General features: G+C 57.0%; 102 protein-coding genes, 1 tRNA gene and 2 pseudogenes (2 of these 105 running past the window's edge). 67 read left to right on the top strand and 38 right to left on the bottom strand.

The genetic code is table 11. The features are described 5' to 3' along the window. Together AFK24_RS24315 and AFK24_RS24320 are read right to left on the bottom strand one after the other, a co-directional pair. Positions 1-661, bottom strand: the 5' portion of a protein-coding gene (locus AFK24_RS24315; protein WP_065835653.1) for a sugar phosphate isomerase/epimerase family protein. It extends 137 nt beyond the left edge of the window; 661 of the gene's 798 nt are visible here — the first part of the coding sequence; its start codon is at positions 659-661; its stop codon lies off the left edge, out of view. A gap of 68 nt (positions 662-729) precedes the next feature. Beyond that, positions 730-1,713, bottom strand: coding sequence for a LacI family DNA-binding transcriptional regulator (locus AFK24_RS24320; protein WP_205884881.1), 984 nt, complete (start codon positions 1,711-1,713; stop codon positions 730-732). Positions 1,714-2,011: 298 nt separating this feature from the next. On the opposite strand from AFK24_RS24320, the gene AFK24_RS24325 reads away from it, so the two are divergent. The 6 genes from AFK24_RS24325 to AFK24_RS24350 all read left to right on the top strand — a co-directional run bounded on the left by AFK24_RS24325 (position 2,012) and on the right by AFK24_RS24350 (position 9,921). Continuing rightward, entirely contained in the window at positions 2,012-3,130 is a 1,119-nt protein-coding gene (locus AFK24_RS24325; protein WP_065835980.1) for an MFS transporter, read from the top strand. Between the two features lie 282 nt (positions 3,131-3,412). Continuing rightward, positions 3,413-4,093, top strand: a complete 681-nt coding sequence (locus AFK24_RS24330; RefSeq protein WP_065835655.1) for a hypothetical protein — start codon at positions 3,413-3,415, stop codon at positions 4,091-4,093. A gap of 75 nt (positions 4,094-4,168) precedes the next feature. Further along, on the top strand, positions 4,169-4,786 hold the full coding sequence (lexA, locus tag AFK24_RS24335) for a transcriptional repressor LexA (RefSeq protein WP_065835656.1): 618 nt from the start codon (positions 4,169-4,171) through the stop codon (positions 4,784-4,786). After that, a complete protein-coding gene (imuA, locus tag AFK24_RS24340) occupies positions 4,786-5,403 on the top strand; it encodes a translesion DNA synthesis-associated protein ImuA (protein ID WP_065835657.1) in 618 nt (205 codons plus the stop codon). The genes lexA and imuA overlap by 1 nt, the downstream gene beginning before the upstream one ends. 7 nt (positions 5,404-5,410) lie before the next feature. Further along, positions 5,411-6,826 (top strand): Y-family DNA polymerase, encoded by a 1,416-nt coding sequence (locus AFK24_RS24345; protein ID WP_065835658.1) that lies wholly within the window; start codon positions 5,411-5,413, stop codon positions 6,824-6,826. After that, a complete protein-coding gene (locus AFK24_RS24350; RefSeq protein WP_065835659.1) occupies positions 6,823-9,921 on the top strand; it encodes an error-prone DNA polymerase in 3,099 nt (1,032 codons plus the stop codon). The genes AFK24_RS24345 and AFK24_RS24350 overlap by 4 nt, the downstream gene beginning before the upstream one ends. Positions 9,922-9,989: 68 nt before the next feature. Here the strand turns inward: AFK24_RS24350 and AFK24_RS24355 are convergent, their stop codons facing one another. Further along, positions 9,990-10,427: a response regulator gene (locus AFK24_RS24355; RefSeq protein WP_065835660.1), complete on the bottom strand. Its 438-nt coding sequence runs from the start codon at positions 10,425-10,427 to the stop codon at positions 9,990-9,992. A 492-nt stretch (positions 10,428-10,919) separates the two neighbouring features. On the opposite strand from AFK24_RS24355, the gene AFK24_RS24360 reads away from it, so the two are divergent. The 4 genes from AFK24_RS24360 (at position 10,920) to AFK24_RS24375 (ending at position 17,837) form a co-directional block, all read left to right on the top strand. Next, on the top strand, positions 10,920-13,253 hold the full coding sequence (locus AFK24_RS24360) for an Orn/Lys/Arg decarboxylase N-terminal domain-containing protein (protein ID WP_139110570.1): 2,334 nt from the start codon (positions 10,920-10,922) through the stop codon (positions 13,251-13,253). Beyond that, on the top strand, positions 13,250-15,433 hold the full coding sequence (locus AFK24_RS24365) for an ornithine decarboxylase (protein ID WP_065835662.1): 2,184 nt from the start codon (positions 13,250-13,252) through the stop codon (positions 15,431-15,433). Before AFK24_RS24360 ends, AFK24_RS24365 begins: the two co-directional genes overlap by 4 nt. Positions 15,434-15,514: 81 nt before the next feature. Further along, on the top strand, positions 15,515-16,879 hold the full coding sequence (gene potE / locus AFK24_RS24370; RefSeq protein ID WP_065835663.1) for a putrescine-ornithine antiporter: 1,365 nt from the start codon (positions 15,515-15,517) through the stop codon (positions 16,877-16,879). 58 nt (positions 16,880-16,937) lie between these two features. After that, positions 16,938-17,837, top strand: coding sequence for a polysaccharide deacetylase family protein (locus AFK24_RS24375; protein ID WP_065835664.1), 900 nt, complete (start codon positions 16,938-16,940; stop codon positions 17,835-17,837). Positions 17,838-18,306: 469 nt separating this feature from the next. Here AFK24_RS24375 and AFK24_RS24380 read toward each other — a convergent pair whose 3' ends face one another. Further along, positions 18,307-19,395: an NADH:flavin oxidoreductase/NADH oxidase gene (locus AFK24_RS24380; RefSeq protein ID WP_065835665.1), complete on the bottom strand. Its 1,089-nt coding sequence runs from the start codon at positions 19,393-19,395 to the stop codon at positions 18,307-18,309. Between the two features lie 87 nt (positions 19,396-19,482). On the opposite strand from AFK24_RS24380, the gene AFK24_RS30195 reads away from it, so the two are divergent. Further along, positions 19,483-19,785 carry an ArsR/SmtB family transcription factor gene (locus AFK24_RS30195; RefSeq protein ID WP_080482285.1) on the top strand — a complete coding sequence of 101 codons (303 nt, stop codon included), beginning with the start codon at positions 19,483-19,485 and terminating at the stop codon, positions 19,783-19,785. Between the two features lie 65 nt (positions 19,786-19,850). Here the strand turns inward: AFK24_RS30195 and AFK24_RS24390 are convergent. Beyond that, positions 19,851-19,935: transfer RNA gene (locus AFK24_RS24390), tRNA-Leu, on the bottom strand. A gap of 277 nt (positions 19,936-20,212) precedes the next feature. Between AFK24_RS24390 and gvpU the strand changes: the two genes are divergently transcribed. After that, positions 20,213-20,683: a gas vesicle accessory protein GvpU gene (gvpU, locus tag AFK24_RS24395; protein ID WP_065835667.1), complete on the top strand. Its 471-nt coding sequence runs from the start codon at positions 20,213-20,215 to the stop codon at positions 20,681-20,683. A gap of 63 nt (positions 20,684-20,746) precedes the next feature. Here the strand turns inward: gvpU and AFK24_RS24400 are convergent, their stop codons facing one another. The 6 genes from AFK24_RS24400 to AFK24_RS24425 all read right to left on the bottom strand — a co-directional run bounded on the left by AFK24_RS24400 (position 20,747) and on the right by AFK24_RS24425 (position 26,476). Then, positions 20,747-21,082, bottom strand: coding sequence for a hypothetical protein (locus AFK24_RS24400; protein ID WP_065835668.1), 336 nt, complete (start codon positions 21,080-21,082; stop codon positions 20,747-20,749). Between the two features lie 49 nt (positions 21,083-21,131). Then, entirely contained in the window at positions 21,132-21,521 is a 390-nt protein-coding gene (locus tag AFK24_RS24405) for a helix-turn-helix domain-containing protein (protein ID WP_065835669.1), read from the bottom strand. Between the two features lie 613 nt (positions 21,522-22,134). Next, positions 22,135-22,551 carry a glycine zipper domain-containing protein gene (locus AFK24_RS24410; RefSeq protein ID WP_065835670.1) on the bottom strand — a complete coding sequence of 139 codons (417 nt, stop codon included), beginning with the start codon at positions 22,549-22,551 and terminating at the stop codon, positions 22,135-22,137. Positions 22,552-22,732: 181 nt separating this feature from the next. Then, positions 22,733-25,399 carry an excinuclease ABC subunit UvrA gene (locus AFK24_RS24415; RefSeq protein ID WP_065835671.1) on the bottom strand — a complete coding sequence of 889 codons (2,667 nt, stop codon included), beginning with the start codon at positions 25,397-25,399 and terminating at the stop codon, positions 22,733-22,735. Between the two features lie 69 nt (positions 25,400-25,468). After that, entirely contained in the window at positions 25,469-25,651 is a 183-nt protein-coding gene (locus AFK24_RS24420) for a hypothetical protein (RefSeq protein WP_065835672.1), read from the bottom strand. Positions 25,652-25,735: 84 nt separating this feature from the next. After that, positions 25,736-26,476, bottom strand: coding sequence for a hypothetical protein (locus AFK24_RS24425; RefSeq protein WP_139110571.1), 741 nt, complete (start codon positions 26,474-26,476; stop codon positions 25,736-25,738). Between the two features lie 277 nt (positions 26,477-26,753). Between AFK24_RS24425 and AFK24_RS24430 the strand changes: the two genes are divergently transcribed. Continuing rightward, complete coding sequence (locus tag AFK24_RS24430) at positions 26,754-27,122, top strand: helix-turn-helix domain-containing protein (protein WP_065835674.1); 369 nt, start codon at positions 26,754-26,756, stop codon at positions 27,120-27,122. Positions 27,123-27,220: 98 nt separating this feature from the next. Here the strand turns inward: AFK24_RS24430 and AFK24_RS24435 are convergent, their stop codons facing one another. The 5 genes from AFK24_RS24435 to AFK24_RS24455 form a co-directional block, all read right to left on the bottom strand. Next, entirely contained in the window at positions 27,221-28,273 is a 1,053-nt protein-coding gene (locus tag AFK24_RS24435) for a DNA topoisomerase IB (protein ID WP_065835675.1), read from the bottom strand. 88 nt (positions 28,274-28,361) lie between these two features. Next, positions 28,362-29,450: a molybdenum ABC transporter ATP-binding protein gene (modC, locus tag AFK24_RS24440; RefSeq protein ID WP_065835676.1), complete on the bottom strand. Its 1,089-nt coding sequence runs from the start codon at positions 29,448-29,450 to the stop codon at positions 28,362-28,364. Positions 29,451-29,453: 3 nt separating this feature from the next. Further along, on the bottom strand, positions 29,454-30,134 hold the full coding sequence (gene modB, locus AFK24_RS24445) for a molybdate ABC transporter permease subunit (RefSeq protein ID WP_065835677.1): 681 nt from the start codon (positions 30,132-30,134) through the stop codon (positions 29,454-29,456). Next, complete coding sequence (gene modA / locus AFK24_RS24450; protein ID WP_080482313.1) at positions 30,135-30,857, bottom strand: molybdate ABC transporter substrate-binding protein; 723 nt, start codon at positions 30,855-30,857, stop codon at positions 30,135-30,137. It lies immediately after the preceding gene. A 153-nt stretch (positions 30,858-31,010) separates the two neighbouring features. After that, positions 31,011-32,087, bottom strand: coding sequence for an NAD(P)H-dependent flavin oxidoreductase (locus AFK24_RS24455; RefSeq protein WP_065835679.1), 1,077 nt, complete (start codon positions 32,085-32,087; stop codon positions 31,011-31,013). Positions 32,088-32,201: 114 nt separating this feature from the next. Here AFK24_RS24455 and AFK24_RS24460 point away from each other — a divergent pair, with 114 nt between their 5' ends. Together AFK24_RS24460 and AFK24_RS24465 are read left to right on the top strand one after the other, a co-directional pair. After that, a complete protein-coding gene (locus tag AFK24_RS24460; RefSeq protein ID WP_065835680.1) occupies positions 32,202-32,852 on the top strand; it encodes a TetR/AcrR family transcriptional regulator in 651 nt (216 codons plus the stop codon). A 45-nt stretch (positions 32,853-32,897) separates the two neighbouring features. Next, a complete protein-coding gene (locus tag AFK24_RS24465) occupies positions 32,898-33,914 on the top strand; it encodes an MDR family oxidoreductase (protein WP_065835681.1) in 1,017 nt (338 codons plus the stop codon). On the opposite strand, the gene ada is transcribed toward AFK24_RS24465, so the two are convergent. The 5 genes and pseudogenes from ada to AFK24_RS32120 all read right to left on the bottom strand — a co-directional run. Next, positions 33,904-35,001 (bottom strand): bifunctional DNA-binding transcriptional regulator/O6-methylguanine-DNA methyltransferase Ada, encoded by a 1,098-nt coding sequence (ada, locus tag AFK24_RS24470; RefSeq protein WP_065835682.1) that lies wholly within the window; start codon positions 34,999-35,001, stop codon positions 33,904-33,906. The two genes, AFK24_RS24465 and ada, sit on opposite strands and share 11 nt — an antisense overlap. A 93-nt stretch (positions 35,002-35,094) precedes the next feature. Then, positions 35,095-35,970: a copper homeostasis membrane protein CopD gene (copD, locus tag AFK24_RS24475; RefSeq protein WP_065835683.1), complete on the bottom strand. Its 876-nt coding sequence runs from the start codon at positions 35,968-35,970 to the stop codon at positions 35,095-35,097. 4 nt (positions 35,971-35,974) lie between these two features. Beyond that, a complete protein-coding gene (gene copC, locus AFK24_RS24480) occupies positions 35,975-36,364 on the bottom strand; it encodes a copper homeostasis periplasmic binding protein CopC (RefSeq protein ID WP_065835684.1) in 390 nt (129 codons plus the stop codon). 173 nt (positions 36,365-36,537) lie between these two features. Further along, positions 36,538-37,593, bottom strand: a complete 1,056-nt coding sequence (locus tag AFK24_RS32115) for a methyl-accepting chemotaxis protein (protein ID WP_430962179.1) — start codon at positions 37,591-37,593, stop codon at positions 36,538-36,540. Positions 37,594-37,674: 81 nt separating this feature from the next. Beyond that, positions 37,675-38,211: pseudogene (locus AFK24_RS32120) on the bottom strand (MCP four helix bundle domain-containing protein); the annotation flags it as partial. A 156-nt stretch (positions 38,212-38,367) separates the two neighbouring features. Here AFK24_RS32120 and AFK24_RS24490 point away from each other — a divergent pair. From AFK24_RS24490 to AFK24_RS24500, 3 genes and pseudogenes are all read left to right on the top strand, one after another. Next, positions 38,368-39,315: a site-specific integrase gene (locus AFK24_RS24490; protein ID WP_065835686.1), complete on the top strand. Its 948-nt coding sequence runs from the start codon at positions 38,368-38,370 to the stop codon at positions 39,313-39,315. Positions 39,316-39,425: 110 nt separating this feature from the next. After that, positions 39,426-40,592, top strand: a pseudogene (locus tag AFK24_RS24495) (pyridoxal phosphate-dependent aminotransferase); the annotation flags it as partial. Between the two features lie 463 nt (positions 40,593-41,055). Then, on the top strand, positions 41,056-42,384 hold the full coding sequence (locus AFK24_RS24500) for an OprD family porin (RefSeq protein ID WP_065835688.1): 1,329 nt from the start codon (positions 41,056-41,058) through the stop codon (positions 42,382-42,384). A gap of 75 nt (positions 42,385-42,459) precedes the next feature. Here the strand turns inward: AFK24_RS24500 and AFK24_RS24505 are convergent, their stop codons facing one another. From AFK24_RS24505 to gcl, 3 genes are read right to left on the bottom strand one after another with little or no spacing between them, the layout of a single operon-like run. Continuing rightward, positions 42,460-43,350, bottom strand: a complete 891-nt coding sequence (locus AFK24_RS24505) for a 2-hydroxy-3-oxopropionate reductase (RefSeq protein WP_065835689.1) — start codon at positions 43,348-43,350, stop codon at positions 42,460-42,462. Between the two features lie 39 nt (positions 43,351-43,389). Continuing rightward, positions 43,390-44,172, bottom strand: coding sequence for a hydroxypyruvate isomerase (gene hyi, locus AFK24_RS24510; RefSeq protein ID WP_065835690.1), 783 nt, complete (start codon positions 44,170-44,172; stop codon positions 43,390-43,392). A gap of 24 nt (positions 44,173-44,196) precedes the next feature. Beyond that, on the bottom strand, positions 44,197-45,972 hold the full coding sequence (gene gcl / locus AFK24_RS24515) for a glyoxylate carboligase (RefSeq protein ID WP_065835691.1): 1,776 nt from the start codon (positions 45,970-45,972) through the stop codon (positions 44,197-44,199). A 108-nt stretch (positions 45,973-46,080) separates the two neighbouring features. Here gcl and AFK24_RS24520 point away from each other — a divergent pair, with 108 nt between their 5' ends. Next, entirely contained in the window at positions 46,081-46,989 is a 909-nt protein-coding gene (locus tag AFK24_RS24520) for a LysR family transcriptional regulator (protein WP_065835692.1), read from the top strand. 179 nt (positions 46,990-47,168) lie between these two features. Here AFK24_RS24520 and AFK24_RS24525 read toward each other — a convergent pair whose 3' ends face one another. Then, positions 47,169-47,447 carry a DUF2790 domain-containing protein gene (locus AFK24_RS24525; RefSeq protein WP_065835693.1) on the bottom strand — a complete coding sequence of 93 codons (279 nt, stop codon included), beginning with the start codon at positions 47,445-47,447 and terminating at the stop codon, positions 47,169-47,171. A gap of 240 nt (positions 47,448-47,687) precedes the next feature. On the opposite strand from AFK24_RS24525, the gene AFK24_RS24530 reads away from it, so the two are divergent. The 10 genes from AFK24_RS24530 to AFK24_RS24580 all read left to right on the top strand — a co-directional run bounded on the left by AFK24_RS24530 (position 47,688) and on the right by AFK24_RS24580 (position 59,745). Further along, complete coding sequence (locus AFK24_RS24530; RefSeq protein ID WP_065835694.1) at positions 47,688-48,080, top strand: cupin domain-containing protein; 393 nt, start codon at positions 47,688-47,690, stop codon at positions 48,078-48,080. Further along, positions 48,073-49,572: a methionine--tRNA ligase gene (locus AFK24_RS24535; RefSeq protein ID WP_065835695.1), complete on the top strand. Its 1,500-nt coding sequence runs from the start codon at positions 48,073-48,075 to the stop codon at positions 49,570-49,572. Before AFK24_RS24530 ends, AFK24_RS24535 begins: the two co-directional genes overlap by 8 nt. Positions 49,573-49,586: 14 nt before the next feature. Next, positions 49,587-50,723 carry an NAD(P)/FAD-dependent oxidoreductase gene (locus AFK24_RS24540; RefSeq protein ID WP_065835696.1) on the top strand — a complete coding sequence of 379 codons (1,137 nt, stop codon included), beginning with the start codon at positions 49,587-49,589 and terminating at the stop codon, positions 50,721-50,723. Continuing rightward, entirely contained in the window at positions 50,720-51,667 is a 948-nt protein-coding gene (locus AFK24_RS24545; protein WP_065835697.1) for an ABC transporter substrate-binding protein, read from the top strand. Before AFK24_RS24540 ends, AFK24_RS24545 begins: the two co-directional genes overlap by 4 nt. A 62-nt stretch (positions 51,668-51,729) precedes the next feature. Beyond that, entirely contained in the window at positions 51,730-53,049 is a 1,320-nt protein-coding gene (locus AFK24_RS24550; protein ID WP_065835698.1) for a SidA/IucD/PvdA family monooxygenase, read from the top strand. A gap of 21 nt (positions 53,050-53,070) precedes the next feature. Beyond that, complete coding sequence (gene sbnB, locus AFK24_RS30200; RefSeq protein ID WP_080482314.1) at positions 53,071-55,080, top strand: 2,3-diaminopropionate biosynthesis protein SbnB; 2,010 nt, start codon at positions 53,071-53,073, stop codon at positions 55,078-55,080. 47 nt (positions 55,081-55,127) lie between these two features. Next, positions 55,128-56,714, top strand: a complete 1,587-nt coding sequence (locus tag AFK24_RS24565; protein ID WP_065835981.1) for an FAD/NAD(P)-binding protein — start codon at positions 55,128-55,130, stop codon at positions 56,712-56,714. Between the two features lie 52 nt (positions 56,715-56,766). After that, positions 56,767-57,399: a LysE family transporter gene (locus AFK24_RS24570; RefSeq protein WP_065835699.1), complete on the top strand. Its 633-nt coding sequence runs from the start codon at positions 56,767-56,769 to the stop codon at positions 57,397-57,399. A 39-nt stretch (positions 57,400-57,438) separates the two neighbouring features. Continuing rightward, positions 57,439-58,593, top strand: coding sequence for an iron-containing alcohol dehydrogenase (locus AFK24_RS24575; RefSeq protein ID WP_065835700.1), 1,155 nt, complete (start codon positions 57,439-57,441; stop codon positions 58,591-58,593). 3 nt (positions 58,594-58,596) lie between these two features. Beyond that, positions 58,597-59,745 carry a serine hydrolase domain-containing protein gene (locus AFK24_RS24580; RefSeq protein WP_065835701.1) on the top strand — a complete coding sequence of 383 codons (1,149 nt, stop codon included), beginning with the start codon at positions 58,597-58,599 and terminating at the stop codon, positions 59,743-59,745. A gap of 3 nt (positions 59,746-59,748) precedes the next feature. Here AFK24_RS24580 and ftrA read toward each other — a convergent pair whose 3' ends face one another. Then, positions 59,749-60,702: a transcriptional regulator FtrA gene (ftrA, locus tag AFK24_RS24585; RefSeq protein ID WP_065835702.1), complete on the bottom strand. Its 954-nt coding sequence runs from the start codon at positions 60,700-60,702 to the stop codon at positions 59,749-59,751. A 134-nt stretch (positions 60,703-60,836) separates the two neighbouring features. On the opposite strand from ftrA, the gene AFK24_RS24590 reads away from it, so the two are divergent. From AFK24_RS24590 to nanR, 12 genes are all read left to right on the top strand, one after another. After that, positions 60,837-61,442 carry a DJ-1/PfpI family protein gene (locus AFK24_RS24590; RefSeq protein WP_065835983.1) on the top strand — a complete coding sequence of 202 codons (606 nt, stop codon included), beginning with the start codon at positions 60,837-60,839 and terminating at the stop codon, positions 61,440-61,442. A gap of 375 nt (positions 61,443-61,817) precedes the next feature. Continuing rightward, positions 61,818-62,078: a LysR family transcriptional regulator gene (locus AFK24_RS24595; RefSeq protein WP_065835703.1), complete on the top strand. Its 261-nt coding sequence runs from the start codon at positions 61,818-61,820 to the stop codon at positions 62,076-62,078. A 35-nt stretch (positions 62,079-62,113) separates the two neighbouring features. Beyond that, entirely contained in the window at positions 62,114-62,674 is a 561-nt protein-coding gene (locus tag AFK24_RS24600; protein ID WP_240500454.1) for a LysR family transcriptional regulator substrate-binding protein, read from the top strand. Positions 62,675-62,779: 105 nt separating this feature from the next. After that, entirely contained in the window at positions 62,780-64,843 is a 2,064-nt protein-coding gene (treS, locus tag AFK24_RS24605; RefSeq protein WP_065835704.1) for a maltose alpha-D-glucosyltransferase, read from the top strand. 141 nt (positions 64,844-64,984) lie between these two features. Further along, positions 64,985-66,250, top strand: a complete 1,266-nt coding sequence (locus AFK24_RS24610; protein WP_065835985.1) for a sensor histidine kinase — start codon at positions 64,985-64,987, stop codon at positions 66,248-66,250. A gap of 513 nt (positions 66,251-66,763) precedes the next feature. Continuing rightward, positions 66,764-68,113, top strand: a complete 1,350-nt coding sequence (locus tag AFK24_RS24615) for an MFS transporter (RefSeq protein ID WP_065835705.1) — start codon at positions 66,764-66,766, stop codon at positions 68,111-68,113. Between the two features lie 11 nt (positions 68,114-68,124). After that, complete coding sequence (locus AFK24_RS24620; protein WP_065835706.1) at positions 68,125-69,891, top strand: dihydroxyacetone kinase family protein; 1,767 nt, start codon at positions 68,125-68,127, stop codon at positions 69,889-69,891. Further along, entirely contained in the window at positions 69,884-70,354 is a 471-nt protein-coding gene (locus AFK24_RS24625; protein WP_065835707.1) for a ribose-5-phosphate isomerase, read from the top strand. Before AFK24_RS24620 ends, AFK24_RS24625 begins: the two co-directional genes overlap by 8 nt. Continuing rightward, positions 70,351-71,163 carry a triose-phosphate isomerase family protein gene (locus tag AFK24_RS24630; RefSeq protein ID WP_065835708.1) on the top strand — a complete coding sequence of 271 codons (813 nt, stop codon included), beginning with the start codon at positions 70,351-70,353 and terminating at the stop codon, positions 71,161-71,163. The genes AFK24_RS24625 and AFK24_RS24630 overlap by 4 nt, the downstream gene beginning before the upstream one ends. Next, positions 71,148-71,954 carry a sugar phosphate isomerase/epimerase family protein gene (locus AFK24_RS24635; protein ID WP_065835709.1) on the top strand — a complete coding sequence of 269 codons (807 nt, stop codon included), beginning with the start codon at positions 71,148-71,150 and terminating at the stop codon, positions 71,952-71,954. The genes AFK24_RS24630 and AFK24_RS24635 overlap by 16 nt, the downstream gene beginning before the upstream one ends. A 4-nt stretch (positions 71,955-71,958) precedes the next feature. Beyond that, complete coding sequence (locus tag AFK24_RS24640) at positions 71,959-72,834, top strand: phosphogluconate dehydrogenase C-terminal domain-containing protein (protein WP_065835710.1); 876 nt, start codon at positions 71,959-71,961, stop codon at positions 72,832-72,834. Positions 72,835-72,982: 148 nt separating this feature from the next. Further along, entirely contained in the window at positions 72,983-73,675 is a 693-nt protein-coding gene (nanR, locus tag AFK24_RS24645) for a transcriptional regulator NanR (protein ID WP_065835711.1), read from the top strand. A gap of 70 nt (positions 73,676-73,745) precedes the next feature. Here nanR and AFK24_RS24650 read toward each other — a convergent pair whose 3' ends face one another. Next, entirely contained in the window at positions 73,746-74,246 is a 501-nt protein-coding gene (locus AFK24_RS24650; protein ID WP_065835712.1) for a GNAT family N-acetyltransferase, read from the bottom strand. Positions 74,247-74,268: 22 nt separating this feature from the next. Continuing rightward, complete coding sequence (locus AFK24_RS24655; protein ID WP_065835713.1) at positions 74,269-76,065, bottom strand: methyl-accepting chemotaxis protein; 1,797 nt, start codon at positions 76,063-76,065, stop codon at positions 74,269-74,271. Positions 76,066-76,564: 499 nt separating this feature from the next. On the opposite strand from AFK24_RS24655, the gene AFK24_RS24660 reads away from it, so the two are divergent. The 3 genes from AFK24_RS24660 to AFK24_RS24670 are packed head-to-tail and all read left to right on the top strand — an operon-like array spanning position 76,565 to position 79,477. Then, on the top strand, positions 76,565-77,128 hold the full coding sequence (locus tag AFK24_RS24660) for a TRAP transporter small permease (protein WP_065835714.1): 564 nt from the start codon (positions 76,565-76,567) through the stop codon (positions 77,126-77,128). Further along, on the top strand, positions 77,125-78,405 hold the full coding sequence (locus tag AFK24_RS24665; protein ID WP_065835715.1) for a TRAP transporter large permease subunit: 1,281 nt from the start codon (positions 77,125-77,127) through the stop codon (positions 78,403-78,405). The genes AFK24_RS24660 and AFK24_RS24665 overlap by 4 nt, the downstream gene beginning before the upstream one ends. Before the next feature lie 52 nt (positions 78,406-78,457). Beyond that, complete coding sequence (locus AFK24_RS24670) at positions 78,458-79,477, top strand: TRAP transporter substrate-binding protein (protein WP_065835716.1); 1,020 nt, start codon at positions 78,458-78,460, stop codon at positions 79,475-79,477. Positions 79,478-79,546: 69 nt separating this feature from the next. Here the strand turns inward: AFK24_RS24670 and AFK24_RS24675 are convergent, their stop codons facing one another. Both AFK24_RS24675 and AFK24_RS24680 read right to left on the bottom strand, forming a co-directional pair. After that, a complete protein-coding gene (locus tag AFK24_RS24675; RefSeq protein ID WP_065835717.1) occupies positions 79,547-80,323 on the bottom strand; it encodes a slipin family protein in 777 nt (258 codons plus the stop codon). A 2-nt stretch (positions 80,324-80,325) separates the two neighbouring features. Next, positions 80,326-80,859, bottom strand: coding sequence for an NfeD family protein (locus tag AFK24_RS24680; RefSeq protein WP_065835718.1), 534 nt, complete (start codon positions 80,857-80,859; stop codon positions 80,326-80,328). A gap of 221 nt (positions 80,860-81,080) precedes the next feature. On the opposite strand from AFK24_RS24680, the gene AFK24_RS24685 reads away from it, so the two are divergent. The 6 genes from AFK24_RS24685 to AFK24_RS24710 all read left to right on the top strand — a co-directional run bounded on the left by AFK24_RS24685 (position 81,081) and on the right by AFK24_RS24710 (position 87,371). Beyond that, positions 81,081-81,803, top strand: coding sequence for a GntR family transcriptional regulator (locus tag AFK24_RS24685; protein WP_065835719.1), 723 nt, complete (start codon positions 81,081-81,083; stop codon positions 81,801-81,803). Then, positions 81,800-82,588 carry an SDR family oxidoreductase gene (locus AFK24_RS24690; protein ID WP_065835720.1) on the top strand — a complete coding sequence of 263 codons (789 nt, stop codon included), beginning with the start codon at positions 81,800-81,802 and terminating at the stop codon, positions 82,586-82,588. The genes AFK24_RS24685 and AFK24_RS24690 overlap by 4 nt, the downstream gene beginning before the upstream one ends. 70 nt (positions 82,589-82,658) lie before the next feature. Beyond that, the gene (locus tag AFK24_RS24695; protein ID WP_065835721.1) at positions 82,659-83,591 is read left to right on the top strand and encodes a 3-keto-5-aminohexanoate cleavage protein; all 933 of its coding nucleotides are present in this window, start codon (positions 82,659-82,661) and stop codon (positions 83,589-83,591) included. A gap of 93 nt (positions 83,592-83,684) precedes the next feature. After that, the gene (locus AFK24_RS24700; RefSeq protein ID WP_065835722.1) at positions 83,685-84,563 is read left to right on the top strand and encodes an SMP-30/gluconolactonase/LRE family protein; all 879 of its coding nucleotides are present in this window, start codon (positions 83,685-83,687) and stop codon (positions 84,561-84,563) included. Between the two features lie 83 nt (positions 84,564-84,646). Then, entirely contained in the window at positions 84,647-85,969 is a 1,323-nt protein-coding gene (locus AFK24_RS24705) for an MFS transporter (protein ID WP_065835723.1), read from the top strand. A gap of 64 nt (positions 85,970-86,033) precedes the next feature. Beyond that, on the top strand, positions 86,034-87,371 hold the full coding sequence (locus tag AFK24_RS24710; protein ID WP_065835724.1) for an MFS transporter: 1,338 nt from the start codon (positions 86,034-86,036) through the stop codon (positions 87,369-87,371). Positions 87,372-87,473: 102 nt separating this feature from the next. On the opposite strand, the gene AFK24_RS24715 is transcribed toward AFK24_RS24710, so the two are convergent. After that, on the bottom strand, positions 87,474-88,019 hold the full coding sequence (locus AFK24_RS24715) for a hypothetical protein (RefSeq protein ID WP_065835725.1): 546 nt from the start codon (positions 88,017-88,019) through the stop codon (positions 87,474-87,476). A 1,066-nt stretch (positions 88,020-89,085) separates the two neighbouring features. Between AFK24_RS24715 and AFK24_RS24720 the strand changes: the two genes are divergently transcribed. From AFK24_RS24720 to AFK24_RS31685, 3 genes are all read left to right on the top strand, one after another. After that, positions 89,086-90,939, top strand: a complete 1,854-nt coding sequence (locus AFK24_RS24720) for a Mu transposase C-terminal domain-containing protein (protein ID WP_080482287.1) — start codon at positions 89,086-89,088, stop codon at positions 90,937-90,939. 4 nt (positions 90,940-90,943) lie between these two features. Continuing rightward, complete coding sequence (locus AFK24_RS30205) at positions 90,944-91,804, top strand: TniB family NTP-binding protein (RefSeq protein ID WP_080482288.1); 861 nt, start codon at positions 90,944-90,946, stop codon at positions 91,802-91,804. Between the two features lie 656 nt (positions 91,805-92,460). Further along, complete coding sequence (locus AFK24_RS31685; protein WP_240500438.1) at positions 92,461-92,859, top strand: hypothetical protein; 399 nt, start codon at positions 92,461-92,463, stop codon at positions 92,857-92,859. A 106-nt stretch (positions 92,860-92,965) separates the two neighbouring features. Here AFK24_RS31685 and AFK24_RS24735 read toward each other — a convergent pair whose 3' ends face one another. Then, on the bottom strand, positions 92,966-93,262 hold the full coding sequence (locus tag AFK24_RS24735) for a helix-turn-helix domain-containing protein (protein ID WP_065835728.1): 297 nt from the start codon (positions 93,260-93,262) through the stop codon (positions 92,966-92,968). A 425-nt stretch (positions 93,263-93,687) separates the two neighbouring features. Between AFK24_RS24735 and AFK24_RS24740 the strand changes: the two genes are divergently transcribed. The 3 genes from AFK24_RS24740 (at position 93,688) to AFK24_RS24750 (ending at position 95,326) form a co-directional block, all read left to right on the top strand. After that, entirely contained in the window at positions 93,688-94,074 is a 387-nt protein-coding gene (locus AFK24_RS24740) for a hypothetical protein (RefSeq protein WP_065835729.1), read from the top strand. A 421-nt stretch (positions 94,075-94,495) separates the two neighbouring features. Further along, complete coding sequence (locus AFK24_RS31690; protein WP_240500439.1) at positions 94,496-94,807, top strand: hypothetical protein; 312 nt, start codon at positions 94,496-94,498, stop codon at positions 94,805-94,807. A gap of 15 nt (positions 94,808-94,822) precedes the next feature. After that, the gene (locus AFK24_RS24750; protein WP_065835730.1) at positions 94,823-95,326 is read left to right on the top strand and encodes a hypothetical protein; all 504 of its coding nucleotides are present in this window, start codon (positions 94,823-94,825) and stop codon (positions 95,324-95,326) included. A 572-nt stretch (positions 95,327-95,898) separates the two neighbouring features. Here AFK24_RS24750 and AFK24_RS24755 read toward each other — a convergent pair. The 4 genes from AFK24_RS24755 to AFK24_RS24770 all read right to left on the bottom strand — a co-directional run bounded on the left by AFK24_RS24755 (position 95,899) and on the right by AFK24_RS24770 (position 99,400). Continuing rightward, positions 95,899-96,657 (bottom strand): amino acid ABC transporter ATP-binding protein, encoded by a 759-nt coding sequence (locus tag AFK24_RS24755; protein ID WP_065835731.1) that lies wholly within the window; start codon positions 96,655-96,657, stop codon positions 95,899-95,901. Continuing rightward, entirely contained in the window at positions 96,654-97,304 is a 651-nt protein-coding gene (locus AFK24_RS24760; RefSeq protein ID WP_065835732.1) for an amino acid ABC transporter permease, read from the bottom strand. The genes AFK24_RS24755 and AFK24_RS24760 overlap by 4 nt, the downstream gene beginning before the upstream one ends. Before the next feature lie 3 nt (positions 97,305-97,307). After that, positions 97,308-98,132, bottom strand: coding sequence for a transporter substrate-binding domain-containing protein (locus AFK24_RS24765; RefSeq protein WP_065835733.1), 825 nt, complete (start codon positions 98,130-98,132; stop codon positions 97,308-97,310). 116 nt (positions 98,133-98,248) lie between these two features. Continuing rightward, complete coding sequence (locus AFK24_RS24770; protein ID WP_065835734.1) at positions 98,249-99,400, bottom strand: trans-sulfuration enzyme family protein; 1,152 nt, start codon at positions 99,398-99,400, stop codon at positions 98,249-98,251. 114 nt (positions 99,401-99,514) lie between these two features. Here AFK24_RS24770 and AFK24_RS24775 point away from each other — a divergent pair, with 114 nt between their 5' ends. From AFK24_RS24775 to copC (AFK24_RS24810), 8 genes are all read left to right on the top strand, one after another. Next, a complete protein-coding gene (locus AFK24_RS24775; protein WP_065835735.1) occupies positions 99,515-100,429 on the top strand; it encodes a LysR substrate-binding domain-containing protein in 915 nt (304 codons plus the stop codon). Positions 100,430-100,658: 229 nt separating this feature from the next. Continuing rightward, positions 100,659-100,973 (top strand): DUF2946 domain-containing protein, encoded by a 315-nt coding sequence (locus AFK24_RS24780; protein ID WP_240500440.1) that lies wholly within the window; start codon positions 100,659-100,661, stop codon positions 100,971-100,973. Between the two features lie 102 nt (positions 100,974-101,075). Further along, on the top strand, positions 101,076-102,464 hold the full coding sequence (locus tag AFK24_RS24785) for a PepSY-associated TM helix domain-containing protein (protein ID WP_065835737.1): 1,389 nt from the start codon (positions 101,076-101,078) through the stop codon (positions 102,462-102,464). 18 nt (positions 102,465-102,482) lie between these two features. After that, complete coding sequence (locus AFK24_RS30215; RefSeq protein WP_080482290.1) at positions 102,483-102,896, top strand: DUF2946 domain-containing protein; 414 nt, start codon at positions 102,483-102,485, stop codon at positions 102,894-102,896. 99 nt (positions 102,897-102,995) lie between these two features. Continuing rightward, on the top strand, positions 102,996-105,182 hold the full coding sequence (locus AFK24_RS24795) for a TonB-dependent siderophore receptor (protein ID WP_065835739.1): 2,187 nt from the start codon (positions 102,996-102,998) through the stop codon (positions 105,180-105,182). An 11-nt stretch (positions 105,183-105,193) separates the two neighbouring features. After that, positions 105,194-106,036, top strand: a complete 843-nt coding sequence (locus AFK24_RS24800) for a DJ-1/PfpI family protein (RefSeq protein WP_065835740.1) — start codon at positions 105,194-105,196, stop codon at positions 106,034-106,036. A gap of 92 nt (positions 106,037-106,128) precedes the next feature. Next, positions 106,129-108,216 (top strand): TonB-dependent receptor, encoded by a 2,088-nt coding sequence (locus tag AFK24_RS24805; protein WP_080482291.1) that lies wholly within the window; start codon positions 106,129-106,131, stop codon positions 108,214-108,216. 32 nt (positions 108,217-108,248) lie between these two features. Continuing rightward, on the top strand, positions 108,249-108,617 hold the full coding sequence (gene copC, locus AFK24_RS24810) for a copper homeostasis periplasmic binding protein CopC (RefSeq protein ID WP_065835741.1): 369 nt from the start codon (positions 108,249-108,251) through the stop codon (positions 108,615-108,617). 380 nt (positions 108,618-108,997) lie between these two features. On the opposite strand, the gene AFK24_RS24820 is transcribed toward copC (AFK24_RS24810), so the two are convergent. Beyond that, positions 108,998-111,166, bottom strand: a complete 2,169-nt coding sequence (locus AFK24_RS24820) for a TonB-dependent receptor (protein ID WP_065835743.1) — start codon at positions 111,164-111,166, stop codon at positions 108,998-109,000. Positions 111,167-112,102: 936 nt separating this feature from the next. Between AFK24_RS24820 and AFK24_RS24830 the strand changes: the two genes are divergently transcribed. Beyond that, entirely contained in the window at positions 112,103-112,621 is a 519-nt protein-coding gene (locus AFK24_RS24830) for a GNAT family N-acetyltransferase (RefSeq protein WP_065835745.1), read from the top strand. Positions 112,622-112,734: 113 nt separating this feature from the next. Here the strand turns inward: AFK24_RS24830 and AFK24_RS24835 are convergent, their stop codons facing one another. Then, positions 112,735-113,628 carry a LysR substrate-binding domain-containing protein gene (locus tag AFK24_RS24835; RefSeq protein ID WP_065835746.1) on the bottom strand — a complete coding sequence of 298 codons (894 nt, stop codon included), beginning with the start codon at positions 113,626-113,628 and terminating at the stop codon, positions 112,735-112,737. Between the two features lie 285 nt (positions 113,629-113,913). Between AFK24_RS24835 and AFK24_RS24840 the strand changes: the two genes are divergently transcribed. Together AFK24_RS24840 and AFK24_RS24845 are read left to right on the top strand one after the other, a co-directional pair. Then, a complete protein-coding gene (locus AFK24_RS24840) occupies positions 113,914-114,945 on the top strand; it encodes an ABC transporter substrate-binding protein (protein ID WP_065835747.1) in 1,032 nt (343 codons plus the stop codon). An 82-nt stretch (positions 114,946-115,027) separates the two neighbouring features. Continuing rightward, on the top strand, positions 115,028-115,343 hold the 5' portion of the coding sequence (locus AFK24_RS24845; RefSeq protein ID WP_065835748.1) for an ABC transporter ATP-binding protein. The gene runs 767 nt beyond the window's last position; only the first 316 of its 1,083 coding nucleotides appear in the window; the start codon lies at positions 115,028-115,030; the stop codon falls past the right edge of the window.

The raw sequence follows: 115,343 nt of genomic DNA on the forward strand, positions 1-115,343 counted from the left end.
CCGGCATATACGCCAGCAGTTGTCGCCATGCAGGCAGGTCAGCCTCGGCAGGCGGGATCGCAACCAGCTTGTCGCTGGCATTGCGGGTCACGGCCTTGAAATGCACGTATTGCACAAAGCGGCCCAGTTGCTGCGCGGCGCTGATCACATTTTGGTCCTGCCATTGCCAATTACCGACATCGAAGGTCATGCCGATGTCCAGGCTCAGGGCCTCTACCTGCGCGAAAAAACGGCAGAAAGGCGCGATTATTCCGCCATGGGCCGTCTGGTCGTTCTCCACCAGCAATTGCACATCGTGGTGGGCCAGTTCCTCACTCAGCGTCTGCAAATCACAGGCGTCAGTGAAGTGACCGAGAGAAACTTTCAGCCACTTCGCCCCGCAAACATGGGCCCGCTGCAGGGTGACGGCCAGTTGTGGATTGGGTTGTGTCTGATCAGCCAGCCACAATTCCAGCGGTGCCGAATACAGGCACTCCAGGCCTTGAGCCTGAATCGCGAGGGCCAGTGCGGGAAAATCCTCAAAAGTGAACAGCTCCTCGCGCAACTCGATGCGCGAAACGTTGCTATCAACAAGCAGTGGAATAAAGGCGGCTTGCCCGCGCTGACGAACCAGATCGGCGCCAAAGCTTGAAAGACTGATGGAGACGGGATTCATGTGCATTATTTTTATCCTCTGAAACCGGTTTCATTTTTTACGGTAAAAATTGGATGAGACAGCAGTTGTTCATGTCAGGAACGCGGTCGAGTCGAGCCGCGCACAATCAATTTCGCTGGAAAGTCGAACAGCCGGCTGGGTGCCTGATCGCCACGCAGCCGGTTGAGCAGGCATTCGAATGCGGTAATGCCGATGTCATGGGTTGGCTGGGCGAGGGAAGTTATGCCGCTGCCCACCAAGGGATACCAGTCCAGTTCGTCCAGGGCGATCAGGCCGATATCGTCGAAAAGGTCGCAACCCAACTCACGAAGCAGGCGGGTGGATGTCAGCGTCGCCACGCCATTGGCCGTGAACAGCGCCTTGGGGCCGGGGCCCGGTGCGGCGAAAAAGGTTCGCAGATTGTCGGCCAGTTGCTCATCGGTTTGCGTGACCTGGCCACGAAGCCTGGGTCGCTGCGCTATCAGGCGGGTGAAGGCTTCCATTCGTTCCAGGCGGGAGCTGGTACCGTCCTGCTGCTCGCTGACCAGCAGAATGTCGCGGTAGCCGCAGCTTTCAAGATGATCGATGGCTTGTTGCACCGCTGCGCTGTTGTCCAGTCCAACCAGATCGCTGTCCAGCTGATCAACCCGGCGATCCACCAGGACCATGGGCAACTCGCGATGCAAATCGCGCAGCTCATCAAGATGATGTCCGAGGGTATTCACGATCAAACCCTCGATGTTGTAAGAGCGCAGCGCCGCCAGATGCAGGCGTTCCTGCTCGTCATCGCGATCGGTATTGCACACCACAAGGCTGTAACCGTGACGTCGGCAGGCGGTTTCAACACCGTGCATGACGGCAATGGAATAGGGGTTGCGAATATCGGCGACGAGCATGCCGATCAACCGCGTGCGACCGCGTTTCAGGCCGCGGGCCATTTGATTGGGGCGATAACCGAGGGTTTCGATGGCTTGTTCGATGCGCAAGGCAATGGCATCGGAGAGTAATTGCCGGTCGTCGCCAATGAAACGCGAGACGCTGGCCTTGGATACACCGGCCAGATCGGCAACATCATTCATGGTCACACGCACACGCGGCGACGGAGGAAAGCTACTCACATTGAACACCCTGTTGGATTTATTGGCGGGCTATGTCACGAGCTATGTCACGGGCTCTGAAAACGGTTTCAGAAAACACCAAAGCCGCGCTCACGTCAACACGGCGCCGGATGAAAGGCGGTATTTGTGGGTCTGGCACCGGATCAATACCCAATCCTGCCCAGCGTATTGGCGTGACAGTTTTATGAAAGAAGGGTTGTCAGGCCGCATTCCAGAGCCTCATGCTGCACGTCCGTTTTGTAACCGGCTGTTTCTCGAAATGCCTGCGGTTAAACCTTCCGTTGATGCTGCCTCTCGTCGTTCGGCAATAGTCCTGGCGCTGTGTTTACCCAGTGACGTGTTGCTGTATCTGCTGCTACCCATGCATGTGCAGGCATTTGGCATCAGCCTGGCCCAGGCCGGTGTGCTGCTGGCGGCCAATCGGTTGGTGAGGATCTTTGGTTACAGCTACGTGGTGCGTTACTACGCGCGCCATGGTGATCGTCCTACGGTCATGTTGGCTGCGGCGACAGCAACGGTATGCGCGCTGGGTAATGCGGTCATTTCCGGATTCTGGTGGCTGTTGATCCTGCGCCTGGGCTGGGGATTGGCCTACGCGGCGCTTAATTTGTCGACTCAGGTTCTGGCCACCTCGGAACCTGCGGGGGCGGCGCATCGATCCGGTCGTTCTCGGGCCTATATCGCGATCGGCCCGATGCTTGCCTTGCCGCTGGGCGCAGTGCTCAGTATCCAGTTCGGGCCACGGCCGGTGTTTATTGTGCTGGCCTTCGCGGCGCTACTCGGTTGCTGGGTGGCCCGTGGCTTGCCGGGGCTCGCACATGTCATGCCGACCGCTACGGGCCGCCGTTTCAAGACGCCGGACAGTGTTGCGATCTGGTCGTTTGTCGAAGGCGTCGCGCTGGACGGGCTGTTCATTTTTGGCCTGTCGCTGCAGGCGCAAGCTGTGATGGGCACCAATGCGGTTCTGGTCGCGGGTGTGTTACTGGCCTTGCGTTATGTCTCGGAAATGCTCTTGAGCCCATTGGGCGGTCGCCTTGCTGACCATGTCGGGGCGGTGAACATGCTGGTGGTGTGCTCGGTGCTGACCTGCATCGCACTCACGGCGTTTGGTTCCCATTGGTTGATTCTCGGGGCGGCCAGCGTGTTGATCTTGCGCGCGGTGCAACTGCCCTTGGTAACCACGCTGGTTGCGCAACGCAACCCTGGGCCGGGTCGAGTGCAAGCCTTGGCCGCCAACGCTGTCTGGCGAGATATCGGTGCCGGACTGGGTCCATTGTTGGCGGGGGTGTTATTGCCGGTGGCGTCTGCCACATGGGTGTATGCTGGCGCCGGGCTTGCGGTCGCGATAAGCGCAATTATCTGCGGGCTGCGCAAGTAGCTTTCGAGTAATAGTCTTCCGGTCTCTATAACGGGACAGCACTTTACTCATTGATAGTTCGAGTATTTATGATCCTGAAGGCAACCTTCAGGCCTTATCTGACTCTTATCGTCACATTCTTTAAATCGACACATTGGACAACTAGTCTGTGAGCAGTCATCACAGCCAGCCGCATGCTGATCGGACCATGGAGTTGCGGGGGAGCGAACCCACTCAGGGAAGCATATTCGCAGTAGCGATCGGCGCTATATCTCCAATAATGCGTACCAGAATCCGAGAATAATGAAAATTTTCAAAGTGCCCCTCATCACCCGATTCCAGCGTCGCTGTGCATTCTTCGCCCTCCCTGTATTGCTTGTAGCGTCCTCAGCGTTTTTGTTCAGCATGGGCAAGGGCGTACATGCCGAACCCAAGAACGGTACGCAAACGCTGGTGTTCATGCGCCACGCGGAAAAACCTTCCATGGGCCTAGGCCAGTTGAACTGCCAGGGCCTGAATCGCGCCATTGATCTGTCAGAGTTGCTGCCCAAGGAGTTCGGCAAGGCCAATTTCATCTTTGCCGCCAATCCCAGCCGTCACGTTGAAGAAGGTGAGGGCGATCATTCCTATAGCTATCTGCGCCCTTTGATGACGGTTGGTCCCAGCGCGATAAAGCTTGGCCTGCCCATCAATATCGACTTCGCAGCCAATGACACCAGCGATCTGGCCGATGAGTTGATGAATGACAAGTACCGCGATGCGACTATTTACACTGCCTGGTCCCACGGCTACCTGCCTGAGTTGATCAACAAAGTGGCAGAGGAAGCGTCCGGGCAAAAAATCAAACTGGTGAACGACTGGACGGGCGATGATTTTGACTCGCTGTCCGTGCTGACCCTCAAATGGACCAACGGCAAAGCGACGCTTGAATACGAGAATTACAAGCAAGGACTGAACGACGGTGCCGAAGGCTGCCCGACTTGATTCAGTCTTCACAGGTCGCTGATTTCGAGTCTGGCGACCAAATGCTCTAGGCAGCAAAAGTACAAAGGAGTACAAATGTACTCCATGAGCACATTATCTCCCCGCCGTAGCGCAATTCTTACCTTCATCCGCGATCGCATCGCGCAGCAGGGCCAATCGCCGAGCCTTGCAGAAATCTCCGAAGCCTTCGGTTTCGCCTCGCGTAGCGTGGCACGCAAACACATTCTGGCCTTGACCGAGGCTGGCTTGATCGAAGTCATGCCCAATCAGGCCAGAGGCATTCGCCTGATACAGACGACCCCGCGTCCCGAGATGTTGGAAATCCCGGTCATGGGCCGTGTGGCCGCTGGCGTGCCGATCGGTCCGGATGTCGGCAACCACGACACCTTGCTGCTGGACCGCGCAACGTTTTCCCGCGTGCCGGACTATCTGCTGCGGGTGCAGGGTGACTCGATGATCGAGGACGGCATCCTTGATGGTGATCTGGTCGGCGTCCATCGAAGCAGCGAAGCCCACGACGGGCAGATCGTGGTTGCTCGGCTGGACGGCGAAGTCACCATCAAACGCCTGCAAACCGGCCAGAACCAATTTCTCCTGCTACCGCGTAACCCGGCCTATGCGCCGATTGTGGTCGAGCCCCATCAGGATTTCGCCATCGAAGGCGTGTTCTGCGGCCTGGTCAGGCGTGAATGATGGGCGCCGTGGTCAGCCTCGATGCGCTGCTGGACGAGCGAAGAGTCTGGAAAGGCCGGCAAAGTTCGCCTCCGGTCAGTCCGCAGCCCACCGGCCATTCAGCCCTCGATGCCGCGCTGCCTACAGGTGGCTGGCCTGCGTCGGCACTCAGTGAAATCCTGATCCCTGCCGATGGCAGTGGCGAGTTGCGTCTGTTATGGCCAACCCTGGCGCGGCTGGCCGACAAGGGCGAGCGTATCGTGCTGGTTGCACCACCGTTCATTCCTTACCCCCAGGCGTGGGAAGCGGCCGGCGTCGATCTACGCTGGCTGGCGGTGATTCAGGCCAGCGAGCGCGACGGCTTGTGGGCTGCCGAGCAATGCTTGCGCTCCGGCAGTTGTGGAGCGGTGCTGTGCTGGCCCCGGCAAGCGGATGACCGGGCGCTGCGTCGTTTGCAAGTGGCCGCCGAAACCGGGCAGACCCTGGCATTTGCCTGCCGTCCCATACAGGCCGCGGCCAATCCATCGCCCGCTGCGTTGCGCATTGCCATTGATACCCGTCCCCTGCAATTGCGGGTGCTCAAATGTCGGGGCGGTATGGCGCCGCCATTTCCCATCCCCTTTACGACAGACGCTTGAGGTTCTTATGTTGTGGGCCTGTGTCTTGCTGCCACAACTGGCGCTCGACGGCGTCATGCGCCGCCGCACCAATGCCGATGAACCGCTGGCGCTGCTGAGCGGCACGCCGCAACGGCGGATATTGCAGGCGGTCAATCCTGCCGGCCGAGCCTTGGGGCTGCGGCCCGGTCAATCCTTGACCAGTGCCCATGCCATGACGCGCGATTTCGTTACCGCTGAATTCGACCCGGCGGAAACCGAGCGCTGGCAGCGTTTGCTGGCAGCATGGGCGTATCGCTTCAGCTCGCAAGTCAGTCTGAAATACCCGCGTGTATTGATGATGGAAGTCGAATCAAGCCTGGGTTTGTTCGGACCGTGGCCAGTGTTCGAAGCCCGGTTGCGTGCCGAGTTGAACGCTTTGGGGTTTTCCCACCGAATCGTCGTGGCGCCCAATCCGGTGGCTGCGCGAATGCTGGCCAATGTTCATGACGGACTGGCGGTCACCTGCAGCGAGAGCTTGCGACACGCCCTCGAGCAGATGCCGGTGGATCGCATCGGCCTGACCCGCGAAACCGCAACGGCCTTCACGCGTATGGGCCTGCGCAACCTACAGCAGGTTCTCGGACTGCAACGTAACAGTCTGGCCCGGCGTTTTCCGGCGCAGGTCCTGCAGCATCTGGATACCTTGCTCGGTGAGCGGCCAGTGGCGCTGGAGTTCTATACGCCGCCGGACTATTTCGATGTGCGTATCGAGTTGAATTTTGACGTCGAGTCTCATCAGGCCTTGCTATTTCCCCTCAAACGGCTGGTTTCCGATCTGGCGATGTTTCTCGGCGGACGTGACAGTGGCGTCCAGCGTTTCACTTTGCATCTGGAACATGTCGAAGGGGCTGACACGCTGGTACCGGTCGGACTGCTCAGCGCAGAACGCGATGGCGCCATGCTGTTTGAACTGGCGCGCGGCCGCCTGGAGCAGATTCAGGTGCCTTCCCCGGTGCGTGCGGTGCGCTTGCACGCCCGTGATTTGCCGCCATTTGTTCCGGCTCATCGGGAGCTGTTTGATGAACGCCCCCAGCAATCACTGCCTTGGGAGCAATTACGCGAACGTCTACGCGCCCGGCTGGGCGATGAATCAGTCAATGGTCTTCGCCTGCGCGCCGATCACCGGCCCGAATGTGCCTGGCAAGCGGACCCTGAAACCAGGGTCAGGCTTTCACAGCCTAAAGTGCCGCGTCCCGGCTGGCTGCTGAGTCAGCCATCACCGCTGCCAGAGGCGGGTACGCGAATCCTTGCCGGGCCGGAGCGTATCGAGTCTGGCTGGTGGGATGGCGGCGACGTACGGCGCGACTATTTCCTGGTCGAAACCCGCACAGGTCAGCGTGGCTGGGCTTATCGAACAGTGGGTGAGGGCGGCGACCTGTTGCTGCATGGCTGGTTCGCATGAACAGCCCTTATGCTGAACTGCATTGCCTGTCGAACTTCAGTTTCCAGCGCGGGGCCTCCAGCGCCGCAGAATTGTTCCAGCGAGCCAAAGAGCACGAATACCAGGCTCTGGCGATCACCGATGAATGCACATTGGCCGGCATCGTGCGCGCCTGGCAGGCGGCCATGGATAGCGATCTGCCGTTGATCATCGGCAGTGAGATCAGCATCGTCGACGGCCCCAAAATCGTGCTTCTGGTGGAAAACCTCAGTGGCTATCAGGCGCTGTGCCGGCTGATAACCCTGGCCCGGCGCAGAGCCAAAAAAGGTGAGTACCTGTCGTTGCGTGAAGATTTTCCGGGAACGGGCAGCGGCCTGTTGGCGTTATGGCTGCCGGATCTCGAATTGCCAGCGGCAACGCTTCAGGACCACGGGCAGTGGTTGGCAAAAATATTCCCCGATGCAACGTGGCTGGCAGTCGAACTGCATCGTGGCCCGGATGATCGACAGCGACTCGGTCAACTCCAGGCACTGGCGCACAAGTTGAATATCCCGCTGGTAGCCAGTGGCGATGTGCATATGCATGCCCGTGGACGTCGTGCCCTGCAAGACACCATGACAGCCATCCGCTATCACACCACTGTGGCCGAGGCCGGGCATCGGCTGTTCGCCAATGGTGAGCGATACCTGCGTCCGCGCAGCGCCTTGCTTGAGCTGTATCCCGAGCAGTTATTGGCGCAAACGCTGTTGATCGCGGCGCGCTGCACCTTCGACTTGAGCCAGTTACGTTATGAATATCCCCACGAATTGGTGCCGGCAGCACATACGCCGGGTTCATGGTTGCGGGAGGTGACTGAGCAAGGTGTCCGCAAGCGCTGGCCTCAAGGGCTGAAGCCAGCGACCCGGACGCAGATCGAGAAGGAATTGCAGCTGATCGGTGAAATGAAGTTCGAGAGCTACTTTCTTACGGTCCACGACATCGTCTGCTTTGCGCGCAGTCGCGACATTTTGTGCCAAGGTCGGGGTTCTGCGGCCAATTCGGTGGTCTGTTTCGCCCTTGGCATCACCGAATTGAATCCCGAAAAGAGCAATCTGCTATTCGAGCGGTTCATTTCCAGGGAGCGCAACGAGCCGCCGGATATTGACGTGGATTTCGAGCATGAGCGCCGCGAGGAGGTTTTGCAGTACGTTTTCAAGCGTTACGGCCGGGGCAGGGCGGCACTGACGGCCGTGGCCAGTACGTATCACGGCACTGGGGCGGTGCGTGATGTGGCCAAGGTGTTGGGCTTGCCGTCGGACCAGATCAATGCACTCGCGGAGTGTTTCAGCCGCTGGAGCGATGAAATGCCTCCTGCGGAGCGTCTGCGCGAAAACGGATTTGACCCCGAGGCGCCGATTTTGCGGCGTGTGCTGGCATTGACGGACACGCTGATCAGTTTCCCCCGGCATTTATCGCAGCATCCTGGCGGTTTTGTCATTTCCGAGCATCCGCTGGAAACCCTGGTGCCGGTGGAAAACGCGGCAATGGCCGAACGCACCATTATTCAGTGGGACAAAAATGATCTGGATCTGGTGGGTCTGCTCAAGGTCGACATCCTCGCCCTCGGCATGCTCAGCGCGTTGCGGCGCACTTTCGATCTGGTGCGCACTTACCGAGGTCACCAATGGACCCTGGCGTCATTGCCTGAGGAAGATCCTGCCACCTACGAAATGATCGGCCGGGCAGACACCATCGGGGTATTCCAGATCGAGTCCCGAGCGCAGATGGCCATGTTGCCGCGCCTCAAACCTATGAAGTTCTACGATCTGGTCATCGAAGTGGCCATCGTCCGGCCGGGGCCGATTCAGGGCGACATGGTTCATCCCTACCTGCGCAGGCGCAACAATGAGGAAGCGATCACTTACCCACCAAGACTGAAAAAGGTTTTCGAGCGCACTCTTGGCGTTCCTCTGTTCCAGGAGCAGGTCATGGAAGTCGCGATCCTGGCGGCCGATTACACCCCCGGCGAAGCCGATGAGCTGCGTCGTTCCATGGCGGCCTGGAAGCGTCATGGCGGGCTGGAGCCACACCGCCTGCGTCTGGCTGAGCGGATGAAGGCCAATGGTTATGAGCAGGCGTTCATCACCCGGATTTTCGAGCAGATCAAGGGGTTTGGCAGTTATGGTTTCCCGGAATCCCATGCTGCCAGCTTCGCCTTGCTGACTTACGCCAGTTGCTGGCTCAAATGTCATGAACCGGCGGCGTTCGCCTGCGCACTGATCAACAGTTGGCCCATGGGGTTCTACAGTCCCGACCAGATTCTTCAGGACGCGCGGCGTCACCACATCGAAATTCGCCCAGTGGATGTGCGCTACAGCGATTGGGACTGCTCACTGGAGCCTGTCGAACATCAGGAGCGCAACCGAACCCTTGCGATTCGCATGGGCATGCGCATGATTCGCGGTTTTCGTGAAGAAGATGCCCGACATATCGAGTCGGCCAGGGCGAGCAGGGTATTTGTCGATGCCACCGATCTGAGCCTGCGTGCAGCGCTGGATAACCGTGCGCTGGAGGCATTGGCCGACGCTGGCGCGTTGCGTGGGCTGATCGGTCATCGCCATCGCGCGCGCTGGGAAGTCGCCGGAGTCGAAGCCCAACGCCCGCTGTTTGGCCCGGAACACACGGTAGAAGAGACGCAAATCGCCTTGCCTTTACCGACGGTGGCGCAGGATGTGTTTGCCGATTACGCCATGACCGGAACCACATTGGGCCCTCATCCCCTGGCTATGTTGCGTCGCCAACTGGCCGCCAAACGTTTTTACAGTTCCCACGATCTACTCGATCTTGAGCATGGACGCATGATCAGTGTGGCCGGGCTGGTGGTGGGCCGCCAGCGTCCGGGCACTGCCAGTGGCGTGACTTTCGTTACCCTGGAAGATGAGTTCGGCATGATCAACGTCGTGGTCTGGCTCGACCTGGCTCAACGTCAACGCAAGATTCTGGTGGGTTCCAGGTTGATGCAGGTGTTCGGGCGGCTGGAGTCGCAGAAGGGCGTGCGGCATGTAATTGCCCAGCGCCTGTTCGATCTGACACCGCTGCTTGCCGGGCTGGATGTTCGCAGCCGTGACTTTAAATGAGGTCTTGGGACGCACGGCCTGGTTGCGGGCAAGTACCTCGCGGCATAGGGCGCAACAGGCTTAGTGCATTAACGAGGTGTGCTGCTGATCGAATCCAGGGGAGTGTTGGCCCGGTCAAGTTGAGCCATTACACCGTTGAGCAGTTGGGTAATCGTCCAGGGCTTGGCGATGAACAGCACGTCAGGCTTGATCTGATCGCTGCCAGGCGTACCGTGTCCGGACATGACCACGATAGGTATGTCGGCCCATTTCTCACCAACCAGATTGGCCAGGGCAATGCCATCCATACTGCCCGGCATGCGCACATCGGTCAGCAGCAAGGCGACCTCGTGGCCGTGCGCATTGAGGTAATCGACAGCCTCGTCAGCGTTCTCGACCGCCTTGGTCTTCAGCCCTTCTTCAGCCAGGATTTCGCATACGAAGTCCCGAATCATTGGCTCATCTTCAACAACAAGCACCAGACTCATTGTAGATCGGGTCTCTTCGTACTGCGGTGATTGAGTCATTTTGGTTCCCTCAGCCTGCACATTAAATATCCGGGAGCACTGCAACGTTGGATCCATTTTCGTTGTTCCCAGTCATCTGAGCGGAATCAAACGGAAAAAATTCATTTTTATATAAAAAGCGATGAGTTCCAGACGACCGGCATCAAACCCTGGACCGTCCGTGGTCCGGTCCTGAGCATTGATTTAGATCAATTCCCGAGTTTGCGACTCTGCAAAAATAGCCGCTCGCCAGCCCCGACCCTGCCATATGGCCCCTCATTATCTAAATCTTCCCGTCACCTGCTCGTTCAGAAAAGGCACGGCATCAGTGAAAGTTTCGATATCCCGACTACCCTTGTTTACCACCCCCTGCTGTCACTGCAAGTTTCATTCGTCTTCTATTCACCCCGTCATTAACAAATCAACTTCCCCGATGCTCCGCAAAGTCAGTTTTCAGATTGCCCATCGCAATCGATAGCCATGTCATGCGCTCTTAGAACAGGAAGTTTTAAAATGCCTCGTAAACAACAAGCTCGCTTGGGTATGAAAGCCCTGCTCATTCATGAAGACCTTACGGCATTGACAGCGGCAGGCAGGGCCGTCAGAGAAATGGCTGAGGTGCTGGAACAGCGCCAGGTTGAAGTGATTCTCGCGCAAAGTGCGCTGGACGCCATCGCCATCATCAATGCCGATCCCATGGTGCAATGCGTCCTGCTGGACTGGGACCTTGACCTGGACGATGGTCACGAAAAAGCCATGACGGTGCTCAATGCAGTACGCGCCCGCAGTGAAGCCCTGCCTATTTTCCTGTTGGCTGATCGCAGCAGTGCCGCCACTGTCCCCCTTGAAGCCATGCAGAAGTCCGATGACTTTATCTGGCTACTTGAGGACACCATCGCGTTTATTGGCGGGCGCATCGTCGCGGCCATCCAGCGTTATCGGGAAGCGGTACTGCCACCCATGTTCTCGGCATTGGTGAAGTTCTCCCAGGTGTATGAATATTCGTGGCATACGCCGGGACACACCGGTGGGACGGCATTCCTGAAGTCCACGGCCGGGCGGGCTTTTTTCGATTATTTTGGCGAAAACCTGTTCCGTTCCGATCTGTCGATTTCCGTCGGCGAACTGGGATCGCTGCTCGATCATTCCGGCCCCATCGGCGCCAGCGAAGTGTATGCGGCACGCGTTTTCGGCGCCCATCGCACGTACCACGTCACCAATGGCTCATCGACATCCAATCGGGTCATCCTGATGGCCAGCGTCACCCGCGACCAGGTGACGCTGTGTGATCGCAATTGCCACAAGTCGGTCGAACACGCCATGACCATGTCCGGCGCGATCCCGACGTATCTGATCCCGTCGCGCAACCATTACGGCTTGATCGGGCCGATTCCGCCGGAACGTCTGAGCGCCAGCTACATCAGCGAATCCATCGCCAATAATCCGCTGGTACACAACGGCATCGATCCGACACCGATGCACGCGATCATCACCAACTCGACCTACGACGGGCTGTGCTACAACGTGCGCCGGGTCGAGGAGCTGCTGGGCGAGAGCGTTGACCGATTGCATTTTGACGAAGCCTGGTTTGGTTACGCGCGTTTCAATCCGATGTACCACGAGCGTTTTGCGATGCATGGCGAACCTGCCAGCCACGGCGCCGACCGGCCGACGGTTTTCGCCACCCAGTCCACACACAAGCTGCTCGCCGCACTGTCCCAGGCGTCGATGATTCATATCCGCGATGGCCGTCGCCCCATCGATCACGCACGTTTCAACGAGGCGTTCATGATGCATGCCTCGACGTCGCCCAATTACGCGATCATCGCGTCCAATGATGTCAGCGCCGCCATGATGGAGGGGCCGGGTGGCAAGGCCTTGACCGACGATTCGATCCGCGAGGCGGTCTCGTTCAGGCGCATGCTGGCGCGCCTCAATGCTGAGTTCCTGGAGAAGGGCGAGTGGTTCTTCAATGTCTGGCAGCCGGATACCGTGTTCGATCCCGCGCAAGGCAAAGACATCGCGTTTCATACCGCCAGTGATGATCTGCTGGCCAGCGAACCCGCCTGTTGGGTCCTCAAGCCCAATGCTCCCTGGCACGGGTTTGGCGACATCGAAGACGGTTATTGCCTGCTGGACCCGATCAAGGTCTCGATCACCTCGCCTGGCATCCTCGCGGGCGGCGGCATGAGCGGGCAGGGCATTCCTGCCCAGGTGTTGACGGCGTATCTGGATCGGCAAGGCATCGTCGCCGAGAAAACCACTGATTTCACCATCCTGTTCCTGTTCTCCATCGGCGTGACCAAAGGCAAGTGGGGCACGCTGGTCAATGCCTTGCTCGATTTCAAGCGTGACTTCGATAACAACGCGCCGCTGGAAGTGGTGCTGCCAGCCCTGATGGCTGCGCATGGCGCGCGCTATCGCGGTCTGGGCCTGCGCGATCTGTGCGAAACCATGTTCGCCAGCATGGCGCACCTGGACACCACCGCTGCGATGTCCCGGGGTTTCTCTACCTTGCCGGTTCCGGACTTGAGCCCGGTGCGCGCTTACGAGCAACTGGTGCGCGGCAACGTTGAAGTAGTGAGCCTGGAGCAGATGGCGGGGCGCACCGTGGCCACTGGCGTGGTGCCTTATCCACCTGGCATTCCGTTACTGATGCCCGGCGAAAACGCCGGCCCCGCAGACGGCCCGTTACTTGGTTATCTCAAGGCTCTGGAAGCCTTTGATCATCGATTCCCAGGCTTCACCCACGACACCCATGGCGTGGAAGTGGAGGAGGGTCTTTATAAGGTCCGCTGCCTGACAACGCCGAACGCCACCCCATACGTAACAGAGGTTACCCAGTGAATCGTTTGAAAATTGCTGCCAGTCTCGCCAGCCGCAGCAGCTTCGCCACCTCGCGTACCGTGTTGGAGTTCAACGAAACCGATCTGACCGACATCGCGGCAGCGGTCATCAGTGCCGAAGACGTCCGCAACGGCCTGCTGGAAGTCATCCGCACATCCGGGTTCGATATCCCGATTTTTTTCGCGGTCACTGCCAAAGACCAACTGACCCCGGAGAACTTGCCGAGCATCGAACATGTGCTGCTGCAAATCAGCGGGGTGTTCGACCTGGGCGTCGATGATGCGCAGTTCTATGGCGACAAGCTCGAAACCGCCGCCAGCCAGTATGAAGAAGCCTCGTTGCCGCCATTCTTCGGTGCGCTGAAACACTATGTGGAGCGTGGCAATTCGACGTTTGCCTGTCCGGGTCATCAAGGCGGCCAGTTCTTTCGCAAACATCCGGCCGGTCGGCAATTCGTCGAATTCTTCGGCCCGACCCTGTTCCGCGCCGACCGCTGCAATGCCGATGTCGAGATGGGCGATCTGCTGATCCATGAAGGCGCCCCGCTGGAAGCACAGAAGCGCGCGGCTCGGGTGTACAACGCCGACAAGACCTACTTCGTGCTCAATGGCACCTCAGCCTCCAACAAGGTGGTGACTAATGCCTTGCTGACTCCGGGCGACGTGGTGCTGTTCGACCGCAACAACCATAAGTCTGTGCATCAAGGGGCATTGTTCCAGGCCGGCGCGACCCCGCTGTATCTGGAAACCGCACGCAACCCCTACGGTTTTATCGGCGGTATCGACGCCCACTGCTTCAACGAAGACTATCTGCGTGAACAGCTGCGCACCGTCGCGCCACATAAAGCCGATGAGCCTCGGCCGTTCCGCCTGGCGGTCATCCAGCTGGGCACCTACGACGGCACGATCTATAACGCTCGCCAGGTGGTGGATCGCATCGGTCATTTGTGTGACTACATTTTGTTCGACTCAGCCTGGGTAGGTTATGAGCAGTTCATCCCGATGATGAAAGACTGCTCGCCGATGCTGCTGGAACTGGGCCCGGAAGATCCCGGCATCTTCGTGACCCAGTCGATCCACAAGCAACAAGCGGGATTTTCCCAGGCGTCGCAGATCCACAAGAAAGACCGCCACATCAAAGGTCAGGATCGCTACTGCAATCACCATCGTCTGAACAATGCCTTTATGGCTCAGGCGTCAACCAGCCCGTTTTACCCGCTGTTCGCCTCGCTGGACGTCAACGCCCGCATGCACAGCGGACGCAGCGGCCTGCGTCTGTGGAGCGAGTGCGTCCATGCTGGCATCGAGGCGCGCAAGCTGGTCATGGACAACTGCACATTGATTCGCCCATTTGTGCCGCCAACCATCGACGGCCGTTATTGGCAGGACTACTCGACGGATGTGATCGCCAACGATCTGCGCTTCTTCAAGTTTCACCCCGATGAGCGCTGGCATGCGTTCGAGGGTTATACCGACGATCAATACTTCATCGACCCGTGCAAACTGTTGTTCACCACGCCGGGTATTGATGCAGTCACCGGCGCCTATACCGAATTTGGCGTGCATGCCGGGATATTGGCCACCTTCCTGCGCCAGTACGGCATCGTGCCGGAAAAGAGCGACCTGAACTCCATTCTCTTCCTGCTGACGCCCGCTGAAGGCAAAGCGAAGATGCAGCACCTGGTGGCGCAGATCGCGCGTTTCGAGCGCTTCATTCATGACGATGCGCTGCTCGCTGAAGTGCTGCCCAACTTGTATCAGGCCAATCAGGTCCGTTACCACGGCTACACCATCGGCCAGCTGTGTCGTGAGATGCACCAGTTGTACGTGCGCCATGACGTCAAACGGTTGCAGAAGGAGATGTTCCGCAAGGCCAGCATGCCGCCGATTGTCCTCAATCCACGGGATGCCCATCTGGAGTTTGTACGCGGGCATTGCGAATTGATCGCCTTGCAGGACGCCAAGGGCCGGATCGCTGCCGAAGGCGCCTTGCCATATCCGCCGGGTTTGCTCTGCGTGGTACCCGGCGAGGTATGGCAAGGCCCGGTATTGGAATACTTCCTGGCGCTCGAAGATGCGATCAATCACTTCCCTGGCTTCAACCCCGAGTTGCAGGGTGTGTATCTGCGCGTAGAAGAAGATGGCCGAACCCGCGCCTACGGGTATGTCATCAAGCAATGATCCATCTTGAGGGGCGACAGCAATCTCTTGCTGGCGTTTTCACTGGAATACCGCGCCTTGCGAAAGGCGCAGGAGTGCAACATGGTTAGCGCAGTCAAGAAAATGAACGTGGTCCAGCTAACGGTGCTGACGGCGATCAACATGCTGGGCTCGGGGATCGTCCTGTTGCCGTCCAAGCTGGCGCAAGTGGGGACGATTTCGATCTTTTCCTGGATCGTCACCGCACTGGGTTCCCTGGCGCTGGCGTATGCCTTTGCCAAGTGCGGACGGTTCAGCCGCAAGCCTGGCGGCATGGGCGGTTATGCCGAATATGCGTTCGGCCGGTCCGGCAACTTCATGTCCAACTACACCTATGGCGTATCGTTGCTGATTGCCAACGTGGCGATTGCAATCACTGCCGTGGGCTATGCGACGGTGTTGTTCAACATGACGCTGACGCCGATTGGCGTCGCCATGGCCACCGCCGGCCTGTTGGTGCTGACCACCGTGGCCAACTTCGGTGGCGCGCGGATTACCGGTCAAATCGGCAATGTCACCATCTGGGGCGTGGTCATTCCGGTATTGGGCGTTTCGGTCCTGGGCTGGTTCTGGTTCGACAAATCTCTGTACGTTGCGGCCTGGAATCCCCATGACATGCCACTCCTTGAAGCCGTGGGCGCCTCCATTTCGATCACCCTGTGGGCGTTTCTCGGCCTTGAATCCGCGTGTGCCAACACCGATGCGGTGGAAAATCCGGAGCGAAATGTGCCGATCGCCGTATTGGGTGGCACCCTGGGTTCGGCGGTGATTTACATCATGTCCACCAACGTGATCGCCGGAATCGTACCCAACATGGACCTGGCAGCCTCCAATGCACCGTTTGGCCTGGCGTTCGCCACCATGTTCACCCCCATCGTGGGGCAGATCATCATGGGTCTGATGGTTATCGCCTGCATCGGTTCGCTGCTGGGCTGGCAGTTCACCATCGCCCAGGTGTTCAAGAGTTCTGCAGATGTGGGTTACTTCCTCAAACTGTTCGCCAAAACCACCGCCAAGGATGTGCCCATCGTCGGCATGCTGGTGCTGTTGGCCTGCCAGGTGGCGCTGACGCTGATGACCATCAGCCCGGACTTGAGCAAGCAGTTCGACATGATCGTCAATCTGGCGGTAGTCACCAACCTCGTCCCATACCTGATGTCCATGGCAGCACTGATGACCATGCAGAAGGTCGCGGGCGTTACGCCTCGCGATGCCATGTTCACCAACGCGATTGCCTATATCGCTGCGGCGTATAGCTATTACGCGCTGTACAGCGCCGGAGCCAACGCGATGATGCTGGGCGGTATCGTCACCATGCTCGGCTGGACCTTGTACGGCACCGTCAGCCGCCGGTTCATGACGGTCGACGCTATTGTGGTGTCAGATCCGGTGATAAACGCGGATGCGGGGACGGCAAGAGGCCAGTAGACTGTGCGCCAGGTATTCCATGGCGATTAACGTCAGTCACTCGGACAACAACAGATCAATGAGACGTATCGTCACCGCTTTAACCGGGCTCGCCATGCTGGCGAGCCTCGCCGGTTGTATTTCCGCCCCGATTCCGTTGACCGCAGAGACCTCCCAACGTCTTCAGTCACAAGCTCCGATCCGTTTTTTGCTGACCTTTGACGATGGCCCAAGCGCCTCGGGCTTCTCCAATCCAACCCTGACGGTTCTGGACAGCCTGAAAAACAACCCACTGCAGCCGGATATAAAAGCCGTGTTTTTCGTGCAAACCGGCGCTGCCCGTGCAGGCGGCAGCGAGCGCGGCCAGCGGGTGATGCATCGGGAGAACGCGGCAGGGCACATCCTGGCGTTTCATACCGCAACGCCCGGGCACACCAATCATCGGTCCTTGTCGCCTGAAGCGCTTGAGCAATCCCTGAGCGCAGGCGGTGCTGCCATCGCTGCGATCAGTGGCGCGCCGCCTGCGCTGGTCCGCCCGCCGTTCTGGAATTACGACAAACGCACCTTTGCCGCTTATGAGCAGCACGGCATGCACGTTTTGCTGACCGACGTGAGCGCCAACGACGGCAAGATCTGGGGTTTCAATGCCAGCCCGCGCAGGCGCGCCAATATGCTCAGGCAACTTTCCGAAGTTCGCGAGCGCATCGCTGCCGGTGAATTGCCCACCGTGGATGGCGTGGTCCCCGTGGTGGTGACCTTTCATGACTTGAATCGCTATTCAGCCCGACACGCTCGGGAATACCTTCAGATCCTGCTGGACAGCGCCAAGGCGACAGGGGTGAGGACTGCCGAAAAGCCGTTTTACGATGACCAGCCGACGTTGCTGCGTGCAGCGCTGGCGCGCACGGTGCAGAACGGTGACGAGCCGGTGCATTTGCCGGGGATGTGGAACTGGATCTGGGGCGCCAATTCGAAGTGATGCAAAGAGTACTGATGTGAAAAAGGCGACTTGATGGTCGCCTTTTACTGAACATTGCTGTCCCGTCCTTTGTGGGAGAGAACTTGTCCTCGATGAGTCAGCCCGGCCAACCTCAATCTGCCTGACAGCACTTCATTGCCTGTCAATCCCTTCGAGGACAAGTCCTCTCCCACCAAAGCAACGCGTATTCCTGTGGGAGGTTCCGCCCCGTCTTCGACGCCGCGTTGTCGCGCAGCAAACCCCGGCACCCGTTGGAGCGAGGCTTGCCCGCGAAGAACGATGACGCGGTAGCGCTGGGTCACCGAGGCGTCTGATTCGCCGGCAAGTCGGAACGCCGCCCGCTCGCTCCAACGAGTATTTCAATTCAACGGTTGTGCGTGTTTGATAAGAAAGGACTTGTCCTCGATAAGGCGTATTGAGACCTGAAACAGGTGTAAACCTATTTCAGGACTAGACACGTTGCTAACTGTCAGTAACGTTCAAGCCAGTGAGCGTAAGGGGCTGGCAATGTCCAGGAAGCGCGTTCCACACCCAGCTCCTTGGCAGCGAAATAGGCCCAGTGCGGGTTGGCCAGGTGAGCACGGCCGACCATGACCAGATCCAGTTGCCCGTCCTTGACTACTTGCTCGGCGATTGCCGGAGTGCCGAAACCCCATGCCGAGGACACTGGAATACCGGCCTCACGACGCACGCGTTCGGCAATCGGCCCCATGAACGAAGGCGCCCAGGGAATATTGGTTTCCGGGATCGTGAACCCGATGCTGACGCTGAGCATGTCCAGCCCGGCAGCTTTGAACTGACGGGTCAATTCAATGGATTCCACCAGGGTTTGCTCGTCGCGGCCATCGAACTCAAGCACACCGAAGCGGGCGGTCAACGGCAGATTTTCCGGCCAGACATCGCGTACTGCCGCCAGCGTTTCCAGCAGGAAGCGGCTGCGGTTTTCGAAACTGCCGCCGTAAGCGTCTTCGCGATGATTGGAGTGCTCGGAAAAGAACGTCTGTGCCAGATATCCGTGGGCGAAGTGCAGCTCCAACCACTCGAAACCCGCATCCCGCGCACGACGTGCCGCTGCGACGAAATCGTCACGAACACGGGCGATGTCGTCCAGGGTCATCGCTTTGGGTTGTTTCGGCAGATTGCCACCGAAAGCGATGGAAGAGGGCGCAATGGTGTCCCAGCCGCGCGCGTCATCGGCGGCAATATGATCGTCGCCTTCCCATGGGCGGTTGGCGCTGGCCTTGCGACCGGCGTGGGCGATCTGGATGCCTGGCACCGATCCGGCTGCCTTGATGGCTTGCACCACCGGCACGAACGCCTGGGCCAGTTCGTCATTCCAGATGCCGGTGCAGCCCGGCGTAATGCGACCTTCAGGGGCGACCGCCGTAGCTTCTACGATAACCAGACCCGCGCCGCCGCGAGCGATGGCTGCCAAGTGCACTTGATGCCATTCGTTGATCAAGCCATCGACAGCGGTGTACTGGCACATGGGCGGCACGGCAATGCGATTGCGCAGCGTGACGTCTTTGAGGGTGTAGGGTTGGAACAAAGCAGACATGGTCAGACCTCAGGTCAATTGCAAATTCGTTTGTTCGATACTATTCGAACAATGGCTGTCTGGCAAACCCTTGTGTATGATCCGCCCATGCGACCATTCAAACATCCGCCAGTCAGTGATTTCAGCCTCGAACGGGTCTTCTATGCCCTGAGTGATCCCGTGCGCCTTGAAATCGTTCGCCACCTCGGCCAGGTCATCGACGCCAGTTGTGGTGAGCTGGACGGGGGAAGACCCAAGTCCAGCATGTCCCATCACTTTCGTGTATTGCGCGATGCCGGTCTGGTCAGAACCCAGAGCGTCGGAACCACCCACATGAACTCACTGCGCAGAGAAGAGCTGGACAGTCGATTTCCCGGGTTACTGGCGGTGATATTGGCGCAGCAGAGCTGATTGCACGGATCGGATAAACAAAAAGGGCCTACCCGATAATCGCGGTAGACCCTTGCTGTATAAGATGGTGCCCCGAGCCGGGGTCGAACCGGCACGTCCTAGAACGAGGGATTTTAAGTCCCTTGCGTCTACCAATTTCGCCATCGGGGCGGTCTTGCTGAAGAGCAGCGAGGATATACATCCAGCTTCCTCGAAGCAAGCTTGCAAACCCCTTATGTGAAACAGAATCTTGCTTGGCCACCAAAATAAAAAGCTTGAGAATCATGGCTCTACGCGGTTCCCCCATGAAAGGCACGCAGATGAAAGCGTGACCTGCGTCTGATAACGCACATTCAATTCCTCTTGTCGGCACGGACATTGCGCTGTTTTGTTTTGGGTCTCGGTGCTGTATAGCTTGAGCTCCATTTTGTGTAGCACGGAGGCAACAATGACAGACGCACGCCAGAACCAGCAGTCGGACACGTCAGCCAGCGGTGAAATTGAGGACGCGCTTTCGCATTTGAAGTGGCAGGGCAAACAAATTGATTGGCTGCTGCAGTGGCTGGTCAAATTTGTTGCAAACACCAAGGTCGAGATGGGCATCACGTTAACCGTCGGTGGCAATCTCGTCTCAGGTCAGCTGATTTCCCATGATGCGTACTTTGAGCAATTGGCAGCCGATATTTCTGCGCCTTTCGCTCAGTTCAACAACGGTACCGAAGCTTCCATGAAGGAAATGATTCTGTCGTTTCGCCCAGGTGAATCCTCGGACGATACCCCGGAGTTCCACTTCATTCATTTGAAGGACTGCAAGACTTACTCAAACGAGCAGAACCCTATCTGCGCAGAAGGCGTTCTCTGGCGTGGGAAAATTGCCTCGGTGACAGGATTCACTATCGGGCTCATCGCCCGAAAATAAGCGTTTGTCCTCCAAGGCCCCGATTCAAGCGGGGCCTGTCATCACGCCAGACATGAGCCGTCCTCATTGTCCGGCGAGCAGCTTCAATACAGTCAGGTTGCGTCGAGAAGGCTGCCGTTCGGCAGGGCGCACGATTGATATGACTTTCCCATCCCCCGCGTCATATCCAACACTCTCTCTCTCGATGGCTTCCAACAATGTTTTAGCCAGAATGGTTGCTCCGTAAGGTCCTCTATAATCCGCCGGTCGGACACCCGAAACACCATAGACAGCATGCGTGTAAGTGTGCGTTAACACTAACGAGATCACGTTTATATCAGTTTCCTTACACGACACTTTGTAATCGCGAAGTCGGGTTTCGAGAACATTGCCTATTTGGTGGTTGGACAGCAGCTTCATAACGACTCCTCTTCCTTAGAGTACGAAAGGCATTGCCTGTGCTTAATTGTTATCCATTGAACATTCTTGCTGCATCGACCCCGTTATGGAGCGCAACTTTACGCGCTTCAGGGCTGCCATCTAAAAAGCCATTTAGCCGGATTAAAAGATGATCCATGAGTTGTTTGTCGACGCCGCCTATATTCCGATAGGCCGCGATGAATACACGTTCGTGGCTGACGAGTTGCGACAGTCCGACTGATCGCTTTCCTGTAAGAATGAACAGCAAGTCAATTCCGGTGCTCGCTATCGCGGCCAGGTAATCACCACGCGGCAGCCGACGGCCACTTTCATACTTGACCTGCGCGTTAGGTTTGACACCGCCTATCGCCGCAAATGAGTACTGAGGCATGCCGATCCTGATTCGCTCGTCGCGCAGCCTGACATGCAAAGTGTTCATACAATGAGCAATGAAGTGCGCGCAGCGAGGCTTGATTTTTTAACAGAGCAGTGCTCGGTTTTCCTCTGGTTGGTTGCAGGTCGTGAGCCAGGGCTCAGAAGGTTTAAAGTTCGACATGTGTCAATTTCGGACAGTAGGAAGCTCGCCAACCGGTTCACGGTAAGCGGGTTGAAGTAGTTCATTCTAGCGACCCCTGAAATAGCATATGTCTCCTGACTGTTAACATGAGTTAACACCAACTCCAATGTTCCATTCTTGAGAAACTTGCACCGAACTCTGTAATCATGCAGGCGAGCGCGAAGCGCCTTTGCCAGATAAGCTGATACTAATGAAATCATGCCATAAGTCCAAGCCATTTGTTGATAACTTAGCAAGGCATGTTTTTTGAGTAAACAGCGTTGGCAGGCAAAGGCTGCACGCGCCGTCGGCAATAAACGTAGAGAAGCTCTCTAGCGTGGGCGTTAAAGAGACTTAGTGGCGTTATAAACTATTATCGCAGCGCAGAGCGAGCATAGAAGTGAACTTTCCGTTCGGATGCGCTAACTGCGTGAGAGTGTGCATTTGGATGCATCGCGGGTGCCGCTCCGGAGGGCCGGAGCGGACAAGCTACCGATCAGTTGCGACGATGATTACGCTTGTTCTTGTGCTTACGGGAGTGGCTTTTGTCGTTGCCACTGCTACCGAGGTTGTTACCCACTGCGCCGCCTGCCGCGCCACCCAGGCCAGCGCCGATGGTGGAGCCAGTGCTGCCGCCCAATTGGTTGCCAATCAACGAACCGCCGGCAGAACCGATGCCGCCACCAATGGCAGCCTCAGTCTTGCTGCCTTTGCGTGCGCCTACTGCACTGCCTGCAGCGCCGCCGACGCCAGCACCTACTGCCGCGCCGGTGCTGCCACCCATTTGTTGCCCAATGACATTACCCAACGCGCCGCCCAGGCCGCCGCCAATCGCTGCAGTACCGTCGCCGGCCGCCATCGCGCCTTGGGTGATCAGAAAACTCAGTGCCAATGTAGGAAAGATAAAACGCATGCCGTGAACCTCAAAAATACACTGCGCGTAGTGGCGTCCTGATGGCTACCACTGTACAGGCCGCCACTTTACCACCAACTGATCGCAAGGCATGTCCGATCAGATGGAATACCTGAAATGCTGGCATTGATGCTTAACTGAACGGCCAACCGCCTTCAATGGCGGCCGGCAAATCCACCCGTTAGTGACCCAGCAAAGGCTTGAGAAATGGCGCGGTACGACTTTTCTTGACCTTGGCTACGGTTGCCGGAGTGCCGCTGGCAACGATGCGGCCACCTTCGTCACCCGCACCCGGGCCTATATCGATGACCCAATCACTCTGCGCAACGACACGCATCTCGTGTTCGACCACGATTACGGTATTGCCGGCATCCACCAGCGTGTTGAGTTGTATGAGCAGCCGATCAACGTCGGTTGGGTGAAGACCTGTGGTGGGTTCATCCAGAACGTATAACGTCGCGCCGCGTTGCGTGCGCTGCAACTCGGTTGCCAGTTTGATGCGCTGCGCTTCGCCACCGGACAATTCAGTTGCCGGCTGGCCTAATCGAAGATAGCCCAGGCCGATATCGCGCAGCACTTCGAGGGCGCGAAGCACTGTCGGCTCACCCGCGAACTGAATCACAGCCTGGTCGACAGTCAGTTGCAGGACCTGCGCGATGTTCAGCCCTTGCCAGGTCACCGTCAGCGTCTGCGGGTTATAGCGGGCGCCATGACACGTCGGGCAGGGCGCGTAGACGCTGGGCATGAACAGCAATTCAACGCTGACAAAGCCTTCTCCTTCACAGATGGGGCAGCGGCCCTTGGCGACGTTAAAGGAAAACTGACCGGCATCGTACCCTTCGCGTCGAGCCTGGGGTGTTGCAGCAAAGATTTTCCGGACCTGATCAAACAACCCCGTATACGTCGCCAGATTGGAGCGTGGCGTACGCCCGATCGGTTTCTGATCGACCTGCACCAGACGACGAATCCCTTCAAGCCCTTCGATGACTCTGCCGTCGCTGGTTTGCGGTGCGTCATCTTCAAGGCTGGGTGTTTCCTGGGCTTGATCCTGAGCGGGACGCCCCAGATACGCGCCTACCAGTTCCAGGAGTGCGTGACTGACCAGGCTGGATTTTCCAGAGCCTGAAATTCCCGTCACTGCGGTAAAGCAGCCAAGCGGGAATTCGGCACTGAGGTCGTTCAGGTTATTTCGCGTAATACCTTCCAGGCGTAACCAGCCTGAAGGTTCGCGTCTGGCGTGGGCCTGGGGTTGGTGCTCGGCAAACAGGTGCAGCCGAGTCTGCGAGGCCTCGACTTCGACAAGCCCCGCAGGAGGGCCGCTGTATAGAATACGTCCACCTTGTTCACCCGCAGCCGGGCCGACATCTATGAGCCAGTCGGCCCTGCGCATGGTTTCCAGATCATGTTCCACGACAAATAACGAGTTGCCCGCGGCCTTCAGACGTTGCAGAGCGCTGAACAACGCTTCGCCGTCAGCCGGGTGCAAGCCTGCGGACGGCTCATCGAGCACATAGATCACGCCAAACAGTTGCGAGCCCAGTTGGGTGGCCAGGCGCAGGCGCTGCAATTCTCCGGATGACAGCGTCGGGGTGCTGCGATCCAGGGAAAGATAACCTAGGCCCAGTTCGGTCAGGGTGCTGACTCTGGCCAGCAGATCCTCGGCAATACGTTGCGCCGCCAGACGCTTTTCGATGGAAAGGCTGGGCGTCAGTCTTACGTCCGGGGCCGCCGAGTGGTCAGATTTGCCTTGGGCAGCGCGCTGTTTACGGGTCCGTTTGGACTCCTCGGGAGTAAGGGCTTCACCTTCGCCGAGGTTCTGGGCCAGGAATTTCTCGTCAGCCACCGGCTTCAACACCTGAGCCAGCTGCAATAACGGCATCCGCGACAGCTCGCCGATATCCAGGCCGGCAAAGGTGACCGACAGCGCCGCGCGGGTGAGGCGTTTACCGTCACACAGCGAGCACGGGCTGCCGATCATGAATTGCGCCACACGCTTCTTCATCAGCGCGCTTTGCGAATGGCTGAACGTGTGCAGCACATAGCGCCGGGCGCCGGTAAACGTCCCTTGATAGCTCGGCTCGAGTTTGCGTTTGAGCGCGACTCGGGTTTCTTCCGGCGTCAGGCCTGCGTAGACCGGAACCGTTGGCTGCTCGTCGGTAAACAGAATCCAGTCGCGCTGTTTTTTAGGCAGCTCGCGCCACGGAATATCCACGTCGTAACCCATGGTGACGAGAATGTCGCGCAGGTTCTGGCCCTGCCACGCGGTCGGCCACGAGGCGATGGCGCGCTGGCGAATAGTCAGCGAGTCATCTGGCACCATCGTTTGCTCTGTAACTTCGTAAACCCGGCCCAGCCCGTGGCATTGCGGACACGCACCCTGCGGGGTATTAGGTGAAAAATCCTCGGCGTAGAGCATCGGTTGGCCGGGTGGATAACTGCCGGCACGGGAGTAGAGCATGCGAATCAAGCTTGAAAGCGTTGTCACACTGCCCACTGAAGACCGGGCGCTGGGCGAACCTCGTTGTTGCTGCAGCGCCACAGCGGGCGGCAACCCTTCGATGGAATCCACATCCGGCACGCCGACCTGATCAATCAAGCGCCTGGCATACGGCGCCACCGATTCGAAGTAACGACGCTGTGCCTCGGCATACAAGGTCGAGAAGGCCAATGACGATTTGCCGGACCCCGAGACGCCGGTGAACACCACCAGTGCATCACGGGGTATATCGACATCGACGTTCTTCAGATTGTGCTCGCGCGCGCCCCGCACCCGGACGAAGCCTGTGTGATTCGCTATCGCCAGAGGAGACAGGGCGTGGTTGTCTGGCGTATTGCGCTGTGAAGTCATCGTCCAGCCTTGTACAAATTAATAAACGGGCGAAACCCCGAACGTCAGTGTATGTGCGAGAGGGACCGCTCAGCGAGGGCCGGCCGAATCCGGCACTTTAGGGGTATGGCCCTGGTCATCGTGATCGCCGCCGGTTTGCTCTTCCTCGTGGCGGGTTTCCTCGGTGCGTTGTTGGTGATCAGCGATGTCGGCCGGGCTTGCATCGGGGTCGTTGATGTTGTCGCCGCGAACAGTGCGTTTGTCATGTGCCATCGGAAATGTCTCCTTGAGTGGATATGACTACGATCCGGCAACGGGCCGGATCGTTCAGTCCATATCTGCGACCTCAGGGGCACACTACGTCTTGGTCGACTTGTCCAGCCTGCGAAAACTCACCACCCAGACCCAGGGATTTTCATTCCATGAATCATTGCCATGCAAGCGTTGCCAATACAGAGCGAACGCAATCACCGCCGTGATACTCATGCCGGTGCTGGGATGGGGAAGGTGATTGACGAAATACGTGTGGACACCGTCGTGCATGGGTGAAAAACCCTCCGCTCGCGCCTGTTCATCGGTGATGTCACGCAAGCGCTCGATGCGTACATCAGTGACCTCCAGGTCAACCCGTGAAGCGCGTCGGGGCATGAACAGACTGGGCCGCAGCCACCACGTCGGGGCAGGATCGGTGCGTGAGGTCTTGATGTAGTTCGCCGGTTCGCTAACGCAATAATCGCGGCCGGATTCGAGGGTCATATCGATAAAGCGCCAGTCATTACGGCCGCTTTTTTTATTGGGATGCATTTCCCATCGACCAAAAGCGTAAAAAGCCTCCTTGAGCCAGAGCGTGGTGCCCGGTTGGCCATAAGGACAAAGCTCTGCGGTGCCTTCCGCGTAATCACTTTTCAGATCAAGTTGAGCCGGGCTATCGCTTGATCCCTGTTGCATACCGCTTGCGCAGTGCGCCTCAGGCCCGGCCTGATCCTTCTCAACCAGGCGCCGCAGAGGGAATTTAACGATGCGACGAGTTACGTTTTTTTTGCCTGCCAGAATCGCATTGACCATGGGGGCACTAAAGATAATAGGGCGTTCAGTCACAAGCTTTCCTTGGAGCGATAAACTACGTTTATCAAGTTTTAAGTTTCAATAGCCCTTTATTTATGACAGCAACTAACGGCTCGCTCGCCGCCAGAAAAATGTGAAGGGTTGGGCGCTGGAACAGCCGACACTACTGTTGTAGCGTAGGAAATGGCTTATTGCCAAGTACGAATGGTCCTACGGTAATGTTTGGTATCTGGAAAGCCCAACAGACCGTTTTAATCCGCCGGTTTTTTTGAGAAACTTGCGACTCGTGATGGCGGGAGTATCCAGTTCCATGAGTGAAATAGGCACAAGACTGAGAGAAGAGCGCAAGCGCCTGGGCTTGTCCCAGCGGGAAATGGGCCAGCTGGGCGGGGTGGCTGCGAATGCTCAAGGCAAGTACGAAAGTGGTGAACGCGTGCCCAAGGCTGACTATCTGGCAGCGCTGGCGAGCATTGGTGTAGACGTCTTGTATGTATTGACCAGTCGCCGCGCCACGGGACTTGGCGTCGACAACCTGTTCAGCCGGTTCGACAATCCTGCTGCGCAATCCGATGTTCTACTCACTGAGGTCCAGCACGCGGTCAAGCATTTCATTGCCACGATCGAGGAGTTGTCCAATACCTATGACGTCAACGTCAAGCAGAGCAACGTCGGCGCCTGATGTGTGGCGAGACCGTGTCAGGAAATAATGAAAAACCAACCAACTGGCCAGTGAGCGGATGCAAACCACTCACCGGCAGCGGTACACAGGCTCCGCGCTCAGTCATCCTGCGCAACCAGCGCTGCGGCTTTATCCATAAGGTTTTGCAGAAAACCTGCCAGCGCAACCTCTTCGGCGCGCAGCCCCTTGCGCTGTCGGCTGCGCGGCAGTTTGGCGAGCTCTCCCTGTAGAAAACCTTCCATGACTGCGGGATGGATATAGCACTTGCGACAAATGGCAGGTGTATTGCCCAGCTGTCGGGAAACCGCCTTCACCATGTCGACAATATGTTTCTTCGCATCAGCCTCCGGCTCCCAATCAAGCTTGCGCAATGTCGCCAGGGCCAATGCGCTGCCTGCCCAGGTGCGATAGTCCTTGGCGGTGAAATCTGCGCCGGTCAGGCTTTGCAGATACGCATTGATGTCCGATGAACTCACGGTATGTCGCTCGCCGTTATCGTCCAGGTACTGAAACAGGTTCTGCCCCGGCAGTTCCATGCAGCGCTTTATAACCCTGGCCAGCCGCCGGTCCGTCACACTGATCTTATGCTCCACGCCACTCTTGCCACGAAACTCGAAGAGGATCGAATTGCCGCGTACGGCAACGTGTTTGTTGCGCAGGGTGGTTAGTCCATACGAACGATTGTCCCGTGCATATTGACTGTTGCCGATGCGAATCAGGGTTGCATCGAGCAGTGAAATAACCGTCGCCATCACCTTGTCCCGGCCAATACCCGGCTGCGCGAGTTGCGCCTCGATTTTCTTGCGCACCTTGGGCAACGCCAGACCGAACTCGACCATGCGTGAATACTTGTTCTGATCACGAACTTCCCGCCAGCGCGGGTGATAGCGATATTGTTTGCGCCCCCGTGCGTCGCGCCCGGTCGCTTGCAGATGACCCTGCGGGTCGGCGCAGATCCACACATCGGTGTAGGCGGGCGGAATCACCAGCGCATTGATGCGTGTGATTTCGGCTTCATCTTTGATCCGCTGGCCTTGCGCATCGAAATAGACGAATTTGCCCCGCAGGATCTTCCGGCTCAGGCCAACCTGGGTATCTTCAACGTAGTGCAGGTCAGAGGGAAGTTGTGCGATGACGGTGGTGTCGGGCATGGCAATCGGTCCGTAGGGCAGTTAAATCCATTGACCGCAGCCCTGCCCAGTGGTGCCGACTATTTGCAATGCCCGAGGATCCGCTTGATCAGGCAAGCACTGCTACCGATTTGATTTGTGCCCATAGCTGCTGGCCTGCAGACAGCTGCAACTGGTCGCGAGAATAACGGGTGATTCGCGCGAGTAATGGCGTGCCGGCAGCATCGAGACGTACCAACACATGTGCAGCATTGTCCGCAGCAACTTCGCTGATCACCGTGACAGGCAAGCGATTGAGGATACTGCTGTGCTCGTCCGGTTGCCGAGTGAGGCTGACGTCACGGGCCTGGATCTTGAAACGCAGCGACGTGCCGGTCGCCAGAGGCGTATGGGCGACGCGCATCACAAGATCGCTGCCGGGCAGGCGCAGGCTGAGCAATTGGTAGTCGGCATCATAGGCGCTGACTGAGCCCTGAACGACCACGCCCGCGTCGTCGCCCATGGCCAGCGGCAGGTCGAGCCTGGCCAGGGTTTCGCCAATTGGCCCGCTGGCCAAGACTCGACCTTCGCTGAGTAACACCAGATGATCGGCCAGACGCGCGACCTCATCCTGGGAGTGGCTGACATAGAGCAAGGGGATGTCCAGCTCGTCATGCAGGCGCTCCAGATACGGCAGGATGTCACCTTTGCGTTTGGCGTCCAATGCGGCCAACGGCTCGTCGAGCAGCAGCAGGCGAGGGCTGGTCAACAGCGCCCGGGCAATGCCGACTCGCTGCCGTTCACCTCCGGAAAGTTTGTCAGGCCGACGTTCCAGCAGATGTTCAATGCCCAATAGCTGCGTGGCTTGAGTCAGGTCGATGCGGCGCTCTGCTTTGCGGATCCGCCGCATGCCGAATTCGAGATTGTCCTGCACCGACAGATGCGCAAACAGGCTTGCCTCCTGAAACACATAACCCAGTGCCCGTTTATGCGGAGGAAGAAACACGCCGTTGACGCTGTCCTGCCAGACTTCGCCGTTGATTTTTATGTAACCGCTTTGGGCTTTTTCGAGACCGGCAATGCAGCGCAGGCAAGTGGTCTTGCCTGAACCGGAATGACCGTAAAGCGCGGTGACGCCTTTGCCCGGCAGGGCCAAATCCACGTCTACGGAAAACTCCGGGTAGGCAACCTGCAAGCGCACCTGTATTTGCGACGTCATCGGTCAGCTCCAGCCGGATTTGGTCTTGCCGCTGGAGTAGAGCGCCAGAAGAACCAGAAATGAGAACACCACCATGGCGCCCGCCAGCCAGTGGGCTTGCAGGTATTCCATGGATTCAACGTGATCGAAGATTTGCACGGAGACCACACGGGTTTTCTCGGGAATATTGCCGCCAATCATCAATACCACGCCAAATTCGCCGACCGTGTGGGCAAATCCAAGAATGGCGCCGGTGATGAAGCCTGGTTTGGCCAAGGGCAAAACCACACTGAAGAAGGTGTCCCATGGATTGGCCCGCAGGGTAGCGGCCACTTCCAGAGGCCGTGGGCCAATCGCCGCGAAGGCGTTTTGCAGCGGCTGCACCACGAACGGCATGGAGTACAACACCGAACCGATCACCAGCCCCGGGAAGCTGAAGGTCAGTGTGCCAATGCCCAGGTGCTGGGTGAGCTGACCCACGGCACCATTGGGCCCCAGCAGTAGCAGCAGATAGAAGCCAATGACCGTCGGTGGCAATACCAGCGGCAGCGCGACAATCGCCCCGATCGGGCCTTTGAGCCACGAGCGGGTATGCGCCAGCCACAGCGCAATGGGCGTGCCGATCACCAGCAAAATTACCGTGGTCAGCGACGCCAGTTTCAGCGTCAGCCAGATAGCAGCAAGGTCAGAGGCGTCCAGTGGCATTTACAACTGGTACCCGAACGACTTGATTACGGCCGCGGCTTTCGGGCCCTTGAGGTATTCGATCAACGCCTTGGCGGCTGCGTTGTCCTTGCCTTTGTTCAGGATGACGGCGTCCTGCTTGATAGGATCATGCAGGTCGGCCGGTACGATCCAGGCCGAACCGCTGGTGAGTTTGCCATCCTTGAAAATCTGCGAGAGCGCAACGAAACCCACCTCGGCATTGCCGGTGGAGACGAATTGGTACGCCTGCGTGATGCTCTGGCCTTCAACGATTTTCGGCTTGGTGGCGTCGGTCAGGCCCAACTTGTCGAGCACTTGAGTCGCCGCCAGACCATAAGGCGCGACCTTGGGATTAGCGATGGACAGATGTTCGAACTTATTGCCCTTGAGCACTTCACCTTTGTTGTCGACATAACCTTCCTTGGCCGACCACAGCGCCAGGGTGCCGACTGCGTAGGTGAAGCGTGAACCCTTGACGCTTTCGCCTTCCTGTTCAAGCTTGGCAGGCGTGGTGTCGTCGGCAGAGAGAAACACTTCGAAAGGCGCACCGTTCTTGATCTGGGTATAGAACTGCCCGGTTGCACCGAAAGAGGCCACCAGCTTGTGGCCGGTGTCGTGTTCGAAATCCTTGGCAATGGCCTGGATGGGCGCGGTGAAGTTGGCAGCTACGGCCACTTGTACCTCATCCGCGAAAACACTGCCCATTGCCAGTGCGGCAACCATGCCGGTCAGGGACTTGAACGCAACACGCGTGGAGGAAAAACCCATTGAACAGCTCCGAAGGCAGAGACACGATGAATGACTGGCCGGATACTACCGGCCATTCGCTATATATCGAAATATATAGCGTCAGGTCGTATCAGGGGAAGCGGAGTTTCAACGGCTTACAAGCTTTTCCAGCGCCTGCTGCGCCATGGTCTGGGTTAGCTGCGCGGCCGAGTATTGATGTTTGATGCCCACGGCTTGTCCCGCCCAGAGGCTCATGAAGTCAGGATTGCCCTGGGGTTCGGCAATGGCCCGCAGTGGAATCAACGGACCGCCTGCAAGCGGAAATGCAGACGCAATCGTACTCATGGGACCCAGCTCACGCATTACGCGGTTTACGATGCCGCGTGCAGGACGCCCGGTGAAGATATTGGTGAGGGCGGTCTGGCTTTCGTCGGCGGTGCGCAGTGCTTCCCGATGCAGTTTGTTGGTGGTGGCCTCCGGGCAGAACAGATAAGCCGTACCCACTTGCACCGCCGACGCACCCAGGATGAAGGCCGCCGCCATCGTACGACCATCGGCAATCCCGCCGGCAGCGATGACCGGCAGACTCACGGCGTCGACGATTTGCGGCACCAGGGCCAGAGTACCCACTTGCGAGTACAAATCTTCGCTCAGGAACATGCCGCGATGCCCGCCAGCTTCATAGCCCATGGCGATGATGGCGTCGCACCCGTGCTGTTCCAGCCAGATCGCCTCGGCGACGGTGGTTGCCGATGAAATCACTTTGGCGCCACTGGCTTTGACGCGTGCCAGCAGCGCGGCATCCGGCAGCCCGAAATGGAAACTGACCACCTCTGGCTTGAGCTCTTCCACCAGTTCACAGCTGGCGGGATCAAACGGGGCGCGGCTGGAAACCGGCGAGGGCGCGGTAAAATCGGCGCCCAGTTCCTGATAGTAGGGCCGTAAGGCATCTTTCCAGCCAGCGACTCGTTGCGGGTCATCGGCAGGCGGTTGGTGACAGAAAAAATTGAGATTCAACGGCGCCTGGCAGTGCTGGCGAAAAAGCGCGACTTCATCGCGAATCTGTTGGTGACTCAACATCGCGCAGGGCAATGAGGCCAGACCTCCTGCGTTGCCCACCGCAATTGCCAGCGCCGAACCACTGGCACCCGCCATCGGAGCTTGCAGAATCGGAAGCTGAATATCGAACAGTTCAAGAATGCGACGATCAGGCCAGGCAGTCATGTGTGCTCCGTTGCGCGCGAATGTGAAGTCACTATTGAGCGTGGATTTCGGCTGTTTGGCAACCGAAGCAAAGGGCGTATTGACATAAAAGACGATCGGTCTAATATCCAGCCCATGACCACAGAAGCTCACAACACCGAAGCTCGGAAAACCCGCCGCCCAGGCCGTCCGCCCAAGGTGGATCGGGAAAACTTCGAAACCCGCGCGGCCCTGATCCGCTGCGGCACAGAAGTGCTCACCGAACAGGGTTTCATGGCGACTGGCATTGATTACATTCTCAAGCAGGTGGGCGTGCCGAAAGGTTCGTTCTATCACTACTTCGAGAGTAAGGAAGCGTTCGGGCGCGCGGTGCTGGACAACTACGCCGAATATTTCGCGCAAATGCTCGATCGCTGGCTGCTCAATGAATCCCTGACTCCGCTGGAGCGACTGGTGGGGTTCGTGCAGAACGCCAAGGCGGGAATGGCCAGGCATGACTATCGCCGTGGCTGCATGGTGGGCAATCTGGGGCAGGAAGTCGGCATGCTCCCCGAAGGTTTTCGAGAAACGCTCGAAACGATCTTTCTCTCCTGGCAAGCGCGTTTGAGCCAATGCCTGCGAGAGGCTCAACGGGCCGGAGAACTTGCCAAAAACGCTGACTGCGACGAATTGGCCGCGTTTTTCTGGATCGGCTGGGAAGGGGCGGTGCTGCGCGCCCGACTGGTCAAAAGCGATGCTCCCCTTAATACATTCATCAGCGGATTTCTGCGCGGACTGCCGCAGTGATTCTTTCGGCGCATTTATAGACGATCGGTCTAAACAGGAGGCACCATGGTCAACGGCACTGAGTTCAGAGGCATCTTGATCGAGAAAGACGACCCGGCAAGCCGCGATATGGCGGGTTACCGCGTTTCCCTGGCGAAGCTTAACGAAGATTCGCTACCTCAGGGTGACGTCAGCGTCGACGTTTCCTACAGCACGCTGAACTATAAAGACGCCCTGGCGATTACCGGCACAGGCCCCATCGTGCGCAGCTTTCCCATGGTGCCGGGTGTGGATCTGGTCGGCACGGTCAGCGCCAGCAGCGATGCTGATTTCTCCATAGGTGACGCCGTGCTGCTCAACGGCTGGGGTGTGGGTGAAGGGCACTGGGGTGGACTGGCGGAAAAAGCACGTCTGCAAGGCCAATGGCTGATCCCGCTGCCGAAGGCTTTCACGCCTGCCCAGTCCATGGCCATCGGCACCGCTGGCTACACCGCGATGCTGGCGGTCATGGCACTGGAGAACAATGGCGTAACGCCCGACAAGGGGGACATTCTGGTCACTGGCGCCAACGGCGGCGTGGGCAGCTTTGCCGTGGCGATTCTTGCCAGATTGGGTTATCGAGTCGTTGCTTCCACAGGACGCTTGAACGAGAGCGCTTACCTTGAAGAACTCGGAGCGGCTGAAGTCATCGACCGTGCAACGTTGTCCGAGCCGGGCAAGCCGTTGAGCAAGGAACGCTGGGCGGGTGCCATCGATTCCATCGGCAGCCACACCCTGGCCAACGTCTGCGCCGCCATGCGTTATCGCGGTACTGTCGCAGCCTGCGGGCTTGCTCAAGGCATGGACTTTCCCGGTTCGGTGGCACCCTTCATCCTGCGCGGCGTAACCCTGGCGGGTATCGACAGCGTGACCCGGCCCCGGGCCGACCGCATTGAAGCCTGGGACCGACTGGGCAGAGATCCGGACCTGTCGCTACTACCACTGATCAGCCATGAAATCAGCTTGAGCGAAGCCATCGAAACCGCCGCGAAACTGCTCAAAGGCGAAGTTCGGGGCAGGGTGGTGGTCGACGTCAGACGCTGATGGGTGGCGTCCGGGTAGATTTGGCTTCCCGATCCAGCAACTCCCGCTTGCGTTCCACACCCCAGCGATAGCCTGAAAGATTGCCGTCGCTGCGTACCACCCGATGACAAGGGATGGCCACGGCCAGGCGATTGGCGCCGCATGCCTGAGCCACGGCGCGAAATGACTTGGGCGCGCCAATCCGCTGGGCTATTTCAGCATAGCTGGCCGTAGTGCCCGGCGGGATGTCTTTCAAGGCGCTCCAGACCCGCTGCTGAAAGGCTGTGCCGCGCAAGTCCAGCGGCAGATCAAGCCCCATGGACGGGGCCTCGACGAAACCCACGACCTGGGCCACCAGCAATTCAAAATCAGGGTCGGCGCCAATCAGCGTGGCGTTGCGAAACTGGTGCTGAAAGTCATCGATCAAGGTGTGCGGATCCTCACCCAGCAGGATCGCGCAGACGCCCAAGGCGCTTTGCGCGACCAGAATCGCCCCCAGCGAACATTCGCCCACCGCAAAGTGGATTTCAGTATTGGCACCTGCGTCACGATACTGCCCGGGTTTCATGCCCAATAGCGTGCCGGATGCCTCATAGAAACGGCTGTTGGAGTTGAACCCCGCATCATAGAGCGCATCGGTAATGGAGCCGCTGGCGGACAATTTCTGCCGGACTTTCTGGCCTCGATGCGCATTGGCATAGCCCTTGGGCGTCAGGCCGGTCACTGCCTTGAAAACCCGGTGAAAATGATAAGGGCTCAGTCCGCCGACCTCAGCCAACTGCTTGAGGCTCGGCAGCTGTTCGGCCTGTTCGATGGCGCGGCAAGCGTTGGCGACCAGCACCGCGTGCTGTGCTGCAACCAGGGTTTGATCCGCCGCAGCGCGTTTGCTCGGGCGATATCCGGCGGCTTCGGCATCGGCCGCGCAGTCGAAAAACACGACGTTTTCCCGCCGTGGCAAGCGGGAAAGGCTGCTGGGCCGGCAGTACACGCCGGTGGTGCGCACCGCATAGACAAACTGCTCATCTGCCGAGGCATCCCGAGCCAGCACGGCAATCCAGCGTGGATCATCTTCGGCAAGGGGATTGGCAATCGCAAGGGGGCTGTTCATGGCTCGTTTACCTGTAACTGAACTCGATTGACCTTAGAGTAAGGCTCTGCGAGTCCACGAGAACTCCGAGTCTTGCGCTCAAACTCGAAAAACTCAAGCAGTCAGCATCGGCGGTAACGTCCCGAGCAACGATACGGCCGCAACGGCCGCGAAGCCGAATGCGCACTCCAACGCAATGCTGATGCGTAGCCTGCCCAGACGAACTTCACCGCCTTGCAGCAGCATCCTGTTCAGAGCTGCCAGCAACACCATGCACAGCACCAGGCCGACTTTGATGGCGAGGATCAGCCCGAACCCGGAAAACGCCGGGACTGGCCATGGTGCGCCGCTCAAGACCCGAACGTTGATCAGCCCAGTGGCGATAATCAGCGCTACCAACCCGTAGCCGATGCCGCTGAACCTAAGCAGCAGTGCGCGCATATCCAGCGTTCCGGGTCGTAAAACCAGCGCCAGCAACAAACACAGTGCGCCGAGCCAGGCAGCAACGGCGCCCAGGTGCAGCATCTGGTTGAGGATCAGCAACTGGCCGAACACACCGCTGAACATGGCGCCATGGCCAACCGGGGCAAGGGTTGCCAGCAGCAGCGCGCTGACGATCAGCCTCAGACCGGGAAAACCAGAGGTCGAGCGTGCCAGCAGCACCGTCATCAGTACGCCAAGCCCCAAATGCCAGACCCAGACCTTGCCGAAAAACGTGTTGCCCAGAACCAGCAGCAAGGTCTGCGGATCAACCGCATCCCGCCAGCTCCCGGCCATACTGGCAGCGGTGAGCGACAACCACACCACGGCGCTGGTCAGCCCCAACGCCGCAAGCCATCGCACGACGCAGCGCAACTGACGTTCCAGCACTGTGAGACGCGCCGAAGCCAGGCTGGAACGGAAAATCACGTCTCGCGACAGGCATAGACCGAACAACACCAGCACCACCGAAAAATGTACAAATCGGCACAGGATCAGCGCGGTCGCCATGAAGTTAAGGGCTTACCGTAAAGCTGTAAGTGCCTTCGCTTTTATGGGTGTCGACGGAGACCGCGTGCCATTCGATTTTGTATTCGCCAGCAGCCAACGGAGCAGCCGGTGTAATGATCAGGACTTTGTTGTCGGCAGGGTCGGTGGCAATTTCGGGAACTGCCTCAACCATGGTTTTGCCGCTGGCGGCAGTGGACGTGATGCTGACTTTGGTGAATTTCTCTTCGACGCCTTCGGAAAAGCGCAGGCGCAGTTCCTTGGGTGCGGGGACAGTGCTGTCTGCGGCAGGGAGTTGGCTTTCCAGATGAGCATGGGCAAAAGCCAGGCTGGACAGGGACGCCGAGGCGAGGAGGCTTAGGGATGCAACGATGTATTTGAAGCGCAGGGCAGACATTGAAGGTACCTGTTTGCTTGAACTGAATTGGTGCGTGAACGGCAGTTAAGCGGGCTACTAGACCAGAAACTGCCGATCGACTCCAGTATTCAGGTCAAGATCAGGGCAACAAAAGCGAGCACAATCCTCAGCAGCGGCTGTAGGACTGGGCTCGTGCCTGCGCAAACCGGGACTTAAACCTTGAAGAAGCTCACCCGTTCAGTCAGCACATCGGCCAGGGTCGACAGTTCCTTGCTGGAACGTGCCACCTGATTGGAACCCTCGGCGGTTTCAAGCGCCGCGTCGTGAATACGATTGATATTCAGACTGACGTCCTGGGCCGCAACGCCTTGTTGCGCGGCTGCCGTGGCGATCTGCGCGTTCATGTCGTTGATGGCTGCGACCTCGTGACGAATCTGAATCAATGCAGATTCCGCCAGGTGGGTTTGCTCAACGGTGTGCTGAGCCATTTCACGGCTATCACGCATCAGATCCGCCGTTTTCCCCGCGCCAGCCTGCAACTGACCGACCATCTCGCGAATTTCACGGGTGGAGTCCTGCGTCCGGGTCGCCAGCGAGCGTACCTCGTCAGCCACCACCGCAAAACCGCGACCGAACTCACCGGCGCGGGCGGCCTCGATGGCAGCGTTCAGCGCCAAAAGGTTGGTGCGCTCGGCAATCGAATTGATCACTGCAACGATGGTTTCGATCTGCTTGCTGTCCTGCGCCACCTGGCCCACCGATTGCGCAGCGTTTTCCAGAACCTGCGCCAATTCGTCCATCGCCAGCGCCGTACCTTCGACCACACGCTTGCCTTTCTCCACTTCCTGATCGGCGGCCTGGGAGGCGTTCGCAGCCCGGCTCGCATAACCCGCAACTTCATGAACCGTGACAGTCATCTGGGCAATTGCCGATGCCATGCGCTCGGTTTCGCTGCTCTGCAGACGCATTTGCTCACTGTTGCTGTCGGAACTTGCCCGCAAACGGGATGAAGAACCCATCAACTCCATCGCCGCTGAGCGAACCTGAGTGATCGTGCCAGACAAATGCGTGGCGGTTGTCTTCAGCGCACCCATGACGCTGTCCGGGTAGCGGGTGTCGATTTTGTCGTTGAGTTCACCACTGGCCAGCCGGCGAATCAGCCGCGCGACTTCATTGGGTTCGGCACCCAGGGTCGATCTGATACTGCCGATGATCAGTAACGAGGCGATGATGCCGATTGCCACGGCCACAGCGGTTGCCAGCGACATCAGCCAGGCGAAATTGGCGGCGGTCACCCGGACGAAACTCACATCGCTACCGATGGCGGCTTCTTCGTTATCAATGAGCGCGTTGATCCGCTTCAACCATTCCTTGTAGGCAGCGGACACGTCGGTCATCAGCACGGCTTGTGCGCCAGCCAGATCGCCCTGTTGACGCAGATTCAACAGCCGTCCGGTCAGCGCAAGCGTAGTGCGTTCGCTGCTCTTGATGTCATCCAGCAAGCGTTTTTCGTCGGCGCTGGCGCCTTTGGTGGCATAGATTTGGTCCAGTCCCGTGGCCGATGTCTGGTAGAGACCGTTGAGCCGTTCAATGTCGCGGAGCTGAATTGCCAGGTTTTGATCATCCTGCACCAGCACCGCATCGCGAATGGCAATCGCCCGGTCGTGGACGCTGCCACGAAAGTTGATCGCATAACGCTGTTTGACACTGGCGTCTTCGCTGACCCGTGTCAGGCTGTTTTCGATCAGCCCGACGCGTTGCACGCCAATAGCAGCCACGGCGATCATCAAGGCCAGCACCAGGCCGAATCCCAGCCCAAGGCGTTTCGCTATTGTAAGTTGTCCGAGCATGACGAAATTTCCTGAACCGAGAAGATGAGGTTCCATGTGATATCACACGGCTACTATTGGTTCACTTTGCACTAACAACCGTGAATGTCTGCCGTGGTTTAGATTAATGATGGCTATATAAATTTGTGATGGGCTACCGCGCCACTACTGGATATACATACAGCCACATTGTAGAGTTGCGTTTTTTGAGCGATTCGCGATCCATTGAAAACCATCGATTCCATTTCTCCAGACAAACACCCGTCGCCCTTGACGCTCTACCTGGCGCGACTGGCCCCTTCGAGCCGCGTAACAATGACATATGTGCTGCAGGACGCTGCGGATCGGCTGGGTCTGGCCGACATCGACATTCACGAAGTTCCCTGGCATTGCGTGGAGCCGGGGCATCTGACGGCGCTGGTGGCAACCCTGCGCGCCGACGATTACGCGCCCAACACCACGTCGCTGTACGTCAATGCCATTCGCGGCGTCATGAATGAAGCATGGCGCCAGAGCCTGATCAGCCATGACCAACTGCTGAAGATCCGATCGGTCAAGCCGGTCCATGGCACTCGGCTGTCCAAAGGTAAGAATATCCGCCGCACACTGATTCGCGAGCTGATGGAAGTCTGCGCCGCCGACCCGCGGCCGCAGGGGCGTCGCGATGCCGCAATCATCGCCATTCTGTATGGCTCGGGCATGCGCAAGACGGAATCAGTAAACGTGGATCTGGCGCAGGTCGATTTCGTCGAACGCAGCTTGCAGGTACTGGGCAAAGGCAACAAACAGCTGATCAAATACGCCCCGGCCTGGGCCTTTGACACCCTTAACCAATGGCTCGAACTGCGCCGTTCATGTTTGCCGGCAGGGCAGGACGATGATCCGTTCCTGTTCAACCGGATCCGGCGCGGTAACCACATCACTCGTGAGCGAATCACTAAACACGCCATCTATTTCATCGCCAAGCAGCGCGGTCGACAGATCGGGGTGGAGATCATGCCTCACGATTTCCGACGTTCTTTCATCACGCGGGTGATCGAGGAGTTCGACCTCTCCATCGCCCAGAAACTCGCGCACCACACCAACATCGCCACCACGGCGGCCTACGACATGCGCGGCGACAATGAACGACGTCGGGTGGTAGACCGATTCGACCTTTAATCAACCGGCAGTTGGACGCTGCGGTTGAACGAACGTGAGGTTTTACTTATGGTTCGGCTTTTGCCGACGCCGTGCCGTTGGCTCTTTTATTTGGGCAGGGAGGCATGGATATGCGTTTTTCACCTTTGGTTGACCGGATTGCCGGCCATGGCGTTGCAGCCTGGGACATTCATTACGCCGCCTGTGAGGCGCAGGAGCGCGGCGAGGACGTGATCCTGCTCAGCGTGGGCGACCCGGATTTCGCGACGCCGGACTTTATTACCGAGGCCGCGATCACTGCACTGCGCGCAGGCGATACCCATTACACGCACATTGCCGGGCGCACTGAGTTGCGTCAGGCGATTGCCGCGCGTTACGCGAAATCCCTGGGGCGTGAGGTGCTCGCGGAAAATGTGATCACCATGGCCGGAGCGCAGAACGCCTTGTTCGTCGCATCCCTGTGCTTGCTGCAGGCAGGGGACGAAGTGATTTCCCTTGATCCGATGTATGTCACCTATGAAGCGACGCTCAGGGCTTCCGGTGCAACGCTGGTGCGAGTGGCCTGTGATCCGGACGCGGGGTTTCGCCTCGATGCTGCGCGGCTGGCTGCTGCGGTTACCCCGCGAACCCGGGCGATATTTCTGTCCAACCCGAACAATCCGACTGGCGTGACGCTTGATGTTGCCGAGCTGCAAGCCATTGCCGACCTGGCGATTGCCCATGACTTGTGGATAGTCGTCGACGAAGTCTATGAAAGCCTTTGCTATGAGCGTGAGCACGTCAGTCTGGCGAGCTTGCCGGGCATGGCCGAGCGCTGCGTCGTGGTCAGCAGCCTCTCCAAATCCCACGCGATGACTGGCTGGCGCATGGGCTGGATCGTCGCCACGCCAGCACTGATCGGCCATGCGGAAAACCTGTCGTTGAGCATGGTTTATGGCTTGCCCGGGTTCGTCATGGAGGCCGCTTTGGTGGCGGTGACTGCTCACGCTGAAGTGACTGTCGGCATGCGCGAGATTTACCGGCGACGGCGCGATCTGGTGGTAGCGGGGTTGCAGGACTGCCCGGCAATAACCGTGCTCAAGCCCGACGCAGGCATGTTCGTGCTGCTGGACGTTCGCTCCACGGGGCTCAGTTCTCTGGAGTTCGCCTGGCGATTGTTGCGCGAGAAGGGTGTCTCGGTACTCGACGCCGCCGCATTCGGTGAACCGTCGCAAGGTTTCGTACGGTTGGCCTTCACCGTGAGCGACGAGCATCTGAGCCAGGCATGCCGGCGAATCAAGGCGTTCGTGCGCAACCTGGAGCTGTAGAGCAAGCAAAAAAAAGCCACCGCACTAACGTGGGGTGGCTATAAAGTTCTAACCAAAGGAATGATGAAGTGGAGCAAAGTATTCGATTGCTTACCGATGCGGAGTCGGAAAGTGATTGAAACGTTGTGCTTCATCGCCGCAAACATTAACACCGGATCATAGGGTCCAACTATTACGATAATCGATAATGACTATTATCAAACTAACATGATGGCACTCGGCGAAAGATGCTAAAAAATCCGGGCATGGGAGCACACCATGCACAGTAGAGCGGCAGCGGGCTATTAAAGTGGATCGTTAGAATCCTTGCTCAATCCTGCCTGTCAACCATATATGCCCTTAAAAAATTCTGCCGATCACATGTTCATTTATCGTTGAATTCGGTGGAGTCCAGGGTCACCCTGCAACTCGCGAATTGCAACGATAAGAATTATTCGAGATACAGGGGAAAACAATGAAGTTTGTAAAGTGCAATATCTTGACGCTGGCCGTTTCACTGGGCGTGAGTCAACTCGCAGCTGCGGCGGCGGTCAGTGATCAGTCCGAAGCCACCGGTTTCGTCGAAGGCAGCAGCCTGAACGTCCACCTCAAGAATTACTACTTCAATCGCGACGGCAAGAACGGCGCTGGCGATCGTAAGGACTGGACTCAGGGCGTACTGGGCAACTTCAGTTCCGGCTTTACCCAAGGCACCGTCGGTTTCGGCGTTGACGCTTATGGCTACTGGGGCATCAAGCTGGATGGCGGTGCAGGCACGTCCGGGACCGGCAACCTGCCGGTACGTAACGATGGCTCACCCGAAGACCAATACGGCACTGCTGGCGGTTCGGTGAAGGTTCGGCTGTCCAAAACCGAGCTGCATTGGGGCAACCTGCAACCCACGGCACCGGTATTCGCCGCTGGCGGCTCGCGTCTGTTTCCGCAAACCGCTACAGGCTTCAACCTGTTGAGCAGTGAAATTCAGGGGCTGGACCTGGATGCAGGGCATTTCACCAGCAGCAATGGCCCGGTCACCACCAATAACAGCCAGGAACTTTACGCCTCTTATGCAGGTGTGACGGCCAAGAGCATCGACTACGCCGGTGGCAAGTACGCCATCAACGATAACCTGACCGTCAGCCTGTACGGTTCGGATCTGGAAGATGTCTGGAACCAGTACTACGCCAATACCAACTTCACTCTGCCATTGTCGGATCAACAGTCGTTGAATCTGGATTTCAATATCTATCGCACCAATGATTCTGGTCAGGCGAAGGCGGGGGATATCAGCAACACCACCTGGTCGCTGGCTGCCGCTTATTCTTTCCTGACTGCGCATACCGTGACCCTGGCCTTCCAGAAAGTTCATGGCGATACGCCATTTGATTATGTTGCCTTCGGCCATAATGGAGCGGGCGACACCGCTGACTCCATATTCATCGCCAACTCCGTGCAGTACTCCGACTTCAACGGACCCGGAGAGAAATCCTGGCAGGCACGCTACGATCTGAACATGGCAAGTTATGGCGTACCGGGCCTTAGTTTCATGGCGCGCTATATCACGGGTGATGATATCGACGGTAGCCATATGGACGCTAACAGCCCATATCGCAACTACGGTTATGGTGATGACGGCAAACATCACGAAACCGATGTGGAAGCCAAGTACGTGGTGCAATCCGGCCCGGTCAAGGACCTGGCATTGCGCATGCGTCAGTCCTTCCACCGGGGTAATGCGGATCAGGCCGAAGGCGATAACAACGAACTTCGCCTGATCGCCGATTATCCGATCAACATTTTCTGATCGGCTAAATGTGATCGGTTGAAAACAGCTGGGCCGCTCGCAACGAGCGGCCTGGCTTGACGGCGTGCAAATCTCCTACTCCTCGCGGATCGTGAAGTTTGCCATGTGCTCCAGCCCCTTGATCAAGGCCGAATGGTCCCACTGGCTGCCGCCCAAGGCCGCGCAGGTGCTGAACACTTGCTGAGCATTGGCGGTGTTGGGCAGGTTAAGGTTCAGCTCACGCGCCCCTTCAAGTGCCAGATTCAGATCCTTCTGATGCAGGGCAATGCGGAATCCGGGGTTGAAGGTGCCTTTGATCATCCGCTCACCATGCACCTCGAGAATCTTCGAACCAGCAAATCCACCCATCAATGCCTCGCGGACCTTGGCCGGGTCAGCGCCATTCTTCGCTGCGAATAACAACGCTTCGGCAACCGCCTGGATGTTCAGGGCGACGATAATCTGATTGGCAACCTTGGCGGTCTGACCATCGCCGTTGCCACCCACCAGCGTGATGTTTTTGCCCATGGCTTGCAGTAAGGGCAGGGCGCGCTCGAACGTGTCCTGATCACCGCCGACCATGATGCTCAAGGTCGCGGCCTTGGCCCCGACTTCGCCGCCCGACACTGGCGCATCCAGATAACGAGCGCCCGTGGCGTTGATTTTCTCGGCGAAAACCTTGGTCGCCGAGGGCGAAATGGAACTCATGTCGATAACGACTTTACCTTCAGAGCAGCCTTGAGCAATGCCGTCCTCACCGAACAACACCAGCTCTACGTCGGGAGTATTGGGCAACATGACGACGATGAACTCAGCCGCCTGAGCCACAGCCTTGGGGCTGTGCAGCACTTGCGCGCCGCTGTCTCTCAGGGATTCGGGCGCTGACGAGTGATGGTCGGAAAGCAGCAGGCTGTGCCCGGCCTTGATCAGGTTGAGGGCCATGGGCAGGCCCATGATGCCGGTGCCGATAAATCCGATAGTAGCCATGGAAATGCTCCTTATTAGAGTGATTGAACAGGCTGGCAATTAAAGAACGTTGTGGGATTTCATCCACCCCAGGCCCGCTTCGGTGCTGGTCAACGGCTTGTATTCGCAGCCGACCCAGCCCTGATAACCGATTCGGTCCAGGTGGCCGAACAGGAAGTGATAGTTGATCTCGCCAGTGCCTGGCTCATGACGGCCCGGATTGTCGGCCAGCTGCACGTGCTGGATCACCGGCAGGTTGTTTTCAAGGGTTCGGGCCAGATCGCCTTCCATGATTTGCATGTGATAGATATCGTACTGCAGCGCCAGATTGCTGCTGCCAACCTGCTCCAGAATGTCCAGGGCCTGTCGCGTGGTCGTGAGGTAGAAGCCCGGAATATCCCGGGTATTGATCATCTCCACGATCAGCCGAATGCCAGCCGCCTGCAGTTTGTCCGCCGCGAACTTGAGGTTGCTGACGAAGGTGCGCTCGGTCAGCGTGGCACTGGCTCCAGCCACAGGAATCCCCGCCAGGCAGTTGATCTGGGTATTGCCCAGCACCTTGGCGTAGGCAATGGCCAGATCGACTCCGGAACGAAACTCCTCGACGCGATCCGGGTGGCAGGCGATGCCGCGTTCGCCGTTGGCCCAATCCCCGGCCGGCAAATTGAACAGCACCTGAGTCAGCCCATGGGCGTCCAGTTCTGCCTTGATCTGTGCCGAGCTGAATTCGTACGGAAACAGGTACTCGACGCCGCTGAAGCCAGCACGGGACGCCGCTTCGAAACGTTGCAGAAAGTCCACTTCGGTGAACAGCATGGAGAGGTTGGCGCAAAGACGTGGCATGTCGGTTCCTCGTGTAGGTGGGGGTCAGTCCATCAGGCTGACGGAAGTCGGTGCATCGGCGCGGGTTTCGGCCAGCGCTTCGAATTCGTTGATGGCGTTGATCTCGGTGCCCATGGAAATGTTGGTAACGCGCTCCAGAATGACCTCGACGATTACCGGCACGCGGTGCTGCTGCATGAGCGACCTGGCTTCGGCGAAGGCCGCTTGCAGATGGGCCGGATCGGTCACCCGAATCGCCTTGCAACCCAGCCCTTCGGCCACCGCCACATGGTCGACGCCATAACCTTCCAGCTCGGGGGCGTTGATATTGTCGAACGCCAGCTGCACGCAGAAATCCATGTCGAAGCCGCGCTGCGCCTGGCGAATCAGGCCCAGATACGAGTTGTTCACCACCACATGGATGTATGGCAGCTTGAATTGCGCGCCAACGGCCAGCTCCTCGATCATGAACTGGAAGTCGTAGTCGCCGGATAACGCCACCACGTTACGACCCGGATCAGCCTTGACCACGCCCAGCGCGGCGGGAATGGTCCACCCCAGCGGACCGGCCTGGCCGCAGTTGATCCAGTGTCGAGGCTTGTAGACGTGCAGGAATTGCGCCCCGGCAATCTGCGACAGGCCGATGGTGCTGATGTAGCAGGTCTCCTTGCCGAAGAAGCGATTCATCTCTTCGTAAACCCGCTGCGGCTTGACCGGCATGTCGTCGAAGTGGGTCTTGCGTTGCAGGGTGCGCTTGCGTTCCTGACAACTGGCCAGCCAGGCGCTGCGATCTTTCAGCTTGCCAGCGGTGTGCCATTCACGGGCGACCTCGATGAACCTGTCCAGCGCAGCGCCTGCGTCGGAAACAATGCCCAGGTCAGGCATGAGCACGCGACCGATCTGGGTCGGCTCGATATCAATGTGGATGAACTGCCGACCTTCGCTGTAAACCGAGACTGTGCCCGTATGGCGGTTGGCCCAGCGATTGCCGATGCCGAGCACCAGATCCGATTCCAGCAGCGTGGCGTTGCCGTAGCGATGGGAGGTCTGCAAACCGACCATCCCGGCCATCTGCGGGTGGTCGTCGGGGATCGTGCCCCAGCCCATCAACGTCGGGATTACCGGAATGCCCGTCAGTTCGGCGAACTCCACCAACGCCAAAGACGCATCCGCGTTGATGATGCCGCCGCCAGCCACGATCAATGGGCGCTCCGCGGCATTGAGCATGGCCAAGGCCTTTTCAATCTGCTTGCGACTGGCCTGAGGTTTGACGATGGGCAGCGGTTCGTAGGCGTCGATATCGAATTCGATTTCTGCCATTTGCACGTCAAACGGCAAATCGATCAACACCGGGCCGGGGCGACCGCTGCGCATCAGCTGGAAGGCTTTCTGAAAAACATAAGGCACCTGGCCCGGTTCCATGACCGTCGTGGCCCATTTGCAGACCGGCGCGGCGATGCTCGCAATGTCTACGGCCTGGAAGTCTTCCTTGTGCATTCGCGCACGCGGCGCCTGGCCGGTGATGCACAGAATCGGAATCGAGTCCGCCGAAGCCGAATACAAGCCGGTGATCATGTCTGTTCCGGCCGGGCCGGACGTGCCGATGCACACGCCAATATTGCCCGCCACCGCGCGGGTATAACCCTCGGCCATATGCGAAGCGCCTTCCACGTGGCGGGCCAACACATGATCGATGCCGCCCAGTTTTTTCAGCGCAGCGTATAACGGATTGATGGCCGCACCAGGAATGCCGAATGCACTGTCGATACCTTCGCGGCGCATGACCAGAACAGCGGCTTCGATGGCTCTCATGAGGGTCATTTGCTAGTCTCCTGAACTCGATAGTTTTTGTATGGGCCTAGCCTGCTTTCAATCCATATCGATGGGAATTGCAGTGCCGGGCATTTCTGTCGGTATCAGGAGTATCGAATGGATCGTTATACCGAACTGCGCAGCTACGTTCTGGTAGCCACCCGCGGCAGCTTTGCCGCAGCCGCGCTGGTCGAGGGCGTGACGCCGGTCATCATGGGGCGTCGCCTGAGCGCGCTGGAGGCAAGATTGGGGGTGAAGTTGATTCACCGCTCCACGCGCGGCCTGACCCTGACTGAGTTGGGCGAGTCGTATCTGGAAAACGCAAGAACGCTACTGCGCAACTTCGACGAGCTGGACGCCAGCGTCAGCGAGAACGAAAGCGCGGTGCGCGGGCATCTGGTGGTGTCGGCACCAGCCGGTTTCGGGCGGCGGCACGTCGCGCCTCATGCGCCGGAATTCCAGGCACGGTTCCCCGAGCTGAACCTGTCGTTCAACCTGACCGATAACGTGATTGATCTGGTGCGCGAGGGCTACGACATGAGCATTCGCATCGGCGAAGTGCTCGATCCCAACTATGTCGCCATCAAGTTGTATGAAAACCAGCGAGTGGTCTGTGGTGCGCCGTCGTATTTTGCCGCCCACGGTTATCCCGAAAGCCTGGAAGACTTGGCCGATCACAATTGTCTGGCGTTCAACCTACAAGGCGGGCAGCACCGGGGCTGGACGTTCCAGCGGGATGGCAAACAGGTTGCGGTGAAAGTGGCGGGGAACTTGTATTGCAACGATGGCGAGCTGTTATTCGATTGGGCCAAACGCGGATTGGGCTTGAGCTGGCGTTCGGTGTGGGAAATCCAGAATGAGCTGAAGACTGGCGAACTGGTAACCGTGCTGAATGAGTTCGCGCTGCCCAACTACGACATTCAAGGCGTGTATCCGCAACAGCATTATCTTCCGGCCAAGGTCAGGTTCTTTATTGCGTTTCTAAAAGAAGTTTATAACCGACCAGGCTATTGGATTCAGCAATAACGAACTGCAGGAACGAACAAGTTGGCTCTCATCAAAAAACAACACACAGCCATCGAATTGGAATGCTCGTTGGAGCGAGGCTTGCCCGCGAAGAACGATGACGCGGTAGAGCTAGGCCACCCAGGCGTCTGATTCGCGGGCAAGCCTCGCTCCAACGGGCGACTACGGTAGGTGATGGCTCAACCATTCTGGCAACCGTTGCCCTCACGGGTGTATTCAAGATTGTGGCGAACGCCCTGGCTGTCGAGGTAGATCATGTGCGCATCGACCTGGCCGCAGATGTTGTCATTGGCTGGTGTGATCTGGATAACTTTCGCAATATCAAGGTGTTGCGAATAGTTATATTGGACGGCTTGAGGAGTTTGCTGTGCAGCGTTATTGGCATTGGGCACCTGGCCGTTGGCCGAGGCAAATACCGAGAATAATGATAACGCTGCGAACATTGCATAAGTTTTCATGAGTAGCTCCAAAGTATTAAATGAACACGTCTGCAAAGCTTCAAGGTTGCTTTGCTGTTGGCGTGAATTCTAGGCGCCAATCCAATCGTGCTGAAATGGTGGTTATCGATACACGTCATCATTGGTAGTGATGCCCATTTAAAAATTCGATACGTGACGAGGGTTATATCTATGGATGAGATAGCCGGAAACTATCGCTGATTGCATGCTGGCGGCCATCTAAAACGTACGGGCCAGACCATGCATAAGTTCGCCATACATCGATCAACCGATTTCACCGGTCTCGTTCATGAGTACGGTCTGGACGGCAGCCGCCTGTTGCCGTGGCAGGGCTATCCGATGCCATTTGCCGGGGGCTGGTGCGTGGTGCGTCCGGGGACGCGCAGCGAAGCGCACACGCAGATCGATCAGGAGCTATTCATCGCCATCAAAGGCCGATCCCGGTTGATCGTCGGCGAGCGTGAACTGGAGTTCAGCGTCGGCGATATCGCTGCAATTCCGAAACATACCCATCACTACATCATCAATGACTCGGATGAGGACTTTCATTTCTACGTTATCTGGTGGGACATGAATTACGTCAATGGCTTCGTTGCCCAGCACAATGAGACAACGGGGTGTCTGGATGACTAAGTACATCGTCACCATTACGCCGCCAACGCCGAACGGCGACCTGCACATCGGCCATATCGCCGGACCGTTTCTCGCCGCCGATGTTTTCACCCGCGTGCAACGCCAGCGCGGTCATGATTGCGTGCTGGTTTCCTACTCCGACGACTATCAGTCGTACATGTTGCGCAAAGGCCTGGAGCAGGGCGTCGAGCCAATGCTGCTGGCCAGCCGTAATTCAGACCGGATTCAAGCGTCGCTGGCAGCGATCAATATTCAGCCGGATAACTGGCTGCGACCATTCCAGAACGCTTTTTTTGCGGACGCGGTCCGCGAAGTGTTCGAAAAGACTCGAAATGCCGGGGCAATCGAATTTCGCGACTCCCAGGAGGCATATTGCCCGGACTGCGCGGTCTGGGGCTACGAGGCTTTTGCTCGGGGTTTGTGCAACTACTGTGGCGTGGAATCCGACGCCAGCCAGTGCGAGAACTGCGCACAGGCACCGGATGCGCAACACATGACCGATCTGCGCTGCAAGCTGTGCAGCCAGCCTGTGCAGTGGCGAAATGCCCATCGTGGCTTTCTCAAACTGGCGCAGTTGAAACCGGCATTGCGTGACGTGTTGCTCAATCACCAATGGCGCCAGCCGCTGGATGCCTGGCTGCTCGATACCCTTGAGCATCTTCATGACTGGGGTGTAACACGCCCCGGCGATGCCGGGCTGGATCTCGCCGCCGATGGCTCGTGCCGGATTCATACCTGGTTCATGGGGCTGGCCGGATACATGGCGGCCTTTCGCGAATATGCCGCGCAAGTCGGCAAGCCTGAACTGTATCAACAGTATTGGCAATCGGGGCAGGGCACGCTGGTGCACTTTCTCGGCTTCGATTGCGTGTTCAGTCACGCCATCGTTTATCCGGCGCTGCTTTCGACGATGGATGACCTGCGCGTCAGCCAACACTTCGTACCGAATCAGTTCCTCAAGCTGGACGGTCTTAACCTGTCGACCAGTCGCGATCACGCCATCTGGGTCGCGGACCTGGCGCGTCAGGCCTGCGCCGACAGCGCACGCTTGTATCTGGCCAGCATCGCCCCGGAAGAAAGCGAAGGTGATTTCCGGTTACAGCAGTTCCTGACGTGGCGCGAAGAGCTGTTCGGCGAGTTCTTTCCGGCGCTGCTCAGCGTTGGCGCGAAAGAGGGCGACAGCTGGTGGAGTGGCATGTGCGGTCAGGACGCCACGCTGCTCGAAGCCCTGCGTCTGCAGTGGCTCAAAGCCTCGCAGCCAGATCGATTCTCCATGAAGGGCATGGCTTCGGTGCTACTCGACGTGATCGCGATCACTCGTACGCGCCTGGCCGAAGGTCGAACGGTCAGCCATTTCGCCGCGTTCATCGCGGTCGTCGGCCTGGCGCTGATCCCGGACACCGCGCAGCACATCGTCGAGGCGTTTTCGCTGCAAATGGATCGGGTGAACGCGACGATTCTCAATGGCTGCGCAGCCGACTACTCCATCTGACAGGTTGGAACGCAATGTTCATGGACTACGAAGTCGCCGTCATCGGTGCCGGCATTGTCGGCGCGAGTATCGCGGCCAAGCTGTGCAGCGCCGGAATTTCCGTGGCGTTGATTGACAAGGACGGCAGCGCAGCGAGCGGTGCCAGTGCGTTATCCGGCGGTCTGGTGCGTTTGTACGACCCGGATCCGCTGCTGATGGAATTGGCCGCGTATTCCATCGGTGTGATGCGCGAGGGGATTTTCGCCGCCACTTATGCCCGTGCATTACGCCGCAGCGGCGTGCTGTATCGAGCGGCGCCGGACCAGCAGGAGCGGATTTCCCGAGCCATTGAACAACACGCCAGCGCGCAGTATCCGATGCGTCTGATCTCCAGTGAAGAATTCAAAAGTGGGCATTTTCCCCGGTCGCCGAGCACGGAGCGGATAAATTTGTATGAACCCCAGGCGTGCGTCGGCAATGTCCGTCTGGCGACCGCAATGCTCGCCAATTCAGTGCGTCAAGACGGCTTGTTGCTGGAGAACTGTGAGGTCAAAGCCATTGAGTGTCGCTCGCGGCATCAAGCCCATATTGATCTGGGCGCAGTAACTTTGCGCTGTCGGGCGGTGGTGGTTGCCGCAGGCGCGTGGAGTCGGCGCCTTTTGCCGGAACTGCACTTGCAAACCCGGTCGATTCCATTGGCGCGGGTCGTCACCGCCACCGATTGCAGCATGCCGATCATCGACAGCGAAACCCAGGCGTATGCAATTCCGCTGACCTGCCATCTGGTGCAAGCCGGGTGTGGATTCCGCGAGGTGCAGGAGTTCCCCGAAAATCTCGGGCTGCCTGATGTTCGCAATCAGCAAGATGCACGGGAACGCGTGCACCACCTGCTTGGCGCCAATGACTCAGTGGTGCTCGACGTGTTGCCGGGTTTCGACAGTTACAGTCCGGACGGCAGGCCGCTGGTAGGTTTTTGCGATGGGCAAAGCCCGGTTTATCTGGCGACAGGTTTGTGTGGCCTCGGTTTCAAACTGGCGCCGGGGATCGCGCAGATCGCCTTCGAGCAGTTGCAGCGACACTTACGGCATCAGGACCCGGATGGCGGCTGGTCGGCGTTGTCGCCGGGTCGAGCGATGAGCCGCGCGGGCAGCCTGTCGAGCGTGCAGCCATGAGCCGGTTCAAGGTCGGAGTTAGCGCGCTATTCGATCCGGCGGACACGCCGCATGCCCGGACCTTCCTGCGGGCGATGACCGTGGCGCGCAACGGCATACCGGGTTTTGACCGGGTGCACTGGCAGTTTTGCGATGACGGCGCCAATCCCGCACGCGCAGCGCAAGTGGCCCGGCAGCTGGTCGCCGCCAAAGTGGATCTGGTCATTGGGCACTTTTCGTCCGACGCGGCAATGGTCGCTGCGGGTATCTATCGGCAGGCCGACGTCGGGTTACTGAGCCCGGCAGCCACCATTGATTGCCTGACCCAGGACAATCCCAACGTATTTCGCTTTTGCCCTTCGGACCGGCACCTGGCGAAAGATCTGGTCGCCTGGCTCAGGCACAAGCAATGGAGCTGCGTGCATATCGACGCTGATCCCAGCGCCCACGGTCAGTCGCTGGCCAAAGTCATTGCTCAAGCCGGCAGCGATTCCGGGATACGCCGCGCAGTCGACCGAGAACAGGCACAGGTGGAAGTGTTCGCCGGACGTCTGGCCCGCAGCCGCGAGCACTGGCATGCGCGCCGCCACAGCGGCAGCCAACGACCACTGGTGCTCACCGACGACGCCGCTTCGCCGTATCTGGGCAACGCCGCAGCACAGGACGCAAACACCTACGTCATCGGTTTCGGCGCGGCTGGGTCTGCGGCCATTGAATCAGCCAGTCACCGCGCGCTGTTCGATGCCGAACCTGAAACGTACTTCCGCGAAAGCCTGCTGATGTTTCACGTATTGGCCCAATTGGCCCGGCGCTCATGGCGACCGACTGAACTGCTGCACGCCTTGAATCACGAGACCTTCGCGACGCCGCTGGGCGCAGTCAGTTTCGATCAGGGTGAATGCCGGGGTGCTCGCACCAGCCTCTGGCAGGTGGGAGTCGCGGGGCTGATGCCCATCGCCGACTGACCTTGTTCAGACACTTCGGTCACCGCTCCAACACAACTTCAACTCAATGGATGGGTACTTCTATGCTCGATTCACCCGCTGGCGCCGTTCACGCGGACGCCCTCTGTATTGGCTTCGGACCCGCAGGCATTGCACTGTCCTGCGTTTTCGCCGACGCACAGGAAGTGGACGCGCCGCTGGCAAAGCTGTCAGTGCGCTATCTGGAGGCCGCGCACAATACCCAGTGGCACAGGGAGCTTTTGCTGGCTGGCACCGACATTAATCACCATGTTTTTCGGGATCTGGTGACGCCGCGTAACCCCCGCAGCCGGTTCTCTTTTGCCATGTACCTGAAAGAACGCGGGCGCCTGTTCGACTTCGGTTTGCTCGGTCGCCCGGCCAGCCGTCATGAATGGTCGGATTACGTCAGTTGGGTGGCGCAGCAGGTCAACGGCCACACCCACTTCAACACGCCGGTGAGTGAAATCCTGCCGATCATTCGCGATGGCCGCCTTAGCCAGGTTCGCATCGACACCGCGCAGGGCAGCTTCGTGACGCGCAATGTCGTGCTCTCGAGCGGGACCGCGCCACGAGTGCCAGAGCAATTTCAGGCACTGCTGGGGCCAACGCTCTTTCATACCTCGCAGTTTCTGACGCGTCTGCAGGCGTTTGGTCAGGCATTGCCCAAACGCTGGATGGTGATCGGCTCGGGGCAGAGCGCCAGTGAATCGGTGCTGGAACTGACTGGGCGTGACACCGCCATTCAGGTGCATTCCGTGCATCGCTCGGCGGGTTTCAAGCTGACCCAACTGGGGCAATTTCCCAACCGGGTGTTCGCCCCGGACCACGTGGATTACTTCCACAGCCTCGATGCTGCGGCCCGGCATCAATTCCTCGACTGGAGCCGCGCCACCAACTATGCCGGAATTGATCCGGATGAAAGCCAGAAGCTGTTTTCGCTGATGTACGAAGACTCCATCGCCGGCCGTCAGCGTCTGCAAACCTACGCCTACCGCGTCATTACCAGGGTCGAACACGGCGAAGCGGGTTATCGCGTGACCCTGACCGATACCTTCAGCCAGCGCAGCGAAGTGGTGGAAGTCGACGTCATCGTCCTCGGCACCGGGTATCAGCAGTACCTGATGCCGCCGCTGTTGAGCAACCTGCAACCCTGGCTCAAGGCTGACGTGGACAACGGGTTGCTCATTGATCGTGACTACAACGTCGCCACCCAGGGCGATTGCGACGTGAACCTGTGGGTCAACGGCCTCTCCGAACGTAGCCACGGCATCAGCGACAGCCAGTCATTCTCGCTCATGGCCTTGCGCGCCGAGCGTATTGCCAATGGTCTGCAACAGGCTGTCCAGGCGCAAAAACACCCTCAACCTGCGCTGACTCAGTGAGTGATCGCCATGGACGAAAGCATGTACGAAAACATTTCCGATATCGTTCACGACCAGGCTTTTCTCAAAGTCTCGGGGCTGGGCCAGACGTTTTTCCTGAAGATGGAATCGCTCAACCCGGCGGGCTCGATCAAGCTCAAGACCGCAGTCGGCCTGATCGATGATTTGCAGGGCAGGGGGCTGATCACGGCGGACACCCGGCTGATCGAGTCTTCATCCGGCAACCTGGGCGTGGCGCTGGCGATGATCTGCGCCGAGCGTGGCATCAAGTTCACCTGTGTGGTCGACCCCAATAGTTCCGATCACAACATCCGCATGATGCGTTGTTATGGCGCCGACGTTATCCAGGTGGACGAGCCGGATGCCAACGGCGGGTTTCTCGGCACGCGCATCGCGCTGATCCGCAGCATGCTCGGCGCCGATCCCCGGCTGGTCTGGCTCAACCAGTACGAAAACGCGGCCAATCCGCGGGTGCATGCGCGGACCACGGCGCGGTCCATTGCCCAGCGTTTCGGGCATGTCGACTATCTGTTCGTGGGCGCGGGCACCACCGGCACGCTAATGGGGTGTGTGCAGTATTTCCAGAAGCATCACCCGACCACCACGATCATTGCCGTCGACAGCGTAGGCTCAGTGACTTTCGACACGCCGCCCAGCCGCCGTTTCATCCCCGGTCTGGGCACCAGTCAGCGACCGCCGATTTTCACTGCCGAAGGTATTGATTATCTGGAGATGGTTCCTGAAGCACGCACCGTGGCGATGTGTCGGCTGTTGGCGCGCAACAAGGGGCTTTTGGTGGGCGGCTCCACGGCGACGGTGATCTGCGCCGTGCATGCCTGGCGCGAACGAATCGAGCCGGGCTCAGTGGTGGTGGCTTTGTCACCGGATTGGGGCGAGCGCTATCTCGACACCCTGTATGACGATCAATGGGTCGAGCAGCGCTTTGGCAAAGACGTGTTGCAGATGAAGCTGGATGACCTGCACATTCAGCCAGACTGGACCACTGACCTGGGTGCAGCGCGCATCAAGCAAGCAGCTTTCCATGTGGTGGACGGCAAGGTGGTTGCACAGATTCTCGCGGCTGATCCGCGCGCCTGCATCGATGATGTCGAACGCGCCTATCTGGAGCACGAAGCTGGGCGCTCGATCAATCCGGACAGCTACTTTTTGCGATTCCCGCAGGCACCCGCAAATCGGATCATTGCCTTGCCCGCCAGCGTCTCGGGCGCCCAGCCGGTCAGTGGTATCAAGTGGATTTCCAGTTTCCCCGGCAATCTCGACTCCGGCCTGCAACGGGCGTCGGCGGTGCTCATCCTCAACCGGCCGGATACCGGTTACGCCTACGCCTGCCTTGAAGCCTCGCGAATCAGCGCAATGCGCACGGCCGCGTCGGCCGTATTGGCGGCGCGCTGGCTGAACCGGCACCAACGCAAGGTCAGCCGCCTGGCTATCGTCGGCGCCGGGTTTATCTCCCGGACCATCCTCGACCTGTTCATCAGCGATGGCTGGGACATTGGCAGCGTACAGGTTTGCGATCTGCACGCGGAGTCGGCGGAGGCGCTGTTGCTGCATGTCACCGCGCAGCATCAGTTACCCGCTCAGCGCGTCGAACTGCAAGAGGCCTTGCTCGCCGACATCGTGCTGTTCGCGACCACCGCGCCAACGCCATATGTGCTGCAGCACAGGTTTCGCCCGGACCAGCTGGTACTCAACATCTCCCTGCGTGATCTCGGGCCGGACATCATCGCCCAGGCCAATAACGTTCTGGACGACATCGAGCACTGCCTCAAGGCCCAGACCTCGCCGCATCTCGCCGTGCAGCAGTATGAGGATCGCTCGTTCATCACCGGCACCCTGGCGCAGTTGATGCTCGGCCAGGTGGAACTCAGCCCGGATCGGCCGACGATCTTTTCGCCTTTTGGCCTCGGCGTGCTGGATCTGGCGGTGGGCAAGCGGGTCTACGACACGGCCATCGCCCAGGGCAAGGCGCTGCCGGTTGCGGACTTCTTCTTTGAGTCGAATCGCTGGTGAGCGCCCTGCATGCAGCGCGCAGCGTCCAGCGTGTGGCGATCGTCGGCATGGGTTCCCGAGGCCTGAGCATTCTGGAACAGTTGATGGGTCTGGCGCGGAGAAATCCCGACTGGCAACTGGTGATCGAGGTGTTCGATCCGCAGACACCGGGCAGCGGGCTGCATCTGCCAGAGCAAGCGGATTACCTGATGCTCAACACCATGGCCGGGCAGATTTCTGCGTTCTCCGCCGCGTTTCCCGCGTCGATGCCGGATGAGCCCGCAGGCCTGACATTCCTGCAATGGTGCTCAGCTCAAGACGTGCGACTTGACGAGCGCGGTCACCTGGACGCGCAGGGCAGACCTGTCGAGTTTGGCGACTTCGCGCCGCGACGCTTGCTCGGGCGCTATTTGCGCGACAGTTATCGGTATTTGCTGGAGTTATGTCCGGCCCATGTCCAGGTGCGCCATCATCCGGAATCAATAGTTGGGTGCTGCCCGAGCGTGGGGGAGTCTGGCTTTCAGCTGACCTGCAGCGACGGACAGCAGATGATTGTTGATGGCGTGTTCTTGACCACTGGCCACGCATTGCGCCGGTCTAAATCGGTGACTGAAAAGCGCGTCGCCATCGAAGGCCTCGGCCTGACGGCTATGGACACCCTGGCGGAACTGACCCAAGGACGCGGCGGGCGCTATGTCCGTGACAACAGCGTCAGCGGCTGGCGGTATCAGCCCTCGGGGCGCGAGCCAGAGATCTATCTGTTCTCGCGCAGCGGCCTGCCGTTTCATGCACGGCCGCAATGGTGGCCCGATCAACCTGCGCCTGCACCACCACGGTTTTTTACCCCAGCGGCGATCCGCTCCTTGAGACGGGAAAGCGTCGGTGGGCGTCTGGATTTCGTGAAGCAAGTGCTGCCATTGATCGAAGACGAAATGCGCGCGAGGTGCGGATCGTTCGATCCCGAAATCCACTTGCACATCGGACACTGGCAAGGCGAGCCTGCCGCTTATGAGCAATGGTTTCGCCATTGGATCGAAGCCGATCTGCTGCGCAGTCGCCAAGGCAGGGCCGCCAGTACGCTGACGCATGCGCTGGAAGTGTGGCGCGATTGTCGCGATGTGTTGCGCCTGGCAACCGATCACAACGGGCTGACTGACGCCTCGACCCAAGGGTTTTATAGCGTGTGGGCAGCGCTTGGCAATCGTCTGGTGGGCGGTCCGCAGAAAGAACGTTACGAAGATTTGCTGGCGCTGATGGACGCCGGGATCGTCAGGGTGCTTGCGCCCCTGCAAATCGATGAGCCGGGTATTCAGTTCGATAGGGTGATCAAAGCGCGGACGGCACACAGCGGCCTGTCAGGCAGCCGATCTGCGCTGCTCGATGACTTACTCATGCAGGGATTGGTACGCCGAGCCCACCCGTATCCGGCCGACGGCATCGAAGTCGACCGGCAAAACCGCGCGGTAGGCAGCGACGGCAAGGTCCAGCCGCGTCTGTGGGTTCTGGGACCGGCCGTGGAAGGCAGCACGTTCTACAACCATTACGTGCCGACGCCCGATCCCGCGTGCCGCGCATTGCTGCAAGCGCGCGCAGCCGTTGACTCGTGCCTCACTGCATTGGAGGTCGACCTCGCCTTCGAACAGTTCACCACCTGACTGAATTCCCGTTCCGCAATCACCTTAAACACTACTCAAAAGGATCATCTCTATGTCCGAGATCACTTTGCTGACGGCGCTCGCCGGCGCTTTCATTGTCTTGATTATCAGTCCCGGCCCGAACTTCCTGGTCATCACCCAGCTGTCCTTCAGCCAGTCTCGGCAGCAGGGGATTTGCGCCGGGCTTGGCGTTGCCTCGGGCAGCATCATCTGGGCGCTGCTGGCGGCAACAGGTTTGGGCCTGATGTTTCAGCAATTGCCTTGGCTGCAACCGGCCTTGCAGCTGCTGGGCGGCGTTTATCTGACATGGCTGGGCAGCAAAAGCCTGCGCAACGCTGGCAGCCAACCCGCACCGCGCAACATCGCCGCGCTGGGTATTGGCAGCCTGCGCCGGGCCTATCACTTCGGGCTGCTGACCAACTTGACCAACCCCAAGGCGCTGGCGTTCTACACCAGCGTGTTCACCACCGTTACCACGCCGGGCCTGCCGATGTGGGTGCGCACGGCCGGGGTATCGATCATCGCCGTGCTGGCGATTTCCTGGTTTGTCTTGCTGGCGACGCTGTTCTCGATTCCGGCGGTGCAACAGCATTATCAGCGCATGAAAAAGGCCATCGACATCATTACCGGTCTGTTCATGATCGCGTTCGGTCTGCGCCTGCTGATCGGTTTATTGCCTGCCTGATTCAAGCGACTTCATTCAACCGACTCAAGGATTGCAACCATGCACAGTAATGACTGGAATTACCCGACCTCCATCCGCGTCGGCGCGGGGCGGGTCAGCGAACTGGCCCAGGCGTGCCAGAGCATCGGCATGCACCGGCCGCTGCTGGTCACCGACCGGTTTCTGGGGGGTACCGACATGATCCAGAGCGCGTTGGCTGACTGCCGGGCAACCCTGGGTGATTGCGGCTTTTTCGATCAGGTCAAAGGCAACCCGACCGGACGCAACGTTGCCGAGGGTTTGGCGGTTTATCAGGCTGGCGCTTATGACGGCGTCATCGCATTTGGCGGCGGATCGGCGCTGGATGCCGCCAAGGCGATTGCCTTGATGTCGGGGCAGAACCGGCCACTGTGGGATTTCGAGGACATTGGCCAGAACCACTTGCGCGCCGATCCACTGGGTATCGCACCGATCATTGCCTTGCCGACCACAGCGGGCACCGGTTCCGAGGTGGGCCGAGCGTCAGTGATCACTGATGAAGAGGCGCGGGTCAAACGCACCATCCTGCACAGCCGAATGATGCCGAGGATTGCGATTCTCGATGCCAACCTGACCCTGGGCTTGCCCAAACACCTTACGGCGGCCACTGGCATCGACGCCTTGACGCATTGCATGGAAGCTTATTGCTCGCCGGTTTATCACCCCATGGCCGAAGCCGTGGCGGTCAAAGGCATGCAGCTGATCAAGCAGTTCCTGCCGCTGGCGGTCGCGGATGGAACAGACCTGCAGGCCCGCCAGGAAATGCTCGTGGCTTCAAGCCTTGGCGCGGTGGCATTCCAGCGCGGCCTGGGGGGCGTGCATGCCATCGCCCAGACCTTGGGCGCTTTATACGATCAGCATCACGGCCTGCTCAATGCGATCCTGCTGCCTTATGTGTTGCAGGCCAATCAGGCAGCGCTCGTCCCGCAGATGCAGGCGCTGTCCATTGCTCTTGGTTTGCCCGGATCGGGATTTACCGGAGTACTGGATTGGGTTCTGGCCTTACGCGAGCAGATCGGCATTCCCCATACCTTGAGTGCGCTGGGCATTGATGATCGCGACGCAGAGCTGGTTGGACGTATGGCCTTTGCCGATGGCTGTTCGCACACCAATCCGATACGGCATTCGGCGCAGACTTATGCCGGGATTTTTTGCCGTGCCGTCGCGGGCGACTGACCCATGCCGATGATCGACGCTGCGAGGGTCAAGCGACTTGCCGGGGTCTGGCAGGAGTTTGTCGAATCGGGACGCATCGTTGGCGGGATGTTACTGGTCGCCGAGCGGGGCGAACTGCGCTTCGCTTCGGCGCGGGGCTGGGCGGACCGGGAAAACCGGCGACGGGTGACGCCAGACACGCGTTTTCGCCTAGCGTCATTGACAAAACTGCTGACCTCGGTGGCGGCGTTACGGCTCTGTGAATCGGGGCGATTATCGCTGGACGAGCCGATTACACGCTGGCTTTTGGACTTCCGACCACGCTTGGCCGATGGCGCGGAAGCGACCATCACCTTGCACCACCTGCTGTCGCATACGGCGGGCTTGTCCTACGGATTTGAGCAGTCCGTCGGCAACGCGTATGAGCGGGCAGGGGTGTCGGACGGGCTGGATCACTCGGGCTTTGACCTGCAACACAATCTGACCCGCCTGGCTGGCGTGCCATTGTTGTTCAAACCCGGCGAAGCCTGGGGTTATTCCCTGGCGACGGATGTGGTCGGCGCGATTATCGAGCAGGCCAGCGGCATGTCACTCCCGCAAGCCATTGAACGCTGGGTGACGCAACCGTTGGCGATGAATGCGACCGAATTCGTTGCGACCGACAATCAATCGTTGGCTGTTGCTTATCGGGATTCCGCTCGTGAACCGCTGCGAATTGGCCGCGCTGATGTCCTCGAACTCGATAGTGGGGAAGCCCGGCTGTCAGCAACGCGCGTGACTGATCCGCAGGCTTATCCATCCGGAGGCGCGGGCTTGATCGGCACGGCCGAAAATTACCTGAAGTTGCTGGAATGCCTGCGCGAAGGTGGCGCGCCGTTGTTGAGTCTAGCCAGTACCGCAAGCTTGTTGGGCAATGCCATTGGCGACCTGCCGATCAGCAACCGGGGTCCAGGCTGGAAGTTTGGTCTGGGTCCGATGGTGCTGACCGATCCGGGGCTGGCAAAGCACAAGCAGGGGGCCGGAACCTGGTCATGGTGCGGATTATACGGCTGCCATTATTGGGTCGATCCGGCCGCCGGCATTAGCCTGGTCGCGCTGACCAACACTGCTGTCACCGGCGCCTGGGGCACGTTTGCCGATGCACTTGTCGATGCGTTGTACGACGAAGGATAGACCTCACACCCTGGCGAATTGTTTGCGATAGCTGCTGGGACTGACGCCCACCAGATTGCGAAAGTGGCGACGAAACGATTCTTCGGAACCGAAACCGGCAACGTCCACCAGTTCAGCCAAACGCATGTTGGAAGACTCCAGCAGCTCTTTGGCATAGGCGATTCGTTCGCCCAGAATCCAGTCGTACGGTGTCAAACCGGTGCTTTCCATAAAGGTTCTGTGCAGCGTGCGCGTGCTGATGGCTGCCCGGTCCGCCATTTCCTTGATGCTGTGGGCGTGCTTGAGATCGCCGCGAATCCAGTCCATCAGGTTCGATATCGGCCCGTCGCTGGCCGATACCAACTGGCGTGACGCATATTGCGACTGTCCGCCTTCACGATGGGGCGGAATCACCATGCGCTGCGCGACCATGTTCGCCACCCGGGCACCGTGATCGGTGCGTACCAGGTGCAACATCATGTCCAGACCCGCCGCAGAGCCAGCCGCCGTCACGATCTGGCCTTGGTCGACATACAGTTCATTGGGCTGGATAGTCAGCTCGGGATACATGCTGGCCAGCATGTCGGTATAGCGCCAGTGCGTGGTGACCCGCTTTCCTTCCAGCAATCCGGCGGCCGCCAATACGAACGCGCCGGTGCAGATTGAACAGATCCGTGCGCCCCGCGCATGCGCCGCCTGCAATTGAGCGATCAACTTGGACGGTACTTCGCAGTCCACGCCACGCCAGCCCGGCACGATGATGGTATCGGCGTTTTCCAGCAGCACTTCGCCGGGCGTTGGCACGATCGTGATGCCCCCGGCAGCAGTGATCGCGCCTTCATCCACCGAGTAGGTGGCGAACTCGTACCAGGTCACGCCCAGCTCGGGCCTTTTCAAGGCAAACACTTCGACCGTGCAGCCAAATTCGAAGGTGCACAGCTGGTTATAGATAAGCGCGACGACAAGATGATTTTTCATGGCGCGATGTTACCGGATATTGGCATTTCCGACAGTAGTTCAGTGCAAATGGACTGGTTAACCTGAGCGCTGCAATCAGGCCAGAACCTGACCCTTTGACCAAGGTCGCGCAAGCCGCCCGGGAGTCCTTTTCCGTGACAATCAACATCGGTATCTACGTCTACGACGACGTTGAAGTCCTCGACTTCGCAGGTCCTTACGAAGTATTCACCACCGCCACCCGCATGCACCAGCGCAACAGCCGCGACGAACGCCCGCTGTTCACGGTCTTTACCATCGGACGTACGTTGTCGCCGGTCCGCGCTCGGGCCGGTTTGAAGGTCGATCCGGACTACACCATCAATGATCATCCGGTCATGGATTGCCTGGTGGTACCGGGCGGGGTGATCACCTCCGAACTGGAGAAACCCGACGTGATCCGCTGGATCAGCGGCCAGGCCGTACCGGAACGGGTGATCGCTGCGGTCTGCACCGGCGCATTCCTGGTGGCCAAGACCGGCAAGCTGGCTGGCAAACAGGTCACCACGCATTGGGAAGACATCAACGACCTCAAGGAAATGTTCCCGGCCGTGGATGTGCTCAGCACGTTGCGCTGGGTCGATGAAGGCGCGTTCGTGACCTCTGCCGGCATTTCGGCCGGTATCGACATGAGCCTGCACATGGTCGAGCGCCTGCACAGCCGCGAATTGGCGGAGCGTACCGCCTTGCAGCTGGACTTCGACTGGACTGAAAACGACTGATTGATTCAGTCATTGATCTACGAGGCTGACAGGGACCGCCAGCCTGTGGATTGACCGGGAAAACCTCACCCGATGAATTCATAACCTCCGATCAGCCTTACGTTTCCCACCTTTTTTTCGGAAAGTGCCGGTCTGAATTCTTGCCGCCGCTGACAGTCGTTCCGCGTTCGCCGCGCTATCAATAGCTCGGGTACGGAGCAAGGCGATCTGTCGGCCATTTAGTCAGCGCGCAAGTCTCTCCTGATAACTCCCCGACCTGCCGAAACAAAGCCAGTCAGCCGTTACTTTCTGGCGGCGCCTGGCGGCTGGAAACGTGACCTGCGCCTCGTGCAATCGCGCCCGCGCCAACCATCGCTCACGCCAGAGTTCAGGAAAATGAAAACCCACTTCTTCAAAGTCGTCCAGACCGTCGCCTTGCAGGGATCTTTTTCGGAGGCCGCCGCCATTCTGGGGTGCAGCCAATCGAACATCAGTTACGCCATCAAAGAGGTCGAGGCGTTCTTCAACAAGCGCCTGTTCATACGCAGCCGTACCGGCTGCACACTGACTCCGGATGGACAAGTCATCACTCGTACTCTGGAAATGATGCTGGCAACCCTTGAGCAACTAAAAAAAATGAGATCAATGGTCGCGTAACGGTCCACTATTTCACTCACATTCAAGAAACCACGCTGGCCGCGTGCATCGCGTCGCTCGGCAAACTCCACCCGCAAGTCTCACTGTCCGCAGTGCATGGCAGCGAGCAAAACCCTTCGCTGGATAATGTGAAACGGGACGTGGCTGACATCGTGATCATGCCGAGTACGGTGCTCGACGACCATTACCTGGAGCACCTGCAATGGGCGGACACCTATGTATTGGTGACGGCAAAACACCCGCCCGGCATTCAGCCGACATTTACTCAACTGGCGGAAACCGTGCGTTATGTCGCCTGGCGTCATGCGGGTGTCGAGGCGCTGCACACTCAGCTGAATAACGCCCAGGTCCGTCTCAGCCATCGTGGCGAACTCAGTTGCGTGGAAACGCTTCTGGATCTGGTCAAGAAAGGGCATTGCATGTCGATCCTGCCTCGCACGCTGCTGCCGCTAAACGACAGCAGTTTTGAATGCATGCAACTGCCCGTGACAGTCGAGCGGCGGATCAGCGTCATTGCCCGACCAGTCTCGCTGATGTCCAACGCGGCGAACGCGGTTCTCGATGCGCTGAGGCAAGCCACGCGCCCCGCAGGTTGAAAACTAAAATGCAACGTTTAGCGCTGAAGAGGCTCATAGCAATAGGTATTTGGAAGCAGAATCGCAGTTTCGGCGCGGTTCACTTGAAGCGGATGACTGGAATTTATGACCACACCGGACAAGCAATACGTGGATTGGCTGGTAGAGCAATCGATGCTGAACGCGGCAAAACAACGGGCCAAATTGTATTCGGGGCAGGGCAGGCTCTGGCAGCGCCCCTTCGCCGAGGCCCGGCCGCGCGACGCTTCAGCCATCGCCTCTGTATGGTTCACAGCCTATCCGGCATCCATTGTCACCCGCGAAGGTGGTTCCGTTCTGGAAGCCTTGGGTGATGAAACCCTCTGGCACGCGTTGTCCGAAATCGGCATTCAGGGCATCCATAACGGCCCGCTGAAAACCTCTGGCGGCCTGCAAGGGCGCCAGCGTACGCCCAGCATTGACGGTAACTTCGACCGCATCAGCTTCGGCATCGACCCGGACCTGGGCACCGAAGCGCAGTTGTTGAACCTCAGCCGTATTGCTGCCGCGCACAACGCGGTGATGATTGATGACGTAATTCCTTCGCACACCGGCAAGGGCGCGGATTTTCGCCTTGCGGAAATGGCCTATGAGGATTACCCCGGTCTTTACCATATGGTCGAGATTCGCGAGGAAGACTGGCACTTGCTGCCCGATATTCCAGCAGGTCGCGACGCGGTCAATCTGATGCCTGAAGTCGTCGATCAGCTGAAGGAAAAGCACTACATCGTCGGCCAGTTGCAGCGGGTGATCTTTTTCGAGCCCGGCGTCAAAGAGACCGACTGGAGTGCTACCAGCATCGTCCAAGGCGTGGATGGCAAGGCGCGACGCTGGGTGTATCTGCATTATTTCAAGGACGGCCAGCCTTCATTGAACTGGCTCGACCCAAGCTTTGCCGCACAGCAGATGATCATCGGTGATGCCCTGCATGCCATCGACGTCATGGGCGCGCGGGTATTGCGTCTGGACGCCAACGGCTTTCTGGGCGTGGAACGCAAGGCCGAGGGCAATGCCTGGTCGGAAAGCCATCCGCTGTCCATCACCGGCAATCAGTTGCTGGGCGGTGCGATTCGCAAGGCGGGCGGTTTCAGCTTCCAGGAGTTGAACCTGACGCTGGATGACATCGCCTCGATGTCCCACGGCGGCGCGGATCTGTCCTACGACTTCATCACGCGTCCGGCCTATCAGCACGCACTGCTGACCGGCACTACCGAGTTTCTGCGACTGATGCTGCGCCAGGTGCACGCATTTGGCATTGACCCGGCGTCGCTGATTCATGCGTTGCAAAACCATGACGAACTGACCCTGGAACTGGTGCATTTCTGGACGTTGCATGCCCATGACACCTATCACTACCAAGGCCAGACCTTCCCCGGCAACATCCTGCGTGAGCACATTCGCGAAGAGATGTACGAACGCCTGACTGGCGAGCACGCGCCTTACAACCTGAAGTTCGTCACCAATGGCGTGGCCTGCACCACGGCGAGCATCATTACCGCCGCCCTGGGCATTCGCGATCTGGAAACGATCACCGCCGCGGACATCCTGAAGATCCAGCACATTCACCTGCTGCTGGTGATGTTCAACGCCATGCAACCCGGTGTTTTTGCCTTGTCCGGCTGGGATCTGGTGGGTGCACTGACGCTGCCAGCCGAGCAGATTCAGCATCTGATGCAGGATGGCGATACGCGCTGGATCCATCGCGGTGCCTACGATCTGGTGGATCTGGACCCCGAAGCCGAGTTTTCCGCTGGCAATATGCCGCGTCCGAAGACGCTGTATGGCAGCCTTGTCGATCAGCTCCAGCGGCCGGACTCGTTCGCTTCACAGCTCAAGAAAATCCTCGCTGTGCGCCGCGCCTATGATATCGCCGCAAGCAAGCAGATCCTGATTCCGGATGTGCAGCATCCTGGCTTGCTGATCATGGTCCACGAACTGCCAGCCGGGAAAGGTACGCAAATTACCGCGCTGAACTTCAGTTCCGAGCCCATCGTAGAGACATTGCATCTGACTGACGTAGCGCCGGGCCCCGTGGTGGATATCATCAACGAGCGGGTCGAAGGCGACTTGACCGAGCAAGGCGAGTTCACCATCACGCTGGACGCTTATGAAGGTCTGGCATTGCGCGTGGTCAGTGCGCTGCCCATCTAAAGCGCATCAGCAACGCGGTTTCAGTGTTCACTGAGCCGCGTTTGCCCGCGACAACTCACGCGTTGACGAAAAAACGACATTCCCCCTCTGATAATGCGCGCCTGGCTTGTGTCCAAGCGGCATGCATTGATCGGAAATTTCATGGATATCAAACACAGTCTCAAACAGCGGATCGTGATCGTGTTCACGCTGATGAGCACACTGGTGGCTGTCGTCTTTGCCGCTGGCATTGTTGTAACCGTTCATTTTGTCGAGAAAAAACTCACCGTCTTGTCTATTGGAGGCGACCTGCATCGCCTGTTGGTCATGGAGGATGCCGCCAATTGGAGTCATCGTCCGGACAAGCTTTCGCGGTTCTACGTTGAAGGCGGGGCAGGTGATCTGGCCATGACCGATGACCTCAAACAGCTGACGCCAGGCTTTCACACCTTTGTGCGGGGGAATAAGTCCTATTACGCCATGGTGGACTCGGTCGACGGGCGAAGCTACGTTTTGCTGCGAGACCAACGCAGCAGCGTGAAGCGCGAACGAATCCTTTTCGGCGTGGTGTTCGTGGGCTTTGTGCTCAGCATTTTGTTGGCATTGCTGCTCGGGCGCCTGTTGGCACAACGAGTCATGGCACCGGTCGTCAAGCTGGCCAGCCAGGTGCGCCATCGGGATCAGATACTGGAGCTGGCGCCGTCCCTGGCACCTGAATATGCCAACGACGAGGTCGGCGAGCTGGCTGTTTCCTTTGATGAAACCCTGGGACGACTGCGCGCCGCACTGGGGCGCGAGAAACTGTTCACCAGCGATGTCAGCCATGAACTGCGCACGCCGTTGATGGTGCTGGCCAGCTCCTGCGAGTTGCTGCTGGAAAACCCGAATCTGGACCCGCGCTCACACGCCCAGGTGACCCGTATTGCTCGCGCCAGCGAAGGCATGCGGCAGCTCGTGGAAACCTTTCTGTTATTGGCGCGAATCGAGAGCGATCAAGCCGGACGCGGGCCACGCGCCACCGTTAAAGCGACGGCCGATGAGTTGGTGGACATGTGGCGCAAGCCTATTGAAGAAAAGGGAATTGTCCTGCGCTACGAGCCCGGCGAACCCTTGCCTGATCTGTACAACGCGACGTTGCTGCATTCGGTCATGAGCAATCTGCTGCGCAATGCCTGGCATTACACGGACGAGGGCTTCATTTGCCTGACGCTGGACCCACAGGGTTTCAGCGTTCAGGACAGTGGCATTGGCATTCCGGAAGAGAAACAGCAGGCCATGTTCCAGCCGTTCGTACGCGGTGATGAACAACGCGGAGAAGGCCTCGGGCTGGGACTTTCCCTGGTGCAACGCATTTGCGCTCATCAAGGCTGGAGCGTAACGCTGCACAGCCGGGCTCCCCACGGTTGCTGCTTCGACGTGCGGCTTTGAACTGTCACGCCACCGGCGGACCTGTGTAGGAGCGAACTTGTTCGCGAGGCGGTATCTGGTTTCCGCAGGGTCATCGTTTCTCCAACAAGTTGGCTCCTACAGCGGGTGGTGCGCCGTAGCGCCTCTGTAGGAGGGAATTCATTCCCGAATGGGTCAGACGCCGCATATGCATCGTCTAACCTAGCCCCTTCCCGGATAAATGCGGTCCCTGGGATCACTGCATTACCGAAAAATCACTTCTGGATGAAAGGTCAACAACCGCCACGAACGCTCAAGCACGCGGCTTGTAGCGTTGCGCCTATCGAACCATTCAAGATTGTCCAGTCGTCATACCATCATCCCAGTATACAAATGAAAAAACCCATGCTAAAAATTCAGCCAGGTCAGATCGCGTCATTGCGGAGCTGACCCAGGTTTGGAGGCTGCCTTATAGCGTCCATAATAAGAAATCATCTCATCACATAAGCCTTGAACCGCGCTTGCGACAGGCCGTAGATGAGCCGGAGAAATGACATGCCCACGGTCTCCGCATCTCCCAGTATCAAGAAATCAGCCATCCGCAAAATCTCACTGCGACTGGTTCCGTTTGTTGCTTTGATGTTCTTCATCAACTTCCTCGACCGCACCGCAATTTCCTTCGCCGGTCCCAACGGCATGACCCAGGATCTGGGGCTGACCATTGCCCAGTTCGGCCTGGCATCCGGGATCTTTTTCATCGGCTACATCCTGCTGGAAGTGCCGAGCAACCTGGCATTGCACAAGTTCGGCGCGCGCAAGTGGCTGGCCCGGATCATGGTGTCCTGGGGTGTTGTGTCGCTGTTGTTCACCTGGGTCAGCAGCCTGGAAGGGCTGTACACGCTGCGCTTCCTGCTGGGGATTGCCGAAGCCGGTTTCTTTCCGGGCGCGATCCTGTTTTTAAGTCTGTGGGTGCCTTCACGCTATCGCAGCAAGATTCTGGCGCTGTTCTATCTCGCCCAACCATTGACCGTGGTGATCGGCGCGCCGCTGGCGGCCTGGCTGATCGGTCACGACGGCTTGTTCGGCCTGGCGGGCTGGCGCGTGATGTTCCTTGGCGTATCGCTGCCGGCGATTCTGGTCGGGTTCATTGCCTGGTTCTATCTGGTTGATCGTCCTGCCGAGGCCAAGTGGTTGAATGCAGACGAGAAGAAATGGCTGGTGGCTGAGCTGGAAATCGAACAGCAGCAGACCCAGGCCAACTCCAGTCATCTCAGCGTCGGCCGCGCCATGCTCAATGGTCGGGTGTGGGTGCTGTGTTTCATCTACTTCGGTTTTATCTACGGTCTGTATGCACTCGCGTTTTTCCTGCCGACCATCATCGGCGGCTTCCAGGCTCAGTTCGGTACGACATTCACCGTACTGCAGAAAGGCCTGATCACCGCGATTCCCTATCTGCCGGCGGCCGTCGTCTTGTACCTCTGGTCCCGTGACGCAACACGACGCGGTTGCCGCACCTGGCATATCGCGCTGCCAGCATTGACCGGTGCCGTCAGCATTCCCTTGGCACTGGCGATGGGTTCGCCAACCGCCACGGTGGCCGTCGTGACCATCACGGCATGCTCGATTTTCGCCGCACTGCCTAACTTCTGGACGCTGCCTACACAGTTTCTGACCGGCGCATCGGCCGCGGCCGCAGTGGCGTTGATCAATACCGTGGGCAACGTTGCCGGGTTCTCGGCCGGCTTTATCACCGGAGCGCTCAAGGAATCGACCGGAAGTTACACCGTGCCGATGTTCGTGGTCGGCGGCTTGATGCTCATGTCTGCGGTGCTGATGGTTGCCCTGGGCAGCCAGCGTCGCTTATCGGTCGATGGGCTGACGCCTGCACGCCCAGCGCAGCAATAAGGAGACTCCCAATGACTCGTTTATTCAATCAGCCTTCTGCGTTTGCCGGCGAGCTTGTCGAAGGGTTTGTTGCCGCTCACGCGAGCATGGTGCGCCAGGTTCCTGGAGGCGTGGTGCGCAATACTCGCAGCACTGAAGGCTGCGTGGCCGTCGTCATTGGTGGCGGGTCAGGCCACTATCCGGCGTTCGCCGGGCTGGTCGGGCAAGGCCTGGCTCACGCTGCAGTGATGGGTAATCTGTTCGCATCCCCTTCGGCACAACAGATCTACGGCGTCGCCAAACTTGCTCAGCGTGGCGGGGGTGTTTTGCTCGGCTATGGCAACTATGCCGGAGATGTCCTGCACTTTGGCCTGGCCAAGGACCGGCTCAACGCCGAAGGCATTCCCTGCGAAGTCATCGCGGTCACCGACGATATTTCCAGCGCGGCAGTTTACGAGATTCACAAAAGACGCGGCATCGCCGGTGATCTGGTGGTCTTCAAGGCGGCCAGTGCGGCGGCGGAAGCTGGCTACGGGTTTACCGACGTTGTGCGCGTCGCTCGGCATGCCAACGAGAGAACCCGCTCGCTGGGCGTGGCCTTTTCCGGCTGCACCTTGCCAGGCGCGGAACATCCATTATTTGAAGTGCCCATCGGTAAGATGGCATTGGGCATGGGGATTCACGGTGAGCCGGGTATCGATGAGGGCCCGGTGCCAACAGCTGATGAACTGGCCGAATTGCTGGTCGGTTCGTTGCTCAAGGAATTGCCTGTCGGCATCACTCAACCTCAAGGCCAGCGAGTCGCAGTCATTCTCAATGGGTTGGGCAGCGTCAAGTACGAAGAACTGTTCGTGGTCTACCGGCGTGTGGCGCAATTGCTGGCCAACGTGGGGCTGACGGTGATCGAGCCAGAAGTGGGCGAACTGGTCACCAGTTTCGACATGGCCGGGGTCTCGCTGACCCTGTGCTGGCTCGACGAAGAGCTGGAACGCTTTTGGCGCGCCCCCACCTCAACACCGGCTTACCGCAAGGGCAGTCTGCAAATCGCCGAAGCATTGAATGAACTCGACCTGCAGCCCATCGAACAGCAAATCATTCCCCAGGCCAGTGCCAGGTCCAAGCGTTCTGCACGCTGCGTGGTGCAAGTACTGGAAATCGCCAGGCACACAGTCTTGACCCACGTCGATGAGTTAGGCCGCATCGATGCCGTCGCCGGTGATGGCGACCATGGCATCGGCATGCAGCGCGGCGTGAGTGCTGCGGTTGCCAAGGCCCACGAAGTCCTGGAACTGGGCGCCGGCGCCGGGACTGTCTTGCGTTTTGCCGCCGATGCCTGGGCGGACAAGGCGGGCGGGACGTCCGGGGCGATCTGGGGCGTTGCACTGACTGCATTGGGGAATTCCCTTGGCGACGTGCGCAGCCCGGATGCGTCATCGGTCGCCGAAGGAATCCGCAAGGCCAGCGAAGGCATCATGCACTTCGGCAAAGCCAGGGTTGGCGACAAGACCCTGGTCGACGTCCTCGTGCCGTTCTCCCAATCGCTGGTGGATTCTGCTGCGCAGGGTCTGGAACTGCCGGAAGCCTGGAGCATCGCTGCCGTAGTTGCCGAACAAGCCGCCGCCGCTACCGCGCAATTGCGTCCCAAGATCGGTCGCGCCCGCCCGTTGGCAGAAAAAAGCCTGGGCACTGTCGACGCCGGCGCGTTTTCCCTTTCCCTGATCATCAATGCGATCAAGCCGGCGATGCTGGCTGGCGCGCCTGCCGCTTCCAGCCGCATCAAGGAGACAGTCCATGAGTGACAAACTACGAATCGTGATCGGCTGTGACGACGCCGGCTTTGAGTACAAAGAAGCCCTCAAGCGTGATTTGCTCAACAATCCGCTGGTGGAATTGATCAAGGATGTGGGCGTCGACAGCCAAAGCCATACGTCCTATCCATTGGTAGCCATCGCCGCTGCAGAGATGGTCGCCGCCGGTGATGCGGACCGGGCGCTGTTGATCTGCGGCACGGGCCTTGGTGTTGCCATCGCAGCGAACAAGGTGCACGGAATCCGCGCGGTGACCGCCCACGACAGTTTTTCCGTCGAACGCGCCATCTTGAGTAATAACGCTCAGGTGCTGACCTTCGGCCAGCGCGTCATTGGCCTGGAACTCGCGCGCCGCTTGCTCAAAGAATGGCTGACCTACCGCTTCGACGAGGGCTCGGCCTCTGCGCAAAAAGTGCAGACGTTGAACGAATACGAGCGAGTCAGCGCCCGATGAACGCGCCCATCGTCACGCTGGGCGTCAGCCTGAAGATGTATTTCGGCTACCAGCAAACCCTGCAATGGAGCCGTTCCATCGCGGCGCTGCTGGAGCGCGAGCCGAGCATCCGCAATGGCGAGGTCCAGGTGTTTGTGATCCCCAGCTTTCCGATGCTGGCTCCAGCCCTGGAAATATTTGAAGGCCTGGCACTGGTCGGCGCCCAGAATCTGTTTTGGGCAGACGAGGGCGCCTATACCGGGGAAGTCAGCCCCAAAGTACTGAAGGAGATGGGCTGCAACGTGGTGGAAATCGGCCATGCCGAGCGCCGCCGTTACTTTGCCGAAACTGACCAGCAGATAGCCGACAAAACTGCAGCAGCCTGGCGCAATGGCTTGGCTCCGGTGTTGTGCATCGGCGAAGACCACCAAAGTCTGCCCGCCGAGGCCGCCAGACTGTGCGCGCAACAACTGACAGTGGCTTTGGACCGTGCTCATGGCGCGGGCCTGTCGGGTGATTTGATCGTTGCTTACGAACCCCAGTGGGCGATTGGTGCGGCGCAACCTGCATCGCCGCACTACATCAGCGCAGTGTGCGCGGCGCTGCGGCAGCACTGCATTGATACCGGCCTGCAAAATACCCGGGTGATTTATGGCGGCAGCGCGGGGCCTGGCCTGCTGACGCAGCTCGGTACTCACGTGGATGGCCTGTTCCTCGGCCGCTTTGCCCATGAACCCGATGCCTTCGCATCGATACTCGGTGAAGCGAGGTCGCTGGCGCAGTCCCGTCGGGTATTGATAGAGGAGGGCGCCCAATGGCAATCGGCCTGAGCACTTATTCGTTCTTTTGGCGCGCCAGCGAGCGGGTGCCGAATCCGCTCGATCTGCCGGCGATGCTGCAACAAACCGCAGCGCTGGGCGCGAGTGTTTTCCAGATCTGCGACTACAAGGGGCTGGAAGCTTTTTCGGTCACTCGACTTCGTGACCTGAAGCAGCAAGCCGACGCGCTTGGCCTGACCCTGGAGTTGGGCACACGCGGGCTGGAAACGGCACATCTGCGCAAATACCTTGAATACGCAGCCATTCTCGATGTTCGTCTGCTGCGCAGCATGTTCAACAGCAACACCAGCAAGCCGACGCCTGATCAGGCTTTTGCGCTGCTGGAGGCGATCATGCCGGCGTTTGTCGAGCAGGACGTCAAGCTCGCCCTGGAAACCTACGAACAGGTTCCGACCCGCACCATTCTCGATGCGATCGAACGCGTTGACAGCCCCTGGCTGGGTATTTGTCTTGACCCCGGCAACTGTGTTGCGGCGCTTGAGCATCCGACCCAGGTCATCGACATGACGGCCAATCGGGTGCTGAACCTGCACGTAAAGGATTTCAGCTTTTCCCGACGCGACGGTTGGGTCGGCTTCACCTTTGCCGGCTGCCCGATGGGCGAGGGGTTGCTGGACTACAACTACATGAAAGCCAAGGTCCGGCCGAACCAACGACATATCAATCAGATCATCGAGCACTGGCTTCCCTGGGAGCAGGATGCGGCGACTACATGCGCGCTCGAAGATCAATGGACTCGACACAACCTGAACTATCTAAATACAAAACAGAGTGAGGAGTGACCCCATGACATACGAACTCAAAAAAATTGCCATTGTTGGCGCTGGCGGCAAGATGGGCATGCGAATTTCCGCCAATCTGCAGACCAGTCATTACAGCGTGACCTACTGCGAAAACTCTCCCCGAGCGCAAGAACAAATCGCGGCGGCAGGACGCGAACTTTCCGTCACCAATGAAGTGGTGCCACAAGCCGACGTGGTGATACTTGCCGTTCCGGATATAGCCCTTGAGGCAGTCTCCGCGCAAATCGTGCCGCAGATGAAAAGCGGGGCAATTTTGCTGACCCTTGATCCAGCCGCTTCTTATGCTGGCTTGTTGGCCCAACGGGAAAACATCCATCAAGCCGTGGCGCATCCCTGCCATCCTTCGGTATTTCTGGAACGCACCACCAAAGAAGAACATGCCGATGCCTTCGGCGGCAATGCCGCCGTGCAGGATGTTTGTGCAGCATTTGAAAGCGGCAATGATAAACAGCGTTCGGAATTGGCCAATATCATCGCGGTCATGTACGGGCCGGTCGGTGTCGTGCATTGGGTGACGGTAAAACAACTGGCGTATCTTGAACCCACTCTGGTGGAGACAGTCGCCTGTATGGTCGGCACCTTCATGAAAGAAGCGCTGGATGAAACCATCAACCGTATCGGCGTGCCGGAAGCCGCTGCAAAAGCCATGCTTTACGGGCATATCCAGATTGCCTTGGCCGTCGCATTTCGCAGCACCAATCCGTTTTCCGACGCGTGCATGATTGCCATCGACTACGGCCGCGAAAAGATCATCAAACCCGACTGGAAAAGCATTTTTGATGAGGAAGAACTGGACCTTATCATCGCGCGCATGCTGAAAATCGATGCCGTGCGCAAGGTCAAAGCTGACGCGGCTTGATCCAGTTAGTCCGGTGCAACACCACCCTGCCCGATGACCGGTTGTAGGGGGCCGGGTGGTGATTGACTGCAATGCTGTGCTCAAGGCTGGCTTATAATGGTGGCCATCGTGTCTACCGTAATGCCTTTGCCTGGAGCTACTTTTCGCAATGCCCGAGATTAAAAAGCGCCTGATTCAACGCAAGAAGCTCTCCGATGTAGTCTTTGAGCAGCTGCTTAGCCTGATTGAGGAAGAAAATCTTCAGCCTGGCGATCAAATGCCCGCCGAGCGAGAACTCATGGAGACATTCGGGGTAGGGCGCCCGGTCGTTCGCGAAGCAATGCAGCGCCTGGCGGGCATGGGCATGATCACCATCCAGCATGGCGAGCGAGCTAAAGTCGGCCAGGTCGACATGCACTCGATGATCGGCCAGATTGACCTCGCGGCACGCCATTTATTGTCGAGTTCCGCCTCCAATGTCGACCATCTTCGTCAGGCACGGACTTTTTTTGAGACCGGCCTGGTCAAGATTGCCGCACAGAAAGCCTCGCCAGCGGATATTGCGCGCCTGGAAGCCATTGTCGCGAACATGCACAAATTCCAGGACAGCCCGGACTTCATTACCATCGACATGGAGTTCCACGGTGAAATCGCGCGTATTTCAGGCAATCCCATCTATTCGGCAATCTCTCGCGCCATTCTTGAATGGATGGCTGATTATCGCCAGGAAATGCTGAGGGCCAAGGCACGGGAACTGACCATCGCTGAACATGAGGAAATTCTCAAGTTCATCAAGCAAGGCGATGCCAGCGGTGCCGAACGGGCAATGCATGACCATTTGGTGACGCACGTCGGCGAGTGAGCCTATAACGTGACACACCTGCGGCAGGCGAGTGCAAGGCCAGGTTGGCTCTTACAAATATCGTACTTTTCTAGCTCGAAAGGACCAGCCGGTATTCGTCCTCCGGCTGGTCTTTGCCGGATGAAGGTTCAAGGGTAAATCCGCACCGAGTGAGCACCTTCCTGGAACCAACGTTACCTTCGTAGACCTTGGCAATGAGGTGCGTAAGCCTCCAGCGCGTTTGCGCCTCTTCGATCAGATGCTCCAGCGCCAGTGTCGCCAGCCCTTGTCCGCAAAGGCGCTGATCGATCCGATAGCCGACTTCTGCACAACCCGGTGGAACGTTGATGTTTTTCAGGTTTGCTCGACCAACGATTTGCGCCGCGCAATCTTCGATAACAAACGGGTGCCAGCTGCCGAGAGCAAAATCAGCCAAATAACCGGCAACATGATCGGTGACACCCTGCAATGAATAAAAAGCAGGGGCACGCGCATCGATATGAGATTCGAACCATTCCCGGTTACGGACTTCAAACTCCAGTAACGCGTCACTATCAGTACTTTCCAGCTTGCGAACTTTGAATGTATTCATTGCGCGCTGCTCCTTGCGCCTTTTATTCCGCCAACAATACCGCAGCATCAAAACCCATGCGCAGGTTGCCCCAATGGTGGCCATCGAAGAAGAACGGCACGTCGATCTCGGTCATGATTTCCCCGGTGTCGCGCAGGTAAGTCTGGAGCAGGAAGCGCTGTACATTCCCCGCTGCACGCAGGCCAACCGGGTCGCTGAACATCCGTTTGTTACGGCAGACGGGCAGGTCGACTGTGCGGTCGCCGGTTGGCGGTTTCGAAACCCAGCTATTGTTGACCGGGCAATAGCCCTTGTTGTCGACGATGAACGAAACCTTGCCACCTTTTGTGCCCTTGGTCAGCTTGTCGCACTCTTCCTGACACACCTGCGCGAAGCGTTCCGTGTAGCTGGTCATGTACTGCTTGGGATCCGTGTTGGGGATCAGTTTATAGCTCTGGTCGAACAGATTGAGTCCTTCGCGTTGCAGTACCGCCAGGCGCTGCTGAAGGATGTCGCGGCATTCGCTCGCCCGGGTAATCGCCGCATCCAGCGCGCCATGGCCCAGTACAAACTTGCCGAGCATCGTCTGCACCCGTTCGGCAACGCCTAACAGGTCGCGGGTCGCCGTGGCCGAAAGCACCATGCGTTGATCAATGGACTGGCTGTCGGCGTAGATCTGGGTGACGCGCTCGTTGATGCCGGTATTGCTCTCGGCGAACTGCTGAATGTGTTCCGCAATATCGGCAAGCTTGCCGTTGGTGGACTCGAAGTCGCCGATCATGGTCTCGAAATGGCCGGAGGCGCGCTCGACGACCTTGCGGGTTTCCCGTGCGCTATGGCTGATGTGGGCAGTTTGCTCATGAGTGGAACCGACTTCCAGCAGCATGGCGTCGATGTTATGCGAGATATCGTCGGTGGCCTTGCTGACGTTCTGCGCCAACGTGCGCACTTCATCAGCCACGACCGCGAAGCCGCGTCCGCTTTCACCTGCGCGTGCGGCTTCGATAGCAGCGTTGAGTGCCAACAGGTTGGTTTGCGAGGAAATCTTCTGGATCAGGCCAACGATGGATTTGATGCTCGACGAACGCTGGTTCAATGCCGAGACGAGGGTGCTGAATTCGTTGAGGTTGTTGGAGATTTCGCTGATGTTGCCGGTGACTTCCAGCAGCTCGGCATAGGAGTTGCGGGCCATGCTCAGGTTCTGGGCTGTGGTGCTGGAGATTCCTTGAGTCTGTTGCGAAACTTCATGGATATTGCCCACCGCCATGTTGCTTTGGTCCATCACTTCCTTGGCGAAGCGTGCCTGGTGGGTCGCACTGTCGCTGGAGTCGCTGATGTTTTTCAGTGAACGAGCCGACTCGACGGCAATTTGCACAGTCAAGGCCTGGATCGTACTGATGATTTCCCGTTGTTTGCCCAGAAAGCGATTGCAGGTGCTCGCCAGTCCGCGAATTTCGTCATGGGTCAGCAGCGGCAGATCTTTGGACAGGTCGCCGCTGCCGCTGGCAATTTCTTCTAGGACCTTGGTCATATGGGTGACCGGACGCACGATCAGGTGGCGAAAATACCAGACCAGGAAGCTGACCATGCACAGCGTGAAAAACGCGCTGAATAGAATCGCGTTGTTGAGTGAGTTCAGGCTGCCTTCAATCTGGCCCAGCACGGTCGCATCCAGCTGCGAGTTGCGCAGCTGCTGCACGATATCGGCACGAATGCTCAAGGCTACCCAGTACAGCAGGGCGCTGACGGCGACAAGCAGGAAAAGACTTGAGAGCTTTTTGGTGAGTGAATCGAAAAATTGCATTTCGATTGACTCATACAAAGCCTTGAACATCCGCATGCCGCTGCTCCTTCGCAAGGTTATAAAAACCATTCTTCAATGGGTAGTCGTCGACCGCAAAGGGGAAAGCTTTAATTAAAGCGGCTAGTGCAGGCTGATCCTGGACACGATTACCGACCACTGCGACACAAAATTGAAGCAAATCCGCTTGAAAAGTGATCGTTAATCGCACGCTTTATTACCTCTCGGCATCAAATACCTATTTGGATGTTGACCGAATTAACCAGTTAGTACATTTTTAACCTCAAACCTTGGTCGTCATCGCCAGGAAAACAATAAAAATAGACAGAGGCCCTCCCATGCAGCAGGTATTGCTCGCTTCTCATTTTCTCCATCTGCTCCGCGTTCTACCACGCAGCCCGTTTCGCGAGGCCGTCGTTTGCCCGCAGCTTTGTTTTAACGCAGCCATAAGGGCACAGGCATCCACGGGAGTCAGACCTGTTTTGCCTTTGCGGCGTCGCGTTAAACGTTTCGGTTCCGGGGTATTTCGAGGTAGACAATGACAAGAATCGTTGCTCTGTATTTCAAACTTCTGAAGTTGCTGATTGTGCTGTGCATGATCGCGATGATCGTGCTGGTCTTCGGCAACGTGATACTGCGTTATGCGTTCAACTCAGGGATCAGCGTTTCTGAAGAGCTGTCGCGCTGGTTTTTTGTCTGGATGATTTTTCTCGGCTCGCTGGTCGCGCTGAAAGATCGCGCGCATATGGGCCTGGACAGTCTGGTCAGGCGTTTGCCCCCTGGCGGCAAGCGCATTTGCCTGGTGATCGGTCATGTCTTGATGCTTTATATCTGCTGGCTGGTGTTCATTGGCAGTTGGCAGCAGGCAGTCATCAACCTGGAGGTCGTCGCGCCCGCGTCAGGGTTGTCCATGGCGCTGTTCTATGCCGCGGGCCTGGTGTTTGGCGCCAGCGCCGGCGCAATTCTCTTGTATGAGTTGTACCTGGTGGTCAGCGACAAGCTGGGCGATGACGAGTTGGTGATGGTCAGGGACAGTGACGCAGCGCAGGAGATCGACGCTCTCCAGAAGCAGCAGTCCACCACCAAGAGAACTCACCCATGACTCTGGCCATTTTCCTTGGTTCGCTGGTCGGCACCATGGCCCTGGGTATCCCGATCGCCTTTGCCTTGTTGCTGGTCAGTGTCGCCCTGATGCTGCAACTGGATCTGTTCGATGCTCAGATCATCGCGCAGAACCTGCTCAACGGCGCGGACAGTTTCCCGTTGATGGCGGTGCCGTTCTTCATGCTGGCTGGCGAGATCATGAATGCCGGCGGCTTGTCCAAACGCATTGTCAACATCGCCATGGCGTTAGTCGGCCACAAGCGCGGCGGCCTGGGCTATGTGGCAATCATTGCCTCGTGCCTGCTGGCGTCCTTGTCAGGCTCGGCGGTGGCCGATGCGGCCGCGCTGGCCGCGTTGCTGGTGCCGATGATGGTGCAGGCCGGGCATAACCGCGCGCATTCAGCAGGCCTCATCGCTGCGGGCGGGATCATCGCGCCGGTGATTCCGCCGAGCATCGGGTTCATCGTCTTCGGCGTCGCTTCCGGCGTATCGATCAGCAAGCTGTTTCTCGCCGGAATCGTGCCGGGACTCATGCTCGGCGTCGCGCTCGCCGTCGCCTGGTGGTTTGTTTCCCGCCGCGAGAACATTGCACCACCTGCCAAACAGAGCCTGGCGCAGATCATGCGGGCCTTGGTCGAAGGCAGCTGGGCGCTGGGCTTGCCGCTGATCATCGTTTTTGGCCTGAAGTTCGGCATCTTTACCCCCACCGAGGCGGCCGTGGTTGCGGCGGTTTATGCGCTGTTCGTGTCGCTGGTGATCTACCGCGAGCTGAAGATCAACCAACTGTATGAGCTGATTCTGGCTTCGGCAAAGACCACATCGGTGGTCATGTTTCTGGTGGCGGCGGCCATGGTGTCGTCGTGGCTGGTGACCATCGCCGAGTTGCCTGAACAACTGGCGGGGGTACTCGAACCCTTCATGGATAACCCGACCATGTTGTTGATGGTCATCATGCTGCTGGTGATTCTGGTCGGCACGGCGATGGACATGACCCCGACCATCCTGCTGCTGACTCCGGTGTTGATGCCGGCCGTCGTCATGGCAGGCATTGATCCGGTCTACTTCGGCGTACTGTTTTTAATCAACTGCGCCATTGGCTTGATCACGCCCCCCGTCGGTACGGTGCTCAATGTCGTGTGTGGTGTCTCGAAGATAGGTATGGACGAGATCATCCGGGGTGTCTGGCCGTTCATGCTGGCCCAGTTCGTTGTGCTGTTTCTGCTTGTGCTGTTTCCTTCGCTGGTTCTCGTGCCGTTGAAGTTTTTCACCGGGTGATGCCGGTGAGCATCCCAGTAACCCGACTTCTAAAAACAATATGGAGAGTGATATGCAAAAAATCATCAAATCCCTGCTGGCGGGAGCCTGTGCAACGAGTCTGTTGCTGGGCAGCATGACCAGCAACGCTGCGGAAATTCGAGAGCGAACCCTGCGCTTTGCGTTCCAGAACGTCAAAGAACACCCGCAAGGGCAGGGCGCGCAGAAGTTTGCCGACCTGCTGACCGAGAGCAGCGGCGGCAAGATCAAAGTGCGTCTTTTTCCGGGTGGCACCCTGGGCGGCGATGTGCAAACCGTGTCCGCATTGCAGGGCGGTACGCTGGACCTGACCGTGCTTAACTCCGGCATCCTGGCTGCCCAGGCCAAGGACTTTGCGATGCTGGACTTCCCATTCCTGTTCAACAATGTCGAAGAAGCTCACGCGGTGATCGATGGCCCGGTAGGTCAGAAGCTGGCCGCGCAACTGGACAGCAAAGGGCTGATCAGCCTGGGTTACTGGGACCTTGGTTTTCGTAACATCACCAACAGCAAGCATCCGATTAACAAGCTCGAAGACATGCAAGGCCTGAAAATCCGGGTAATTCAATCGCCGATCTATCTGGAAACGTTCTCCGCGCTGGGCGCCAACCCTGTCCCAATGGCGTTCCCGGAGGTGTATACCGGCCTGGAGCAGCACACCATTGATGGCCAGGAAAATCCGTTTACGGTGATCGAAGGCAGCAAGTTCTACGAAGTGCAAAAGTATCTGTCGGTGACTGGCCACATCTTCAATCCTCAGTCTTTCATCATCGGCAAGAAAACCTGGGATCGTCTTAATGATGATGAAAAGGCGCTGATAAAAGATGCAGCGGCAAAAGCTCAGGAATACCAGCGCGAGGTCACTGCGACGAGTATGGGCAACGCGCGAGGCAATCTCGAAAAACACGTCGCGGTGAACGACATTACACCCGAAGAGAAAGACCGTTTTCGTGAGCGTGTGCAGCCGGTTATCGAGAAGTTCTCCAAAGAGCTGGATAGCAGTCTGGTGAAAATGATGTACGACCAAATCGCCAAGGTTCGCGCTGGACAGTAAGGGTCTTGGGTGGGTTATAAGCTTGCTGCGCAGCTTATAACCCACGGTTGTCTGACGAGGTTTCCAGCATCAGGATTTACCGTGGCCAAACTCTCCGGATGAGAGGTCTGCCATGCCCTTGAGCAATTCAATAGGCAACGGAAAGACGATGGTCGAACTCTTGTCCCCGGCAATGGAACTGAGGGTTTGCATATAGCGCAGTTGCATGGCGCCAGGTTGTCGGCCAAGCATTTCGGCAGCTTGCATGAGTTTTTCCGACGCCTGCAATTCGCCTTCAGCGTGAATGACCTTGGCCCGGCGCTCCCGTTCGGCTTCGGCCTGTCTGGCGATGGCGCGGATCATCGATTCGTTGAGATCGACGTGTTTGATCTCAACGTTCGCGACCTTGATACCCCACGCATCAGTCTGGGCATCAAGGACTTGCTGAATGTCGAAGTTCAGGCGTTCCCGTTCAGCCAGCAATTCATCGAGTTCATGCTTACCCAGCACCGCCCGCAGAGTGGTCTGAGCCAGTTGACTGGTGGCCATGAGAAAATCTTCGACCTGAATGATGGCTTTCTGGGGATCCAGAACGCGAAAGTACAGCACGGCATTGACCTTGACTGAAACGTTGTCCCGGGTGATGACGTCTTGCGTAGGGATATCCAGCACCACCGTGCGCAGATCGACCCTGACCATCTGCTGGACCACCGGAATGAGCAGGATCAGACCGGGGCCTTTGACCTGCCAGAAGCGTCCGAGCTGGAATACCACGCCACGCTCGTATTCGCGCAGGATGCGAAAGGCACCTGCGGCCAACACAATCGCCAGCAGGAGCAGCGCGACAAAACCCAATTGCAGGCCCATGATCAATCTCCATCCAGTGCCATTTCAGCAGCGGTCACTTCCAGCAATAGTCCCTTGCGCGCCGTCACTTTGACCCGCTGCCCCGTTTGTAGCGGCGTAGCGCTGAGCACCTGCCAATGCTCACCTTGCAGGAGCACCCAGCCGCTGTAGACATCGCCCGTTTGCAATCGGGTGATCGGGGTTACGCTGCCCAGCAGTCCGGCATCCCCGCTGACGGTGTGGCGCGGTCGGGTCTTCAACGCACGGATCAGCAGGAATGCCAGCAACAGTGCGCTGATCAGCCCCAGCCCGACTATCAAGGGCGCGGGAACCTCGGTGTTGTTCAGAATGATTGCGCCAACGACAAACATCACGATCCCGCCCAGCCCGATCACGCCGTAGTTGGGTACGGCCGCTTCGGCGATCAGAAACGCAACGCCAAAGGTGATCAGCCAGATCCCGACAGGGTTGGGGGCTATCAGCACGACGGCGTCGGCTGCAAACAGCGATGTGCTTATGGCCAGCAGCATCGCAACAAGAAAACAGCGGGTGTTCACTTGACCCTCCGGGAGAGTCATTTTTTGGCTCTGTTTAAAGTCTAGTTGAATCTCGCCAGAGTGGATTTGCGAGTGCGCATCTGCGCGTAGTCACGCACCGACCAAGGGATCAGCCGTTTCTGGCGGGCAATTGCCGGCAACCAGAGCGCTAAAAACAATTTGACATATGTTATTTGTGATCACATATTGAGTGCACAAGAACCTTAAATGTGAGCATTCTCATGACCGATCGACCGATCCTCCTGCCCGCCATGCGCCAGGTTTCTCGCGATACCCTGCAGGATCAGGTTTACCGGCAGATCCGCGAAGCGCTTATGAGCGGCCGCTTTCAGCCGGGCCAGAAGCTGACCATTCGCGGCCTCGCCGAAGCGCTGGGTTCCAGCCCGATGCCGGTACGTGAAGCACTCAATCGCCTCAGTGCAGAGAACGCCTTCGAAGTCACCGAAACCTCCCGCCTGCGTGTTCGCATGATGACCCCCGAGCGGCTGCGAGAAATCCGCGATGCGCGGGTCGCTCTCGAAGGCTTGCTGGCCGAGAAGGCGGTGCTTCTGATCAAGGATGTCGACCTCAAGGAAATCATCCAGTTGTGCAACCAGATGCAGGACGCCGCCGACAGCGTCGACGTGGCCCGTTATCTGTGGACCAACTTTGCCTTCCACCGACGCATCTACGCCGTTGCCGACGCTGAGCTGACCATCGCCGCCGTGGAGAATTTCTGGCTGCACATTGGCCCGTGTTTTGCGCTGGTGGCACCGGATAAAGCGCACCTTCAACGCTCGATGGAGGCGCACAACCGCATCGTCGCTGCTCTGGTCGCGCGGGATGGGCCGGCGGCTCGGGCAGCAGTGACCGACGACATCATGCAGGCCGCCGACTCCCTGGTGCGCCTGATCGTCAAGAGCGACCGTTCAAGGTCGCCTGTCTCAGGAGTTAAAAAAGCATGAGCGTTCTCAATCGACTGATTCCCTACACCGGCCTGCGCGTACTGATTTCCGGCGGCGCAGCCGGGATTGGCGAAGTCCTGGCGGCGGCCTACATGGAAGCAGGCGCCAAGGTGCATGTGTGTGATGTCAGCGAAGCGGCCATTGCCGCGTTCCGGGACCGTTACCCGAACAGCGTTGCCACCCGCGCCGACGTTGCAGACCCGGCGCAGATCGAAGCGGTGTTCAAGGTTCAACGCGAACAGTTCGGCGGCCTGGATGTGCTGATCAACAACGCCGGGATCGCAGGTCCGACTGCTGGCATCGATGCGATCACCGATAAAGAATGGCAGAGCACCATCGACATCAACCTTACGGCTCAGTATCGCTTTGCTCACCACGCGGTGCCGCTGCTCAAGGCGTCCCCCAACGCGCATCTGATTCACATCGCGTCGGTGGCCGGCCGCTTGGGTTACGCCTGGCGTACTCCTTACGCCGCGACCAAATGGGCCATCGTTGGCCTGATGAAATCCCTGGCGTCCGAGCTGGGTGAAAGCGACATCCGCGTCAACGCCTTGCTGCCCGGTATCGTCGAAGGGCCGCGCATGGACGGCGTGATTCGCGCCCGCGCTGAGCAGATGAACGTTCCCGAGGCCGAGATGCGTGAGGAATACCTGAAAAAGATCTCGCTCAAACGCATGGTCACCGCCGAGGACGTTGCCGCCATGGCGCTGTTTTTGTGCTCACCCGCAGCACGCAACGTGACCGGCCAGGCTATCAGCGTGGATGGCAACGTCGAGTACCTCTAAGCGTCTCGACCCTATTGCAACAACGGCAGCTCAACACCTTTCTCGCCAAGAACAAGAATGGAGAAGACTCATGTCCAAAAAACGCCCGATCATCATCACTTGCGCAGTCACCGGCGCTATTCATACGCCTTCGATGTCGCCACATTTGCCGATCACACCACAGGAAATTGCCGACGCAGCCATCGGTGCCGCCGAGGCCGGTGCATCGATTGTTCACCTGCATGCTCGCGATCCTGTTGATGGGCGGCCTAGTCAGGATGTTGATCTGTTCCGTCAGTTCTTGCCGCAAATAAAGGCCAAGAGTGATGTGGTGATCAACATCACCACCGGCGGTGCGCCGACCATGGGCGTGGAAGAACGCTTGCAGCCTGTGGCGCAACTCAAGCCGGAGTTGGCGTCGCTGAATATGGGGTCGATGAACTTCGGGCTGTACGAAATGCTTGATCGGTTTACCGAGTTCAAACACGACTGGGAACGACCGTACCTCGCCGAGAGTGACGACCGGATCTTCCGCAATACCTTCCGCGATATCGCCCACATCCTCAACGCCTGTGCCGAGAATCGCACCCGCTTTGAAATCGAATGCTACGACATCGGCCACCTGTACACCGCCGCGCACTTCCTGCAGCGCGGGTTGCTCAAGGCGCCGATTTTCATTCAGTCGGTGTTCGGTCTGCGGGGCGGCATCGGCGGACATCCTGAGGACCTGGCGCACATGCGTCGTACGGCTGATCGCCTGTTCGGCGACGCTTATCAATGGTCGATTCTCGGTGCCGGTCGCAATCAGATTCCGCTGGGCACCATGGGCCTGTCGATGGGCAGCCATGTGCGCGTCGGTCTTGAGGATTCGCTATGGGACGGACCGGGCAAGCTGGCAGCGTCCAACGCCGATCAGGTCCAGCGGATTCGCACGGTCATCGAAGCTCTGGGTGCGCGCGTGGCGACCCCGGATGAGGCTCGGGAAATGCTCGACCTCAAGGGCAAGGACAAGGTCGACTTTTAGTAGCGCTTCCGTAAGGGCGCTGACCAGTTGGTCGGCGCCTGCTGTTAGCGGGCAAAACGTGTCATCTCAATAACAACAAAACAGAGGTGAAAAATGCGTATCGAAATCGTTGTCGACGTGAAGACCACGCTGGGTGAAGGTCCGGTCTGGGATGTCGAACAGCAGCGTCTGTACTGGATCGACAGTTTCGACGGCCGAGTGCTTCGCTGCACGGATGACGGGCGAGAACTGCGTGCCTGGGATGTCAGCCAGAAAATCGGCTCCATGGCCTTGCGCAAGAATGGCGACGCGGCAATCGTGGCCTTGCAGAACGGGCTCTACAACCTCGACTTGCCGACCGGCGATCTCGAACTGATCGTCAACCCGGAACCGGAGCGGCCGAACAACCGACTCAACGACGGCAAGGTTGATCGGCAGGGGCGGTTTATCGTTGGCTCAATGGACACTCAGGAAGATCAGGCCAGCGCCAAACTGTATCGCCTCGACCCCGACCTGAGTCTGCATACATTGGATGAAGGCATCATCGTTTCCAACGGCCCGTGCTGGAGCCCGAACGGCGAGATCTTTTACTTCGCCGACACCTGGTCCGGGGAGATCTGGGCCTATGACTACAACAATGCCACCGGCGCGGTCGCCAATCGACGTACCTTGGCCAGCGTCGACACATCAGGCGGCGGCGCGGCGGATGGCTGCACCGTGGATGCCGAAGGCTGTCTGTGGCAGGCATTGGTATACGCCGGAAAACTGGTGCGCTACACGCCGGACGGGCAGGTGGATCGAGTCATTGATATGCCGGTGAAGAAAGTCACCAGCCTGACCTTTGGCGGGCCGAATCTGGACACGCTGTTTGTCACCTCCATGGCCAAGCCACCGTTGCCGCGCTTCCCCACAGATGGCCAGCAACGCGGCGCCTTGTTCGCCGTCACCGGGCTGGGCGTGAAGGGCATCGCGGAGCAGCGCTTTGCCAGTTGACCCGTCAACAGGCTGAACCGGACCGTTAAGGACAACTGGACCCTTTCTCGACGAGGCGTGTGCAGCACGCCTGGAGATTTCCCATGCCAAATAATAAGAATGCATCGCTGGGCAAGATTCATCGATTTTCGTGGGTGTCGTTGTTGGTGTGCTGGATGATCTGGATTCTCAATGCCTACGATCGCGAGATTGTGTTGCGCTTGGGCCCGACGATTTCCAAGCATTTCGATTTGTCGGCGGACGAGTGGGGCACAGTCGCAACTGTCGTTATGCTCGCGTTGGCCGTACTGGATATTCCGGGCTCGATCTGGAGTGACCGCTACGGCGGCGGCTGGAAACGGGCGCGCTTCCAGGTGCCGCTGGTACTGGGCTACACCGCACTTTCATTTCTTTCCGGTTTCAAGGGCTTGAGTGGCAGCCTGGCAAGTTTTATCGCCTTGCGGGTTGGGGTGAATCTGGGCGCAGGCTGGGGTGAACCGGTCGGCGTCAGCAACACCGCCGAGTGGTGGCCGGTGGAGCGTCGCGGGTTTGCCCTTGGCGCACACCACACGGGTTATCCCATCGGTGCGCTGCTCAGTGGCATTGTCGCCAGCTTCGTGATCACCACTTTCGGTGAGGAAAACTGGCGCTATGTATTCTTCTTCGCCTTCGTGGTTGCGCTGCCGCTGATGATCTTCTGGGCGCGGTATTCAACTGCCGAGCGCATCACCCAGCTGTACGTCGATATCGCTGCCAAAGGCATGACAGCCCCGGACAGCACGCCGTCGACCAACGTCAAAGGCCATGCATGGAAGACTTTCAAGGCGACGCTCGGCAATCGAAATATCGCGCTGACGGCCGGCAATACAATGCTGACGCAGGTCGTGTATATGGGCGTAAACATCGTACTGCCAGCGTATCTGTACAACATTCTTAACCTGTCGTTGGCCGAATCGGCGGGGATGAGCGTGGTGTTCACCCTGACCGGCATCCTGGGACAACTGATCTGGCCGTCGCTGTCGGACATCATCGGTCGACGCGTGACGCTGATTATCTGTGGGTTGTGGATGGCGGCCAGCGTCGGTGCGTTCTACTTCGCCAATACCACGTTGATCATCATCGTCGTGCAGTTGCTGTTCGGTCTGGTGGCCAATGCCGTCTGGCCGATCTATTACGCGGTCGCCTCCGATTCTGCGCAGCCTTCTGCTACGTCGACAGCCAACGGCATCATTACCACCGCCATGTTCATCGGCGGCGGCGTTGCTCCGGTCTTGATGGGGACATTGATCAGCCTGGGCGGCGGTTGGACCAGCCTCAGCGGCTACACCGTGTGCTTCTTCGTGATGGCGGGCTGCGCCCTGGGTGGCGCGTTTCTGCAGCTGTTTTCCCACCGACCTGAATCACTGGCAGCGCAGCCGAGCCTGTGACCCTTGCCTGTCCCGAACTCCCGCGTTCGAGACACGCTCATGAATACTCGAAAAGGTGAGTTCAATGACAATAACAACTAAATCCAACGCGCTTTCTGCACCCCGGGATTCAGCGACGCTGAACAAACTGATGTTCGTAAAACTCATGCCGTTACTGATCGCGGCCTACGTACTGAGCTTTCTTGATCGGACCAACATAGCCCTGGCCAAGCATCACCTGGACGTTGATCTGGGCATTTCCGCTGCCGCTTACGGGCTGGGAGCCGGATTGTTTTTTCTGACGTACGCGCTTTCGGAAGTGCCCAGCAACCTGATCATGCACAAGGTCGGCGCGCGGTTCTGGATTGCGCGGATCATGGTCACTTGGGGTTTGATCTCTGCGGCGATGGCTTTTGTTCAAGGCGAAACGTCGTTCTATGTATTGCGCCTGCTGCTGGGTATCGCCGAAGCGGGCCTGTTCCCTGGCGTGATGCTGTACCTGACGTACTGGTTCGGCCGCGAACAACGGGCCCGAGCTACCGGCTATTTTCTGTTGGGGGTGTGCTTTGCCAACATTATTGGCGGGCCGCTGGGCGCCGCGCTCATGCAACTGGACGGCGTCTGGGGCTGGCGTGGCTGGCAGTGGATGTTCATGCTTGAAGGTCTGCCGGCCGTGTTCTTCGCCATGGTGGTCTGGAAAAAACTGCCGGACCGTCCAAACAAGGCACCGTGGCTGAGTGCCGCTGAAGCCGAGCAGATCGAGCGGATGCTGGCCGCCGAATCGGAGGAGGGCGCCGGTGGAAGTGGTCACTCGTTCAAGCAATGCCTGACGCCGCAGATTCTGTTGGCGATCCTTGTCTACTTCTGTCACCAGATCACGGTCTACACAGTGATCTTTTTCCTGCCTGGCATCATCGGTAAATACGGTGACTTGAGCACCCTGCAAGTCGGATTGCTGACGTCGCTGCCTTGGCTGGCGGCAGCGGCAGGCGCTATAGCACTGCCCAGATTTGCCACAACGCCCGCGCGTTCCCGGCAAATGTTGGTAGCAGGGTTGCTGACAATGGCCGCAGGACTGGGGATCGCCTCACTGGCAGGACCGGTGATCAGCCTGCTGGGTTTCTGTCTTTCAGCGGTGATGTTCTTCGTCGTGCAGTCGATCATCTTTTTGTACCCGGCTTCGCGACTGAAGGGCGCAGCGCTTGCAGGCGGGTTGGGATTCGTCAACTCGTGCGGTCTGCTGGGCGGTTTCGTCGGCCCCTCAGTAATGGGGGTGATCGAGCAAAGTACCGGCAATGCAATGAATGGCATGAAGATCGTAGCGGTCATCCTGGTGATCGCGGCGATTGCAGCGTTACGTTTGCGTCAGGGCCATGAGCGCAAAGTGGGTCAGCAAACAGCAGCGCAACGCCAACCGGTATAGCCGCTCACAGATCCCAATTTCAAGCTGTAAAAACTGACCTCTATTTATAACTAAACTAAAGGGATATTTAGTTTAGTTATAATGGGCGAGAGATCAAAGGCGTCAAGGAGGAGACAATTTCAACGCACTTATTGCCGACGCCGAACTGTGGTAATTGGTCTCGAAGTAGTAGCTTTTCATAGGGCTGTTGTTCTTGATGCCGTTCGCCCAAACGGCACCAGCCGCACCCCAAACAAACAAGGGTGGGATACTAATCGTAATGCCGTGGCCAATTTGCAGCCGGTTATCGGGTAGGAAGGTGATTTTCGTAATCGCGGGATTTGCCTCTGGTGTGACGTCCAGGCATTGGCCATTTTTTTTCCAGATTGCATGATGCTGGGCGACGCAATAGAGATCGCCCTCGATCATGCCGGTCAGCAAATTCCAGCCGTAAATCACATCACCTTGATTATTGAGCTGATGAATTCGGCAGTTATGGTGGCATTGTAGTTGGGGATAAATGGGTGCCAGGATTTTGCTGACTTCAATACAACTTCCGTCGATGGCGTCAGGTTTGCCAAGCTTCAGGGCAGCGCGCTTGAACTTTTCAGACATCAGCATATTGACGAACGTTTTCAGATTTTTATCACTCAACGCCATTGGCAACATTGAAAATTCCTTTTCTATAAAATGCGCATAGCCTGACGCAGGAGCAAAGAGCTGACAAGCCGAGGATCATGTGTGAGCGTCAGCTAAAAGTGGAACCTGCACTAAGCCCATGGAAAGCATGAGCTTTTTTAGAAAGTTCAGTTGAAAGTGGTATTAAAAAGTTAAAGAATTGAAATTAGTTTCACCTTTAATCTGCTCGTTGACACGCTGATCGTCCTACCTGACTGCCTCATCCTCTACAAAATAGACCCGTTCAAGTGGAGCTTCTGTTCGGAGTACGAGCCGATTCCACTTTTAACCGACGCTCTCAGCTCTCACGAATTCTGATAATTTAAGCTCGCGTTAGCATGCTTTGGCAGCTTATTTTACGAAAAGTCAGTGACTTAGAGTTTGCTGCTAGTGTTCGGTTGAAACGCAGATTCTGTCAGGAGCGTCAAGTCACGCCTCAAGCCAAGTATTAAATTAAGTAGATAACCGCCTGACTTGCATACTATTTTTCTTACAGTGAGCATCATTTAAAATCGAGACTAATATAAGTCGATGAAATCAATAGGTTTATCGCGGCCAGCTAGCTGAAAACAAGATGGAAAATTAATAAACTTGAAATTGGTTTCGCTTTTAAATGATCTTTTAGGTCTTAGTGCTTAGACTTATTAAAGTCCTCCGTTTAAATGCCCCAGGCAAGCATGTGCAATGCTAAATATCGCTTAAAGTTGTGCTAATGCCCTTATCTATGTTGGTAGTTGGACAAAAAACCTTGTCGAAGTATCTCAGGCTGAAAATGCAGCTGTCGGCGTATAAATAATTAGTTAGTCATGTTGTCCACTCTTTACTGTGGGAAATCGTTTTAAAAAGCCGAGATAGATGATTTTATGCACTTAACCCATTGGAGATAGGCGAATTCAGCCATTCGTCGGGAATATAGTGTCAGTGCAGTTGACAATCATATAACACGATGATTTTAATCGATTTTCTAATAGCCATGCAAATTATACGGGTAATCACAGGCTTGAATAATTTTCGTGCGTTTGTCAAAAGGAGATAAATCTTAACGAGGGCCCAGATAATGCAACATACGGTGCTCAGTCCAAATCTTATAGTTGTCGCTCGTGGAGAACCTGCTCGAGTTGTCCGTGAAATGCCTAATGCCCAAGTAGAAGTGCAGATAATCGACTCTCACGAGAATGTGATCGTCGATATTGAGGATTTGAAATTCCTACCAATCGCTAATACCACCGCAGTTGATGGTGGTAAATTAGAGTTGGAAGAGATTCCAAATACTGATGAAGTAGATATTCAAGAGCTTATGAAGGCGAGGGGGCAGCACGTTATAATAATGCGATACAAGGCGCGAGAAATATCCGTTACGGATGCGATCAAGATTTTAGACGTAAGTAGGAGTAAATTTTTTAGGCTTTTAAAAAGTTATGATGCTTTAATAGGTCCTCAAGCACTTATAGCTCTGAAGCGTGGAAGAAAAGCCGGGCAAAAAATAATGTCGCTCGAAGTAGAGAGTATTATTGATGCGGCCATTAAAAAAATATACAAAGGGCCGGCTGCAACATATGTAAAAGTTTGGATGGAGGTGCATTTGCAGTGTTCAAAATTAAAAATTAGAACACCATCCAAAAATACAGTAGTTAAAAGAGCTAAAGAGATTGGTGCAAGAACTTTACATCGCCTTAAATATGGTGCTGAGTCCGCGGACCAAAAGTATGGAGCAAAGCCGGGCAAAAAGGTACTGTCCCATCCGCTAGAATTGGTGCAAATGGATCATACCCGTGTCGACTGCATGTTGTGCGATGATGAAAACCGTATAGCATTGTCGCGCCCATGGGTAACGCTATTGATTGATGTTTTTACGCGGATCATACTTGGATTTTATGTTGCCTATCATGCACCCTCAACGTTATCGGTTGCATGTGCATTGACACATGCAGTGCTACCAAAACGTAAATATCTAGAATCACTGGGATGTCCTGATGTTATGCATCCATTTTATGGCGTTCCCAAAATAATACATATGGATAATGCAAAGGAATTTAGAAGCCCCAAGTTCGAGAGGGCATGCTTGCTTCACGGAATCAATACAGAATATCGCCCGCCCGGGAAAAAGCACACCGGGGGGCATATCGAGCGAAATATAGGCACGATGATGACAAGTCATGTGCATTTCTTACCCGGCACAACCATGTCGAACTCCAAAGAAAAAGGAAAGTACAATAGCGAGAAAAAAGCGGCAATGACAATCAAGGAGTTTAATCAGTGGTTCGCGGGGGAGGTCGCCATTTATAACTATAGTGAACATAGTGCGCTGAAAAAAAACGGCAAATCAAATAAAGGCATTACTCCGGCGGAAGCCTGGTCAAGTGCATTCAATGATCCTGACGCGCCGAAAGTTTCGATGATCGCTGATCAGGCTAAATTTCGATTAGATTTCATGCCAGAAGAAGAGCGAGTAATTCATCCTTCTGGGGTTCTGTTATTCAATAAAAAATATTGGGCTCCAGAGCTGACATATCACGTAGGCCCGGAAAAGAGGGTTGTTAAATACGACCCCTTTTCAATGCGGCACATTTGGGTGAAGATTGGCGATGAATACATTCAATTGCGCAGATCAGATGTAACTGCTGATGACTTCACATATGAGGAACATCTAATTGATGTTGCAAGTAGTCAGCTCAGCGCGAAAAAAGAAATGTCGCCTTCCGTTATTGCTACACGTGAAGCCAACGAAAGCATCGTCAAAAAAAGCATTATAGAGACAAAGCGCTCAAAAAAGGCACGTGAGGCAGAGAAGGCTTATTCAGATCATACTGTAAACCAATTGTTTGATAAACCTTCCAGTGCTGGACAAGCGCAAATAGCAACAGATATCGATTTCACGTCTGAGCCGACTATACTTAATGCCGAGGATTAATGATATGGCGGAACTTCCGGCAAATACTTTACCAGCGGAATATCTGGTGATCAAAAGCAGGCTCGATGCTATTGATAAAGATATTTGGATAGACTGTCCGCAATCGCGCACAGCTCTTAATGGAATCTTATGCATGCTTCAGGCCCCTCGCCGGGTTACGGCACCTTGCATTCTCGTGTGTGGCGAGCCTGGAAGCGGGAAAACTGCAATAAAGAATCAGCTGGAAAAACGAAACTCTCAAATAGGTTTCCCTTGCGTATTTATTACGATAACTGAAAGATTAAAGCCCATGAAGTTCGCCGAGGTCATACTCGAAGCGATAGGGTTGGCGCCTCGTTTAGCTAATAACAAAAATTTGCTCACGGATGCAGTAGGTATTTATTTGCAAACCAAAGGCATTAGAGCGCTAGTTATCGATGAGTTTCATGAAATGCTGTATGCATCAAAAAATGACCAACTCAGAAGTCTTTCGTTACTGAAAGGCTTGTCCGGTGATCCTTTTAATATTTCTGTGATTCTACTGGGGACGAAAGCTGCGCATAACGCTCTCATGGGGGATCCGCAACTATCCCGTAGGTATCAAGTATACGAATTACCGTCATGGCGATATGACTCGGAATTTAGAAACTTTGTGGCTACGATGGAGCGGCTGTTAGCGCTCCAAAAACCATCAGGGCTAGATCAGTCCGAAATGTTGCGTTTCATATATGATCTCTCTGACGGTGTTATGGACAATGTAGTGAAAATCTTAAGGGGTGCGGCGAAGTACGCGATAACTACTGGGGAGGAACGTGTGACTAAAGAGTTGATGGGTAGAGCGAAGAAAAACTTATGGGGCTTTGGACCTGTGGACCCAAGCGAATGATTACGTACTGTTTTCCAGAGCCGGTCCATGACGAGACTTTTTCTTCATGGGCCACAAGATGTTCTCTTGATCAACGCTCATTTTCCATTACAGATAGCGACATAGCTGATTGGGAGCGATCAGTTGCATATGATATCGCGTCGAAGACTAATTCCCTAGGCATGGAGTTTGATTTTGATGCGCTATACGTGAAGGATTTCCTAGCAAGCACTGGATTGTCAAATAAGCGTATTAGAAAACTGTTCGCGCCAACTAACGATCCACTTTTATCTCCAGCATACCGCACTGCTTTTTGTCACAAATGCATATTATCCGACGTGATCCAAAAGCGATTTCCGTCATGGAGGAAGGCGTGGTGCTACGTTGCCCGACCTTATTGCCAGGAACACAGGTGTTTATTGCGATATATGCACCGGCATCGAGGGTGCGACAAGCAGTGGGATGCATTTACCAAACTTGATTTGGGTGAGTTCATGCCGGGTCGTTTTATAGGTAGAAATAGGTCAGATCATGGGGTTCCGGAATGCGCTGCTCGTGCACATTTAACTCTTCGAATACAGGCATGGGTGCAGAAAGTTTATAGCTCCGCAGCTTACGCACCGTGTTGTGGAGATTATCCAATAGAAAATCATCTGATGCGAAGGGCTATTGACCTAATGCTGGGTTTAACATTGACTCATCGCACCAGAAGGGCAAATGCTGGAGCGGCGAGGATCGCGTTTTCGAGTTTCTATCCACCGACTGATCATGAAGGCCTGGATTTACTTGGGCGGTTAAGAAATGGGTCACCTAATTCGGTACCGTACGAACGGATGTGTGCGTTGTGGCTTCTTGGAAAAATTTTCAAAGTCTTCACCGTGGCCGAGTCAGCCTTGTTGTACCAGATGCTTCATGAAGCAGAGTTCTTCTTTCCGTTGACTCTTGGTGAGCTAGGAGAGATGTGCGGCTCAAGCCTCGTTGAGAACGAGAGCGAATTTCTTGCTGAAATAATCTCAAAATTGGATCTAGGTCAGGTCCTTGATCCGAGTTTTGTTGAGGGGCTGATTGGGGCGTAACAGAAGGGCTGGGGGGACTTGTATGCGATAAAATACTGGAAAGGGTCCACTTAATTACAGTACGGTGCTTGGTTTACATTGCGCAGTCCCAAATTCATTAAAAGGATCAGGCATGCAAGAACAGCTCATCAACCAGCTTGGCTAGAGTCTTGCCCGCTTGCTCTCCAGTGGTACCTACCTGCTTTTCGCTAGCACGGTCATATGCCCAAAGAATCAGCACTACCGCATCGACCTTCAACACCTTCGCTATCTCCTCGACCCGGGCCAGGGTAGGAGAGTGCCCCCCCTTTTCAAGGCGACAAATGTAGGTGCGTGATGCAGCAGAGCCGAAGGCGTCTTGATTGAGACCCCGGTGCTCTCTTAGCTCCCGAAGCACGACTCCGAAAGCCTCATCAATATTCAAGCGCGAAACTCCAGCATCAACAAATACTGGCATTTAAACGCAAAGAGGACTAGGATCTTCGGAATGAACACTATTGTGTTCATTCCTTGCTTTTGGGTATCATATCTATTCCTGCGGGCACGCGTGTTGCCACACCGTCATCAGTAGCAGTCGATCTATACGGTGCCTGGACGCTTACGAATGCAAAGGAAGAGGTGGTATAGCTGATGTCCCACCTCCAGAGCTTCTGAGTCAGCGTGGGCGCAGATGGACGTTATGCGACCGACGGTCTAGCGCGAGTTTCCATCGCTCAATCCAGAAGATCGGAATATAGGCGATATTATTAGTCGACGATTTTAGGTTAAAACCACTCGATTTTCTCAGGTTGGTCATAGACGGCCTCTAACTACTTAGTGTCAATGTTATTGTCTTTATAGGAACTGCGAGTGAAAGAAGAATTTGAGCGTGCGCTGCTGTCCAAATTTCCTGAGATTTTCGAGATCACCGACCCCGCCCCTGATGACTTTCTGTGGGGCATTCATTGCGGAGATGGTTGGGCTCCTTTGATTTCTATCATGTGCCAGCAACTTCAGTTGCACGTTGAAACAACAGGTGGGCCACAAATCGTTGCCAAGCAGATTAAGCACAAAATGGGAATTCTCAGGTGCGTATTTGCCGATACCGATGACTACAGCAACGGTGTGATCGACACCGCTGTGGGGATGTCGTTTGTGACCTGCGAAATGTGCGGGAATAAGGGGGTGCTGGCCCGTGGATCGAAAGGCTGGATCCGTGTGCTGTGTGACCAGTGCCGCTTCGCTGATCCTGGCTGATCAGGCACCAATATGGTGCACACCATCCTATTCCAGCCTCTTGTAAATGAGGATCAATGTCGTGTTTCAAACGCACTCCAAATCGGCCCATTGTGCTGGTGAATCTGGCGCCGGTTTTTACGACCACATCTCCTATCCGTTGGACATGTATTGCTTTTACGCGAGGGCGTGTTACGTCGGGCCGAGGCTCACGGATTTCCCGACGCCCCGTATCATGATGACGTCGAGCCTTCCGCTGCTAGACCGTGTATTAAGCGGTAAGGAGAAGGGCATATCAATTCATACAATCCAAGTCTTGCTTCCAACAGATACCTGCTCCCCATCACAGGGGGACTACGACATTGGACGCGTGATGCGAGTGACGCGTCTTAAGGCTTCCGGGCGGGGCAAGCCGAGATATCTAGTCGAAAGCACGTCGGGAGTGATACTGGAAGGCGATGTAAACGGGCTGTGGGCTACCTACGAGAGAACAGTCCTGTTCGATTGCTACCCAAGGTCGTTAGCTGGCGAAGACGAGAAGTATAAAGATTGGGGAACAACTGCTGACGTTCGAACAGACATTTTCCTCCGTGTTATCGATCTGTTCACGCTCGATGAGATAACAACCAAGCAATGGTGGGATCGTAGCCATTCTGGGCTGGGGGATAAGATGCCACGCGAACTTGAGACGCTAGCTGAATACCAGAAGCTGAGTGAACTGGTCGGCGAGCTTGAAAGCACCTTGAAGGGGTGAGGGAGGAAAACTGATATGACCGATATCTCGACGCTCATTATGGCAAATCACCCTGATCTGCTGGAAAAACTGGAACGGCACCTCGCTTTCGAATACAAGTTGAATGATGGCTCCACTCCTTGGTGGGTACTTAGGTCGCTCATCTCATCTCCGCGTTTAGCTGATGTCTATGTGAGTGGATTTGATCCAGATGGATACGCTGAAGTGGGTGATACCTTCCTTGATAAGCATACGATGCTTGCAGATCGTCCCCAACGGACATATGGCGTCAGTCTTGAGCGCTGGTCCCAAATTTCGACATCTGCGAAAGTCATTGAATCTTTCCCTTTCCGTGATAGGACCGTCACTCGGTTACAGCTCTGGCCCTTCGATCCTGTGGGGCTTAGTCATGAAGCGATGAAGATTGCAGTCTCCGTTTCATACACTGCGCTAGAGCTGATAAGGGAGCCCAGAATTGTTGGTGCCATCAATGACTTGCTATCAGCATACAATTTCCAAGCAGACCCGCATGAACGTTAGCGTGGTCAGGTGCTACTAGAGTTCGACAGTCTTTGAGGTCAATCTTATTTGCAGCCCATAATGAGATCGGTACCTCAATCGAATCACTGCCAACACTTTTGAGTTACAGCATTGTGCATATTTTGCACATTGCTTTCTAAGGCTCCTTTTGGCCGGTTCTAGGTCATACGGTTACCAGCGAGTTCTTGTCATCAGCACCCTCGTGGCTACTAGGTTCAATTCCTTGCCTGGTTGGAGTCAGTCCTTGCTGTCGAGAAGACGATGCGAATGGCCCAGAAACGCCCGCCGTCGATTTCTGGGTTGAGAATCTCATGAGGCGAGCGAAACGGGCTTCGCCCAAGTCGAAATGCCCGGCTATACGGAGCATGGCGTTATACGACAGTCATGCTCTCATCACTTAGGGTCGGAGATCTGTGCGGGAGGCGGCAGGTAGCTGCTGCCCCTGCCGCTACCGAGCGATCCAAAACGTTAGGTCGTTTTCTGTGTGAGTCCGCAAGCAAATAAAATGGCTCTATAATAAAGTCACCCGCTCCGGAAGATTATGCCGCAAGGTGGCAGACCCTATAGCCGTATCAATAACGACGAAGAAACTGCTGAATCCTCTCACCGCTGTCACTACCAAAAAACTCCTCGGTAGGGCAGTCTTTAACGATTACACCGTTCTCCATGAAGACCACGCGATCAGCCGCTTCACGGGCAAAGCGCAATTCATGGGTTACCACCAGCATGGTCATGCCAGCGTTAGCCAGTTCACGCATGACGTTCAGCACTTCATCCCTGAGTTCGGGGTCCAGCGCTGAAGTCGGCTCGTCGAAGAAAATAACTTCCGGATCCATGGCCAGGCCACGAGCAATGGCGACTCGCTGCTTTTGTCCGCCGGATAGTTTGGCCGGGTAGCTGTCTGCTTTCTCGGATAACCCGACGGAGGCCAGTAACTCCTGGCCCCTTTGTACAGCTTGAGCGCGCGGCACTTTGCGGACGCTGATCAGCCCTTCAATAACGTTCTGCAACGCTGTCATGTGGGGGAACAGGTTGAACGACTGAAAGACCATCGCGGTTTTTTGCCGCAGCAAATCGACTTGCTTGCGAGTCGCACGGTCAAGGTGGCCGTTAGCTGGGATTTCTAACTTGTGACCACAGACTTCCAGAACACCGCTGTCTGGTTGTTCCAATAAATTGAGTGAGCGCAGCAGGGTCGTTTTTCCTGATCCGGAAGGGCCAAGGATAACTACTACTTCACCTGCCTTGACCTCAAGATCGACCTGTTTGAGAACAGCCAGGTCCCCAAAAGCCTTACTCAAACCACTGACACGCACCTTTGTGGTAGTCATCGCATGTGCCTCGTCCAGCGGCCTTCCAGCCAGGTTTGCAAGATAGTCAGCACTTGGTTGATCAACCAATACATGGCCCCTACCATCAGGAACATTTCCATATAGCGGAAAGTCGCTGCGCCTACTTGTTCGGCGACGCGAGTCAGCTCCATAACGGTAATGGTCGAGGCGAGCGAGGTGTCTTTGACCAACGCGATCATTCGGCTGCCTAGTGGAGGCGTCGCAATCCTCAGAGCCTGAGGCAGGATGATGCGACGCAGGCTTGTCCAGTACCCCATGCTCATCGACTTAGCCGCTTCCCACTGACCAGGATCAACTGAGTTGATACCGGCACGAAAGATTTCGCTCAAGTACGCGGCAGAGAACAGCGTCAAGGCCAGTAGTGCCGATGGAATTGGCGTGAGTACGATGCCGTAGTGTGGCAAGCCAAAGTAGATCAGCAGGATCTGCACCAGCAGTGGAGTGCCGCGAAATAGCGATACGTAGGAAAACGCCAGCACCCGAAGGAGACGAACGCTGGAGAGGCGTAACAAAGCGATCAGCATGCCAAGGATGCAGCCCAGTATGAAGGCCCCCAGGCCGAGGCCTAGGGTCATCACAATGGCTTTTTCCAGCAAAGGCAACGAGCGCAGGAATAATTCCCACATAGCTTATTCCTCAGCCAGTTCGGTCAACGCAGCTTGAATACCATGAGTCATGTGGTAATCAGGGCCGATCCACTGCTTGGAATACGCATCCACAGTGCCGTCTTTGACCATTTCGTCTACTGCCTTGCTAACCGCGTCGCGCAGGCTGTCTCGGCCTTTTTTCAGAACTGGCGCAGACAGTTGATAGGTCAGAGGTTCACCAATCGCCTTGATCGGCAGGTTATTGGTCTTTTTGTATTTCTCGCCTCCAAACAGCGACGACAGCACGCCGTCGACACGGCCGATGGCCAAGTCATTGAACACCAGACCACCATTTTCATAAGTGCGGATATCCGAAGTGGTCATGTGCTTGCGCGCCCAGGACTCGTTACTTGTCCCTGAAGTCACGCCGATGGAGCGGCTGGGCATGTCCTTGATGCTGTTGATCGTCTTGTTGTCTTCGCGCACAAAAATGTAGAACTGCTCGACGCCATAAGGGCTGGAGAAGTCCACCTGCTTTTTGCGCTCCTCGGTGGGCGTCACGTCATTCATGACCAGGTCATATTTGTCGGCTTTTAGCCCCTCAACGAAGTTTTTGAAGCTGTCTGCAACGAACTCGACCTTAGCCACACCGATGCGTTTGGCGACTTCCTTGGCTATCGCTACGTCGTAACCAGCAGGCAGGTTGTCATCACCCAGATAACTCCAGGGTGGGCTGGCTTGAGTATTGGCCACGCGGATGACGCCACGTTCCCGAATAGTTTGAAGCGAGTCATCCGCGTGGACGGCCGTGCATGCGCTGAACGCGGTGAACAGTGCTAGTGCGAAACGAATGCCGTTCTGTTTCATTTTTATCCATCCTCGAATTGAGTGTGCAGTCTGCTCGTGGGAGCGAATACATTAGTAACGGCAGAACAAACCAGAGAGCAGGGCAGCCACATCTCACGCGTGGCTTGCCCGATACATCAGAGCGCTTTTGCGTAGGCTTGGAGGGCCTGGGCCAAATCGCTGATCAGCATGGCTTCATCTTCCAGGCCGATTGAGATACGTACGATGGGTTGGTCGGTGGGCGAGTACAGGCGCGAAGTCTGCTGGGACGCCGGGTAGTAAGCGATCAAGCTATGAGTGCCGCCCCAACTGGCGCCAATTGGGAAATGCTTGAGTGCGTTAAAGAACACGCCGAAGGTTGCCTCCTCTGGCGGAGTTTCAAGCACGACAGAAAGCAGGCAGCCACTGCCCTTGAATTGCTCGCGCCAGATACGATGGCCAGGGTGGCTTTCCAGCGCCGGAAACAGAACCTGCTTTACCAGCGGGTGGTTTTCGAGCCAGCGGGCAACGTTTAGTGCTTTGCGGCTTTGCTCGCGTAAACGCAGCTCATAAGTTTGCAGGCCACGCTCAACCAGAAAGCAGTCCTCCGGGCTGGTCGCCTGACCAAAAATGCTTTGGGTTTCACGCAGTACGCCGTAGTTGTCCAGATTGTTGAGGCTGACAGTACCCATCAATACATCGGAATGGCCGCCGAAGTACTTAGTCGCGGCCTGCACCACAAAATCCACGCCATGCTCGATGGCCTTGAAGAACAGCGGGCTGGCCCATGTGTTGTCCATCATGGTCAGCACGCCACGACGCTTGGCGATGGCGGTGATGGCGTCGATGTCTTGCATCTCCATGGTCACGGTGCCCGGAGCTTCCATGCAGATCATCTTGGTGTTCGGGCGTATCAGCGCTTCGATCCCCGCATCGATGGTCGGAGGGTAAAACTCAACTTCCACCCCCATCTTTGCCAGCCACAAGCGACCGAAAGATTTAAGTGATCCATAGCAGGATTCAGAAATCAGTAAATGGTCACCGCCGCGAACAAAAGCCATCACGGTGGTGATCAACGCCGATGCACCTGAGGGCATGACGATGCAGTGATTGGCGCCTTCCAGTTCTGCGATGCGTTTTTCCAGGCCGCGTGCTGTCGGCGTCCCGGTGATTCCATAGCTGTAGCCGTCAGGCTGGCGGTTTTTGCGGCCGACAAAATCTTCGAAGGTATCAAAAACGACAGTAGAACCACGCCACACTGAGGGCGAAAGGCTGGCGTATGGATTGCCCGCTTGATCAGTGACTTTCATGAGTTTTGCGCCTTGCACGGGGTGGTGAACGATGGAGCCATTGTTATGTAGACCAAGGAGGGCGGCTACAGCTAGGATGATTAACTCTATAAGTAGAAGTTATAGGTTGTTCTGATGGGCGTTCGTGAGATCGAAGTGTTTCGCATGGTCATGAATGCTGGCGGCACCAGCAAGGCTGCGCATCTGCTGGGAATTTCGCAGCCTGCGGTCAGTCAGGCGATTCGCAAGCTGGAATCCAGTGCGGGTATCGAGCTGTTCAATCGTATTAGAGGCCGGTTGATTCCGACCCGAGAAGCACAGGCATTGCTCATTGATGTCGACAAGTTCTTTGTCGGCATGGAGGTCATCGAGCATCGCCTCAAAAGCCTCAAGCAATTCGGTACTGACCGCTTGGTTATCTCGACCCATCCCGCATTGGGGAATGCATTTATTCCCCGTGCATTGGCGGGTTTTCAGCTGGCTGAACGTGATCTCAGAGTTTCGCTAAAGGTCCTCAGCTCCCGGGAGGTGCACCAGGATGTATCGTCGGGGCAGTGTGATTTTGGGTTAATGGCCGACGAAATGACGGTGGCAGGATTGGAGCACTCTCCATTCCTGGATTCCCCCGGCGTGGTGGTCATGCCAGCCGGTCACTCATTGTCGAGCAAGCGAGTCATCGAGCCGGAAGACCTTCGAGGACATGATTTTTTAGCCCATAACCCTGAAGACAGCAGCCGTGTGAGGCTGGAAACAGCATTGCACTCCAGTGGCGTGCAATTGAACGTCCGGGTCGAAACTCCCTATGGCCACACGGTCTGCGAAATGGCCTTGCGCGGGATTGGTATCGGTTTCGTAAACCCGGTGGCGGTGGTCGATTACCTGGAGAGGGGTCTTGTGATTCGTCCCTTTTCACTGGATGTACGCTTCAACAGCTTGCTGCTTTTGAGACCTGGTAGTCCGCTGTCGGAAAACGCAAAAAAGCTGATGTCCACGTTGCGTATTCAGCTGGCGAAAGACCTCAAAAGCGTAGAGAACCATATGAAAAAATAACGGTATTAAACCCGTCGTCGTCCGCTGTCCTGTGGGGGGCTATCGATTGATCCAAGTCAAATTATCAATTGCTGCTGCGTGTTGCCCCACAGACTTCTGTATCGGTTGAGCCTTAGATGTTAAATTACGCGCCATGAATTTCTTCCGAACCCATTGCGCGCCCATTGCCTGGATACTGTATGCAGTCGTCCTGTTCAATGGTCTTGCGTGCAGTATGGGGCACGGTCAAATGCTGGAAGCGTTCGTCAGCAAGCAAGTGGTACCTGCCTCACATGAAGGCCACAGCATGGCCGCTATGCATGGCGGCCACCATCAGATGCACATGGCCATGGATGCTTCTTCAAAGAAAACGGAACTGCCGGGCAACATGAATATGCAGTCAAGTGACTGTTCGTTCGCCGGAACGTTGACGCTGGCCATGATTTTCTTCGTGGCATTGGGTTGGCTGCTCCGAATCCGTAATCCGCGTATCAGGTTGTCTGACTTCAGGTCGGGCACGCTATCGCGCCATGTCTTTCCTGGACTCAATCCACACGCTCCCTAGAGCCTGTCGTGGAAGCACGAGCGTTGCTCGTGACACAACCCATATCGATTTTCTTGCCGGGAGCTGATCCTGGCAGGCTGCTTTCATCCGTTGGTGAGTCCTATGTCTGCGTCATCTTCATACCTGGTCGGATCATCGTCTGGGGCATTTGTTGCCTTGTTGAAACGGCTGCATTTTTATATCGGTGTGTTCATTGGCCCTTTTCTACTGGTCGCTGCTTTGAGTGGTGTCCTGTACGCGCTGACGCCTCAAATAGAAAACACACTCTACGCTCATGCGCTGCACACCGAGACTCGCGGGTCTGCTCTGAGCCTGCAATCACAAGTTCAACGGGCTGTTCAGCAGGTCGGACCTGGTTTGAGCGTCGCAGCGGTTCGCCCGGCGCCAGGGCAGGGCGATACCACAAGGGTCATGTTCAGCGATCCGCGCTTTGGAGCATCCGAACATCGTGCGTTGTTTGTCGACCCGGTCAGTGGCGAGATTCGGGGCGATATGAAGGTCTATGGCACCAGTGGTGTCTTACCGCTGCGCACGTGGATTGATCAGTTTCACCGGGGCCTGTCGTTAGGAGATATTGGCAGAATCTATAGCGAACTGGCGGCATCGTGGCTCTGGGTCGCAGCCATGGGCGGGCTAGTATTATGGGCCGCTCGCCGTCGTCGCGTGGGTCGTCAACCGGGTAGTTTGCGCAGCTGGCACGCCTCAGCAGGTGTATGGCTGCTGCTGGGGTTGTTGTTCTTCTCGGCTACCGGTTTAACGTGGTCGCAGTATGCTGGCGATAACATCGGGGTGCTACGTGCTTACTACGGCTGGTCTACGCCCAGCGTCTCGACGGCATTGAGTCAACCATCAAAGATGCAAATGCCCATGGACGAGCATGCCGAGCACCACCTGCATATGGCGCCTCCTGCTCAGGCATCCACGCTGGATGCTGCCTTGTTTGACCGCGTTTTAGCCAAAGCACGTGCAGCGCATATCGATGCAGCGAAGGTTGAAATCAAACCGTCCAGCAGCAGTGACAAGGCTTGGGTGGTTAGCGAGATAGATCGCAGTTGGCCGACGCAGGTGGATGCAGTATCCATCAACCCGCAAACAATGGACGTCGTCGATCACGTCGAGTTTTCAGCTTATTCGTTGCCAGCCAAACTCACCCGCTGGGGCATTGATGCTCACATGGGCGCACTGTTTGGTCTGGCCAATCAACTGGTTCTGGTGGTGTTCGCCAGTGGTCTGGCGGCGATGGTCGTGATGGGCTATCTGATGTGGTGGCGCCGTCGCCCGACTCTGCCTCTGAGTCGAGGTCAGCAACCCACGTTATTGAGCACCTGGCGCTTGATGAATTTTAAAGCACAAGCTGTTGTCGTCCTCTTCGCTTTGTTACTGGGTATCGCGCTGCCTGTTCTGGGCTGGAGCCTGATTGGCTTCATTGTCTTGGACATGCTGCTGTGCTTTAAGCGAGCGCCGATCAACGTTGCTGACGGCAACGTGTGATCGCAAGGTGCGCAAGTAATGCGTAATAGGCGCTTGATCGGAGCATGGCTAAGTCTGTTTGCCATGCTGATGATCTTCGCCGGTCCGCTGATCAGTCAGGGGATCAGCCTTGCCCATGGCAAAAGCCAGCCCATGCAAATGGCTGGCATGCAATGTCATGACATGCCTGGCATGAGCCAGATGTCCCACCATGCGTCTGCCAACAAGCCACATGATCTGATCGTCTGGGAGAAGTGTGGTTACTGTTCGCTGCTGTTCCAGCATCCCGCGCTTGCCGAGTCCAACCTGGCAGCTTTTCGGCTGCATGTTCCATCCCCGCAGTATCGTTCTACACACTTCATTACCCAGCTAATTACTGCGCCTGTATTTCCCGGTGCGCGAAGCAGAGCCCCACCGGTTCGACCGTTGAACGTCACCTCTACTTTTTGCTGAACGCGAATCGCCGATTCTGCGTCTATGGGTTGTTTTACCCGGTGATGCAGATGCGTGCCCGTGCGCTCAGTTAGCATCTGACCTTCATCGGACGATCCCATGCACTCGACTCAGAACGAGCCGCTGTTTGACCTTGATCCATCACGCCTGCGCTGGCGTCATGCGTTCTGTATATTTTTGGGCTTGGCATCGCCAGCGTTTGCCCAAGCTGCGCAACCGCAGAACTCCGCCATAGATGAGACACAAACATCCAAGCGGTCACAAACCTGGACCTTGGAACCCATAAACGTCTCAGGTACAGCTGAAGGCTACACGGCGCCAACAACCTCTTCAGCCACACGCACCGACACCCCCCTGATCGAAGTCCCACAGTCAGTGCAAGTAGTCACCCAATCGATGCTAAAGGAGCAGGACAGTCACTCGCTCGCAGACGCACTGGTTAACGTCTCGGGTGTAAGGGCGACCAAGCCGCAGGAGGCGCTTTTTGCTCAACCTATCGTGCGCGGTTTTCCGGCTGAGATTTACATGAACGGGCTCCCCGCATTTGGGGGAACAGCGGCAAGCATCGATCCGACCAGCCTGATTGGCACGGAGCGTATCGACGTGCTCAAAGGTCCTACATCTGCCCTTTATGGCGGCGGCATTGGCGCGCCGTTGGGTGGTTTGATCAATGTGATTTCCAAACGGCCTGAGACCGAGCCAAGCGCTTTGCTGTCGATGCGCACCGGAAGTTTCGGTACGGTAAACCCCTCGATGGATCTCAACACGCCCATCGGCGACAAGGTCGCGGCACGGCTTTCTGCCGACTATCAGGAAAACGACAGTTGGATTGACCACGTGAAGGGCCATCAGTGGTCGATTCAGCCGAGCATTTCTTTCCAGCTAACGCCAGAGACCGAATTGCTGTTGCGTGGCCAATACGAGGATCGTAGCCAGCTCGAATATTCCGGTCTGCCAGCCGCCCAGGCACTGAGCGGTCAGATTGATCGCAACGCCTTCCCAAGTGCGACCAGTGGGCAACCTCAAACCACTATCGAGAATCGAACAACCACTGCCCAACTCACCCACGAGCTTAACGACGACACGCGAATGAGCGTCACCGCTCAGTACTACGAGGGCAAGTTTCGGGACTATGGCAGTTTTGTTTATCCGGAGCTTCTTGGAGCGAATCCGGCGACACCCACGGTCTATCCTATTTTCAAGCTCTATCTGCCAGGAAACGTTCGCGAAAGCACGCTTGACACAAACTTGGGCACCCGTGTTGAGGCGCTGGGCGGCAGCCATGAATTGCTCGTTGGAGCCAGTTACGACCGCACGGACTTCACCTCAGGAGTATCGAATGCCGAGCTGATAGGCGAGCTTGATCTGGCTAATCCGAGCTACGGGATATCCTACGGCGCGACGCCTGAAGTGCTCGTCACACAAACCAACCGCTACGAGACCACGGCCGCTTATCTTCAGGACCAAGCGACCTATGGCCGCTGGCACCTGCTGGGCTCGTTGCGCCTGACTCGACTTGACCTCAAGCAGCAGGAGCAGGGCGTCGACACTTCTTACCACCGTGTCACGCCAAGGCTGGGCATCACCTACGACCTAACTGAGAGCCTTGCGCTCTACGCAGCGTATTCAACCGGTTTCCGGGGGGCGTTCAACTTTATCGGTAACGAGACGCCCAAGCCGGAGCTGTCCCGTAACTATGAGGCGGGCGTCAAGCTGGCGTTCGATGATATCGGCCTTTCTGGCACCTTCGCGGTGTTCGAACAAACGCGCCGTAATGTCTCCACTCCCGATCCTGATCCTGCTAACGCGCTTCTAGGCTATTCGGTGCAGAGCGGGGAGCAACGCGCTCGTGGAGTGGAGGCGGATCTGGTCTGGGAACCAATCCCGGCCCTCTCGTTGCTCGCCAACTATGCGTACACCCAGGCAGAAGTGACAGATGACAACTCGATCCCGGTCGGTGATGGACTGCCGCGTGTGCCCCGGCACAGCGGTCGCTTCGCAGCACGCTACCGGATTCTCGATGGCAGCGCCAAGGGTCTGGCGTTTGGCGCAGGTATTACGGCGCTCAGTGCACGCGAACTCACCTTGCCCAACACGGTGTCCGCACCCGGCTATGCACTTCTGGACGCACAGACTTCCTACGATTTTGATCGTTATACGGTATCGGTCTCAGCGGTCAACCTCACAGGACGCAAGGCCTACGAGACCTATCAATACCTCGGCTCGCCTCTGGTATTGCCCACTCAGCCGCGCTCGGCGTACCTCACCCTGACAGCCCGCTTCTAAGGACAATCATCATGATTGATAACCAACGCCGTAATCTGATGCTTGGCGCGCTTCTCGCGCCCTTGGCGGCCAGTATTCCTCGTGCAGTCTCGGCTGCTGAAAAGCCGACTCACGAACACGCCATGCCCGACATGGACCGCGATATGGATAAAGTGCATTGGATAGGTGACGAGCAAATAGGAATGCTGATCTACCCCGGCATGACTGTCATGGACCTGATCGGACCACACTGCATGTTCGGCTCTCTTATGGGCGCCAAGATTCACATTGTGGCCAAAACACTGGACCCGGTGACAAGCGATGCGGGGTTGACGATTATCCCGAGTGCCACATTCGACACCTGTCCCCGTGACCTGACTGTGCTGTTCACCCCTGGAGGCACGGATGGCACCCTAGCGGCTGCGACGGATGCCGAGACCTTGGCTTTCATGGCTGATCGCGGCGCACGTGCGAAATACGTCACCAGTGTTTGTTCCGGTTCGCTGATCCTCGGCGCTGCGGGACTCTTGGCGGGCTACAAGGCAACTTCTCACTGGTCATGCCGGGATGCATTGGCCGGGTTTGGTGCGATTCCTACCGATGCCCGTGTTGTGCGCGACCGCAATCGAATCACCGGGGCAGGGGTAACGGCAGGGCTGGATTTTGGCCTCAGCATGGTCGCTGAGTTGCGCGATCAGACCTACGCCGAGTGCGCCCAGCTTATGAGCGAATACGACCCCGATCCGCCGTTCAATGCCGGTTCCATGAAGACCGCTCCGCCAAAGGTTAAGACCGCCATGATCGAACTGGTAGCCGATTTCACCAAGAAGGCAGAAGCCCTCTCGCGTTCGGCTAAACCCCCGGCTGCCATTTAAAGAGTACGTAGATCAAAAACGCACAGCACCTGCACGCGTTTAAGCGAAAGCAGTGTGTCTGCCGTACTACCTGGCCACTAGGAAACGTGTCCATGATTAACCGAAACAATCACTGTTTTGCACTTGCTCCATCTGCCCGTAAATCGACATTGCAGCACTGCTTGTTGGTCTCCGGTCTATTTACATTGCTGCCAATCGACGTCGTATTGGCCGAACAGACTCAGATCGCAGACTCGACACTGACCCTCGGCACTGTCAACGTCTCCAGCTCTGCCAGCGGACCTCTTTCTACGACCAGCGTATTGAGTTCGGTGGATATTCTGGGGGGGGATGTCATTGAAAAAATGCCAGTTGCGTACAGTTGGGAACTGTTTCGCCGTACCCCCGGCGTGACCATCACCGAGTTCAACCAAGGAACAACGTCCGGGAAAATCTCCTTCAGGGGATTCAATGGCGAAGGCGAAGTCAATGCTGTAAAGCTGTTGATCGATGGCATTCCGAGCAATAGCAACGACGGCAACATGCCGTTCATGGATATGATTTTTCCGCTAGATATCGACAGCATCGAAGTGGTGCGTGGTACCAGCGATCCACGATACGGGCTTAATAACATCGCCGGTAATGTCAACATCAATACTCGCATCGGTGGCGACTACACAAAAGCCAGATTGCGATACGGCAGCTACAACACCCAAGAAGCGCAGTTTGCCAAGGGTATTGAAAGCAGTAACTGGACGCAAAATTACTTCCTGGCGTACCAGAAAAGCGAGGGCTATCGGGATCACGCTCAGGCTGACAAATTCTCTTTGGGCGGCAAGTGGTTTTATACCCCTGACGATGAAAGCTATCGCATTGGCCTGATTGCCCGTCATTACGAAACCGAAGCCGAGGAGCCGGGTTACCTCACCGAAGACAATGCCCGTCGGCATCCGCGTATGACCAACGCTTACAACGCCACTGATAAAGGCACACGACGGATGAACCAGGTCAGTGTGCATTTCGACACTGACCTGACCGAGCAGTTGGCCTGGGGTGCAAAAACCTACGTCAATACCCTGGATGATCGCCGCTGGACGCAGTACTGGAGCAGCAGCTCGCAGCAGGAACGCGATACGTACGAGAAGCAATATGGTGCGATGAGCAACCTGACTTACCGGCCAGTGGTGAGTTGGCTCGACGATTTTGCACTGGAAGGGGGGCTGGATGTTCAGAAGCAGGACAACGAAAGCGAGCGCTATCGTACGTTGAATCGGACCCGTCAGTCGCAGACTCGCGGCCAGCAGTTTGATTTTGATACCTACGGTGCTTACGTCCAGGCGGTTATAAAACCCTTTGAATCGCTCAAGATCATTCCTGCTTATCGTGTGGACAAAATCCAGGGGGACTTTACCAATCAGTTGACCGGACTTGATTACGACATCAATGACTACGGGCTGATCAAACAGCCCAAGATCAGCGTGGTGTACTCACCTTGGAAACAGGCGAGCCTTTACGCCAACTGGGGCAGAACGTTTCAGGTAGGGACCGGCGCCGCAGCCTATAAAGTGCCGCCTCGGGATACCGATCTTGCTCCCTCAATTAATGATGGCTGGGAAACCGGTATCAAGTTTGCTCCAGCAGACTGGATCGATGGTCGTGTCGCCTACTGGCAGCAGGAAGCCAGTGGCGAAGTCAGTCGGCGCTTGAACGACCCTAGTGGCGAATCGGACAACGTGGGTGAAACACGGCGCTGGGGGTACGATTTGCAGATCAACCTGCACCCTGACGAGCGGACTGATCTATGGATGGCCTATTCGTGGCAGTACTCGAAGATCCTTCAACCCAGCGCCAGCTACCCTGACAGCAAGGGCCGTGAAATCGATCATGTTCCTCACCACCTCTACAGCGCCGGTGCCAACTATCAGTTAACCCCGGCATTGCAGCTCTCGGCCTGGATGAATGGTCAGACCAGCTATTACCTGGAGCGTGAAAATACAAAGGGAACCTATGGTGGATACGTATTAATGAACGTCGGCGCCACCTACAAGATCAGCCCTTCGATCAGTGTCGATATGCAGTTGAAAAACCTGACCAATCGTTATTACGAATATGTCTGGTATGACCCTGATGGCGCGGTCGCGTCGTTGCATTCACCGGGCGATGGCCGTGCCTTATACACAGGCGTCACCTTTGACTTCTAATCCAGCATTTACGTAAATCTGAGGAGAAAAACATGTCACACATTAGAATGGCATTGACCTTGGCATCACTGATAGCTTCACTGTCTTTCATGGGCACCGTATCAGCGCATGCTCATCTAAATACCGAGATACCGGCAGCTGAAAGTACTGCTTCAGGCCTCAAGGACCTTCGACTAAACTTCTCGGAAGGTGTCGAAGCCAGGTTCACCAAGGTCACGATCACTCGTGACGGTAACCCTGTTGCTGTAAAAAACATCGAAACTGATCCCTCAGATAAAAAACTGTTGATCGTAACGCCAGAGCAACCGCTTTCAGCAGGTGAGTACAAGGTTGAGTGGCATGCGGTTTCCGTGGACACGCACAAAAGCGAGGGGGACTACACATTCAAGCTTAAAGACTGAAGCAGGATGGCAGCAGTTGAGTGTGGCCTGCGAAATGATCCGCAGGCCACACTGACCACTGAGGTTTGCGTCAGTTGTGAGGAGCAATGCCGTAAATTCGACATCAAGCATGCCGAATGCAAAGCTTGCGCTGATGCATTCGCCTCCAGCCTGAGAGAGTACAAGGCGCTTACGGTAGCCCGAAAGCCATCGCTGATCGAAACCATCGGCTCCGGGGAGCACCTTCATTTTCGATAATGCAGGGCAATCGTAGTCAGCATCGCCCTGCGTCACTCTATAAACGTTCATCCCGTCTCGACGAGGCACTCATCATTCCGGTGATGAGCCGTTGTCGAATCTACGTCAGTTAAAGCACCTATTAGTGATCGTCGAACCGCAAGTCAAAATCGATACGTTTCCGTTAACTGAAGCGTTCTTGGCGGGCTTGGCATCAGTGTGTAGTCAAATGTCGCAGCGGTACCACCGGTGTAATACTCGCGGTCGAACAGGTTGAAGACGTTCAGCTGCGTCGTCCATGATCCGATCTTGTAGGACGCCATCAAATCGGTGCGAACATAACCGGAAAGCTTGAAGGTGTTAGGCAGTGTCGCTTCGCGCGAGCCCACGTAATAGAGGCCGCCACCCAGTTGCAGTCCTTCAACGTGCTCCAATTGGTAAGCCGTCCACAGGCTTGCGCTGTGGCGTGGGACACCACTCAGCACGTCGCCTGTTGGGTAGTTGCTATCACTACGCACTTTCGGCACGGTGTAGGTGTAACTCGCAGCTGTTTTCCAGCGGGGAGTGATATTGCCAGTTATGTCCAGTTCTACGCCTTGGCTTCGCTGCTTGCCCGTTAACACTTGGAGCAAAGGATTGTTCGGATCGGTGGTCAGAATGTGATTGCGATCTAGATTGAACACCGCCAGGTTCGCGTCTAGCCGGTCTTTGATCAGCTCGTGCTTGAGACCCACTTCGAACTGCTCGGCAACCTCCGCCTCGTAGGTCACGTTGCTGCCGCTATGGCCTACGTTTGGAGCATGACTCAGGCTCCAATCGGCGAAGTACGACGTACTGTCGGTCGCTTGCCATACCACTCCCAAGCGTGGAGATAGCGTCGACTGTTCTCCTTTCCCTGTTTCGCCGCCCGACTCCTTGGCCCGGTTCTCGAATCGGTCTGCGCGCAAGCCCACCTGAAGTGTGAGTGACGGTGTCAATCCGATTAGGTCCTGAATATACAACCCGTAATCCTTGCCTTGCGATTCGTGGCCAATCAATGGGTCGGCAGGCGTCAGACCTGAACGGTAATCAGGGTTGCTTAGATCCAAGGTCATCGTGGACACCTGTGAGCCTGAGTTCGCAAGTTTTTGCAAGCTATAGTCGGCACCGATCAGCAACTGGTGTTTGACGTCGCCGGTGAACACATCACCCACCAATTCGGCGCGGGTGCCGAACTGCCGCGAAGACTCATCTGCGTCGCTGTAAACGGAATAGTCGAGCAGACTACCAGTGGGGACTGTGCTGCCAGGAAAAGACTGAGTCGATCGCTGCCTTGCGTACGTGTACTGACCGGCGAGGCGCAGTTTCCAGGCGTCGGACAGCTGATGCTCGAACATCAGGGTTTCAGAAAGCGTGTCGTTCTTCCCATAATCACCATCAACTCCCGGATACATCTTGCTGGTGAGACCGTAGTAGCGTGTTCTGGACAGATCGCGATAGTTGGCGGCGGCAGGTACACCAAGATCGAATCCATTACGGTTGAGATGGTTGTACTCACTTAGCAGCGTAAGAGAGGTACCGTCGTGGTTGTCCCACGTTACGGCGGGTGCGAATGACCATGAATGATCACGGGTTTCATCGCGGAATGTTGCATCCTGCTCCGCAGACGCGTTGAGCCGCACGCTAACGTCGTCGCTTAACACTCTGTTCACATCCAGCGTACTACGCGCCATGTCGTATCGTCCTGCCGTACCACTAATCTCACCAAAGTCATTCCATTCCGGCCTTTTGGAAACAGTATTGATGTATCCACCAATCGCACCGATGCCGCCGTACAACGCGCCAGCGGGGCCCTTGAAAATCTCGACCTGATCAATGTTCTGTACATCGCGGAAAGCGTAGTAGCCGTAATTGCGGAAACCATCGCGCAGACCATTGCTTTCACTGAAGCCCCGGATGTTGAAAAAGGTTGCGCCGTTACCCCCGTAATTCGCTTCGGCATGTACACCGCTGACGGTGTCAGCTACCTGATCGATGCGGGTGACCCCTCGGTCTTTGAGCAGGTCGTTGGGAACAACTTGGATGGAGGCCGGATAATCCTTGAGTGGAACATCCGTTCTGGTGGTATTGGCGGACGTCGGCGTGATGTAGCTCGAAATTGAGGTGCCTACAACTGAGGTGGCTGGCAGGTCGACGGCAGGATAAGCGGACTCTGAGTGCGACGATGCGGTATCGCCAACATCCGAGGTGATGTTGTCTTTCGCTAGCACAAGGCCCGGTGTGCACAAGATTGCCGCAAGATAAAATTCAGAGGCGAGCGGGCACACAGGCCGCCGGATAAAGGTGCTGTTCATAGTGAAATTCTTTTGAGTTGGCAGCAATGCAACTCGCTGCCGCTCAAGGCAGCGCGTTACGATTCAGGTAGTTCCCCTATGTAATGTTCACGCTGAACCGCTCTGGCCAAAATCAGGGCCGAGCGTGCAAACAGCATGAAAGCAGGGGCATTAGGCCGGACTCATGGCGCGCGAGGTTGAAGGCTCAGTAATAGCGCGGTAGGGTGTGACAAGGGTGCCAGTCGGAGAGGAACAGGACGAACTTGTCGACGCCGCAGTAGCCAGGCCAACACTGTGAACAGCATCAACCCTAGCGGCAGCGAGGCGGCGAAAAAACAATCGCCGAAGAGAGAGTCCATGCCGTGCATAGGCGGCATGTCCTGGCTCGTAGATGCCTGACTCATGTGGTGGTGGGAGTGATCCATCACCATGGGATGCCCCATGGAAATTGCCTCATCAGACCGTGACGGCTCATTGGGGGCAAACATCTTCTGCAACATCTGCCCGTGCCCAATGCTGCACGCCATGCTGTTGAAGAGCACAAGGAGCAGCAAGGCTTGAGCTAGGTGGCAGAGAGAAGAACGGTACTTGTCCATGGCTGCGAAATGTATCACCGCCTCGACGGTAAGGCTAATTACTAACCGTCCTTTTGGAAGTTCCGCCCCTGTCACGCCATAGCCGGAATCTAATACGTAATTTGTCGTGAGGTTTCCGGCACGATCCAAATGGAAGTGTGACCGGAATCCACAGATCCTGTGCTTTCTGCCATTTATGACTGTCCGCTATGGGCTGGGTTTTGCCTGTCGCACCGTTTGCTTCGGGTCGAGCCCAGCCAGTCATGGAGATCATGTGCACTGGTCAAGTTGAATGCAGACAGGTGGTCAGGTCCATGCAAATACTCACCATACACTGAGTGGCCAGAAGGGCGGTTTTATACGCCGCCAAAGAGGAATAACTATGCATCGAACAACTGCTCGCCTGGTGTTAAGACCGCCAACCGCCGATGATCTGGAAAGTCTGTTCACCATCTACGGTGACCCTGCAACTCACCAGTTCAACCCTTTTGCTCCTCTACGGGATCTCGGCCAGGCCCAGGCCCTTCTTGATACATGGCTGTATCACTGGGAGAAAAAGGGCTATGGACAGTGGGCAGTTTCTACCTTTGAAGCACCGCAGACGTTGATCGGGTTCGGAGGGCTTGATGCACGAATGTACGTCGAAATTGAGTGTCTGAATCTCGGGTATCGATTTGCCGCCACTGCGTGGGGCAAAGGATATGCGACAGAACTTAGCCAAGCAGCACTTGATTACGGTTTTGAGGAGCTTGGATTAAACGAGGTCTTTGCGGTGGTGCGTCCCAACCATTCGGTCTCGATCCGTGTTTTGGAAAAGATAGGCATGCAGCGTGTCGATCTTTTGGATGATGTTCCAGGGCAGCCGCCTAGCCTGGTATTCAAAGCCAGACGGTCAGGATGAGACGCCAAGTCGCGCGAGCCCGCCGTAAGGAATCGCGCATAGTTGGTTTTTCAGGCTGAGCACTTGGCAGAATGGCTTCGATGCTCGGTCTAACGGGTCGAAACAGTAAGGCATTAAGGTAATGATGGTAATAGCTTTATCTTGTTTTTGACGAAAGTGAGAAACGCTTTTGTCAGGCGTGATGGTGTCATTCGCTCAGAGGTTACGATGCCGTATTCGAAGTCGATCACGGGTACGAATGGGCGTACTAACACCTTGGGACCCAAAGTGTTGGCTACTGCCGGGTCGATAATAGACACCCCTGCACCGCAGCTGACAAAGGAAGCAATAGCCGCTGAGAGATGGCATTCGATGCTTAGCTGACGCTCTATCTGGCGGTTCGCAAATAGCTCATCGATGATGCGTCGGGTGTCCAGTTCCTTGGGGAATGAGATAAAAGATTCGCCGGCTAGGTCCTCAGGGGTAATGCAGTCCCGCTCTGCCAGCCTATGTCCATGGGGCAAAATACATCGCATGGGCGCTGCAAAAAGCCGCTCTAGCTTTACGCCGGGTTGCCACGTCGTGTACGTAATAAATCCTACATCGCATTGCTCGTTAGCCACCATCTCGCTCACGGTCTTTGTTCCGTGAATTGCGAAAACCACGGTAACGCCCGCATGCAGCGAGATGAACTCTGAGATCCAGGCTGGGAGTAATCCTTCGGCCAATGCGGGGGCACAGCATACCGTCAACGCGCCTTTGTTGACCGAGCGAATCTGGCGCGCAGCATGAGCAATCCTCTCAACTCCGACAAAAGAGCGTTCTACCTCCCGATACAACAGCGCTGCATCCGAGGTCGGAAACAGCCGACCTTTTTCCCGTGTGAACAGCTTAAATCCCACATCCTCCTCAAGGTCGACAATCAATCGAGTAACGGCCGGCTGGGTGATGCTCATCATCTCCGCTGCGCTGGTGACGGAATGTCTTAGCATCACTGCACGAAAGGCTTCTAGCTGTCGATTTTTCATCTCTCTTCCTAGGCATCATATTTAGACATTTAAGCGCTCTATATTGGCGCGCTTACGCACTGTGCGGGTGCATTTACTAGAAATGGCTATTCTAATCTTTCTTCATTATGTCGATTTATATGGCTTCAAGAGAAGTAGAGCCTAATCGTTTGGCTTTGAAATTCACATAATATTTAGACATGGATCACGAGTAAAAGGTGATTGGATCTCCTGGCTGCAAGCGCAGACACTAGGTTTGCCCGGAATGTGCGGGCATCGATAGTGGCACTCAATTCAGGAGTCAACATGATCAGAAAGTTCGCCCCCGCACTCGTCGCGGCATCGCTGTTCGCAAGTCACGTTCAAGCCGATCAGCCCACTCTTTACGTTGCTGTTTTTGGTGGCTCTTTTGAGAAACTGCTCAAAGAGCAGATCGTGCCGGACTTCGAAAAGCTGACCAGCAGCAAGGTGATTCTGGTCCCAGGTGATACGACAACCACTATGGCACGCATGCAGGCTCAGAAAGGCAAGCAGACCTTGGACGTTGCCTTTCTGGACGACGGTCCAATGGCCCAGGCTGCTCAATTAGGTTATTGCGAGACGTTGACCGATGCACCGGTTTACAAGGAGCTATTCGACGTCGCTCACTTCAAAAGCAATAAGGCAGTGACCATTGGTCTTAACGGTACTGGCATTGTTTACAACGAGCGAGTATTCGCGGCCAAGGGATGGGCACCGCCCACGTCGTGGAAAGATTTGGCGAACCCTTTATACAAAGGGCACGTACAGTTCCCAAGCATCACGAACGGCTACGGGATCGAGGGCCTAGTGATGTTTGCGCGCCTCAATGGTGGGGGCGAGCAGGCCATGGAGCCGGGTTTTGCTGCGATAAAGAAGGACGTGGCACCTAATGTTTTGTCCTTCGATCCATCACCTGGAAAAATTTCCGAACTGTTCCAGAACGACAGCCTCTGGATTGGTGTTTGGGGGTCCGGTCGCACCCAGGCATTGCGCAATCAAGGCGTCCCGGTGAAGTTCGTCGCTCCTAAAGAAGGTGCTATGGCCTTAGGACTAAGTGTGTGCCCGGTCAAGCACGAGACCGTAAATGCTTTGGCTCAGAAGTTTGTCCAGTACACCTTGAGTCCGGAAGTCCAGGTCCTTTTTGCTGATGGAGAAGGTGTGGCGCCGGTCAATAAGAACACCAAGTTACCACCTTCAGTTCAGGCAAAGGTTCCAGATCAAGAGACCGTTGCGGGAATGCTCAGCGTTGATTGGGACGTGGTAAATGCCATGCGACCTGCTTGGATACAGCAGTGGAATCGTCAGATCGAACAATAAAATCTACATAACAGGCGGTGCGGCTGAAAGCCGCCCTGCCTGAGATGGCATCTGTACGGACAAGCAAAAAGCGAGTCAGCAAATGAGTTATTTGATTATCGAAGGCCTGAGCAAGTCCTACGGGGATGTGAGGGTCCTGCATGAAATCAATCTAAATATCGAACAGGGCGAATTCATTTCGCTGCTTGGGCCCTCGGGGTGTGGAAAGACAACTACGTTGCAAATGATCGCAGGCTTCCTTGAGCCCAGCGATGGCGATATCCGTTTACAGGGCAAGTCGTTATTGGGTCAGCCGCCAGCCCAGCGTGGCTTAGGCGTCGTTTTTCAAAGTTATGCGCTGTTTGCGCACATGACTGTTCGGGAAAATATTGAATTCGGCCTCCAAATGCGCGGGGTTG

Origin of the sequence: Pseudomonas syringae (assembly GCF_001698815.1) — a bacterium.
Classification (GTDB): domain Bacteria; phylum Pseudomonadota; class Gammaproteobacteria; order Pseudomonadales; family Pseudomonadaceae; genus Aquipseudomonas; species Aquipseudomonas syringae_A.

Bases quoted from the DNA above. Each gene is read 5' to 3' on its own strand.
- AFK24_RS24700 (WP_065835722.1), top strand. From the start codon at position 83,685: ATGCGTATCGAAATCGTTGTCGACGTGAAGACCACGCTGGGTGAAGGT.
- AFK24_RS24765 (WP_065835733.1), bottom strand. From the start codon at position 98,132: ATGAAACAGAACGGCATTCGTTTCGCACTAGCACTGTTCACCGCGTTC.
- AFK24_RS24615 (WP_065835705.1), top strand. From the start codon at position 66,764: ATGCCCACGGTCTCCGCATCTCCCAGTATCAAGAAATCAGCCATCCGC.
- AFK24_RS24770 (WP_065835734.1), bottom strand. From the start codon at position 99,400: ATGAAAGTCACTGATCAAGCGGGCAATCCATACGCCAGCCTTTCGCCC.
- AFK24_RS24665 (WP_065835715.1), top strand. From the start codon at position 77,125: ATGACTCTGGCCATTTTCCTTGGTTCGCTGGTCGGCACCATGGCCCTG.
- AFK24_RS30195 (WP_080482285.1), top strand. From the start codon at position 19,483: ATGCGACCATTCAAACATCCGCCAGTCAGTGATTTCAGCCTCGAACGG.
- AFK24_RS24775 (WP_065835735.1), top strand. From the start codon at position 99,515: ATGGGCGTTCGTGAGATCGAAGTGTTTCGCATGGTCATGAATGCTGGC.
- modB (WP_065835677.1), bottom strand. From the start codon at position 30,134: ATGCCACTGGACGCCTCTGACCTTGCTGCTATCTGGCTGACGCTGAAA.
- AFK24_RS24715 (WP_065835725.1), bottom strand. From the start codon at position 88,019: ATGTTGCCAATGGCGTTGAGTGATAAAAATCTGAAAACGTTCGTCAAT.
- AFK24_RS24625 (WP_065835707.1), top strand. From the start codon at position 69,884: ATGAGTGACAAACTACGAATCGTGATCGGCTGTGACGACGCCGGCTTT.
- potE (WP_065835663.1), top strand. From the start codon at position 15,515: ATGGTTAGCGCAGTCAAGAAAATGAACGTGGTCCAGCTAACGGTGCTG.
- AFK24_RS24455 (WP_065835679.1), bottom strand. From the start codon at position 32,087: ATGACTGCCTGGCCTGATCGTCGCATTCTTGAACTGTTCGATATTCAG.
- nanR (WP_065835711.1), top strand. From the start codon at position 72,983: ATGCCCGAGATTAAAAAGCGCCTGATTCAACGCAAGAAGCTCTCCGAT.
- AFK24_RS24355 (WP_065835660.1), bottom strand. From the start codon at position 10,427: ATGACTCAATCACCGCAGTACGAAGAGACCCGATCTACAATGAGTCTG.
- AFK24_RS24840 (WP_065835747.1), top strand. From the start codon at position 113,914: ATGATCAGAAAGTTCGCCCCCGCACTCGTCGCGGCATCGCTGTTCGCA.
- hyi (WP_065835690.1), bottom strand. From the start codon at position 44,172: ATGCCACGTCTTTGCGCCAACCTCTCCATGCTGTTCACCGAAGTGGAC.
- AFK24_RS24405 (WP_065835669.1), bottom strand. From the start codon at position 21,521: ATGAACACTTTGCATGTCAGGCTGCGCGACGAGCGAATCAGGATCGGC.
- AFK24_RS24635 (WP_065835709.1), top strand. From the start codon at position 71,148: ATGGCAATCGGCCTGAGCACTTATTCGTTCTTTTGGCGCGCCAGCGAG.
- AFK24_RS24535 (WP_065835695.1), top strand. From the start codon at position 48,073: ATGACTAAGTACATCGTCACCATTACGCCGCCAACGCCGAACGGCGAC.
- AFK24_RS24375 (WP_065835664.1), top strand. From the start codon at position 16,938: ATGAGACGTATCGTCACCGCTTTAACCGGGCTCGCCATGCTGGCGAGC.
- AFK24_RS24430 (WP_065835674.1), top strand. From the start codon at position 26,754: ATGAGTGAAATAGGCACAAGACTGAGAGAAGAGCGCAAGCGCCTGGGC.
- AFK24_RS24640 (WP_065835710.1), top strand. From the start codon at position 71,959: ATGACATACGAACTCAAAAAAATTGCCATTGTTGGCGCTGGCGGCAAG.
- gvpU (WP_065835667.1), top strand. From the start codon at position 20,213: ATGACAGACGCACGCCAGAACCAGCAGTCGGACACGTCAGCCAGCGGT.
- AFK24_RS24415 (WP_065835671.1), bottom strand. From the start codon at position 25,399: ATGACTTCACAGCGCAATACGCCAGACAACCACGCCCTGTCTCCTCTG.
- modA (WP_080482313.1), bottom strand. From the start codon at position 30,857: ATGGTTGCCGCACTGGCAATGGGCAGTGTTTTCGCGGATGAGGTACAA.
- imuA (WP_065835657.1), top strand. From the start codon at position 4,786: ATGGGCGCCGTGGTCAGCCTCGATGCGCTGCTGGACGAGCGAAGAGTC.
- AFK24_RS24520 (WP_065835692.1), top strand. From the start codon at position 46,081: ATGGATCGTTATACCGAACTGCGCAGCTACGTTCTGGTAGCCACCCGC.
- AFK24_RS24630 (WP_065835708.1), top strand. From the start codon at position 70,351: ATGAACGCGCCCATCGTCACGCTGGGCGTCAGCCTGAAGATGTATTTC.
- AFK24_RS24820 (WP_065835743.1), bottom strand. From the start codon at position 111,166: ATGAACAGCACCTTTATCCGGCGGCCTGTGTGCCCGCTCGCCTCTGAA.
- AFK24_RS24830 (WP_065835745.1), top strand. From the start codon at position 112,103: ATGCATCGAACAACTGCTCGCCTGGTGTTAAGACCGCCAACCGCCGAT.
- AFK24_RS24565 (WP_065835981.1), top strand. From the start codon at position 55,128: ATGGGTTCCCGAGGCCTGAGCATTCTGGAACAGTTGATGGGTCTGGCG.
- AFK24_RS24525 (WP_065835693.1), bottom strand. From the start codon at position 47,447: ATGAAAACTTATGCAATGTTCGCAGCGTTATCATTATTCTCGGTATTT.
- AFK24_RS24660 (WP_065835714.1), top strand. From the start codon at position 76,565: ATGACAAGAATCGTTGCTCTGTATTTCAAACTTCTGAAGTTGCTGATT.
- AFK24_RS24345 (WP_065835658.1), top strand. From the start codon at position 5,411: ATGTTGTGGGCCTGTGTCTTGCTGCCACAACTGGCGCTCGACGGCGTC.
- AFK24_RS24670 (WP_065835716.1), top strand. From the start codon at position 78,458: ATGCAAAAAATCATCAAATCCCTGCTGGCGGGAGCCTGTGCAACGAGT.
- AFK24_RS24835 (WP_065835746.1), bottom strand. From the start codon at position 113,628: ATGAAAAATCGACAGCTAGAAGCCTTTCGTGCAGTGATGCTAAGACAT.
- AFK24_RS24360 (WP_139110570.1), top strand. From the start codon at position 10,920: ATGCCTCGTAAACAACAAGCTCGCTTGGGTATGAAAGCCCTGCTCATT.
- AFK24_RS24675 (WP_065835717.1), bottom strand. From the start codon at position 80,323: ATGGGCCTGCAATTGGGTTTTGTCGCGCTGCTCCTGCTGGCGATTGTG.
- AFK24_RS24530 (WP_065835694.1), top strand. From the start codon at position 47,688: ATGCATAAGTTCGCCATACATCGATCAACCGATTTCACCGGTCTCGTT.
- AFK24_RS24325 (WP_065835980.1), top strand. From the start codon at position 2,012: ATGCCTGCGGTTAAACCTTCCGTTGATGCTGCCTCTCGTCGTTCGGCA.
- AFK24_RS24705 (WP_065835723.1), top strand. From the start codon at position 84,647: ATGCCAAATAATAAGAATGCATCGCTGGGCAAGATTCATCGATTTTCG.
- copC (WP_065835684.1), bottom strand. From the start codon at position 36,364: ATGTCTGCCCTGCGCTTCAAATACATCGTTGCATCCCTAAGCCTCCTC.
- AFK24_RS24710 (WP_065835724.1), top strand. From the start codon at position 86,034: ATGACAATAACAACTAAATCCAACGCGCTTTCTGCACCCCGGGATTCA.
- AFK24_RS24695 (WP_065835721.1), top strand. From the start codon at position 82,659: ATGTCCAAAAAACGCCCGATCATCATCACTTGCGCAGTCACCGGCGCT.
- AFK24_RS24320 (WP_205884881.1), bottom strand. From the start codon at position 1,713: ATGAATGATGTTGCCGATCTGGCCGGTGTATCCAAGGCCAGCGTCTCG.
- AFK24_RS24595 (WP_065835703.1), top strand. From the start codon at position 61,818: ATGAAAACCCACTTCTTCAAAGTCGTCCAGACCGTCGCCTTGCAGGGA.
- lexA (WP_065835656.1), top strand. From the start codon at position 4,169: ATGTACTCCATGAGCACATTATCTCCCCGCCGTAGCGCAATTCTTACC.
- AFK24_RS24575 (WP_065835700.1), top strand. From the start codon at position 57,439: ATGCACAGTAATGACTGGAATTACCCGACCTCCATCCGCGTCGGCGCG.
- AFK24_RS24690 (WP_065835720.1), top strand. From the start codon at position 81,800: ATGAGCGTTCTCAATCGACTGATTCCCTACACCGGCCTGCGCGTACTG.
- AFK24_RS30215 (WP_080482290.1), top strand. From the start codon at position 102,483: ATGCGTAATAGGCGCTTGATCGGAGCATGGCTAAGTCTGTTTGCCATG.
- AFK24_RS24800 (WP_065835740.1), top strand. From the start codon at position 105,194: ATGATTGATAACCAACGCCGTAATCTGATGCTTGGCGCGCTTCTCGCG.
- AFK24_RS24540 (WP_065835696.1), top strand. From the start codon at position 49,587: ATGTTCATGGACTACGAAGTCGCCGTCATCGGTGCCGGCATTGTCGGC.
- AFK24_RS24795 (WP_065835739.1), top strand. From the start codon at position 102,996: ATGCACTCGACTCAGAACGAGCCGCTGTTTGACCTTGATCCATCACGC.
- AFK24_RS32115 (WP_430962179.1), bottom strand. From the start codon at position 37,593: ATGTCGCTGGCAACCGCTGTGGCCGTGGCAATCGGCATCATCGCCTCG.
- AFK24_RS24380 (WP_065835665.1), bottom strand. From the start codon at position 19,395: ATGTCTGCTTTGTTCCAACCCTACACCCTCAAAGACGTCACGCTGCGC.
- AFK24_RS24760 (WP_065835732.1), bottom strand. From the start codon at position 97,304: ATGTGGGAATTATTCCTGCGCTCGTTGCCTTTGCTGGAAAAAGCCATT.
- AFK24_RS24400 (WP_065835668.1), bottom strand. From the start codon at position 21,082: ATGAAGCTGCTGTCCAACCACCAAATAGGCAATGTTCTCGAAACCCGA.
- AFK24_RS24755 (WP_065835731.1), bottom strand. From the start codon at position 96,657: ATGACTACCACAAAGGTGCGTGTCAGTGGTTTGAGTAAGGCTTTTGGG.
- AFK24_RS24655 (WP_065835713.1), bottom strand. From the start codon at position 76,065: ATGCGGATGTTCAAGGCTTTGTATGAGTCAATCGAAATGCAATTTTTC.
- AFK24_RS24460 (WP_065835680.1), top strand. From the start codon at position 32,202: ATGACCACAGAAGCTCACAACACCGAAGCTCGGAAAACCCGCCGCCCA.
- treS (WP_065835704.1), top strand. From the start codon at position 62,780: ATGACCACACCGGACAAGCAATACGTGGATTGGCTGGTAGAGCAATCG.
- ftrA (WP_065835702.1), bottom strand. From the start codon at position 60,702: ATGAAAAATCATCTTGTCGTCGCGCTTATCTATAACCAGCTGTGCACC.
- AFK24_RS30205 (WP_080482288.1), top strand. From the start codon at position 90,944: ATGGCGGAACTTCCGGCAAATACTTTACCAGCGGAATATCTGGTGATC.
- AFK24_RS24580 (WP_065835701.1), top strand. From the start codon at position 58,597: ATGCCGATGATCGACGCTGCGAGGGTCAAGCGACTTGCCGGGGTCTGG.
- AFK24_RS24550 (WP_065835698.1), top strand. From the start codon at position 51,730: ATGCTCGATTCACCCGCTGGCGCCGTTCACGCGGACGCCCTCTGTATT.
- AFK24_RS24685 (WP_065835719.1), top strand. From the start codon at position 81,081: ATGACCGATCGACCGATCCTCCTGCCCGCCATGCGCCAGGTTTCTCGC.
- AFK24_RS24410 (WP_065835670.1), bottom strand. From the start codon at position 22,551: ATGCGTTTTATCTTTCCTACATTGGCACTGAGTTTTCTGATCACCCAA.
- modC (WP_065835676.1), bottom strand. From the start codon at position 29,450: ATGACGTCGCAAATACAGGTGCGCTTGCAGGTTGCCTACCCGGAGTTT.
- AFK24_RS24650 (WP_065835712.1), bottom strand. From the start codon at position 74,246: ATGAATACATTCAAAGTTCGCAAGCTGGAAAGTACTGATAGTGACGCG.
- ada (WP_065835682.1), bottom strand. From the start codon at position 35,001: ATGAACAGCCCCCTTGCGATTGCCAATCCCCTTGCCGAAGATGATCCA.
- AFK24_RS24435 (WP_065835675.1), bottom strand. From the start codon at position 28,273: ATGCCCGACACCACCGTCATCGCACAACTTCCCTCTGACCTGCACTAC.
- copD (WP_065835683.1), bottom strand. From the start codon at position 35,970: ATGGCGACCGCGCTGATCCTGTGCCGATTTGTACATTTTTCGGTGGTG.
- AFK24_RS24620 (WP_065835706.1), top strand. From the start codon at position 68,125: ATGACTCGTTTATTCAATCAGCCTTCTGCGTTTGCCGGCGAGCTTGTC.
- AFK24_RS24330 (WP_065835655.1), top strand. From the start codon at position 3,413: ATGAAAATTTTCAAAGTGCCCCTCATCACCCGATTCCAGCGTCGCTGT.
- AFK24_RS24505 (WP_065835689.1), bottom strand. From the start codon at position 43,350: ATGGCTACTATCGGATTTATCGGCACCGGCATCATGGGCCTGCCCATG.
- AFK24_RS24780 (WP_240500440.1), top strand. From the start codon at position 100,659: ATGCTGGAAGCGTTCGTCAGCAAGCAAGTGGTACCTGCCTCACATGAA.
- AFK24_RS31685 (WP_240500438.1), top strand. From the start codon at position 92,461: ATGCTGGGTTTAACATTGACTCATCGCACCAGAAGGGCAAATGCTGGA.
- AFK24_RS24720 (WP_080482287.1), top strand. From the start codon at position 89,086: ATGCAACATACGGTGCTCAGTCCAAATCTTATAGTTGTCGCTCGTGGA.
- AFK24_RS24545 (WP_065835697.1), top strand. From the start codon at position 50,720: ATGAGCCGGTTCAAGGTCGGAGTTAGCGCGCTATTCGATCCGGCGGAC.
- copC (WP_065835741.1), top strand. From the start codon at position 108,249: ATGTCACACATTAGAATGGCATTGACCTTGGCATCACTGATAGCTTCA.
- AFK24_RS24350 (WP_065835659.1), top strand. From the start codon at position 6,823: ATGAACAGCCCTTATGCTGAACTGCATTGCCTGTCGAACTTCAGTTTC.
- AFK24_RS24570 (WP_065835699.1), top strand. From the start codon at position 56,767: ATGTCCGAGATCACTTTGCTGACGGCGCTCGCCGGCGCTTTCATTGTC.
- AFK24_RS24500 (WP_065835688.1), top strand. From the start codon at position 41,056: ATGAAGTTTGTAAAGTGCAATATCTTGACGCTGGCCGTTTCACTGGGC.
- AFK24_RS24610 (WP_065835985.1), top strand. From the start codon at position 64,985: ATGGATATCAAACACAGTCTCAAACAGCGGATCGTGATCGTGTTCACG.
- gcl (WP_065835691.1), bottom strand. From the start codon at position 45,972: ATGACCCTCATGAGAGCCATCGAAGCCGCTGTTCTGGTCATGCGCCGC.
- AFK24_RS24465 (WP_065835681.1), top strand. From the start codon at position 32,898: ATGGTCAACGGCACTGAGTTCAGAGGCATCTTGATCGAGAAAGACGAC.
- AFK24_RS24420 (WP_065835672.1), bottom strand. From the start codon at position 25,651: ATGGCACATGACAAACGCACTGTTCGCGGCGACAACATCAACGACCCC.
- AFK24_RS24750 (WP_065835730.1), top strand. From the start codon at position 94,823: ATGACCGATATCTCGACGCTCATTATGGCAAATCACCCTGATCTGCTG.
- sbnB (WP_080482314.1), top strand. From the start codon at position 53,071: ATGTACGAAAACATTTCCGATATCGTTCACGACCAGGCTTTTCTCAAA.
- AFK24_RS24785 (WP_065835737.1), top strand. From the start codon at position 101,076: ATGTCTGCGTCATCTTCATACCTGGTCGGATCATCGTCTGGGGCATTT.
- AFK24_RS24805 (WP_080482291.1), top strand. From the start codon at position 106,129: ATGATTAACCGAAACAATCACTGTTTTGCACTTGCTCCATCTGCCCGT.